This is a genomic window from Streptomyces sp. CA-251387 (genome assembly GCF_050936625.1).
Taxonomy (GTDB): Bacteria; Actinomycetota; Actinomycetes; order Streptomycetales; family Streptomycetaceae; genus Streptomyces.
Genome location: NZ_JBNJMJ010000001.1, coordinates 4,490,001 through 4,605,343, shown reverse-complemented (window position 1 = coordinate 4,605,343; position 115,343 = coordinate 4,490,001). Strand labels below are relative to the sequence as shown.

The following is a 115,343-nucleotide window of genomic DNA, read 5'->3' as shown; positions in this document are numbered from 1 at the left end:
TTCGGCATCCGCGTGAACACCGTCTCGCCCGGGCTCATCCACCGGGAGGGGCTGGAGGAGGCGTGGCCGGAGGGGGTGCGCAGATGGGAACGGGTCGCGCCGACGGGGAGGTTGGGGCGGCCGGAGGACGTGGGGGACGCGTGCGTGTTCCTGGCGTCGGGGCTCGCGTCGTGGGTCACGGGGCACGATTTGGTGGTGGACGGCGGGGTGTCGGCACGGCCGACGTGGTGAGGGTGGGTCAGGGACACGACCGGGAACGGCTGGCACCGCCACGCCGCTGAGGGAGGGGCCGGGGCCGGCCCGGCGGATCTTGCAGGACAGGCCCCGTCCCGGGGAGGGCTCAGCGCTTGAGCACGAAGGTGAAGTCGCCGGAGAGCTTGCCGCTCAGCCGGGCTGCCGAAACGAGTCTCCCCTCCGCGATCAGCCTCTCGACCTCGGCCCGTGAAAGGCCGCAGCCCTCAGCGATCAGTCGCACCGGCCGGACAGGTATCCGCGCCGCGAAGCGAACCGAGACGTCGATCACCTCGCCGTCCAGGTGATCCGGTCCGCCGGTGTCGAGGCGCCAGGCGTCGTCCCAGTCGAGGGCGATGCGATTACGGCGGCGCAGGACCGGGTCCTGGAGCAACTCGGCTGCCAGGTCAGGGTCGTTGTCATGCAGCCGGTCCAGCAGCTCAGGCCGTACGGAGCGCACGTTCATCCGCTCCAGGACCGTGAGCTTCGCGGTTTCCCCGCAAGCGGTACAGAGCACGAGGAGCCAGGCGTCGATGAGCTTGTGGTGCGCGTTGACGCGAAACTTGCCGTTTGCCCGGAAGCGCTCGGACGCGCACGCGTGGCAACGGCGGAGGACGAGCGGCAGGCAGGTGGGCATGACCACCCAGTTATTGAGCACAGAAGTACACCGGTTTCAGTGAGAAATCCGCAGCAGAAAGGAGCGCGGCGCACATGCGCGACGCGCGACGAATCAGCGCTCGGGAGGTCTCACACGGTGTACAACGGCACGTCCTTGACTGGGCGACCTGGTCCGGCAGCACCGTAATGGCGCACAGCGGCGCTGCTCCACTGGTTTTCGAGTGGTCCGTACGACCGTACGGTCGGTGCCGTTCGGGTGAGCGTGGAGCGCCCCGTGTACGTACGTATCCCCGAGGCGGCAGGTCCGACGACGGAGATGTGACTGACGTGGGGTGCGATGACGGACGACAACCGCGGCGCCGAACAACTCAAGGGCGGCGGCGACTTCGACGGCTGGTGCTGCTGGGCACCCTGCTGGTCCTGTTCCTCCTCGGCGGCACGGGCCCCGCGTCGGCCCACGCAGCCCTCCGCGCCACCGACCCCGAGGACGGAACCGTCCTCAAGTCGGCCCCCCGCCACCTCACCCTGACCTTCACGGAGTCCGTCGGCCTGCTCGACGACTCCTTCCGTGTGCTCGACCCGGACGGCCGCCGGCTGCGTACGGGCGAGCCGGAGCATGCGCGGGGCGGTGGCGACACCGCCCGGGTGGCGTTGCCCGGGAAGATGGCCCAGGGGACGTACACCGTTGCCTGGCGGGTGGTGTCGGCCGACAGCCACCCGGTCTCCGGCGCGTTCACCTTCTCCGTCGGCAAACGCACCCTCACCATGGCCACCGTCGACACCGGCCCCACCGAGGACCCGGCGACCAAGGGCCTCTACAACATCGCCCGCTACCTGGCCTACCTCGCGGCCGCCCTGCTCATCGGCACGGCGACCTTCATGGCGGTCTGCCGCCCACCGGACGCCCCCGTGCTCGCGAGTCTGCTGAGGACGGGCTGGTGGACCCTCCTCGCCGCCACCCTTGCCCTGCTGGTGCTGCGGGCCCCGTACGAGACGGGTGAGGGGCCACTCGGGTCCCTGAGCATCGAGTCCCTCACCCGCACGCTGACCAGCCGACCGGGCGTGGTCCTGCTGGCGCGGCTGGCCCTGCTGCTGGTGGCCGCCGTCTACCTTGTACGGCTGTCCCGGCGCCGCCGTCCCTACGGCTGGTCCGGCGCCGCCCTCGCCGCAGGCCTCGCCGTGACCTGGGCCGCCGGCGAGCACGCCTCCGCGGGCATCCAGGTCCCCGCGGCGATGACATCCTCGGCGCTGCATCTGCTGGCCACGGCGGTCTGGCTGGGCGGCCTCACGGCGCTGCTCGCCACGCTGTACCGCGCCCACCTGACCCCGGTCGCCGTCACCCGCTTCTCGCGCCTCGCGTTCGCTTCCGTGACCGTCCTGGTCGTCACCGGCGTCTACCAATCCTGGCGCGGCCTCGGCTCCTGGGACGCGCTCACCGGCACGACGTACGGCAGGCTCCTCACCCTCAAGCTGGCCGCGGTGTGCCTGCTCCTCGGCGCGGCGGCCCTGTCGCGCCGCTGGACGGCACGGCTGGCGACGGCCGACGCGGAGACGGTCGTAAGGGAGGTGGAGAAGGTCCCGGAGCCGGTCGGCGGCCCGCCGCTGCCCGAGCCGCCGCAGAGCGACGTACCGCAGACCGACGCCCCGCAGAGTGATGCACCGCGGAGCGACGCCCCGCCCGCCCGGGATCCGCGGCGCCGCGCCCTGCGCCGCTCCGTCCTCGCCGAAGTCGCCGTCGGCGCCGCCGTCCTGGCGGTCACCACGATCCTCACCAGCACGCTGCCCGGCCGGGCGGAGGCCGAGGCGGCGGGGCAGGCGCCCGCCGTGGTCGGTGCCTCCGTCACCAACGTCCCCTTCGACGTCGGCACCCCCGGCGGCCGCGGCAAGGTGCAGATCACCCTCGACCCGGGCCGGGTCGGCGACAACTCGATCGAGGCCCTCGTCTACGGCCCCGACGGCGGCGTCTCCATCGTCCCCGAGCTGCGCGTCTCCTTCACCCTCCCGGCCAAGGACATCGGCCCCCTCGACGCCGAGCTCACCGACAAGGGCGGCTACTGGGGCAACAGCTTCCTCAACCTGCCCATCGCCGGGACCTGGGAGATGAAGGTGACCGTGCGGACGTCGGAGGTCGATCAGGTGAGCGAGACCAGGACCGTGGTCGTGCGCTAGGAGAGAACCTGGATGAGCTGGTACGGGACCATGTACAGCCCGGCGTACAGGAACAGCGTGCCGAAGACGCCCACGCCGAGCGTCCGCCAGACCCAGGTGCGCACGGGGAGCCTGGCGGCCACCCGCTCCGGCTTCCGTGGGTCGTAGGTGACCTGGAACCGCTCCGGCGAGGTGCTGACCGGCTCGGCCGCGCTGTCGACCTCGCAGTCGCGGGGGACGCCGTCCAGGTCGGTGAACTGGAACATCCGCTTCTTGCCGTCGTGACGGTGGAAGCCCGCCAGCACGGTGACCCCGCGGCGGCGCAGGATCGCGCGGTCGTACAGCGTCTTCGCGGCCATGCCGTACAGGACCACGCCGATGATCAGCGGCTTCGTACCGAAGAACCAGAGGATCGCGCCGATGATGTCGGCGTGCATGATCAGCGTCACCAGCCCGGCGATCCAGCCCACGATCGGCACGCCGAGGACGAGCGCCAGGGTGAGGTCCTCGAACACCTTCCTGTGCCAGGGCGGAGTGACCGTTCCCGGTAGCACCACGACCTGCTCCGCCCCGTCCCGGCGGCGTTCCTCGGCATCCCGCGCGGGCAGCGCGGCGGTCACGGTCGCGACGAAGACGTCCCGTGCGGACGCGCCCCGGTGTGCCACCCGGTACACGGTCGGCCGCGTCCCCTCCGGCGCGGTCAGCACCACCTCCACCCCACGCGGGCTAACGCCCGGTGCCGGTCTGACCTCCTCGACGGCGGTCAGCGGTATGCGTCTTCGGATCCCGTCCTGCTCCAGCGTCAGTGATCCGTCCTCCAGCCACAGGGCGCCTTGACGGCCGCGCAGGGCCACGGAGGGGACGTGTGAGGGCGTACTCGATGCGGTCATGGCCGAAAGCTAGCGGCGTGATCTCCCCGGCGCAGGTGGATTCGATCATCTCTTCGGTCTGTACCAGTTCGAGATATCGGTCACGTTTCCGAAACGGCCATCGACATCTCTTGACGCATGACCAGACATACGGCTGTTATTGCGCCACTGTGTTCGGTCAAGTTGATTTCTGATCGATTACGACGGACTTCATCGCGCCGCCGCCACGGCCGTCCCTGCCCTCAGGAGCCGCAGATGCACCACACCTCACCCTCCGGTCTGTCCCTGCCCTCGCCCAGCCGCCGCACCCTGCTGCGCGGCGTGGGCGGCGCCGCCCTGCTCGGCGCCGGGATCCCGCTGCTGAGCGCCTGCGGTGGCAGCGGTTCGGGGAGCGACCCCAAGACCGTCACGGTCGGCTCCAACGCGTCGGACGCCGTGCCGAAGAAGGCGTTCGCCGACATCTACACGGCGTTCGGGAAGCAGTCCGGGCTCACGGTCGACGTGAACACCAAGGACCACAACACGTTCCAGGAGCAGATCAACTCGTATCTGCAGGGCACGCCGGACGACGTGTTCCACTGGTTCGCCGGCTACCGGATGCAGTTCTTCGCGGCCAAGGGGCTGGCCACGCCGATCGACGACGTGTGGAAGTCCATCGAGGGCAACTTCCCCGACGCGATGAAGAAGCTCTCCAAGGGCGAGGACGGCAAGTACTACTTCGTGCCGCTGTACACCTACCCGTGGGCGCTCTTCTACCGGAAGAGCGTCTTCCAGGAGAAGGGCTACGAGGTCCCCACCACCTGGGACCAGCTGGTCGCGCTGTGCAAGCAGATGCAGAAGGACGGCCTCGTCCCGATCGCCTTCGGTGACAAGGACGCCTGGCCCGCGATGGGCACCTTCGACCAGATCAACTTCCGTGCCAACGGCTACGACTTCCACGTCGAGCTGATGGCCGGCAAGGCCTCCTGGACGGACGCCAAGGTGCGCAAGGTCTTCGACCTGTGGACCGAGATCCTCCCTTACCACCAGGACGGCGCGATGGGCCGCACCTGGCAGGACGCCGCCCAGACGCTGGCGTCGAAGAAGGCCGGCATGTATCTGCTGGGCACCTTCGTGGGCCAGCAGTTCACCAACGAGGCCGACCGCGAGGACCTCGACTTCTTCGCCTTCCCGGAGATCGACCCGGCCTACGGGCAGGACACGGTCGAGGCGCCCACCGACGGCTTCATGCTCTCCAAGGCGAAGAAGAACCACGCCGGTTCGGTGAAGCTGCTTCAGTACCTGGGCACTCCGGCCGCCGAGGAGATCTACCTCAAGTCCGACCCGAACGTCGTCGCCGCCTCCACCAAGGCGGACACGTCCTCCTACAGCGCGCTGCAGAAGAAGGCGTACGACATGATCTCGGGGGCGAAGAGCCTGACGCAGTTCATGGACCGCGACTCCCGGCCGGACTTCACCTCCACGGTGATGCAGCCGGCGCTGCAGAAGTTCATCCGTGACCCCAAGGGCATCGACGGCATCCTGTCGTCGATCGAGCGCCAGAAGAAGACGATCTTCGCGTCGGGCTGATCGATATGACTACCGACACCCCCACCAAGTCCCCGGAGGCGGCCGCCGTGCCGCCTTCGGGCGCGACGTCCACCCAGCGGGCCCACAGCGGCCACCGCCGTCTGCTGACCCGCCGTGACCGGCTCACCCTCGGCCTGATGGCCGGCCTGCCGACGATCCTGCACGTGGCCCTGGTCTGGGTCACCGCGCTGGCCTCCATCGCGCTGGCCTTCACCACCTGGGACGGCATCGGCTTCGACGCCATCAAGTGGGTCGGGCTGGACAACTTCCGGGAACTGTTCACCAACAACCCGCAGTTCTGGCCGGCCGTCGAGCACAACGTCATCTGGTTCGTCGTGCTCATCCTCATCCCCACGCCGCTGGGGCTGTTCCTGGCCGTGCAGCTGGACAAGAAGATCCGCTTCAGCCGCGTCTACCAGACCGCGTTCTTCCTCCCGGTCGTGCTGTCGATGGCCGTCATCGGCTTCGTCTGGCAGCTGGTCTACAACCCCGACACCGGCCTGATCAACAGCCTCATCGGCGCCAACGAGCCGGGCAAGTACATCGACTGGATCGGCGATCCGGACCTGAACCTGTGGGCGATCCTGATCGCCGCGTCCTGGCGCCACACCGGCTACATGATGATCCTCTACCTGGCCGGCCTCAAGGGCGTCGACCCCGCGCTGCGGGAGGCCTCCGCCCTGGACGGGGCGAACGAGTGGCAGACGTTCAAGAACGTCATCTTCCCCACCCTGCGCCCCACGAACACGATCGTCCTGGTCGTCACCATCATCGAGGCGCTGCGCGCCTTCGACCTCGTCTTCGTGTTCAACAAGGGCGCCGAAGGCACCGAGTTGCTGTCGATCCTGGTCACCAACAACATCATCGGTGAGTCCAGCCGCATCGGGTACGGCTCCGCGATCGCCGTCGTCCTGCTGCTGATCTCCCTCGCCGTGATCATCCCCTACCTGATCGCGACCTTCCGGAAGGAGCGGCGCGCATGAGCACCACCACCCTCGCGACCGGTGCGCCCAAGCAGCGCACCCCCCTGCGCCCCGCCCGGATCCTGCTCCACGTCTTCCTCGCCGGAGCCGCCCTCGCCTGGCTCGCCCCGCTGCTGTGGGCGGTCTACGCCGCGCTTCGGCCGTACGGCGAGACGAGTGAGAAGGGCTATGTGTCCTGGCCCGACACGCTGACGTTCGACAACTTCACGAACGCCTTCACGCAGTCGGACATGACGCACTACTTCACCAACACCCTCATCATCGCGGTCCCGGCGGTGCTGCTGACCCTGTTCCTGTCGTCGATGGTCGCCTTCTACGTCGCCCGCTTCGACTTCCGCGTCAACATCGCCCTGCTGCTGGTCTTCACCGCCGGCAACCTGCTGCCCCAGCAGGTCATCATCACCCCCCTGTACCGGCTGTACCTCCTGGTCGACCTGCCCGGCATCACCATGAGCGGCAAGCTCTACGACTCCGCCCTGGGGCTCGTGTTGATTCACGTCGCCTTCCAGTCCGGGTTCTGCGCCTTCGTGCTGGCCAACTACATGAAGATGCTCCCGCACGAGCTGACCGAGGCCGCCCTCGTCGACGGCGCCTCCGTATGGCGGCTGTACTGGCAGATCACCCTGCCGCTGTGCAAGCCCGCGATGGCCGCCCTCGCCACCCTGCTGTCCATCTGGATCTACAACGACTTCTTCTGGGCCCTGGTGCTGATCTCCACCGGCGAGAACATGCCGATCACGTCGGCACTGAACAACCTCTCCGGCCAGTACTTCACCGACCCCAACCTGATCGCCGCCGGCGCCCTGATCACCGCCGTCCCGGTCCTGGTCGTGTACTTCCTCCTCCAGCGCCAGTTCGTCAGCGGCCTCACCCTCGGCGCCAACAAGGGCTGATCCCGGCCCCGTTCGAAAGAGAACCACCGTGCACCACCCCTTGAGAGCCTGTCGGCAAACCCCCGTCGCCTCCGTGCCCGTGGACGCGGCCCGTGCCCGCGTCCACGAGGAGGGCTGGCAGTCCTGGAGCCCCAGCGGCGTCTACGCCCTCGGTGACAGGCCGTACCGCCCGACCAACGACAACTGGGCGACGGTCTGTTACCGCCCGGGCGTCACCGTTCCCGAGGGGACGTTCCAGGGCGAGGGCCTGCTGGCGCTCGACCCCGGTGACGGATCGCCGGTCCGCCTGTGGGCGGCGGTCGACCCGACGTGTGAGGTCCCGTCCGTCCGGCTGGTCGTGACGGACGGCCGGGCGGAGGTCAGCGCCGACGGCCCGGTGAAGGAGTGGACGGGTACGAGCATCCAGTCGGTGCTGGGCGACTGGGCCGACAGCCTCCAGCTGACGGCGCCCCGCCCGGCCCCGACGGTCTGGTGCTCCTGGTACGAGTACTTCACCGCCGTCACCGAGGACGACATCCACGAGAACCTCCGCGCGATGGAGACCCTCGACCTGCCGATCGACGTCGTACAGATCGACGACGGCTACCAGAAGGCCCTCGGCGACTGGCTCACCCTCTCCGGCCGCTTCCGCTCCCGCGCGGGCATCGCGGACGCCATCCGCGCGCGGGGCCGCCGGGCCGGCATCTGGACGGCACCCTTCCTGGTCGACCCGGTGAGCGACCTCGCCACCGAGCACCCCGAGTGGCTGGTCCGCACCCCCGAGGGCGGCTTCACGCACGCCGGCCGCAACTGGGGCCACGACCTGCGCGTCCTGGACACCACCCACCCGGAGGCGGCGGCGTATCTGACGGAGGTCTTCCGGACCCTCCGCGCCGAGGGCTACGACTACTTCAAGGTCGACTTCCTCTACGCGGGCGCCCTGGACGGCGTACGGCATGACACGGAGGTGGACGCGCTGACGGCGTACCGCTCCGGCATCCAGCTGATCCGCGACGCGATCGGCGAGGACGCCTACCTGCTGGGCTGCGGCGCCCCGATCCTCCCCTCGCTCGGCCTGTTCGACGCGATGCGGGTCAGCCCCGACACGGCCCCGCACCGCCGCCCCGAGGCCGACGACTACAGCCAGCCCGGCCAGGACCCGGCCGAGTTCACGGGCGCCGGCCGCCGGTGGCAGCACGGCCGCCTCTGGACCAACGACCCCGACTGCCTGATGGCCCGCCCGGCGGTGGAGACCCGGGAGCGGTGGGCCGCGCATGTCGAGGCGACGGGCGGCCTGATGGCGTCCAGCGACCGGCTGCTGTCGCTGGACGAGTGGGGCGTGGAGACGACGCGCCGTCTGCTGTCGTCGGGAGTCGCCCGATGAAGCGGGAACTGAATCGGGAACTGACGCGGGAATTGAAGGTTCCGGGCATCGCCTACGGCGGCGACTACAACCCCGAGCAATGGCCCGAGGAGGTCTGGGCCGAGGACATGCGCCTGATGCGCGAGGCCGGGGTCACCATGGTCAGCGTCGGCATCTTCTCCTGGGCGTTGCTGGAGCCGAAGGAGGGCGCGTACGACTTCTCCCTGCTGGACAGCGTCCTCGACCTGCTGGACGCCCACGGCATCGCGGCCGACCTCGCGACCCCGACGGCGGCGCCCCCGGCGTGGTTCTTCCGCGCCCACCCGGAGGCGCTGCCCGTGGACAGGGACGGCAGGAGGCTGTCGTACGGCAGCCGTCAGACGTTCTGCCCGAGCAGCCCGGCGTACCGTGCGGCGGCCCTGCGCATGGCGGGGGAGATCGCCCGCCGGTACGCGGACCATCCGGCGGTGAAGATGTGGCACGTCCACAACGAGTACGGCTGCCACAACGCGGAGTGCTACTGCGACGAGAGCGCGGCCGCCTTCCGGCGCTGGCTGCGGGGGCGGTACGCGGACGACCTCGCCGCCCTCAACGACGCCTGGGGAACCCGCTTCTGGAGCCAGTGGTACTACGACTGGGACGAGATCCTCCCGCCCCGCGCCACGGGCGCCGTCCCGAACCCCACCCACCAGCTGGACTGGCGCCGCTTCTGCAGCGATGAGCTGCTGTCGCTGTACGAGGCGGAGCGCCGGGTGCTGCTGGCGGCGGCCCCCGAGATCCCCGCCACCACCAACTTCATGGTGATGTACAACTTCGACGCGCTGGACTACTGGCGCTGGGCCCCGAAGCTGGACATCGTCTCCAACGACCACTATCTCCAGTCCGCCGACCCCGAGTCGGAGATCGACATCGCGCTCAGCGGCGATCTGGTCCGCTCCCTGGCGGGCGGCCCCTGGCTGCTGATGGAGCACTCGACGGGCGCGGTGAACTGGCAGCCCGTGAACCGGGCCAAGAACCCTGGTGAGTTGAGGCGCAACGCCCTGGCCCATGTGGCACGCGGCGCGGACGGCGTCGCCTACTTCCAGTGGCGCGCGGCGAAGGCGGGTGCCGAACAGTGGCACTCGGCGATGCTCCCGCACGCCGGGACGGACAGCCAGATCTGGCGTGACGTGGTCCGGCTCGGCGCGGACCTGCGGGCGCTCGCGGAGGTGCGCGGCAGCGTCGGCACGGCCGAGGTGGCCGTCGTCTGGGACTGGGACGCCCGCTGGGCCATGGAACTCCCCTCCCAGCCCAGCGCCGAGCTGCGCTTCCAGGACCTGGTCCGCGCCTGGTACGAGCCGCTGTGGCGGTCCGGCGTGGCGGTGGACTTCGTACGCCCGGACGCCGACCTGTCGCCGTACCGCCTGGTCCTCGCCCCCAGCCTGTACCTGGTGGACGACGAGGGCGCGAAGAACCTCACCGCCTTCGCTCAGCGGGGCGGCACCCTGGCCGTCGGCTTCCACAGCGGGGCGGTCGACGAGAACTGCCATGTCCGGCTGGGCGGTTACCCGGGCGCCTTCCGGGACGCGCTGGGCGTGCGCACCGACGAGCTGTTCCCGCTGCTGCCGGGGGAGTCGGTGGGGCTCAGCGGTGGTGGTACGGGAGTGCTGTGGTCGGAGCGCGTGCGGCTGACCGGCGCCGAGGCGATCGAGTCGTACACGACCGGCCCGCTCGCGGGCGTACCGGCGGTGACGCGCAACTCCCTCGGCCAGGGCGCCACTTGGTACCTCGCCACGCAGCCGGACGCGGCGACCCTGGCGGGGTTGCTGGACCGTATCCGCGCGGAGGCGGGCGTGAAGCCGGTCCGTACGACCCCCCAGGGCGTCGAGGCAGCCCTGCGGCGCGGCCCGGACGCCGACTACCTCTTCCTGATCAACCACACCGACCAGCCCGCCCACATCGGGGTCGCGGCGGACGCGACGGAACTGCTGACGGGCAAGCCGCTGCCGGGGTCGGTCACGGTGGCCGCCGGAGAGGTCGCGGTCGTACGGGAGCCGCACGCACGCTGACGCGTCAGATGAAGAGCATCAGCACCAGCCCCACGAGTACGACACCCAGGACGACGATGCTCCCGATGAAACAGCCCGGGTTGTTGATCATGTCGGAGAGCCGGGCTGTGAGGCCGATGGGATCCGAGGTGAGGTCCACCGGTTGTGGGGGTGGTGCTGTGGGTGCTTGAGCGGGGCGGGGCGGTGGGGGCGCGGCGGGGTGTCTGCCGTTGCGGTTCAGCGCGTCCCGCAGCAGTTGGCTCCACAGTTCCGGCGGCAGGTCGGGGATCCGGCCGTTCGCCGGTTCGATGATGCTCTGCCGGAGCCAGTTGAACGCGGTGGGGTGGGTGCTGACGCTCATCAGGTGCAGCACCTCCCCCAGTTGGGTCAGATGGCGCCGGTCCCGGGCCACGGGGGCGACGGCCCAGCTGAAGAGGTCGGCCGCCCGGTCGGCCAGGGCCATTCCCTGCGGTCTGAAGTACAGGCCGTTCCGGAGCACTTCCGCGCACAGTGCGTGCCGCATGTCCGGATGGCGTACCTGTACGCGGTCGGGCTTGCCCAGCTCCCTCAGCACCAAGTCCAGGGAGTCCGGCGGCAGTTCGCCTGAGCTCAGCACATCCAGGAGCACCTCGTCGGGCTGTTCACCCAGTCGCGCCATCAGGAGACTGTGCCGCATGGCGTCACCGTGGCGGTTGTCGCGCAGGTCCTGGTGGAGGGCGTAGGTGTCCTGGTACGGCTGCCCGTAGGGACCTTCGTACGGAGTCGTCGGGTAGGTCTCCGGGGCGGTCGTGGCTTGGGGCGGTGCCCCGGCGCGATCCAGTTCCAGTTCCCGTTCCGGTTCTCGTTCCTGTTCCCGCTCCCGGGCCCGGGCCCGGCCCCTTTCCTGCCGGTCCGGGCCGAGGATCTTCCTGAGGCGGTCGCGGCGGCTCTCCCAGTCCAGGGCCGCGCCGTCGGGGAGTGCCTCGACCAGCTGGGGTACGCCGGGAGCCGTCTGCGGGTGGGTGAGGAGGTGGGCCACCAGCTGGGCCGCCGCCTTGTGCTCGAACTGGAACGTGGCCGGTCGGCGGCCCATGACCCGGGCCAGCGGGCCGGAACCGCCCGAGTCCGGCTCCCAGCGCGGGACGGACATCAGCCGCAGGGGATGGCTGTCCACCGTGTCGTACGTGGCGAACGTCCACTCCTGGTCCAGCCAGGACCCGAAGATCAGGAACAGCCCGAGATAGACGAGCGGCACCATGGCCGGGTCCGGCCAGCTCTCCGGTGTCTTCTCCTCCAGCAGCAGCGACACCCGCTGACTCGGATCGCGCAGCAGCTCCGCGCCGGCCAGGATCAGCGCGCGCTCGACCTCCGACAGCCGCTCCACCATGCCGGGCAGCCGGCCCCTCGCCAGCTCGTGGAGGTCCGTGAGATCGAACTTCGCGAGCTGACCGGAGTCCTGCTCGGCTCTCTCCTGCTTGCGCCAGCCGCCGTTGTACGCGAGCCCGAGGCAGCGCGCGGGCGGCAGGGTGCCGCGGTCCCCGACCAGCACATGGCTGACCGTGCTGGGCCGCCCGCTCGGGTCGGTCGTGGGCCAGCGCTGGACGAGCAGGACGTCGTCGTCGCGGGAGAGCGTGCGGACGACGCTCGGCCGGGCGGCCGCCGCGCCGGACACCCACAGCAACGGGCCCAGTTCCCGGCCGATTTCCTCGGCGCGTCCGGCGTCGCAGGAGTGGGCGACGGCGTTCATGCCGGTGCCCTGGCGGCCGTGGTTGCCGTCCCAGCGGAAGACGATCTGGTGCACCGAGTCCCGGTCCTGGAAGTCGTTCACCGGTGTTCTCCTTCCTCGGATCCGTCGGGCTCCCCGGGCCCATCAGAACGTTCGAACCGCCCGGCTTCCCCGGTCCCGTCCCACGGCACCGCTTCGAGCGCCGGGGCCTCCCCCACCGCCAATGCCTCGGCGCCGCCGGGGACTTGGATCAGGCCGTGCATGGCCAGCAGGGCCAGCAGCGGCTCCAGCACCCGTCGGGGTCCGGCCCCCGCCGGATACCGGCCGTGGTCCTCCTGGCCGCCGGTGGCGGAGGCGATGTGCAGGGTGCAGCGGCGGATCGCGTCGAAGGGGCGCAGCCACGCCTGGCCCGCGTGCCGGCGCAGCAGCCCGTAGACGTCCCGGCTCTCCTCGCGCAGCAGCTCGGGGTCGAGGGACGTGGCCGGCGGGCGGTTCAGCCAGCGGTCGACCGGCGGCTGGAACCGGAGCAGGTCGGCCTTGCCGAGCACCATCGCGGCCGGCACGTCCAGGTAGCCGCCGTTCTTCGGCAGCCGGTCCAGGACCGTGCCGAAGGCGAGGTCGCCGTCCCGGTTCACCTCCACACCCCAGCGTTCCCGGGCGTGGTCCAGCTGCGGCAGCGGAAGGGCGAGCGCCGGGTCGACGACGAAGACCAGGGCGTCGACGCCGAGCAGGAACCGCAGCGCCGCGTCGGTCCGTACGAGGTCCTCGCCGCCGAGGTCGAAGAAGGCGATCGGGCGCACCTGCCCGCGGGCGTCAGTGATCAGCAGGGACTCCACGAACCGGGCGAAGTCGTCCATGCCCAGCGCCGCCGTGTGGTCCAGGACCTTGCCGCTGCGCAACGGCTGCACCCGGTCCCGGACGAACCGGGCGTGCTGCTCCGGATTGACGGACTGCCACTTCAGGCCGAACGGCTCCAGGCCGCCGTCGGTGATCGCCGCGATCATCTGGGTCAGAAGATGACTCTTGCCGGTGGAGGACTGGCCGACCATCGCGACGGTCAGCGGACGGCCGTACGTCAGGTAGGGCACCGGGATGTAGTGGGTGGGGAACTCCGGGTCCGCCGTGCACTTCTGGACGGCGCCGCGCATGACGTCCGTCCGCCGCACGGGGTTGTTGATGCCCTTGAGGTCCAGCGGCTTGTACTGCATCCGGCTGTCGGTGACGAACAGTTTCGTGAGGTCGAGCCGGATGGTCTCCAGGCAGTACGGGCAGAGCACCTCGCCGTTCTCCGGCTCGGACGATCCGTTCCGGGGCCGGGCCGCGGGTGCCTGCCGTTTGAGACGCAGCGCCTCCTCGAAGGCCTCGTGGTGCGGGCGGGTCTCGTCGGGCGGCACGGCGAGCCGGACGCGGCGGGCGGTGCCCGGTGCCACCAGGTCGAGCACCTGGGTGGGCGTCGGCCGGTCGGCGGCCCGCGGCGCGAAGGCGGGCCGCAACGTCTGGTCCAGCTTGCGGTGGTCGCGCAGGTCGGCGGGCGGCCGGTCGGCGGGCCCGGGCCGTCCGGTCACCAGCTGGTAGAGGACCTGCGCCGCGCTCCACACCGCGTCCCGCGCGTCCGCGAGGGCCTCGCCCCGGCGCTGTTCCGGCGAGCAGAAGGGCGCCCGGCCCCACGGGCGACGCGGCCGTCCGGTCCGGGTCACCGACTCCAGCCCCCAGAGCTGGACCCTGGCGCCGTCCCAGAACACGGTGGCGGGCGAGACGCCGCGCGGCACCAGGCCCTGGCCCTCCAGCAGGCACAGGGCCAGCATCAGGTCCCGGGTGAAGATCTCCTGGTCGGTCGCGGACATCACATGGATCCGCGCGACGGGCGTGCCGCGCGGCGGGTCGTACAGCACGTACGGCTCGGCGGTGTCCAGCTCGTAGCCGACGAGCCTCGGGAAGAGGGCCGCGTACTCGGTGTCGCCGAGCAACTGGTTCAGCTGCAGTGCCGTGCCCGCCTCGGTGTCCAGCAGGGCGCGCGCCGCCGGGTTCGCCGCCTCCTTGGCGCTCAGGCGAACCTGCACGCACTGCTGTCCCTGGTCGTCGAGCACGGCCTTGCGGATCAGCTGGGGCAGCAGCCGGTCGCGGCGGAACTCGCGGCCGACCCGGACCGGGGTGACGCGCCGCCGCCCCGACGGCACGGTGAACGCGAGCTTGTCCGGAGCCGGTCCGCCCGGCCCCGGCAGCGCGGAATGCGTGGTGCTCGTCACCAGCGGTCGCCGTCCCCTCGTGCGTCGCTCTCCGGCCAGTCGTCGCCGGAGCTCAGCCAGTCGTCGTCCGAGCCGGTCCGGTCGTATGGCTCCGCCCGGTCGTAGGCATCCGCCCGCTTGTACGGTTCTGTCCGCTCGTACGGCTCTGTGCGGGCGTACGGCTCCGCCCGGTCGTAGGGAGCTGCCCGGTCGTACGGGTTCGTCGTGCCGTACGTCTCCATCCCGTCGTCCATCTCCCTGGCCGGTTCCCCGTCCGAGCCGTGCCGGGGGCGGACGGTCTCCACCACGCCCACGCGCAGGGGGGTGAGGCGCACCAGGCCGGCGTACCGGCCCGACGACGTCCACAGGACCTCCTCCGGGTGCACCGAACCGCTCGTCCGCCAGGCCTTCTCGACCTCGTCGCGTACGGCCCTGGGGGCGAACCTGAGCCACACCGCGGCCGCCGGGTCGCGGCTGAGCAGCGTGCCCTGCTCGGGTGTGGACAACTGCACCACGGCCTGCCGGCCGGCCTCCGTGCCGACCAGTTCGGCCGGTCCCTGCGGGTCGGTGCCGAGCAGGTTGGCCGAGGTGGCGCGGACGCGGCGCGCGGCGGCGAACGGGGGCGGGGCCAGCACTCCGTTGTGCCGGAGATGATGGCGGGCCGTCGACAGCAGCTCGCGGACCCGTTCCTCGGTGCGCCGGACGGCGCGGGCGCCGGCCTGGCCGCGTTCGACGGCACCCCAGTAGTGCTTCATGGCCTCCAGGGCCGCGTCCGTCAGATCGGCGGACAGGGTGGCGACCAGCTCCGGCCCGCCCTCACCGCTCTCCCGCTCCAGCCAGCGCGGCACAACTCCCTTGCTGGGACGGCCGTTCGGGCCGACGGCACTCGTCTCCCGGCCGGACGCCGATCCTTCCTGACCGCTGCGCCCCTTCGCCTCGGCGGGCTCGTCCTCCCACGCGTACACGCTCGCCCAGTCGCCGTCGTCGGCGTCGGTGAAGGCGTCGTCGAGCTCCAGGTCCGTGTCGTCGTCGAGCCAGCGGTCCTCGTCGGACGTCCCGGCGCCGGGCGCCCCGAAGGGCGCGGACACCCCGCCGGTCACGAGCCTCCCCCACTCCCGGCTCCGCTCGAGCGGGGGGACCCCCATAGGCTCGGGCACCGCCTCCGCCTCCGCCGCGGCGGCCGTCGCCCGCAGCATGCCGGCGACGGAACGGGCGGCGTCGGCGCAGTACAGGCGCTCCTCGACGGCCCAGTGCTCCCGGACCGCCTCGGCGAGCAGCGCGTCCAGACCCTCAAGGGCGTGGCGCAGTACGGCCGTCGCGTGGCCGGGCGCCCAGGCGGCGGCCGCCGCGCGCCAGAGCCGGCGTACGGTCTCCTCCGTTACGCCGAGAGCGGCCAGCAGGCCGATCGTGCTCAGCCAGCCGGGGGGTTCGGTCGCGTACGCCGCCGCGGCCCCGACGAGCGCGCTGCCGACCGCCGCGACCGTGGGGGCCACGCCCCAGCGGCCCGGGCGTCCCGCACCCTTCAGCCGGGCCGAGCCGAGCACCGCCATCCCGACGAACAGCAGCGGCACGACGACCGCCAGCGGCAGGAACGGCCCCCACCACAGCGCACCGAGCAGCCCCGCCCCGGCCGCCGCGAGCGGACCGGCCACCGGCAGTCCCGGCACCGTGGCGTCCGCCGTGCCCGCCGTCTGCCGGGCCACGGCCTCGGCGGAGTGCGGGGCGAGCTTCGGCAGCAGCGCCGAGCCGGGCAGCGGCTCCACGCGTCCGGCCAGACCGGTGAAGCGCTGGGCCACCGAGCGCAGGGCGAGTCCCTGGCCCAGCAGTTTGTGGGCGAACTCCCGCAGCCCCTCGCCGATCCGCTCGCCCATGCCCTCGGCCGACGGCACCCGCAGCCCGAGGGCGGCCAGCCGGGTCGCCGACTCGGCCGCCGACGGTGCCGTGCCGCCGCCGCTGCGCAGGGCCGTGGCAACGAGGTCGCGGTAGTTGTCGAGCGCCTGGCGCGCCTGGTCGACGTCCGTCTCGAACGCCTCCCGGCGGGAGGCCCGCAGCAGGCCGGGCAGGGACCGCAGTCCGGCCAGCGCCTCCTCGGCGTACTCGAGGGCGTCCGCGCAGGCACGGTAGGCGTCGTCGGCCACGCCGCCGGGTTCCCGGTGGCCGAGGTCCCGGCCGCCCCGGCCCGCCACCAGGCCGCGCAGCGGCTCCGGCAGGTCGGCTCCGGAGGAGGCGGTCAGCAGCACGTCCGGTGCCAGTTCGGTGTCCTCGCCGGCGAACCGGGTGAGCGCGTCGCGCCAGGCCCGGTCGCGCACCTCCGGCGGCAGGTCCTGCTCCAGCAGCCGTACGCCGGGCGCGGCGACGGCCTCGGGCAGCGACTGGATGCCGTCCAGCACCGCGAGATAGACGTCCGGGACGGACAGGACGTCCACCAGGACCGCCAGCGCGTCCGGGTCGTCCGGCTCGGGCTGCTCCAGCGCGGTGCGGGCGGAGCGCAGATCGCCGGCCCACAGCAGTGCGGTGCCCGTGGCCCGCAGCACCGAGGGGCGCAGCAGCCGGCGGTCGGGCTGGAAGCCGCCTTCCGCACCGGCGAACGCGCCCGGCGCGCTGCCGACCAGCAGTACCAGCAGCCGGACCTCGCCCACCGCCCGGTAGCCGGTGAGCAGCTCGTACTGCGGCTGGTGGTCGGCGAGCCCGGCCGGGGTGTCGACCACCAGGAACAGCGGGTCGTCCGGCTCCGGCAGCCCGGCCCGGCTCAACTCCTGGGCGACCCTTGCCCGCACGGCCGACGGGTCGTTCAGCGCCGCGGCCCCGGCACGCAGGTCCAGATGGATGACGGTACTGAAGTCCTGGGACCGGCTCACCGCACGTCACCGTCCCAGGGGGCGCCGCCCCGGCCGCTGTCGCCGGACTCGTCGTCCCACGGCGCGCGCCGCCGACCGCCCTGCCCGGCGTCGTATCCGTCGCGGCGGCGGTCACTGTCGGGGTCGGGCCTGTCGTAGTCGCCGTAGTCGTCGCGGCGGCCGTCCCGGCCACGATCACTGTCCGGGTCGGGCTTGTCGTATGCGCCGCGGTGGCGGTCGGCGTCCGGGTCGGGCCTGTCGTATCCGCCGCGGTGGCGGTCGACGTCGGGGCCGGGCCTGTCGTAGTCGCCGTGGTCGTCGCGGCGGTTGCCGGTCCGGAAGTCGGTGTCGGTGTCGCGGCGGCTGTCCCGGCCGTCGCGGCCTTCCCGGTCCGCTGCACCGCGCTCACCGCGCTCGACGCCGTACGGCCTGTCGTAGTCGTCGCCGTTGTCGTCGTAACCGCCCCCGCCCCGCGAGGACACCGGTGTCGTGCCCCAGTCGTCCTCATCCGGTGCCGGGCGCCGGGATGCCGAGAAGTCCCCGCGGGCGCGGGGGTCGGTCGGGGTGCCGCCGCGGACGTGTTCCAGCAGGGTGCGCAGGGTCGGCTGGACGGCGCGCTGGTCGCCGAACTCGGTGTCCAGGGCGGCCGGGAGGGTCTCCGCCCAGAACTCCCACAGCGGGCGCACCCAGCCCTCGATCCGCTCGCCGCCCCGCTCCCGGCGCTCCGTGAGCAGCTCCAGCTGGCGCGGGGCGACCTTCTCGACCAGGTCGACGAAGAGGGGATGGGGTTCGCTGCCGGTGCGGGCGAGGCCCAGCGGCTGAGCCCCCATCAGCTCGCGGCAGTAGTCCTCGACGATCCGCTCGTCGTCCAGGACCGTCCAGCGTTCGTACGAGCGCAGCAGCTCGGCCCAGCTGGACACCCCGCCGGGGTAGTCGCCCAGCCGCAGCCGCACGCCGGGGACGTTCGCGCCCTTCTCGGGGTGCAGGCGGAGCCGGACGCGTTCCGGCGAGGCGGGGTCGCCGTCCATCACGTCCACCTGGCCGTTCCACATACAGCACAGCAGGCGGTGCAGGATGACGCGCCGGTCCTCCTCGCTGCTGACCATCCAGCTGTCCCGGTAGCCGAGCCGCTGCCGCCACCGCAGGACGTCCTGCGCCTGCTCGCTGTCCTTCGCGCGGGCCCACTGGCGCAGCACCTTGCGGGCCTCGGGAACCTGGGTGAGGCTCATCTCGCTGCGGAACAGGACTACGGTGATGGAGTCGCTCTCCACACCCCGGTACTCCACGGAGTTCTTCGCGTCCGAGGGCAGCCGCAGCGTCTTGCCGAGGAACTCCTGCACCTCGTCCACGGCCTGCACCCGCGGATAGGTGACCAGGACGCGGAGCAGCCCGGTGCCCTCCGGGGTGAACCCGACCGGCAGCAGCCCGGTCAGCTTCCGGCCGAACAGGTCGAGCGCCTCCTTGCTGACCTGGTCCTTGGCGTCCGCGTCCCCGGCCGCCGCGGCCAGCAGCGTGCCCATGGACGGCAGCAGCGGCCGCTCCTCCAGATGCGCCCCGCTCTCCGCGAAGAGCCGGGTGATCCGGGCCTCCAGCTGCCCCTTGACGCGGGCCACCGCGCCCTCCGGGTCGCGCCGGCTGAGCCCGTGGACCTGGCGCCAGGTGTCACCGTCGACCAGCTTCAGCAGCAGGTCCGCCTCGTCGTCGTTCTCCCGCAGCCCCTCGCGGCGGATCAACCGGACGACGACGTCCTCGTAGAAGTGGTTGAGACTGCGCTGCGGCGGCAGGAGGTACGAGATGCCGGTGCGGTCCTCGTAGAGTTCGCGGCCCTTCTGCTCGGCCGTCTTGCGCTCCTGGTCGCTGTGCCGGCGGAAGGCGTTCACCAGGCGTGCGAGGTCGGCGCCGGCCGCGTCGGCGTGCGGCTGCCAGTGCTGCTGCTGCTCGCGCCAGGCCTCGTGCCACACCGTCCGGCAGCGCCACTGGTACCAGGCGTCCTGCTCCTGGATGGCCGCCTGCACGTCGTCGTCGCCCCAGCGGGCCGGGGCCAGGCCGCCCAACTGCCCCTTGATCCGCGGGATCTTGGGCGGCTGCTCGGTCACCCCGGGCGGGCGCTGCGGGGTGCGGGCGCGGCTGTCCAGCATGCCGAGGAAGCCGAGCTTGGCGATCGGTTCGTCGCTGTCCGGGACGCCCCTGACGACGCGTTCGGCGAGGAAGGGGTCCACGGTCTGCAGCAGCTTGTCGATGGCGGGGCGCGGGGCGAACCGGTCGGCCATCGCGATGGCGGCGCGGTCCGCCTCGGCCCGCAGGTCGGACAGCAGCCGCTGCATGTCCGCGATGCGCTCGCCGAGCGCCTGCTCGATGTTCTTGCCGCCGCGCGGCAGCGGATCGGGCTCGGGCAACGCCAACTGCCTGCGTTCCCACAGCTCTTCGAGGTGGGAGTCGGCGAACAGCTGTCGGATCAGCGGCACCGCCCCGTCCCGCAGCTCCGCCCGTGGCCGCTCCACGAGGTCCGTGACCGCCAGCCGCAGCAGCCGTCCCGCCACCAGGTCGGCCAGCTGGTCCATCGGGGCGGTCATGGAGGCGACCAGGCTGGTGGAGACGCCCTGCCGGCCGATCCCGGTCGGGGACACCGCGCTGCGCTGCACGCCCCGGTTGATGAAGCTGGCGGCGAAGGTCGTGAAGTCGTCGTCGGCCGCCAGCTTCCGGCCCCGTACGCTGCCGTCGCCCAGCTCGGTGCCGATCAGCGACATCACCAGCGAGACGATGGAACGGCGCAGATCGTCCGCGCGGATGCCGGCGGTCGGGCTGAACAGGAAGGCCGTGGGCAGGATGCCGGTGCGCAGCCGGATCGGCGTCATGCCCGGGTAGCGGACGCCGAGCCCGAGCTCCTGGTCGAGATCGCCGATCTCGTGGCCCTCCGACGGCGCGTTCTGCGTGTCGACCAGCCGGAACAGGTCGACCAGCGCCCGGGCCGCGTTGAGCTCCGCCTCCCGCCCGCCGCCGGTCGCGGCGGAGAACGACGACGGCATGACGACCAGCGGGTAGATCTTCACGCCGTCGAAGCGGCGCAGCTGGAAGGCGTGGTTGATGAGGTGCAGATAGTCCAGGAAGATCCCGGCGCCGGTGCCGCCGGCCACCGAGAAGGCGACGAACACGTCACAGCCGTTGACCTTGCCGCCGCCGAGCTCGCTCAGCTCGCCGCCCGCCTTGGCGATCGCGTCGATCGCCTGGAGCAGCGGCTCGAGCACCGGGGCGAGGCCGTGCCGGAGCGTGGCGAACAGGGCGGCCCGCCCCACGGTGGGCAGCTGACCCGCGCCGGCGTGCAGCGGGGTGACCTTCGGCTCGTCGACGCGCGGCGGCAGCCAGTCGGCGACCTCGTCACGCAGGACCGCCCGGAGCATCTTGGTCACTTCCGGGGAGGCGTCGAAGTTCGGCAGCAGGTTGTGGGTGGCCCGGGAGGTACGGGCGTACGCCGCCCGCAGGGACGGGTCCACGTTGAACTGCGGCAGCCGCTGCAGATCGCTCTCGCTGTAGTCCGCGTACACGAACTGCAGGCAGTCGGGCAGCTGGAACGGGGCGTGGCCGCTCTGCCGGCTGAGCGCCATGCCGTCCGGGCCGCACAGTTCGGCACGCAGTCTGCGTTCCAGCTCGGCACCGACCAGGCCTCCGGTGCCGCCCAGGCCGACGAAGAGCATCGGCTGGAAGATCTTCATGGGTTCCTCCCCGCTTCACGGCCGGCGCGGCCGCAGGTATGTGCTGGGTACGTCCGTGGTGCCGCGCGGCGGGAGGGCCGCGCGGCGATGGGATGGGGTGCGGTGGGATGCGGTGCGGTGTGCCGCGCGCGGGCCGGGCCGGGTGGTGAGGTGTCCGGCCCGCCCCGCGCGTCACAGGAACTCGTCGTAGGCGCCGCCCGAGCCCGGGTTGCGCGGGCCGGTGCCACCCGCGAAGGCGTCCTGCGGCGGTCGGGGTCCCGAGCCGAGGGCCCCGCCGAGGGCCAGGCTGAGCGTGTCGGTCAGCTGGACCCGGCCGTTGGTGGGCAGCGGAATGCGGCTGCCGCCCTTGCGCACCACGGCACCGCCCTCGCGGCTGCGCCGGACGGCGTACGGACCGTGCGCGCGCTTGTCGATCCGCGGGCTGCGATGGGCCTCGGCGACGGCGAACTCGTACCACTGCTTGTTGTTGCCGTGCCCGGCCCTGTGCTCGTTGACGACGGTGCCGTCCTCGGAGACCAGCTGCAGCACCAGCCCGAACGGGTCCCGCCGGCGCCTGCGCAGCCGCAGCCGGGCGACGACGGCCGCGGCGGCCAGCGCGAGCGCTGCGGCGCCGGACAGGAACGCCCACCAGTACTTGTCCCAGAGCCCGGGCTCCGGTGTGACGCGCACCTTGATCGGCTCACGGGTGAGCACCCGGTCGTCGTCGGTGGTGTCGACGACGGTGAAGGTGCCGGAGAGGTCGAGGCCGTCGCCGAGGCGGTCCCCGAAGGCGCTCGCGGGGGAGACCCTGACCGTGACCTTCCGGGTGCCCTGCTCACCGGGCCTGAGGGTGATCTCGTTCGGCTCGACGGAGAGCAGCCCGTCCTTCACGTCGGCGACGGACAGCCGCAGGGTGTGCGGGGCGTCGGTGGTGTTGCTGACGTCCAGGGTGCCGGTGACCGTGCCGCCGGGGTGGGTGCTGCCGGCGGGCAGTTCCAGCGGTGCCTTGACGGGCAGGTCGCCGGGCGCGACCACGCTCTCCTCGTCGCGGGTGTCGGCGCGCAGCCCCGAGGCGGTCAGCGTGGCGCTCGCCTTCAGCGCCCCGTCGGCGTCCTGCGGGACCTTCACGGTGCCGGTGAAGGAGCCGTCACTGGCCTCGGGGTCGGCCCCCTTGCCGCCGTCGGTGAGGTCGATCGCCAGCGGGGAGAAGCCGTCACCGGTCAGCTCGCCGCGGACCCGCAGCCCCTCGTAGTCGCGCGGATCCTTGATCTCGTAGCCCTCGCGCGTCTGCAGCCGCATGGTCACCGTGACCTTCTCGCCGGCTTGCGGCGAGGGCGGGTCCATGGTGATGGCGCCGCGCAGCTCGCCCTGCCACAGCACGCTGACGGCGACGGGCAGCGAGCGATGGCCCTCCGGGGCCTCGGCCTTCACCTTCCAGACGCCGGGCAGCGGATCGACGATCTTCAGCGCCTCGACGGTGCCGGTGCCGCCGGCCAGCTCGAAGCGGGACTTCTTGTACGTCCCGGAGGTGTTGGTGATCGTGTCGCCCGCCGGGTCGATGTAGCTGATCTTCACCTCGGGGTCGCCCTTGTCGACGACGATGCTGCCGACGGTCGCCAGCGGGGAGATGCCGATCTCCTGGGTGGACGGCGGCCGCTGGGGAGAGGGGCCCGGCTCGTGACGCAGGCAGTGGGCGGCGGCGAAGATCTTCTCCAGAGTGGTGCCGACGTCCTTCGCCCCGGAGACCTTGTGGGCCCTGGGAGTTGCGGAGGGCAGTGCGACGCAGCCCTTCTGGTAGCCGCCGGCGGCGATCTGGTCGAGCTGCTTCTTGTCCGGGTCGGGACCGAAGCCCAACGGCCAGATCTGGACGTTCTGGGCGGCGGCGTCCTTCAGCGCCTCCTTCAGCTGCCGTTCGCCCTCGGCCTCACGGTGCGCCGGATCGCCGTACTTGGGGCTGTCCTTGACGTCCATCTTCCCGTCGGTCAGCAGGAACAGCACCCGGGGCGCCGAGGCGTCCGAGCCGTCGGTCAGGTCGTGCACGCCCTGGCGGATGGCGCTGGGGAGGTCGGTGCCGGTGCCCTCGCTCTTCTTGCGGCTGCGCAGCTTGTCGACGCATGTGCCGATCGTCTCGCGGCCCGCCGCGTCCAGCGTGGTGCGCGGGCACACCGGGTCCACCGCGCGCTGGTCGGCGGTCTCGGCGGCGGCGAAGCCGAAGACCGTGACCTGCGAGGACGAGGACACGTCGCCCAGCGCGATCCGCTGGGCGGCGGCCTTCTCGGCCTTCATGTCCTCGGGCGCGAGGCTGGCCGACTCGTCCACGGCCACCGCGTAGTTGACCGCCGGGAACGCCGGCTCGGAGTCCGCCGCCGGCACCGGATCCTGACCGGCCGGTGCCAGCAGCGACACGAACACCGCGGTGCCGCTGAGCACCGAGACCGCGGCGTGGCGCACCCGGGCCCTTCCTGTCTGCCGTCTTCCCGTGACTCTTCCCACGGCCGTCCCCTTGGTCTTCGAATGCGTGCTCGAGGTTGGTGCTTGAGGCTCTGGTGCGTCGTGCTGAGGTGCTGCGTGCGTCGTGCTGAGGTGCTGCGTGCGTCGTGCTGAGGTGCTGCGTGTGTCGTGCTGAGGTGCTTGGTGCGTTGCCGTGACGGCTTGGTGCGTTGTGCCGAGGTGCTTGGTTCGTCGTGCGACGCGTACGTGGGGACGCGTCTGTGTCGTGTCTGGTGCGCGAAGGTGCGGTGTGCGGTGATGCGTTGGCGTGTGCGCGGTGGTACGCCGGTGTTGCGTGCGCCGTCGGGGATCAGCCCGCTGTCAGCCCCCAGACCACGGCCAGTGCCGCCGACGGGGCGAGCGAGCCCACGCCCCAGCGGATGGCCCGGTACTTGGCGGACAGGATCGAGCTGACGTCCACGGCCTGGACGAGCAGCCACCGGGCGGGATCACGCCCGGCCTCGACGACCCGGGCGGTCAGCCCCGCGAGGTCGTGGGGAGCCACCAGATCGCCGAAGTACGTCACCCCGTCCCCGGCGCGGACCGTGCCGGTGCGCGGCATCAGCGCCGCGACCAGCGCGGCCACCGCGACGCCCCAGAGCACGCCGGAGAGGACCAGCGTCACGTCGGCGAAGCCGTCCCACCCGGGAGTGCCGCGCCACCCGGCCAGGAACGCGGGCAGCGCGAGCGTCCCCGACAGCAGGACGGCCGCCTTGGAGTCGGCCCGGCCGAGGTCCTCCCGGACGGTGGCCAGCAGCCGCTCGGCGATGCGCTCCCCCGCCCGGTCGTGGCAGTGCCGACCCCCGTCCGGCACAGGCCCGACCGGGTCGGGGGAGGTCCGTGCCGCGCCCTCGGCGGTCATCGGTCCTCTTCCGCCCAGGACCATCCGTCGTCCGCGGCACGTCTGCGGCGGCGCGGCCGTCCCCGGTCGAGGTCGTCGTCCGGGTGGTACGGCTCGGGCCGGTAGGTGCGGGGACGGTCGGCGGCGCGCGGGTCGTAGTCGTCGGGGTCCGGGCCCGGGGGGAGCTCCGGCCGCGAGGGCCGGCGCCGGGCTCGGGCACCCTGATCGTCGTAGTCGCCGTCGTCGTCCGGGTGGTACGGCTCCGTTCGGTAGGTGCGGGAACGGTTGTCGCGGGCGCGTGGGTCGTCGTGGTCGGGGTCCGGGCTCGTGGGGTACGGCTCCGGGCGGTACGCCCGGTGGCGGTCGTCGCGGGCGCGTGGGTCGTCGTGGTCGGGGTCCGGGCCCGAGGGGTACGGCTCCGGCCGGTAGGTCTGCCGGCGTGTGCGGGAGCGCGGTTCGTCGTCCTCGGCGCCCGCGCCCGGGTAGGGCTCCGTGCGGTAGGTGCGCTGCCGGGACGGGACGCGCGGCTCGTCGTAGTCGGCCTCGTCTCGCGGGTAGGAGGGCTCGGGCCGGTCGGCTCGGCGCCGGGCCGGGGTGCGCTGGTCGTCGTGGTCGCGGTCGTCCGCCGGATAGGGCTGCGGACGGTGGCCGCGGCGCCGGGCGGGGGTGGCCGGGTCGGCGTAGTCGGTCCGGTCCCCCGGGTACGGCTCGTGACGGTCGGGGCCCTCTCCGGCGTACGGCTCGCGTCGGCCGGGCCCCGCTCGGTCGGGCTCAGGTCGGTGGGAGCGGCGTCGGGGCGGTTCGTCCGACACCCAGTCCGGGGTGAACCGCCCGTCCGTGGACGGCTCCAGCTGCCGGGGCTCCCGGCGGGGCGGGAGCGATCCGATGGGGCCCTGGATGGGGCGGCGCCCGCTCGGGTTGAGGAGGTTCAGGATCTGTGTCTGGACGTCGACGGTCGAGAGTTCGCCGCTGATCGCCATGGTGTAGAGCCGGGCGACCCGCTCCCTCTCGTCCTCCCTCCCCTCCTGGCGGATCTTCTCCAGGAAGTCCTTGGCCCCCTCGGGGTCGGCCGCCAGCATGAAGCTGAGCTGCTCCAGGTCCCCGCCCTGCAGCATGCGCCGGTACTCCACCTGACGCTGCCGGGTCACCTCGGCCTCGGCCGCCACGTCCCGCTTCTTCTTGGCGTGCGCGATGGCGTCGTCGTCCACGCCCAGACGGACGTACAGCCGTACCCGCAGGCCGAGTTCGGCCCCCAGATCGCTCCAGCGACCGCCGGCGCACTCGCGCGTGATGACCCGGTTGGCCTGTTCGGCGTCGGTCACCCGGTAGGACAGGGTGACCTCGCGCAGCCGCTCCAGGATCGGGGCGGTGAGCCGCTTGGCGACGTCCTTCACGGCCTGGACGGCGACCATGTGCGGATCGGTCACCTCCCACTCGATGTCCACCTCGGCCTTGAAGAAGGAGGTGCCGCCGGCGGCCGGCAGGTCGATTCGCAGGGGTGTCACGAGGGTGCCGACCGCGATCTCGCAGACGGTGTACGGCCGGGCCAACATCGGCTTGTCGACGTGCCGGACGCCGAAGGCGGTGACCACGCTGTAGCCGCCGTTCCGGTAGAACACCACCGAGGTCTTCTGGGCGCTCACCGTGGGCAGCCCGCCCGTCGGTGCGTACTCCCGCAGGAACGGGCCCTTGGGGCCGGTGTCGGCGGTGGCCCGTTTCGCCTGGAGCCGCTGCTTCGCCTGGGCCCTCGCGTCCTCGTTGTCAGCCATGCCTCTCCTCCTGGCGGGTCCGCTCCGACGCGGGGACGGCGAGGAACCACAGCTCGCGCGCCTTCGGTTCGGGGAGCGGCTTCTCCGGGTCGTTCATCATTCGGCGCAGCAGCCAGTCCAGCTGCCGCCGGTCGTGCTCATCCGCCGCCAGCGCGGGCAGCAACTGAGCCAGCCCCCGCCGGGTCCACTCGCTGCCGTCCTTGCGCACGGCCGACCGCAGCAGCTCTTCCAGCGCCTCCATCGCGACGTCCCTCGACCGCGCCGTGTTCAGCGCGGTCCACATCAAGTCGGCCATCGGCTCGACGAGTTCGGGCCGGATCGCGGCCAGGGCGAGCGACAGCGGCCAGTCCCCGCGGTCCGACCACGGGGAGTCGCAGTCGTCCGCCAGGGAGTCCGGGTCCATCAGCAGCTCGTCCACCGTCGTCAGGGCGAGCCGCACGGTGGCCGCCAGACCCAGGTCCTGGTACGGCTCGCGCTTGTGGTGCGTCCACTCGGTCATCCGCGCCAGCACCTCGGCGGCGTCCGGCAGCACCAGCAGCCGTACGACGTTGTGGGAGGCGACCGAGACCAGTTCCCCCTCGTCCCGGACGCCGATCCGGGCCAGGGCGTCGAGGGTGGCGTCCATCGTGGCCGCGGCGTTGCCGTAGCCCAGCGCCCACGCCGCGGCCCAGCGCTGCGACGGGGTGCCCCGCTTGACCCAGTCGCCGATCAGCCTGTGCACGGCCTTGCGGTGCGAGGCGTGACCGGCCGCCTGGTCCAGCGTGGTGGCCGCGAAGATCAGCCGGCGGTTCGTGGTGGACTCGGCGAGCGGCCGCACCAGCTCGGTGTAGCCGTGGTCGAAGTCCCGTACGCACAGCTCTCCGGCGGCCACCGCGGCGCGCATCCACACCTGGGAGCGCGGATCGTCCGCCAGCAGCCGCAGCCAGCGCACCACCGGCGCCCGGACCGGGAAGTGCCGGTCCCACAGCTCGGTCAGCACCGCCGACGGCAGGGCGGAACCCCGGTACCAGATCAGCCGGGCCGGGACGTCGTGCCCGGCCACCTCGACCTTGCCGTCGGTGAGTTCGGCGCGGGAGAGCGCCAGATCGGCTTCCGGGTCGTCGCAGAACAGCGGGCGGGCCGGGGTGTGGTCCGGGTCGGACTGGACCGACAGTTCCCAGGTCAGCAGGTGCGCGGCGGAGGCCACGGCGCTGTGCGAGGCCCCGCCCAGCACGGCGAGCGCGATCCGGAACGCCACCGGGTGGAACAGCGTCGCCGTCCCCGACCGCGCCGCGCTCCGGTCCGCCCGCTCCGCCTCGGCCGGGGGCGCGGTCAGCGCCCGGTCCACACCGGCGAACCACTCCTGGGCCTGCTCGGCGGCGATGCTGCGGCAGCCGGACAGCAACTCCTCGTGGGAGACGTCCCCCAGCACATGCCCGGCCAGCAGCGACGCCAGCAACTCGGCCTCGGCGGGCCGCAGATCCTTCAGCCCGACCGCGTCATTGACCTCCGCCCGGGCCGCCAGGTCCTCCGCGCGGGCCAGCAGGTCGTCCAGGGGAGTGTCGAGCGCCGGGGCCTCGGCGGCCCGCTCCTCCAGCCGCTCGCGTAACCGGGTGGCCAGCAGTTCGTCGGTGGGCGCGGGCGGGCAGAGCATGCCGTACCGCCCGGTCAGCAGCGGGTTCGCCGCCGACCCCACGGCGACGACGATCACCGCGAAGGCCTCGCGGCGGGCCAGGGCCGCGGCGAGCTCGTCGAGGTCCATCTCGTCCGGGGGCAGGGCACCGGGCCGGTCGAGGGACAGCTCCAGCAGATGACCCGTGCCGCGCCAGGCGTCCCCGCCCTCACGGTCCAGCGTCTCGGCCAACTGCCGGATCCCGCCGTCCGAATCCACCCGCCGGATGCGGGCGACGGGCTCCGCGTCCGTGTCGTCCGCCGTGGAGGTCGTGACCTCGTCGAGGAGCGAGAGCGCGGTACTCGTACGTCCCGTGCCGGGCGCGGCACCGAGCACGAGCAGCCGCCGGGAGCGCAGCGCGGTGCGCAGCCGTACGTACCCCTCCGGCTCCACATGCGCCCGGCGGAGCCTGCGCAGCTCCTCCTCGGGCACGGGGCCGCTGCGCATACCGGCACCCGGCCGGTGGGAGCCCAGCAGCAGGTTGAAGTTGTCGCCGATATGGGCGCTCTGGAGCCGGGAGTGGGCGAAGCTGATCAGATCCCGGCGGACGTCGAACAGCTGCCGGGTGGCCCGGCGCGTCCGCGCGGCGGCGGCGAGATCGGTGGGCCCTTCCTCGCCCTGGTCGTCGGCGAGGGGGTCACGGGTGCGCTCCTTGAACCGCCCGGCGGCGCGCTCCCGTTCCTTCTCCTTCTCCGCCTCCTCGTCCTCCGCGGACTTCTCGTCGTCGGACCGGCCGTCGTCGTCCCGGTCCTGCTTCTTGTCGTCGCCGGCCTTCCCGTCGCCGGCCTTCCCGTCGCCGGCCTTCCCGTCGTCCCCGGCCTTCTTGCCGTCGTCGGACGACCGTCCCGCGCCGGGCTGCTCGGGGGCGTCGTCGGCCGCGCCGCCCGCCTGCTCGTCGTCGCTCACCCGCCTCAGCCCTTCCGCTGCTCGGTGCCGTGGTGGTCGGTGGTGCCGTGGTTGGTGGTGCCGCCGCCCATCTGTACGTTTCCGTGGAAGACGGAGCCGTCGTTATGGAACGCGTCGCGGCTGACGTTTTGATGAATGGCGACGCGGCCGGGCCGATGGCCGGACATGTCCACGACCTCGAACTCGTCCTCATCGGTGTCGTCGATGCCGTCGAGCTCGTCGTCGACGGCGGGCAGGGGAGCGGCGGCAGGCGACGGCGCCGGCGATGCCGGTGCGGCACCCTCGGGGATCTCCGGCGCGGGCCGCCCGGGCAGGTGGAACCAGGCGGTGACCTCGCCCTCCTTGAGCCGCAGCCGGGCCGGCGCGTAGTGCGCGGGCTCGATGAACTTGCCGCCGGCGCCGACCACGTCCTCGTACAGGGACTGGGAGGTCACCAGCACGAGGTCGGCCTTCTCGGCGTCGAGGAGCTGCCGGGCGACGGGAGAGTCGGCCAGCCGGCAGGCGAGATCGACGGCGCGTCCGCTGATGCCCCGGTCGTCGTGCCGGACCGGGCCGACGTGCATGCCGACGCGCAGCCCGAGGGGGACCGCCAGGTCACGGTTCTCGTCCCGCAGCTTCTCGTGCACCTCGACCATCCACAGGCCGAGCAGCCGGCTCACCGCGATCCGGCCCGCCACCGACAGCAGCACGCCGTCGCCGCGGTCCTCCATGTGCACGGCGTCCCGGGCCACCTTGGCGTGGGTGAAGGCCGTCTCCAGCACCCGGTAGATCCGGGCGCGCATGCGCGGCTTGTCGACGTCGTCGTACTCGCCGGAACGTCTGGCGTCGACGCTGATCACCAACTCGTAGTGCGCCTCGGTGAGTTCCAGAGCGTCGTGGTTCACCCGTGCCCCCTGCGTGTTCTGTTCGCTTGCCGAAGAGGTGGTTCGTGCTGCTCGAAGAGGTGGTTGTCCTGCTCGAGGAGGTGTGGTTCTGCCCGAAGAGCCGGGCCGCGAGTGGCCCCGGAAATGTCCGTGCGGTCCTCGGGAGGGGTCCCGTCCGTCCCCTCAGGGTCGGGCCCGGGACAAGAGGCGTCTGTAGCCGTTTACACACGGCGAGGCGTGGGTCTGCTCCTGGGGCTACTCCTCGTGACCGTCCGCGAGGAGGGCGAGCAACGCGGGGTCGAGGATCTCCACCATCCGGTTGCCGGTGCGCACGATGTTCTGGGTGCGCAGCAGGCGCAGGGCCTTGGCGACGGCTTCGCGGGTGGCCCCGATCGTGGCGGCCAGTTCGTCCTGGGCCAGGTGGACGACGGGGCCGGAGGCGGCGGGGCCGTTCGAGGGGCTCGCCGCGGACGGGGCGTAGGGGCCGGAGGGCTCGGCTCCCGACAGTTCGGTGAGCCGGCCGGCCAGGCGCTGCAGCACGGTGAGCGAGGCGAGCGCGGACCGCTCCTGGTCGGCGCTGCGCAGCCGGGAGGTGAGCTGACGTATCACCAGACCGCTGACGCGGGGGTGCAGGGCGAGAAAACGACGAAACGCATCCCCGGATATGACCTGGGCCTCTATGGGACCGAGGGCGCGCACGGTGGCGCTGCGGGGATGCGGATCCAGCGCGGCCATCTCACCGAGCAGTTCGCCCGGGCCGCGCAGGCCGAGTATCAGCCGGGTGGCCCCACGGTCCGTCGCCACGGACACGGTCACCCACCCCCGAATGATGATCACGACATGACTGGACCGGTCACCTTCTGTGAGGAGATGGGCGTCGGCCGGGTAGCTCTTCCGGTTGCCGAGCGCCATGACGCTCTCGTGCTCCTGGGGAGTCAACGTGTGCGCGAACGCCCGCTCATTTCCGAGCAGCCCCATGGCCGGCCCCCCGCCGCAGTCCGGACGCCTGGATTTTCGATGGAGGTTGATGGTGGCAGGGCAAAGTTCCGGGCCGAGCGGATTGCGCCATACCAGGGGTACTGGCCGGTAGTTGCGGAATGCCAGGTTGGTCGCCCTGTCGCCGCGCGCCCCCCTCGCGCTCCGGCCACCGGCACACACCACGGGCCGGGCCCGCCCCACCCGCGCCCGAAGGGACGACCGTGAGGTCAGACCCGGCACTCGAACAAGGGGTCGTATCGACGCCGGAATTCGGTCAGCCGGCGGGGAGTTGGCGGAAACTCGGGTTTGAGCCGTGACAGTGGTGATGGAGGGGTGGTGGGGAGGTCAGAGGGCGGTGAGCCCGGTGGTACGAGTACGAAGAGTAGTCCCGCTCAGTGGCCGTAGGGCGGCTCGAAGCACCCCGTCTCCGGGTACGGGCCGTTGGTCCGCACCTCGAAGTTGGACTTCTGCACGAACGCCGACACGCAGGCGTCGGTATGGACGTGCAGGGCGACCAGCGCGCCCTCGGGCGTCACATAGCCGTCGCCCTCGTAGCGCGCGAACATCTCCCGGACGGTGAGCGTCCCGCCGAGCCGCTTGCCGTCCTGCGTGACCCGTTCCTCCTCGTAGCCGAGCCGGAGCAGGGCCGCGCGCACCGCCGACGGATCCCACTTGTGCTGCTTCCACAGCCGTTCGAGCACCGGCCTGATACGCGCGGCCTCCCGCTCGGCGTCCCTCGCATGAGCGGGGGACATGTCGCCGGACTGCCGGTAGGCGTTGTTCTCGTTGTAGTGCGGGGCGCCATCACCGGCCCCCGGCTCCACGTACGGGGAGGCCCCCGCAGCACTGGCGCTGGCACTGGCGCTGGCCTTGGCACTGGAGCCGACACCGGCACCGACATCTGCGCCCACACCGGCATCCGCGCCGACACCGGCCGAAGCGCTCGGCGTCGCTCCGGCCACCGAACCCGGGGCGCGCACCTCACCGCAGGCGGTGAGGGTCAAGCCGGCGACCAGGACGAGGGTGGCACCGGCAACAGACCTGTGGCGTGCTGATGTTGAGGGGGGCATGGGGCGAGTCTCCCATTCGGCCCGACCGCCCGGATGGGCTGTTGCGCGGGTGAGAACTGAGTACCCGTACTCACGACGGGGTGACCTGGGCCGGCTCGTCCGTCGACTTCTTCGGCTTGTCGGGGTAGATCAGCCGGACGCCTCCGTGGATCGCCCCGTAACAGCTCAGCAAGAGGGCGAAGCGTGCGAGCCTCGCACCGCCCTCCCAGTCGGCCGCGGGCCCGAAGAACAACCAGGTCGCGAGGGCCATCGCCGCGATCACCGTCATCAGGCCCGTCAGCCGACGCACCACATACCCCATTCTCTACGATCTCCGTACAAACCGCCGTTCACCTTGCGGGTTCAGAAACGGCTGACCATCCCCGGGACACCCTGTGCCGTCGGAAGCGGCAGCGGGTCGCCGCTGCGCTCGCCCGCCGCCGGCGCGGCCTGGCAGGTCATGTCCGCGGCCGGGAGCCTGCCGGTGGTCAGGTAGGCGGTGGCCGTCTTGTCCGCGCAGGACTTGGAGCCGTAGATGCCGTGTCCGACGCCTCCGAGGACGGTGACCATCTTCGAGCCCTTCATGACCCGGTGCAGGCCCTGGCCGCTGGTCAACGGCGTCTGGGGATCCCACTCGTTCTGCAGGATCAGCGCGCCGACCTTGTTGTCGACCTTCGTGGCGGCCTCGCCGCCGTTCTTCTTCCAGAACGCGCACGGCTTGATGTTGGACGCGAAGTCGCCGTACAGCGGGTACGTGCCCTTGTCCCGGATCGCGTCGGCGCGGTACTGCTCGGGATCGCGCGGCCAGTTGCGGGTGTCGGCGCAGACGACGGTCCAGAAGGCGGCGTCGCCGTTGTCCTCGGGCGGCGCGGCACGGCCGAACGACGGCGGCACGGGCGTGGGCGTCCTCGTCTCCCCGCCACCGGACCGGGCCCGGCCCTCGGCGGCCCGCTTCAGCTGGACGACCCACTCGGCGGCGTCGCGCACGCTGAAGAAGATGCCCCGGCCGCTGGAGCGGATGTCGTCGCCGGTCAGCTTGGACCCGTCGAGGTCGATCGGCTTGCGGTCGGCCCGGGCGACCAGGTCGTAGAAGGTCTTGCGGACCGCCTCGGGAGTCTGCCCCAGCTTGTACGTGGCGTTGCGCTCGGCGGTCCACTCGGTCCACCTGGTGAAGGCGGGCTCGCCGCCCTCCGCCCAGACCTGGATCATGCCGCGCCAGATCCGGGCCGGGTCGACAGCGCTGTCCAGCACGAAGCGGTCGGTGCGCTGGGGGAACATCTGGGTGTAGACCGCGCCGAGGTAGGTGCCGTACGAGTAGCCCAGGTAGGAGATCTTCCTCTCGCCGAGCACGGCACGGAGGACGTCCATGTCCCGGGCGGTGTTGCGGGTGGTGATGTGCCGCAGCTTGTCGCCCTGCTTGGCGTAGCACTTGTCGGCGACGGTCCGGGCCCACTTCACGTCCTTGGCGAACGTCTCGGGCTTGTACGGCCGTTCCCAGTTCGCTTCCCCGGCCGTCATGCCGCAGCCGACGGGAGAACTCTGGCCGACGCCTCGCGGGTCGAAGCCCACGAGGTCGTACGTGCGCTTCACGGACTTCGGCAGTTCGCTCGCCAGCAGCTGCGGCAGGTCGACGCCCGTACCGCCCGGGCCACCCGGGTTGAGCAGGAGCACACCGCGGCGCTCGCTCGGGACGCTCGTCCTGAGCCTCGATATCGCGAGGTCGATCTTCTTGCCGTCCGGGCGGCTGTAGTTGAGCGGCACCTTGATCGTGGCGCACTGGAAGGCCGCCGGCATCTCTCGGTCACAGCGGTGCCAGGCCGGCTTCTGCTGAAGGTACTGGCTCAGGGGATTCTCCGCGGCGGAGGCCGAGGCCGGTGCGAGCGCGGGAACCAGTGTGGCGACGACACCGGCCGCCAGGAAGGGGGCTATTCGACTACTGCGCACGTGGGGGAGGTCCTTGTGGTCGGTGCGTATGGGACGCACCAACCCTCCCGTGCAAAAGAGTTGAGCGAATCCACCAGAGAGGCAAGATCTGTCCGACCGCGGATGGACGGACCGGCGTGCCGATGGTCCCGGAGTCGGACAACCACGACCGGCTTCCCGCCGTCTTACCCAAACCCGGCTCTTTACCACGCCGAACCATGTGCCGGATGTGCGTACAGCCCTTTGTTCGTTAATTCTCGGAGAACTCTTCTACAACCTTCTGTCCCATACGTCTGTCTCGTTATCGCAGGGATGTCCAAGGGGCTGGTGAAGAGGAGCTCAGAACGTGACCGTGCGTTCCTTTGCGCGGCGGATGCGACCGCGAGTCGAGCGGAAGGCCGCCGAACGGGTGTGGCAGCTGCGGACCATGCGGCGGCGCCGCAGGGCAGCGGTCACCGACCCGGTGCTCCGCCCGGTCGCGGTGCGCGGCCAGCAACTCTACGGACGGGTCGTGACCCGATTCAGCGCCGCGGAGGCGGCCGCCGCCAACCTCGGCCTGGTCGTGGCCGCCCTGGAGCGGGAGGGCATCCCCTACTTCCTGGTGCCGGCCGCGCGTACGCGCCACACCGTGGGCGTGAACGCCGTCGACCGGGAGCGTTTCCTCACCGCCCTCGAGACGCAGAACGAGGGCAAGGCGGTGTTCATCGGCAGACCGCTGCCCGGCGGACAGCTCAAGAACCCCGCCCTGTTCATGGACGGTGTCCTGCCGGCCGCTTTGCGCACGGCCCCCATCCTGCGGGTCGGCGAGAACCACCTCGGGCCTTCGGGCCAGCTGCTCGCCGGGCCGGAGCTCGCCTGTGACGTCGAGTTCTGGGAGGACGGGGCCCAGCTCCTCGCCTCCCACGACGGGCCCCGGCGACTGGCCAAGGTGCAGCCGCAGGCGTCCGAGGACATCTTCGCCGAGTCCCTCGTCGCGCCCCGCAACAACGGCATCACGGACGTACTGCCGGCGGCCGAGCAGAAGCCGGCCACGGTCCGGATCGGCGAACGGGAGCTGCCGACCTTCGCCGCGCTCACCCTGCCGACCGTGAACGACGTGACGTTCCCCGTCGACGTCGTCTACACCTGGGTGGACGGCGAGCAGCCGGAGATGCGCGCCAAGCGGGCCCGGTACCAGGGGCAGGGCATGGCCGAGATCCTGGACAAGGAGACCAACGCCTCCCGCTACACCAGCCATGACGAGCTGAAGTACTCGCTGCGCTCGCTCGCGATGTACGCCGACTTCGTCCGGCACATCTACCTCGTGACCGACGGCCAGAAGCCGCACTGGCTCGACGACGAGGCCCCCGGGATCACGGTCGTCGACCACCGCGACATCTTCCCGCCCGACGTCCTGCCCGTCTTCAACTCCCACGCCATCGAGACCCGGCTGCACCACATCCCCGGTCTGTCGGAGCACTACCTCTACTTCAACGACGACGTGTTCGTCGGCCGCCGGGTCACCCCGGAGCACTTCTTCCACGGCAGCGGCCTGATGAAGATCCCGGTGTCCCCGCTGAAGATAGGCGTCGGCAAGCCGCACGCCGAGGAGACGGCCACCAACTCCGCCAGCAAGAACGTCCGCCGCCTGCTGCTGGAGAGGTTCGGCCGGATGACGACGAACAACTTCATGCACACCCCGCTGCCACAGCAGCGAGAGACGCTGCAGGCGCTGGAGGAGCTCTTCCCCGAGGACATCCGCCGCACCACGGCGTCCCGCTTCCGCTCGCCGCAGGACATCGCCATGACGGCCCCGCTGCTCTACCAGTACACCCTGATGACCGGCCGAGGCGTGCCGGGGAAGTACAGCTTCCGCTACGTCAACATCAGCCGTCCGGACGCCGAAGCCCGCCTGCGCGATCTGCGCCGCAACCGCCGCTTCGACTTCTTCTGCCTCAACGACGTCGACGTACCGCCCGAGGAGCGCGAGCAGGTCGGCGTCCGCATGAACGAGTTCCTGGAGGACTACTTCCCCTTCCCGAGCCCCTTCGAGAAGCAGAAGTAACGGGGCTGGGGGGCATGGACATGGGGGGCATGGACATGTGGGGCATGAGCATCCGTCACCGCTTCGGACTGCCGGGGGGCATCCGGACGGCGGCCCGGGACGTTCTGGTGCGCCTGAGGCACTTTCTGCCGCACCTGCGGCTCGGGCTGACGGCCCGCCTGTGGGCGCTGCGCGCGACACGGTCCCGACGGCGCCTGCGGACCACCGTCCCCGGACTGCGCCGGATCACCTTCGGACCGATCCGTCTCTACGGTCGTACGGTCGCCGCCTACACCGCCACCGACGCCGCTGAAGCCGATCTCGAGCGGCTGTGCACCCTGCTGGAGGGGCTCGGTGTCCCGTACTTCCTGGTCCCCACCGGCCACGGGCACGGTGCGCCACGGCAGGTCATCGGCGTCGAGGAGACGTATCGCGACGCGGTCCTCGCCCGGGCCGCCCAGCGCTTCGCCGGCACCGCCGGATACGTCGGCGCGGTGGGCCCGGACGGCGCCGTGACGACCGCGGCACTGTGGGCCGACGGAAAGCTGCCGCGGGCGCTGCGACGGGCCGCGGTACTGCGCACCGGCGTGGTGCGCCTCGGCCCGGAAGGGCAGGTCCTCACCGGCCTGGAGACAGGCTGCGACATCGAGTTCTGGCGCCACGGCCGGGATCAGGGCACCGCCCCGGACCCCTCATGGCTCACCGTGCCCGGCAGCCGCCTGTCGCCGGACGTCTTCGGCCCGGCACTCGTCGCCCCGCGCCGCAACCCCGTGTCGGAAGTGCTCCCGGTGACGGCACAGCAGCCGGCCGCGGTCGCGGGCCGCCGCCGCAGCGTGCCGACGTTCGCCCCGTTCGCCGAACCGGGCATCGACGAGGTCCGCTTCCCCGTGGACGCCGTATACACCTGGGTCGACGGCGACGACCCGGCGATGGCCGCGAAGCGCCGCACCTATCAGGTGCTGTCCGACAACGTCATCGCCGAGCGCGAGACCGGCGCGTCCCGCTACACCAGCCACGACGAACTGAAGTACGCACTGCGCTCCCTGGAGATGTACGCCGGTTTCGTCCGGCACGTCTACCTCGTGACCGACTCCCAGCTCCCCGCCTGGCTGGACCCGGACGCGGAGGGCGTGACGGTGGTGGACCACCGGGACATCCTCCCGCCCGACGCCCTCCCCGTGTTCAACTCCCACGCGATAGAGAGCCGCCTGCACCACATCCCGGGCCTGTCGGAGCACTACCTCTACTTCAACGACGACGTCTTCATCAACCGCCCGGTACAGGCCGAGCACTTCTTCCACGGCAACGGAATAGCCCGCATCCCCCTCTCCCCCCTCAAACTCGGAGTCGGCGCCCCCCACCCCCTCGAACCGGCCCCGAACTCCGCCGGCAAGAACGCCCGCGAGGTCATCAGCCGCTTCCACGGCAGGCACATCGCCCACAAGTCACTGCACACCCCGCACCCCCAACTCCTGTCGGTCATGCGGGAGATGGAAGCCCTGGACATCGAGGAGCTGCAGCGGACCGCCTACTCCCGCTTCCGCTCCACCTCCGACGTCGCCCCGGCCTCCACACTCCACCACCACTGGGCGATCGCCACCGGCCGCGCCGTACCGTCGTCCGACTACCGCTTCCGCTACGTCCAACTCGGCACCCCGGACATGCACCGCCGCCTGTCCCGCCTCGCATCCGGCGACGACGTCGACTTCTTCTGCCTCAACGACGTGGACACGCCCCCGGAGACCAGACCGGCGGCCGAGGCCGCGATCCGGGCCTTCCTGGAACGCAAGTACCCGTTCCCGAGCCGCTTCGAGGGGGCGGGCCGGGGCATGGCGCGGCCGGTGACGCGGCTCGCGGCGGGGATACCGGCGCAGCCTGCCGGTCATGAGCGCAGCCGAGGATGACAGCTTGCATCCGCAACTGGCATGCTCACGGTCGCGATCACAGTCAACATCGGGGGAACGATGGCCACAGGCCCCGGAGGCTTCTCGGCACGCACCGAGTCCATCGACGGCAGTTCGCATCTCCTGAACGAGCTCGCCGGACTGCTGTACGCGGGGCGCATGGACGGGGAGAACGCCACGCAGTGCCGCGTACCGCGCTCGCACCCCGAAGTAGCCGAAGCGGTTGAGGACTTCGCCCGGTTCGCGCAGGACCAGTACGGCGACCTGGTGACCTTGCTGTCGGCCCTGTCGACGAAGCTCCAGTCGACGGGAAACGCCTATGTGAAGGCCGACGCCGACGCGCAGCGTGCGATGGACGACACCCTCGACCAAGGGCGTTACGTCGCGCCCGAGGAACGGTGAACGCCATGGCCTACCGCGCGGACGTGGAGTTCCTCGACCAGTCGAACCCACAGCTGATCGAACGGACCGCGGCCGAGTACGGCCGCCTGCACGCCCTCCTGGCCTCGTGCGACGACGACTTCCGCAAGGCCGGGAAGGTCGAGTGGGAGAGCGAACACCGGGAGCGCTACACCAGGCGGCTGAAGGAGGCACTCGACCTGGCGGAGCACCTCTCGGCAGCCTTCAGCCGCGTACGCACGGCGCTGGACACCTACGCCACGGCTGTCGAGCAGGCGAGAACACACTTCCAGAGCGGACAGACCACGGAAGACCGTCTGACCGAGGTGATGTCCCGGGAAGCCGAAGCGATCACTCCCACGGCGCGCGCCGCGGAACCCCTGCACCAGTGGGAAGACCTACGAGCCACGACCGGCTTCCTCGACTGGGCGGCGGAACTCACCGTCGACGTGGACGCGATCCGCGAAGAGGCCGAGCACTACTACAACGCCACCAAGAACCACTACGGCGACGCCGAGCGCGTGGAATCCGCGGCCCGAGAGGACTGCGTGCACGAGATACGGGCAGCCCTGCGCTCCCTGCCGGACTTCCGTGGCGGACAGGCCGACCACCCCACCCTGCTCGCAGGCGCCGTGGACGCGTTGCGCCACGAAGTGAGCGACGCGACCGCGAACCCGGTCACCCAGCTTCCCGGCACCGGCATGAAGACCGACTCGCTCTCCGGGGTGTCGAGCGAAACCCCGGTCTCACCGTCACTGCAGCGCATACGGGACAGACTCGCCCATCTGCCGGCCGCCCAGGACCACTACCTGTACCTGCCCTCCAACGACGACGCCGGCCGCCGCAAGTACATCTCGGGCAACAAGACGCTGATCAAGGATGCCGCCCACACTTCCGGACTGCCCCCGGAGATGCTGGCGGGCATCGCATGGCGGGAAGTCGAAGGCGACCCTTCCTGGATCGACGCCGCGGCCTACGGCGTCCGCCGCCACCTACCCGGCCTGGGAGAGGCGGACCAGACCTCCATGGGCCCACTCGCCATCCAGATACGCCGCTCCGCCGAAGTCCTCGGCTACGACCCGGAGAACCTCACCGGCGCACAGCGCGAAGAGGTCGTCAACGCGACCAAGGACCCGGGCCAGAACATCTACATCGCGGCGGAGTACCTCGCCCAACTGAAGGCCGAGAGCGAGTTCGCCGACGTGCCGCCGGAGCAGATGACCAGGGAACAGATGCAGGAGCTCGCGGCACGCTACAACGGTGGCCCGTACTACCGGAGCGATGACGCCCAGGCATACGGCCGCGTATTCGCCGAGAACGTGGACGAGGCGAAACGGGCACTGGAATCATGACGCCGCCACAGGCAACGCAAGCAACGGAAGCCACTCAGGCATCACGGGCCAAGGTCGTCGCATCCGCGGTCCTGCTGGTCATCGGCTGCCTGCCGGCGGGAGCCGCAACCGGTATCGCCTACCTGTCGAATCCACTCGGCCCCTGGGACCACCAGGCTTTCGACCACATCCGCCTGTTCGGCAAGCTCGGACTCACCTTCGCCCTGCTCACCGCACCGGTCGCTGCCTTGGCTGTCACCCGCCGCTGGCTACGGCCGTGGTGGATCGTGCCGTGTGTGCTGATCACGGCGGCTGCGTGGGCACGCCTGACGGTGCTCTTTCCAGCCCACTGACCGTGGGCGACCACTGTGTTGGGGGCGATGACGCCGTGCGGGACCGTTCACCTGTGTCCACGGGTGGTCCGCGACCAGGGGGCAGCCCGCGGGCAGCTGTCGCCCCCTCCGCTAAGCGGCCTTGGGCCGCGCCGAACGCCTGCCCGGCTCGGCCCCCTGGGCGTCCTCGAGCAGGAAGATCTCGTCTTCCCCGAAGTCCGGGGCTTGGAAGGGGTTGGTCGTCGGAGGCGGCGATGCCGCGGTGGAAGAGCGGGGTTGCTCTTCCGGAGCGGAGAACAGCGATGTGGGGTCGATGAGAGAGGTCTGCCTTTCGTTACAGGTCCCTGAAGGGGCCTGGCGTGCCGTGACCGGGCACAGCGGTCCTACAGCTTGGTCATCTTGGCGTACGGGCTCAAGATCCGCATCTGCGCCGAGCCGAAATCCACGAGCGCCGCGATTCCGTCCTCGATGCCGATCACGCGGCCGAGGCCGTACATGTCGTGTGTGACCTTGTCGCCCACGGCGAAGTGCTTGGGGGTCGGTATGACCGGGGCCTTGAAGGGGCTGGTGGGCAAGTGACGCTTCGGTGCAGCAGGCTTTGTCATTGCCCAACAGTATGCGCCCACGGGCGTCCCGTCCGCTGTGTCCGTCCACACAGCCCCGGACGGCGACCGGACGGCGACAGAGACGAACCACGACGAAGGCCCCGACCGGCGAGCGGTCGGGGCCTTCGTTTGCCCTGCTGGGCGGCTGCGGAGGATACGAGATTCGAACTCGTGAGGGGTTGCCCCCAACACGCTTTCCAAGCGTGCGCCCTAGGCCTCTAGGCGAATCCTCCGCCGGAAACATTACATGACCGAGAGGAGTGCTCGCGAACTCGTTCCCGCCCCCTGCCATCGGGTACTGTTTGGGCAGCCCCTCACGCGGCGCTATCTGACTGAACTCCCCCAGGGCCGGAAGGCAGCAAGGGTAGGTCGGCTCTGGCGGGTGCGTGGGGGGCGCTTGCATGCCCGCCCAGGGGGCCGGGATCCGGGTCTGGGCAGGAGCCTGGGGCGGGTCCGTTGTCAGTGGGCGCCTATAACCTCGTATGCGTGTCGTCTCTCGCGCTGTACCGCCGCTATCGCCCGGAGTCGTTCGCCGAGGTCATCGGGCAGGAGCATGTCACTGACCCGCTGCAGCAGGCGCTGCGGAACAACCGGGTCAATCACGCGTACCTGTTCAGCGGGCCGCGTGGGTGCGGGAAGACCACCAGTGCGCGGATTCTCGCCAGGTGCCTGAACTGCGAGCAGGGGCCCACGCCCACCCCGTGCGGGGAGTGCCAGTCCTGCCAGGACCTCGCGCGCAACGGCCCCGGATCCATCGACGTCATCGAGATCGACGCCGCGTCGCACGGTGGTGTGGACGACGCCCGTGAGCTGCGAGAGAAGGCCTTCTTCGGGCCTGCCTCGAGCCGCTACAAGATCTACATCATCGACGAGGCCCACATGGTCACGTCGGCCGGCTTCAACGCGCTGCTGAAGGTCGTCGAGGAGCCGCCCGAGCATCTGAAGTTCATCTTCGCCACCACCGAGCCCGAGAAGGTCATCGGGACCATCCGGTCGCGGACCCATCACTACCCCTTCCGGCTCGTCCCGCCGGGCACGCTGCGGGACTACCTCGCCGACGTGTGCGGCAGGGAGAACATCCCCGTCGAGGAGGGCGTGCTGCCGCTCGTCGTGCGCGCGGGTCAGGGCTCCGTGCGTGACTCCATGTCCGTCATGGACCAGCTGCTCGCCGGCGCGGGGAAGGAGGGTGTGACGTATGCCATGGCCACCTCCCTGCTCGGGTACACCGACGGGTCGCTGCTCGACTCCGTCGTGGAGGCCTTCGCGACCGGTGACGGGGCCGCCGCCTTCGAGGTCGTGGACCGTGTCATCGAGGGGGGCAACGATCCCCGGCGGTTCGTCGCCGACCTGCTGGAGCGGCTGCGGGACCTGGTGATCCTGGCCGCCGTGCCGGATGCCGTCGACAAGGGGCTCATCGATGCCCCCGCCGACGTGCTGGAGCGTATGCAGGCCCAGGCAGGGACCTTCGGCGCCGCGGAGCTGAGCCGTGCCGCCGACCTCGTCAACGAGGGGCTGACCGAGATGCGCGGGGCCACCTCGCCACGGCTCCAGCTCGAGCTGATCTGCGCGCGCGTGCTGCTGCCTGCGGCCTACCGGGACGAGCGTTCCGTGATGGCCCGGCTCGACCGGCTGGAGCGTGGCGTCAACTTCTCCACGGGCGGCGGCATGCCTGCGATGGGGTACGTGCCGGGACCCGACGTCCACGGCGGAGCGGCCGCAGCGCCCGTCCCGCCGGGTGGTGGACCTGCCGCGGCCCGGGCCGCCGTACGGGCTTCCGGCGCCCCTTCGACCGGAGCCGGGGCCGGTGCGCCGACCGCGGGCGCGGGCGGCGGCATGGGCGGTGGCGGTACGGTCGCCGCAGCTCCGGCGGGGCCGGGCGCACCCATGAGCCAGCACCCCACCGCTCCCTCCACGCCCACCGCGCCTTCCGCGCCCTCCGCTCCGGGCGGTGCGCCGCAGAGCGACCGGCAGCCGCAGCCACCTCAGACCCCGCCCACCCCCGCACCCACGCCGACCCCGGCACCCACACCCGCTCCCGCCGCCGCGACCCCCTCGGCGCCCTCGGGCTCCGCGCCCCCGGCCTCCACCCCCGGCGCCTGGCCCACCGCCGCGTCCGCGGGCGGCGGCCGACGCCCCGGCGGCTGGCCCACGGCCACCCCGGCGGGCGGCGGCACCCCGCCCCCGGCCGGGCCCAGCAGCACCCCCGCACCGCAGCCCTCCGTGCCCGCCCCTGCACCCGCCCCCACCGCAGGAGCCGCACCCGCCTACGCACCCCCGAGCGGCGGCCTCGACCCCCGCATGCTCTGGCCGAACATCCTGGAGGCGGTCAAGAACCGTCGCCGCTTCACCTGGATCCTGCTCAGCCAGAATGCCCAGGTGGCCGGGTTCGACGGCACCACCCTCCAGCTCGGCTTCGTCAATGCCGGCGCACGCGACAACTTCGCGAGCAGCGGCAGCGAGGACGTCCTGCGGCAGGCGCTGGCCGAGCAGTTCAACGTCCAGTGGAAGATCGAGGCGATCATCGACCCGTCGGGCGGAGGCTCGGCCCCCCCGCCGACCGGCGGCTCCTCCGGCTTCGGCAGCGGCGGCGCCGGCGGTTACGGCGCGGGCGGCAACAGCGGCTCCGGCGGCTACGGGGGTGGGAGTACGACAGCCCAGCGCCCGGCACCTGCCCAGCCTGCGCCCACGTCACCCACCCCGCCCTCGTCGGCCTCGCCGGGCCCGGCCCCGACCGCCGCGCCCACCGCGGCCCCCCGGCCTTCCTCCGCCCCGGAGCCACCGCCCCCGGTCGCCCCCGAGGACGACATCCCCGAGGACGACGACCCCGACCTCAACGAATCGGCCCTCTCCGGCTACGAGCTGATCGTGCGGGAGCTGGGGGCGACGGTGGTCGAGGAGTTCATGAACGAGTAGTGGGGGTGGGAGACGCCCTGGGTGCCGAGGACCACATCTCAGCGCCGGGCCAGGCATTCCAGCCCGTCCGGCGTTTGAGGACGAGGCCCCTTCAGGGCCGAAAGCGGGGGCCTGGGGGCGGCAGCCCCCAGGCGACGGCAACGACGACGCCGGGCTGGTTTGGAGGAACGTACAGGTCACCGACCCCCCGGCTCTGAGCAGCCCGCACAAAAACCCCGTTAGGCTGACCCCCGTGAAGGTCCTCGTCATCGGTAGCGGCGCCCGCGAACACGCCCTGTGCCGTTCCCTGTCCCTCGACCCCGACGTCACCGCGCTGCACTGCGCCCCCGGCAACGCCGGCATCGCCGAGGTCGCCGAGCTGCACCAGGTCGACGCCCTCGACGGCAAGGCCGTATCCACGCTGGCCGAACAGCTCGGTGCCGACCTCGTGGTCGTAGGGCCGGAGGCGCCGCTCGTCGCCGGGGTCGCCGACGCCGTGCGGGAGGCGGGCATTCCGGTCTTCGGGCCCTCCAAGGAGGCCGCGCAGCTCGAGGGCTCCAAGGCGTTCGCGAAGGACGTGATGGCGGCGGCCGCGGTTCCGACGGCCCGCTCCTACGTCTGCACGACCCCGGAAGAGGTCGACGAGGCCCTCGACGCGTTCGGCGCCCCGTACGTCGTCAAGGACGACGGTCTCGCCGCCGGCAAGGGCGTCGTGGTGACCGCCGACCTGGAAGCGGCCAGGGCCCACGCCAACTCCTGCGAGCGCGTTGTCATCGAGGAGTACCTGGACGGCCCCGAGGTCTCCCTGTTCGCGATCACCGACGGCGAGACGGTCGTCCCGCTCCAGCCCGCCCAGGACTTCAAGCGGGCGCTGGACGGGGACGAGGGCCCGAACACCGGCGGCATGGGCGCGTACTCCCCGCTCCCGTGGGCGGACCCGAAGCTGGTCGAGGAGGTCATGGAGACGGTCCTGCAGCCGACCGTCGACGAGATGCGCCGCCGCGGCACGCCCTTTTCCGGCCTTCTCTACGCCGGTCTCGCGATCACCTCCCGCGGCGTCCGGGTCATCGAGTTCAACGCCCGCTTCGGCGACCCCGAGACCCAGGTCGTCCTGGCCCGCCTGAAGACCCCGCTGGCCGGCGTCCTGCTGGCCGCCGCCAAGGGCCACCTCGCCGACCTGCCGCCGCTGCGCTGGAGCGACGACGCCGCGGTCACCGTGGTCGTCGCCTCGCACAACTACCCCGGCACCCCGCGCACCGGCGACCCGATCACCGGCCTCGACGAGGTGGCCGCCGAGGACGCCCCGCACGCCTACGTCCTGCACGCCGGCACCAAGCACGACGGCGACGCGATCGTCAGCGCCGGCGGCCGCGTCCTGTCCGTCACGGCGACCGGCAAGGACCTCACCAAGGCCCGCGACCGCGCGTACAAGGCCGTGTCCCGCATCCACCTCGACGGCTCCCAGCACCGCACGGACATCGCGGCGAAGGCGGCGGCGGGCGCGTAGGCGCCCCTGAACCCGTCGGCTGAACCCGTCCTCGGAACCCGTCCTCGGAACCCGTCCCGATAAACCCCACAGGCCCCGAATCCGTCTCAGGAGTCGGGGCCTGTCCCCTGCCCGGGCAGAGCCGGCGTCACGGCCGGGAGCAAGGGCCTGATCCTCGCTGTCCGTCATCCACCTTTCCCCAAAGCCATTCCATCGAGTGACCGATGCCCCATCCGGCTGACGTGGGTCGACGCCCCAACTAGGGTGCGGCGCAAGCGTTCCGGCACTTGGCCCACCGGCATTGCGATGTCAGTGGTGGGTGCCACAGTGGGGGAGTGAGCAAAGCCAGGACAGTCCGGACAGCCAGGGCAGCGCGGAGGGGGTGAGGTCCGGCGTGACCGGTATGGGTGTGGAGGCGGGTGCGCAGGCCGCGCGCGCCCGGGCCCTCGCCGTGCTGCGTATCCGCAGCCGCGCGCTCGCCGTGGCCCTGCTGCCCGCGGCGGTCGCCGTGGTGCTGCTCGTCGGCGCCTCCACGGACCACCTCGTCGGCCCGGGCTGGCATGCCGCCCGCTGGGTCGTGACCCCCGTCGCGGTCCTCGTCCTGCTCGCCGCCGCCGTGATCGCCGTGGTCGTCGCCCGTGCCCGCCCCGCCGTCAGCCCGACGGTCCCGATAAGCGAGGAGCAGGCCCCGGATCTGTACCGGATGGTGCGCGACCTCGCCGACCGCCTCGACGTGCCCGCCCCGTCCGCGATAGCGCTCACCCCGGACTGCGACAGCTGGCTGGAGGACCGCACCCACCCGTCCCACGGCCCACCGCCGGCCGAGGACAGTGCCGAGGACGGCGTCAACGGCCTGCGCGGCGGAAGCCTGCGCGCCGCCCACCGCCGGACGCCCGCCGCCCCGGTCCTCGTCATCGGCTCCCCGTTCCTGTGGTGGATGCGGGTCGGCGAGCTGCGCGCGGTCCTCGCCCCGGTCGTCGCCGGTACGGGACCTTCGGCGCACCCCGACATAGCCCAGGCCCGGCGCTTCGTCCGGGGCCTGGACGCCGCCGTGGCCGTCGCCTCGACGCGCGGCCGCTGCCCGGGATCCCGGGCGGTGTGCGCGGGCGTCGGCTGGGTCGCGCGTGTGCTGCTGCGCAGTTGCCGTGACCATGCCGCCGAGATGGAGCGGGGCGTGGCCGCCGCGGCCGCCGAGCGTGCACAGGCTGTGGATTACGGGCTGCGGATCGTCGCCCAGGAACAGGTCGGGCTGGCGTACGCGGGCTGGGACCGGCTGCTCACCCGCGTCGCGCTGCCGGCCTGGCGGATGGGCCGCTGGCCGTCCCGGCTCGACGCGGGCGTCGTCGCGGCGCTCACCGAGCTGTCCCGCCGGGACCGCCTGGCCGAGGGCTTCGCCTCCCGGCTGGGCGAGCGCCCCGCGTGCGACCTGCTCGAAGAGCCCGGCGTTGTCGACGAGGCCGCCTCGCTCCTGGCCGCCCGCCTCTTCCACGGCGGTCCCGCCGAGCCGGGCCCGGACTGGTCGCCGGTGGACTGGCAGGCGTACCCGGAGGAGGTCGTCGACCGCAAGTGGCGTACCGACGCGGCCCGCCTCCACCGCGTCCTCGACGCCCTCGGCGTCCGCCGCACCACCGGCGGCACACTTCCGGAGGCGGACGGCCCGACCCTGGCCCGCGTCATGGACCACCTCGCGTCCCCGCCGGCCCCCACAGCAGCCGGCGCCGACGACGCGCCCGCCCGGCCCCCCAGGGCGCCCAAGGCCCCCTACGCATCCATGGCCGAGGGCGCCGCCGAGGACGAGGACCAGGAAACCGAACGCAGCTCCGCCCTCGCCGTCGGCCTCACCGCCGAACTGGCCCGCGAAGAAGCCGCGACCCCCGCGACGCAGCAGGCGTCCCCCGCCCCCGGCGCCACCCTCCTGGACACCGGCGCGCTTCCGCTCTTCCCGCTCCAGCCACCCCGCACCGCCCGTGAGCTGCTCACCGACCATGTGACGGCGATGGTGTGCTGCGCCGCCATGGACACCGCCGGGGCCGCCCCCGGCCTGGACTGGCTCGACGGCCCCACCCTCCTCGTCAACGGCGAGAGAGCGGCCGACCTGACCCCCAGAGTCCTCAGCCTCATCGAGGAGGGCGACCCGGCGCCCCTGCGCGCCTGGCTGGTGGAGTCGGGGATACGCCCGGAGAAGCCGGTACGCCTGGTCTGAGCCGTATCCGGTCGGAACCCCTGGTTCCACTTTCGGTCAATGTGCAACGAATAGTGACAGCATGCGTGCGGAATGTGATGTGCTGGGATCGATAACGCATATGGCAAGGGCTTACGACATACGACAGCCGTACAAAAGCCCGCGCCACGAACGCTCGACGCACCACCACGGGGGCACGAGGGAGGGGTACGGCCATGGGATCGGAGCAGATCCGCCGCTGGGAGTCGGGAGCACTCGCGCACGCCGTGACGGACCCCTTCGGCCAGGGCCCCGTCCCCTGGCTCCGCGGCAATGTGACCTATTTCGACGACACCGGCCAGGTCGTCCCCTGGTACGTCGACGGCCAAGCCCACCCCCCGACGGCGGGCACCCCGAGGGTCCCCGGCCCGCGCACCGCCGGCGGCCCCCGCTCCGCCGACGACGTCCACCGCCAGATCAAGGGCTTCACCTCGACCGGCGCGGTCGCCCCCGGCGAGGCCGTCGACTTCCACATCACCGTCGACCCGCCCCAGGAGTTCGGCGTCGACATCTACCGCATCGGCCACTACGGCGGTGACGGCGCCGCCAAGATCACCACCAGCCCCCGCCTCTCCGGCATCGTGCAGCCCCCGCCGCTCACCGCCGACCGCACGGTCTCGTGCCACCACTGGTGGCTGTCCTGGCGCCTGCAGGTCCCCTCGTTCTGGAGCATCGGCGCGTATGTGGCCGTCCTCACCACCGCCGACGGCTACCGCTCCCACATCCCCTTCACCGTCCGCGACAACCACCCCGCCGACCTGCTCCTGCTCCTGCCCGACGTCACCTGGCAGGCCTACAACCTCTACCCCGAGGACGGCCGCACCGGCGCCAGCCTCTACCACGCCTGGGACGAGGACGGCCGCCTGCTCGGCGAGGCCGACGCCGCCACGACCGTCTCCTTCGACCGCCCGTACGCGGGCGCCGGCCTGCCCCTGCACGTCGGGCACGCCTACGACTTCATCCGCTGGGCCGAGCGCTACGGCTACGACATCGCCTACGCCGACGCCCGCGACCTGCACGGCGGCCACGTCGACCCCGCCCGCTACCGCGGCCTGGTCTTCCCCGGCCACGACGAGTACTGGTCGACGAACATGCGCCGCACCGTCGAACTCGCCCGCGAGAACGGCACGTCCCTGGTCTTCCTCTCCGCCAACTCCATGTACTGGCAGGTCGAGTTGGGCCCCTCCCCGTCCGGCGTCCCCGACCGCCTGCTCACCTGCCGCAAGCGCAAGGGTCCCGGCCGCCCCGTGCTCTGGCGGGAGATCGACCGCCCCGAGCAGGAGCTGATCGGCATCCAGTACGCGGGCCAGGTCCCCGAGCCGCACCCCCTGATCGTCCGCAACGCCGACCACTGGCTGTGGGAGGCGACCGGCGCCCACGAGGGCGACGAGATCGCGGGCCTGGTCGCGGGCGAGGCCGACCGCTACTTCCCGCGCGCCCCGCTGCCCGAGCACGAGGAGCGCATCCTGCTCGCCCACTCCCCGTACACCGACCGCGAGGGCGTCCTCCGCCACCAGGAGACGTCCCTCTACCGCGCCCCCTCCGGCGCCCTGGTCTTCGCGTCCGGAACGTTCGCCTGGTCCCCGGCGCTGGACCGCCCGGGCCACGTCGACGCCCGCGTCCAGCGCGCCACCGCAAACCTCCTGGACCGCATCTGCAAACGTGACTGAGCCCTGCTGAAGCCACCCCCGTCCAGGACCGATCCCGGCATACGGGAGAATCGAGCCATTGGACAGAACCACGGGGAGGAACCGTGTCCGGATTCGTAGAAAAGCCCGAGCCGATCCAGGTTCCGGGCTTGGTACACCTGCACACCGGCAAGGTGCGCGACCTGTACCAGAACGAGGCGGGCGACCTCGTGATGGTCGCCAGCGACCGCATGTCCGCCTACGACTGGGTGCTCCCGACGGAGATCCCGGACAAGGGCCGCATCCTCACCCAGCTCTCCCTGTGGTGGTTCGACCAGCTCGCCGACCTGGTCCCCAACCATGTGCTGAGCACCGACGTCCCGGCCGGCGCCCCCGCCGACTGGGCGGGCCGCACCCTCGTGTGCAAGTCGCTCCAGATGGTCCCGGTGGAGGCCGTGGCCCGCGGCTACCTCACCGGCTCCGGCCTGGTCGAGTACAACGAGTCCCGCACCGTCTGCGGCCTCGCCCTCCCCGAGGGCCTCGTCGACGGCTCGGAGCTCCCCGCCCCGATCTTCACCCCGGCCACCAAGGCGGCCGTCGGCGAGCACGACGAGAACGTCTCCTACGAGGAGGTCGCCCGGCAGGTCGGCGCCGACACCGCGGCCCGGCTGCGCCAGGCGACCCTCGCCGTCTACTCCCGGGGCCGGGACATCGCCCGCGACCGCGGCATCATCCTCGCGGACACCAAGTTCGAGTTCGGCTTCGAAGGGGACACGCTGGTCATCGCCGACGAGGTCCTCACCCCCGACTCCTCCCGTTTCTGGCCGGCCGACCAGTGGCAGCCGGGCCGCGCGCAGCCGTCGTACGACAAGCAGTTCGTCCGTGACTGGCTGACCTCGCCGGAGTCCGGCTGGGACAGGAAGAGCGAGCAGCCCCCGCCGCCGCTGCCGCAGCAGGTCGTGGACGCGACCCGGGCGAAGTACGTCGAGGCGTACGAGCGCCTGACGGGGATGAGCTGGAGCTGACGGCACCACGGCGAAGGCCCCGGTCGATGACCGGGGCCTTGATCTGGAGCGGACGACGAGGCTCGAACTCGCGACCTCAACCTTGGCAAGGTTGCGCTCTACCAACTGAGCTACGTCCGCGTTGCGCCGTGGCGCGAGAGCAACTATACCCAACCTCGCTCGCGTGCGAGACGCACCGCCGCGTGACGGTTCTCCGCCCCGAGCTTGGAGACGGCGGACGACAGATAGTTCCGCACGGTCCCCTGCGACAGCGCCGCCCGCTCCGCGATCTCCGCGACGGGCGCCCCGTCGGCGGCGAGTTCCAGCACCTCGGCCTCCCGCGCGGTCAGCGGCGAGTCCCCGGCGGCGATCGCGTCGGCGGCCAACTCCGGGTCGACGTAACGGTTTCCGGCATGCACGGTACGGATGATCTCCGCGAGCCGCTGCGCGCTGACGGTCTTCGGGACGAACCCGCGCACACCCGCCGCAAGGGCCCGCTTCAGATGCCCGGGCCGCCCGTGACTGGTCACGATCAGCACCTGGCACCGGGGCAGTTCGGCGCGCAGAGATGTGGCGACCTTCACACCGTCCGCGCCGGGCATCTGAAGATCCAGTACGGCCACATCCGGCTCGTGCGCCCGCGCCATGGCCAGCGCTTCCGGCCCGGTGGCCGCCTCGGCGACGATCACGAGGTCGTCCTCCAGCGACAGCAGCGTGGCGAGCGCGCCCCGGATCAGATGCTCGTCGTCGGCGAGCAGCAGCCGCACGGGCCCGCCCGCACCGCCGGTCATACGGCGACCTCAGCCACGCCCGCCCCCGCCAACGGCACCTGCGCCACCAGCCGGAACACCCCCTCCTCGACGAGGCCCACCTCCAAGGTGCCGTCCACCGCGGCCAGCCGCTCCCGCAGCCCGGCCAGCCCGGAACCCCCACCCCCGTGGGGGGCTCCGGCAGCCCCGTCGTTCTCCACCGTCAGCACCACGTGCCCCTCCGACACCCGCACTCCCACCGCGCACCGCCCGGCATCCCCGTGCCGCAGCACATTGGTGGTCGCCTCCCGCACCACCCACGCCAGCGCCGACTGCACCTCGGCGGGCAGCCCGGCCGCCTCCCCGGTCACCTCGCACTCGATCCCGGCGGCCGTCAACACGCCCTGCGCACCGGCGAGTTCGACCCCCAGGTCGGCCTCCCGGTATCCCCGCACGACATCCCGCACCTCGCGCTGCGACTCCTGCGCGATCCGCTGGACCTCGATCATCTGCTCCACGGCCTCGGGCCGCCCCCGCCGCGCCAACTGCACGGCGAGCTCGCTCTTCAGGGCGATGACGGCCAGATTCCGCCCCATCACGTCGTGCAGATCCCGCCCGAACCGCAGCCGCTCCTCGGCGACGGCGAGCCGGGCACGGGTCTCGCGGGCCTCGTCGAGTTCGTAGACGGCTCTGAGCAGCCAGGCGGAGAAGACGCCGATGAAGGCGAGGAGACCGCTGCCGAGCAGCACGATCAGGCCGATGACCAGCGCGGCGAGAGCGGACCGGCTCAGCAGGAACACGACGAGCGCCGAACCCGCAGCGAAGCCCGCCACGATGGCGTACACGCGCCTGCGGCCCCGCACCCCCAGGGCGATGTTGGCCACCCCGAAGAACATGACGACGCTGAAGACGCTGCCCGCCGCGGAGTCGACGCCGTCACCCTTCGGACCGTACTCGACAACAGCGAGAGCCGTGGTGGATACCGCCGCGGTGACGGCGCCGAGCGTACACAGCAGTCGTACGGGCTGCTCACGCCGACCGCAGATCCAGTCCACTGTCCGGGAAACGACCAGGGCGCAGACCATCGCGTGCGCGCACACCATGAGCATCAGCCAGCCGCCCAGCTCCGGCCCCGCAGCGCCGGTGACCGGCAGCGCGACCGTCGCGACCTCCATCACCGCGAAGAAGTGGAACGACCACCTCGTGTACGTCTCGACCTTCGCCGGGGTGCTCTTCCCCCGCCACCACGTGCCCGGCCCGCGCATATCCCCGTGCCCCCTGTACGTCAGCGCCGCGGCTCCCACCGGAACCACCGCCGTACAGCAAACACGCCCAGAGCCGTCCAGGCCAGCGCGGTCGCCGCGGCGCCCAGCGCCTCGTACGCCGACAGGTCACCGGTCCAGCCGCCGCGCACGAGCGTGATCACCGGGGTCAGCGGCAGCAGTTCGCACACCGACGCCACCCGGTCCGGCAGGACCTCCAGGGGGACGGCCATGCCGGAGCCCAGCATCGAGACCAGCATCAACGGCAGCGTGGTGACCTGGGCGCTCTCGGTGGTGCGGGTGAACGCCGAGGTGACCGCCGCGAGCAAGGCGCACAGCAGGAGTCCCAGCAACAGGGCCGGTACGGCCAGATACGGGGCGCGGGGCGCGGGGACGTCGAGGAGGACGGTACAGCCGACCGCCAGGACGAGGGACTGCGCGAGACCCGTGGCGACAGCCGGCAGCGCCGATCCGGCCAGGATCTCGGTGTCCCGCAGCTCCCCGGTGCGCAGCCGCTTGAGGACGAGCTCCTCGCGCCGGGCGGTGAAGACTCCGACGAGCGCGCCGTACACCGCGAAGAGCAGCGAGAACCCGATCGCGGCGGGCAGGACGACGGTGCCCACGGTCAGGCCGGACTTCTCGAGGTCCATGTCCTTGGTCGCGGACCACACGCTGAACGGCAGCACGAGCGGCACGAACAGGGCGGCGACGAGTGTTCCCCTGCTGCGCCCGAGCAGCGTCAGCTCGGCGCGGGCCAGCGCCGTCATCCGGCCCGTCGGGGTGGTGACCATACCGCTCATGCCGCGTACTCCTTCGACTTCTCCGCCGCGCCGGACGCCTCGCGCGCGATCCCCAGGAACGCCTCCTCCAGCGAGGCCGACCGCACATCCAGCCCCCGCAGCTCCACGCCGGCCGCTTCGGCCCACACCAGCAGCCGGGTCGCCGCCCGCTGCAGCTGGTGGGTCCGCAGCCGGACGACCCGCCCGTCGACGTGGTGCCCGGTCACGCCGAGTTCGCCGAGCGGCGGCAGGTCTCCCAGGAAGTAGCCCTCGGGAAGCTCGAAGGAGATCCGCGACGGCCGGCCCGCGGTCACCTCGGCCGGTGTCCCGGTGGCCGCGATCCGCCCCTCGTGCAGGATCGCGAGCCGGTCGGCGAGGTCCTCGGCCTCCTCCAGGTAGTGCGTGGTCAGCAGCACGGTGGTACCGGCGTCGCGCAGCCCCCGCACCAACTCCCAGGTGTCCCGGCGCCCTTCGGCGTCCAGCCCGGTCGTCGGCTCGTCCAGGAACAGCACCTCGGGATCGCCGAGCAGCGCGAGCGCCAGGTCCAGGCGCCGCCGCTCACCCCCGGAGAGCTGCTTCACGCGTACGCCGGCCTTCCCGGCCAGCCCGACGAGCTCCAGCACCTCCGCCTGGGGCCGCGCCCCGCTCACACACCCCGCCCACATCCGTGCGGTCTCGGCGACGGTCAGCTCGGACGGAAAGCCGCCCTCCTGCAGCATCACCCCGGTCCGGGGCCGTACGGCGGCCCGCTCGGCGTAGGGATCGTGCCCGAGCACCCGCACCCGCCCTCCGGCCGGCTGGGCGAGGCCCTCCAGCAGTTCGACGGTGGACGTCTTGCCCGCGCCGTTGGTGCCGAGCAGCGCGAAGACCTCACCGCGGTCGACGGAGAACGTGATGCCGCGCACCGCCTCGAACCCGCCCCCGTACACACGCCGGAGGTCGGTGACCTCAATCACGTGTTCGTGTTCGTTGATGTTCATGACATCAGCGTCTCGGCACCGCGGGCCCGGCAGCAGTGCGCGCTGTCACCACTCCGCATGACAAATGTCAGGCGGACGCTCGCCCGTACATGAAAAAGACCCCGATCCATCAGGACCGGGGTCTCATTCCCGAGCGGACGACGAGGCTCGAACTCGCGACCTCAACCTTGGCAAGGTTGCGCTCTACCAACTGAGCTACGTCCGCATTGCCCCCGACCGGCTCTCACCGATCGGTGCGAGCACCAGCCTACCTGATCCACTCAGTGGTCCGTACGGCGGTGCAGAGCGGGTGACAGGAATTGCACACTGCGCCTTCCCCCTGGAAGGGGGATGTTCTACTACTGAACTACACCCGCAAGCTCCCCGAGCTGGGCTTTTCTGCCCCGCCCGGCGGCGTGTCCCAGACATTAGCTGATCGGCAGGGGGGTAGCGCAAGTCGGTTGCCGCCAGGGCCCGCTGACGGGCCCTGAGCCCCACCGTCGGCCGGCGTCACTGCGCCGCGCTGAACGCCTCGTAGACCTTCTTGGGGATCCGGCCGCGGGCCGGGACCTCCATCTTGTTGGCCTGCGCCCAGGCCCGCACGGCCGCCGGGTCCGGGGCGACCTCGGTCTGCTTGTACGCCTTGCCTGACTTCGACCGCTTGCGACCGGCCTCCACGTACGGCGCGAGCGCCTTACGCAGTTTCTTGGCATTGGCTTCATTCAGGTCGATCTCGTACGACTTGCCGTCGAGTCCGAAGGCGATCGTTTCCGCCGCTTCCGAGCCGTCGATGTCGTCAAAGAGAGTGACCACGACCTTCTGCGCCACGAATATCGGTCCCTTCGTACGGCACGGTGACAATTCATTTGTACAGTGCCCGACAATGCGATGTGAAGCTCGACTAAATCCTTCCGGCGTGTCCGAGCGCAATAGGTATCGGGTGTCGATCCGGGATCTTTTCCGGAACTTTTCGCCGACCGGCAGCCCCCCGTCGCGTGGTGATGGCCGTCACGTAGATTCCTACAAGTCGACGCGCGTAGAAATTTTGTGCAGGTAGTCTGAAACCACCTGCAGGAACCTGCTCAGCACCACACCACCGGGAGTGCACGTGGCACGCGTCGTAGTCGACGTCATGCTCAAGCCGGAGATCCTCGACCCCCAGGGCCAGGCGGTGCAGCGCGCACTGCCGCGGCTGGGTTTCGACGGCATCTCGGACGTACGTCAGGGAAAGCGTTTCGAACTGGAAGTTGACGGGCCGGTCGACGAGGCCGCGCTCGCCCGCATCCACGATCTTGCGGAATCCTTCCTCGCCAACACCGTGATCGAGGACTTCACCGTCCGCGTCGAGGAAGTCGCGGAGGCCGTGAAGTGACCGCTCGTATTGGCGTCGTCACTTTCCCGGGCTCTCTCGACGACCGGGACACGCAGCGTGCGATCCGGCTGGCGGGCGCCGAACCCGTCGCCCTGTGGCACAAGGACAAGGACCTCAAGCAGGTCGACGCGGTGGTGCTGTGCGGTGGTTTCTCCTACGGCGACTATCTGCGCGCCGGGGCCATCGCCCGTTTCTCGCCGGTGATGGACACGGTCATCGAGCAGGCGAAGGCCGGCCTGCCGGTCCTCGGCATCTGCAACGGCTTCCAGATCCTCACCGAGGCCCACCTCCTGCCCGGCGGGATGCTCGGCAACGACCACCTGCACTTCATCTGCCGCGACCAGAAGCTGCGGGTGGAGAACGCGGACACCGCCTGGACCACCGACTACACGGCCGGCCAGGAGATCCACATCCCGCTGAAGAACATGGACGGCCGCTATGTGGCCGACCAGTACACGCTGGACAAGCTGGAGGCCGAGGGGCGCGTCGCCTTCCGCTACCTCGACTTCAACCCCAACGGCTCGCTCAACGACATCGCGGGCATCACCAACGAGGCCGGCAACGTCGTGGGCCTGATGCCGCACCCGGAGCACGCCGTGGAGCCGCTCATCGGCACCGGCCGCACCGACGGCCTCCCCTTCTTCACCTCGATCCTCAAGAAGCTGGTCAACGCATGAGCCGGACGCCTCTGGACACGGTCGAGCACGCGGCCGCGACCCCCGACGTCGAGCTGCCCTGGGCCGAACTCGGCCTGAAGAAGGACGAGTACGAGCGGATCGTCGAGATCCTCGGCCGTCGGCCCACCGGTGCCGAGCTCGCCATGTACTCGGTCATGTGGTCCGAGCACTGCTCGTACAAGTCCTCCAAGGTCCACCTCCGCCAGTTCGGAGAGAAGGCCCCCCAGTCCGACGCCCTCCTCGTCGGCATCGGCGAGAACGCCGGTGTCGTGGACGTCGGCCAGGGCTACGCGGTCACCTTCAAGGTCGAGTCGCACAACCACCCGTCGTACGTCGAGCCCTACCAGGGCGCGGCGACCGGTGTCGGCGGCATCGTCCGCGACATCATCGCGATGGGCGCCCGCCCGGTCGCGGTGGTCGACCCCCTGCGCTTCGGCGCCGCCGACCACCCCGACACCAAGCGCGTCCTCCCGGGCGTCGTCGCCGGCATCGGCGGCTACGGCAACTGCCTGGGCCTGCCCAACATCGGCGGCGAGGTCGTCTTCGACGCCTGCTACCAGGGCAACCCGCTGGTCAACGCCGGTGCCATCGGTGTCATGCGGCACGAGGACATCCACCTGGCGAAGGCGTCCGGCGCCGGCAACAAGGTCATCCTGTACGGGGCCCGTACCGGCGGCGACGGCATCGGCGGCGCGTCGATCCTCGCCTCCGAGACCTTCGACGACGCGAAGCCCTCCAAGCGCCCGGCCGTCCAGGTCGGCGACCCCTTCCAGGAGAAGCTCCTCATCGAGTGCACCCTGGAGGCGTTCAAGGAGAAGCTGGTCGTCGGCATCCAGGACCTCGGCGCGGCGGGCCTGTCCTGCGCCACGTCCGAGCTGGCGTCGAACGGCTCCGGCGGCATGCGCGTGACGCTCGACGACGTCCCGCTCCGCGACTCGACGCTCTCGCCCGAGGAAATCCTCATGAGCGAGTCGCAGGAACGCATGTGCGCGGTCGTCGAGCCGCAGAAGGTCGACCGGTTCCTGGAGATCTGCGAGAAGTGGGACGTCATCGCCACCGTCATCGGTGAGGTCACCGACGGCGACCGCCTGGAGATCTACTGGCACGGCGGCAAGATCGTCGACGTCGACCCGCGGACGGTGGCCCACGAGGGCCCGGTCTACGAGCGGCCGTACGCCCGTCCGTCCTGGCAGGACGAGCTGCAGGCGGACGACGCGAACAAGCTGCCGCGCCCGCAGTCGTCCCAGGAGCTGAAGGACCAGGTCCTGAAGCTGGTGGCCTCGCCCAACCAGGCCTCCAAGAAGTGGGTCACGTCCCAGTACGACCACTTCGTGCAGGGCAACACCGTCCTCGCCCAGCCCGAGGACTCCGGCATGATCCGCATCGACGAGGAGACCGGCCTCGGCGTCGCCATCGCGACGGACGGCAACGGCCGGTACGCCAAGCTGGACCCGTACGCGGGCGCCCAGCTGGCCCTCGCCGAGGCCTACCGCAATGTCGCCACGACCGGCGCCAAGCCGCTCGCGGTCTCCGACTGCCTGAACTTCGGCTCGCCCGAGGACCCGGCGGTGATGTGGCAGTTCGCGGAGGCGGTGCGCGGACTGGCGGACGCCTGCCAGCAGTTGGGCACGCCGGTGACCGGCGGCAACGTCTCGCTCTACAACCAGACGGGCGAGGCGGCGATCCACCCGACCCCGGTCGTCGCGGTCCTCGGCGTCATCGACGACGTCGCCCGCCGCACACCGGTCGCCTTCCAGGAGGAGGGCCAGCTGCTGTACCTCCTCGGCGACACGCGTGAGGAGTTCGGCGGCTCGGCCTGGTCGCAGGTCGTGCACGACCACCTCGGTGGTCTGCCGCCCAAGGTCGACCTGGAGCGTGAGCGCCTGCTCGCCGAGATCCTGATCTCCGCCTCCCGCGACGGCATGATCGACTCCGCGCACGACCTGTCCGACGGCGGCCTGATCCAGGCGGTCGTCGAGTCGGCGCTGCTCGGCGGCAAGGGCGCCCGCCTGATCGTCCCGGACGGTCTGGACGCCTTCACCCTCCTCTTCTCCGAGTCCGCGGGCCGCGCGATCGTCGCCGTACCGCGCTCCGAGGAGGTCCGCTTCAACGACATGTGCGGTGCCCGTGGCCTGCCGGCCACCCGCATCGGTGTCGTCGACGGCGACTCGGTGGAGCTCCAGGGCGAGTTCGCCCTCACCCTGGAGGAGCTGCGCGAGGCGCACGAGGCGACCATCCCGGCGCTGCTGGCGTAGGCAGTCAGGCAGTCGTAGGACGATGCAGGCCCGCCCGGGCAGTTTGGGGCGGGCCTGCCCGCTTTCCGGGGCCCTGAGTGACGTCGCCTCGGCCACGAGCGTTCCCGTGCTGCTGACAGCTTGTTCGCCGGATGATGCCGATACGTCCACACCGTGATCACCGGATCGATCGACGACCACCTAGCATGAACCCGTCATCACAGCGGCCACCTCACCTGCGGTAACTCACCGCACGGCAGGTGGCCTTGACGCGATCACGGGATGCGGCACACGGGGGAGGGCGCGATGAGCGCTGTGGGGGCCGGGAGCGGCTACCAGGTACAGGCCGGTGACTTGGACACGGAGGCCGACAAGCTGGACGCCGCCGGGGACGACACGGACGGGATCCGCAAGGCGATCACCGCCACCCAGTGCTACACGCCGGAGGCGCTCGGTGGGTCCGACATGGGCCCCGCCTTCGCCGACTACGCCGGGGCCTGGGAGGCCGAGGCGAAGACCCTGGCCGACGCTCTGCACGAGCTCGCCGGCCGGGTGCGCAACTCCACTCGTGCCTACCACGCGGCGGAAGGGGATGCCGTCGGCGGGTTGCGCGCCGCGTCTTCCGGTAGCGACATCGTCGCCCCCATCGCGTACGGCGACCGGCCGCCCGCAGCGCGGGCTCATCCCGTCGGGGACGTCAGCACACAGCCCGCTCAGGCCGCCCCGGGCGCCACCCTGTCCGACTTCGACTGAGCCCCGCCTTCCGACGCCCCTTCCGCCACGCCCAGGGACCGCTGTGACCGAATCCACCACCGACCGCCGCGAACGCCTCGCGCAAGTGCGTTCCACCATCGCAGGCGCCGAGAGCAAGAACGATCTCATCGAGGCCATCGATGCCGCTCTGGCCGTTGCCGCCCCATCCGGCGACCCGGACACCCTCAGGATCCTCGCCAAGCGCTACCGCTCGCAGGCCGACGACGCCGACGACGTGCGCGACCGCGTCGACAAGGTCGCCAGGCAGGGCCTGCCGAACGCCTGGGTCGGCACCACCGGCGCCCGTGCCGGTGAGGTCGTCGCCGCGGCGTCCCGCTCGGCGGACCAGATGGCCTGCGCCTTTCGTGATGGCGCCCAGGCGCTCCTGACCCTGGCCGACGTCCTCGACGATGCCCGGCGCCGTGACCGGACCGGCCGCGAGCAGCTGCGCGAGGCCCGCGGACAGCTCGGTGGGGAGGACGGCTGGTTCGACGACCTGCATGAGGACGACGGTGAGGAGCAGGCCCGGGTACGCGCCAGGGCGATCGCCACGGCCGGAGCCGACGACCGGGTCGCTGCCGCCGTGGCCGCCGATGACGCGGCCCGGGCCGCCGCCCGCGACCTGAACAAGTACGCCGCCGAGGCCCGCGCCGGCCAGATGCACACCGACAACCTTTCCGCCGCCGACCGCCTCGTGCTGGCCGACACCGCCAATGTCGACGGCGACCGCGAGCTGAACGAGATCCTCACCGCCAACGATCTCGAACGCGCCGGCAACCGCATGGAGAAGCTCTCCGCCGCCGACCAGAACCGGATGGAGCGTCTGCTGGCGGACGCGAGGACTCCGCAGGAGCGCGCGTATCTCATGAAGTCGCTTGCCGCCGGCTACGACGTCGACGAGGTCGAGGACTTCGCAGGGAAGATCCACGGCAAGGACCCGCGGTGGCTGCAGGAACACCTCGCGCCCGTCACCACCAACAGCTGGGGGAAGGAGGAGCAGACGTACGGCCGGGCGAACTGGTCGCAGGACGGCGCCACCTGCGTGCCGTCCTCCACCGTCACCGCGCGCGCCATGGTGGACCCGGTGTACGCGCTGGAGCTCACCGGCGGCCCGGACGGCACCGACGACTCGCCCGAGGCGTTCCGCGAGCGGCTCACCGACGAGCAGATGCGGCTGCACGAGGAGGGTGACGGCGCCAACTCCGGCTGGCTGTGGGATCGGCAGCCCGCCGGCATGGACTCCGAGGGGCAGGAGGAGATCTCCAACTCGCAGCTGTCACCGCACACCGGAGACCGCTACGACGTCCAGGAGATGGGGTCCGACGACGACCGGCGCGATGTCCTGACCGACATCGAGAAGTCCGTCGCCGAGGGCAAACCGGTGCCGATCAACATCGAGGGGCACGAGGACAACGGCGACTGGGTGGGGCACGGCATGATGATCGTCGCCCAGGAAGGCGACATGCTGCAGATCTACAACCCATGGGGTACGACCACGTGGGTCAGTGAGGAGGACTTCGTCAAGGGAGACCTCAGCGCGGCGAGCGACGGCCGGTTCACCAACATCAACAACGTCTACATCGAGCAGGGATGACCACCGTGCGCATACGCACCGCCCTCGGAACCCTCCCTCTCGCGGCTGTCGTCGCCGGCTGCGGGCTGACCGGACCCGCCGCGTACGGCACCGACGAGCGCACGGTGACCGCCGAGGTCGGCGAGGAGTTCACCCTGGAGGTGCCCGCCAGCCCCGCGCTCGGCGAGAACTGGTACCTGGCGGAGCCGCGGCCGGACTCGGCCGTCCTGCGCTACGAAGGCCGAGGCGAGGACACAGAGGGCGGCGACGAAGGCGTCACCGGCAGCGGCGACGGCACCCAGCACTTCGATTTCACCGCGGTGGCGCCCGGCAGGACCACGGTGAAGCTGCTGTACTGCCCGCACGGGCTGTGTCACAGCGCGGCCGAGGTCACAGCGAGTCCGTCCCCCGGGGGGACCGCTTCGCCCCGGCCGGTCACGACGGCAGCCGGCACAGCCACCCCGGACGACACGGACAACCCCACCTACTACCTCTACACGATCACCGTCCGCTGAATCGCCCGCAGTCGACCGCCACGCAGCCGAGGATCACCGCCATGCCGCCCACCCCCACCACCCGCACCGACGACGAGCTGATCGCGGCCACTGACGTCGGCAGCCTGCTGCTCTACGGGCTCACCCGGGACGCCTTCCGCACCGCACTGTTCGGGGACGGGGCCGTCGCGGCCGCCGTCACACTGGACCGGCTCGGGGTCCTGCCGCGCTCGGTGGCGTTCCTCGCCGACACGGTGCGCGCCGGGGGTGTGCGGTACGTCGCCGAGCTGCCCGAACCCCTGCCCTCGGCCGAGGCGTCGGAGGTGCTGCGCGGCTGGCTGCGGACCGCCGCGGACGTGGCGGCCGCTCCGGACACCGAGGACCTGACCGCGCGCTGGCTGGACACCGTCGCCGAACTCATCGGAGCACGCCGCGATGCCCGCGGGTCCCACCAGTAGAGGCAGACAGGCTCTGACGAGGGCTGCGCGGCCTGCATAGGCTGCCCCCATGTCCCCGGCCAAGAAGCGCGCCCGCACCTACGACCCCGCCAAGATCCGCACCGCGGTCCTCACCCAGTTCGGCAACGTACGACAGGCCGTACGCGCCCTCACCGACGCGCAACTCGCCCTCCCCACCCGCCTGGAGGGCTGGACCGTACGGGACCTGGCCGCGCACGTGACCATGGCCGTGGAGACCGTCAGCCGCAACCTCGACCGCGACGAGCCGGCGAAGGCGGAGCTCGCCCTGCTGGACTGGCCCTTCGCCACCGCCGCCCGCGCCGGTGACATCGCCGACGGCACGCGCGACCTCGCCGCCGCCCACCCCGACCTCGACGCCCTGTACGCCCGCACCGAGGAACGCCTCACGCGGAAGCTCGCGGACGCCCCCGGCGACCGGCTCCTCGCCGCCCGCACCGGTGCCATGACCCTCGCCGACTACCTGGTCACCCGTACCGTCGAACTCGTCGTCCACACCGACGACCTGAACGCCGCCGTCCCCGGCCTCGACATCCCGTACGACCGCCAGGCCCTCGCCGCCTGCACCCGCCTCCTCGCCGACGCCCTCGCCGCCAAGGCGCCCGGCGGCTCCACCGAGGTGCGGATCCCGCCGTACGCCGTCGTGCAGTGCGTCGAGGGGCCGAAGCACACCCGGGGCACCCCGCCCAACGTCGTCGAGACCGACCCGCTGACCTGGATCCGGCTCGCGACCGGGCGGGTGACGTGGCAGGACGCCGTCGCGGAGGCCAAGGTGAGCGCGAGCGGGGAGCGGGCCGACCTGGGCGGGCTGCTGCCGCTCATGGGGTGAGACGCCGGGTGGGACACGACAAGCGGAACCGAGCGGAACCAGTCCCGTGTCCCTCCCGTCCCACCGGCATGAACACACTCGGCACCCTCGCCATGGACAAGCAGCGACTGGCCGCCTTCGCCGCGCTGACCCTCCTCCCGCTCGCCGTGGCCTGCGGCAGCGAGGACGCGGGCAGTGACGCGGTCGGTGCCGGGGCGGCGGCCTCGGTCACCGGCGTCCACTGGGCCGTCGACGACATCACCGTCGACGGAAAGAAGAGCGACGCGCCGAGCGGCGCCTGGCTGCGCATCGCCGACGGCGGCGAGGTCAAGGGCAGCCTCGGCTGCAACGCCTTCGGTGCCGACGCCGCCTTCGCCGACAGCCACGTCACCTTCGACCAGATGCAGGCGACCGAGATGGCCTGCGAGGGCGTCCCCCCGAACTTCGAGACGACCCTCGCCGACACCCTCTCCGACGGCGACCTCACCGCCGAGGTCAAGGACGGCAAGCTCACCCTCACCACGGCGGACGGCGACCGCGTCGCCCTCACCAAGCAGGACGCCGCCCCGCTCAAGGGCACGAAGTGGACCATCACCAGCCCCGACACCGACGGCAAGGCCCACCTCACCATCGACGAGAAGACCGGACAGGTCAGCGGCAGCCTCGGCTGCAACAAGGTGAGGGCCACGGCGACGGTCCGCGACGGCCGTATCACGCTCGGCACCGCGTCCACCACGCGCATGATGTGCGACACCTCACTCATGAATACGGAGAAGGAGCTCCTGCGCCTCTTCGACGGCACGGTGAAGTACGAAGTCGAACACCGGAACCTCACCCTGACCAGCGAAAACGGCGAGCGGGTCAGCGCTGCCGCCGCCGAGTGATCCTTTACGGGCGCGTATCCCCAATTCGGACCAGTGGTCGATCTCGCCTACACTCGGTGGCGTGCCACGTGGTGACGGTCGACTCAATCACGATCTGCTTCCCGGCGAGAAAGGCCCCCAGGACGCTTGTGGCGTCTTCGGTGTCTGGGCTCCGGGTGAAGAGGTCGCAAAGCTCACGTACTTCGGGCTCTACGCCCTCCAGCATCGGGGCCAGGAATCCGCGGGAATCGCGGTCAGCAACGGCTCCCAGATCCTCGTCTTCAAGGACATGGGCCTGGTCTCCCAGGTCTTCGACGAGACCTCGCTCGGTTCGCTCCAGGGTCACATCGCGGTCGGACACGCCCGCTACTCGACCACCGGTGCCTCCGTGTGGGAGAACGCGCAGCCGACGTTCCGCGCCACCGCGCACGGTTCCATCGCGCTCGGCCACAACGGCAACCTGGTCAACACCGCCCAGCTCGCGGAGATGGTCGCCGACCTGCCCAAGCAGGAGGGCGGCCGCACCCCGCGCGTGGCGGCCACCAACGACACCGACCTGCTGACCGCGCTCCTCGCGGCCCAGGTCGACGAGGACGGCAAGCCGCTGACCATCGAGGAGGCCGCGCACCAGGTCCTCCCGCAGGTCAAGGGCGCCTTCTCCCTCGTCTTCATGGACGAGCACACCCTCTACGCCGCCCGTGACCCGCAGGGCATCCGCCCGCTGGTCCTCGGCCGCCTGGAGCGCGGCTGGGTCGCCGCGTCCGAGTCCGCCGCCCTCGACATCGTCGGCGCCAGCTACGTCCGCGAGATCGAGCCGGGCGAGTTCGTCGCCATCGACGAGAACGGCCTGCGCACCTCCCGATTCGCGGAAGCGAAGCCCAAGGGCTGCGTCTTCGAGTACGTCTACCTGGCTCGCCCGGACACCGACATCGCCGGGCGGAACGTCTACCTCTCCCGCGTGGAGATGGGCCGCCGCCTGGCGAAGGAAGCCCCGGTCGAGGCCGACCTGGTGATACCGACCCCGGAGTCCGGCACCCCGGCCGCCATCGGCTACGCGGAGGCGTCCGGCATCCCCTTCGGCGCCGGCCTGGTGAAGAACGCGTACGTCGGACGTACGTTCATCCAGCCCTCGCAGACCATCCGCCAGCTCGGCATCCGCCTGAAGCTGAACCCGCTGAAGGAAGTCATCAAGGGCAAGCGCCTGGTCGTCGTCGACGACTCGATCGTGCGCGGCAACACCCAGCGCGCCCTGGTCCGCATGCTCCGCGAGGCGGGCGCCGCCGAGGTCCACATCCGGATCTCCTCGCCGCCCGTGAAGTGGCCCTGCTTCTTCGGCATCGACTTCGCCACCCGCGCCGAGCTCATCGCCAACGGCATGACCATCGAGGAGATCGGCACCTCGCTGGGCGCCGACTCGCTGGCGTACATCTCCATCGACGGCATGATCGAGGCGACCACCATCGCCAAGCCGAACCTGTGCCGCGCCTGCTTCGACGGCGAGTACCCGATGGAGCTCCCGGACCCCGAGCTGCTCGGCAAGCAGCTCCTGGAGACCGAGCTCGCGGCCGGTACGGCCGCCCCGGCTGCCGTCGACGCGATCCGTCGCCCGTAAGCCCGTAGCAACCAACCCGAAAGATCCCAGGCAATGTCTGAGACAACTACCGGTGCTTCCGGTGCGTCCTACGCGGCTGCCGGCGTCGACATCGAAGCGGGCGACCGCGCGGTCGAGCTGATGAAGGAGTGGGTGAAGAAGACCCAGCGCCCCGAGGTCCTCGGCGGCCTCGGCGGTTTCGCCGGCCTCTTCGACGCCTCCGCCCTCAAGCGCTACGAGCGCCCGCTGCTCGCCTCCGCCACCGACGGTGTCGGCACCAAGGTCGACGTCGCCCGCCAGATGGGTGTCTACGACACCATCGGCCACGACCTGGTCGCCATGGTCATGGACGACATCGTGGTGTGCGGCGCCGAGCCGCTGTTCATGACCGACTACATCTGCGTCGGCAAGGTCCACCCCGAGCGGGTCGCCGCCATCGTCAAGGGCATCGCCGAGGGCTGTGTGCTCGCCGGCTGCGCCCTGGTGGGCGGAGAGACGGCCGAGCACCCCGGTCTGCTGGGCCCGGACGACTTCGATGTCGCCGGCGCCGGTACGGGCGTCGTGGAGGCCGACCGGCTGCTGGGCGCGGATCGCATCCGTAAGGGTGACGCGGTGATCGCCATGGCGGCGTCCGGCCTTCACTCGAACGGGTACTCGCTGGTCCGGCACGTCCTGCTGAACCAGGCCGGTCTCGCCCTGGAGGCACAGATCGACGAGCTGGGCCGCACCCTCGGCGAGGAGCTGCTGGAGCCCACCAAGATCTACTCACTGGACTGCCTGGCCCTCACCCGCACCACGGACGTACACGCGTTCAGCCATGTCACGGGCGGCGGCCTCGCGGCCAACCTGGCCCGGGTCATCCCGGACGGCCTGCACGCGATCGTCGACCGCTCCACCTGGACCCCGGCGCCGATCTTCGACCTCGTCGGCAAGACGGGTCAGGTCGAGGGCCTGGAGCTGGAGAAGACCCTGAACATGGGCGTCGGCATGATCGCGATCGTGCCGCAGGAGTCCGCGGACGTGGCCCTGGCGACGCTGGCCGACCGAGGCGTGGACGCCTGGGTCGCGGGCGAGATCACGGACAGGGGTGAGCACACCACTGGTGCCGCCCTCGTCGGCACGTACTCGAACTAACGGCGCACCGCGAGCTGATCCCCGCAGGCAGCACAGAACCCGGTCGGTGACCGTCGGCCACCGACCGGGTGAGTGCTCAGTGCAAAGTCAAGCGCCGCGACGCTGTTGCGAGGAGTCCCCGTCTTCGTCGTCGTCGTCCTCGTAGAGGTCGGCGTACTTCGAGTACAGGTCGTCGTCGTCCTGCTCATCGTCCTCGAAGCGGTCGCCGTTCGGCGACTGGTTCGACGTCGATGCGCCCAGCTCTTCAGCCAGGCGTGAGAGGTCCGTCCCACCGCTGTTGTACTTCAGCTGGCGGGCGACCTTCGTCTGCTTGGCCTTGGCCCGGCCGCGCCCCATGGCTCGACCCCCTCAACGACGGGGCTCGACGGCCCCAGAGTCTGACACGCGTTCATGATCCGGAACGGACTCTCCGTGGAGAGGCCGGTCCGTAGGGCTTCCACGGTACCTGAGCCCGCGCCCATACGGTACGTCGCCCGCAGCACAGGCGTGTGCCCAGGACCTTCGAGGTGCCCTGTCCTCGCTGGTCAACCGCGATTTTAACCACTTATTGGCGGTCGACCCGCCGGTAAGAGTGAGAGTTCTCTCCAACTGCCCACCGGCGGGTACCGGCCAAACCCGTGTTGAGGGTCCGGTCGAGCGCTTGTGCGGATCAGCGTGCCCCGCGCGCCTCCGCCATCCGCTGCTCGGCGATCCGGTCGGCCGCGGCGGCCGGCGGAATCCCGTCCGCCTTCGCACGTGCGAATATGGCCAGCGTGGTGTCGTAGATCTTCGCGGCCTTCGCCTTGCACCGGTCGAAGTCGAAGCCGTGCAGTTCGTCGGCGACCTGGATGACACCGCCGGCGTTCACCACGTAGTCGGGCGCGTAGAGGATCCCGCGGTCGGCGAGGTCCTTCTCGACGCCCGGGTGCTCGAGCTGGTTGTTGGCGGCGCCGCAGACGATCTTCGCGGTCAGCGCGGGCACGGTGTCGTCGTTCAGGGCCCCGCCGAGCGCGCAGGGGGCGTAGATGTCGAGGCCCTCCACGCGGATCAGGGTCGCGGTGTCGGCGACGGCCGTCACGCCCGTCGGGTGGGCGGCGAGGATCCGGCCCACGGCCTCCTCGCGGACGTCCGTGATGACGACCTCGGCGCCCTCCGCGCGCAGGTGCTCCACCAGGTGGTGGCCGACCTTGCCGACGCCGGCGATGCCGATCTTGCGGCCGCGCAGCGACGGGTCGCCCCACAGGTGCTGGGCGGAGGCGCGCATGCCCTGGTAGACGCCGAAGGCGGTGAGCACGGAGGAGTCGCCCGCGCCGCCGTTCTCCGGGGAGCGTCCGGTCGTCCAGCGGCACTCGCGTGCCACGACATCCATGTCGGCGACGTACGTACCGACGTCACAGGCGGTGACGTACCGCCCACCGAGCGAGGCCACGAACCGGCCGTAGGCCAGCAGCAGCTCCTCGCTCTTGATGCGGTCCGGGTCGCCGATGATCACGGCTTTGCCGCCGCCGTGGTCGAGACCGGCCATGGCGTTCTTGTACGACATCCCGCGCGCGAGGTTCAGCGCGTCGGCGACGGCCTCCTCCTCGGTCGCGTACGGGTAGAAGCGCGTGCCGCCGAGGGCGGGGCCCAGGGCGGTGGAGTGGATGGCGATGACGGCCTTGAGGCCGCTGGCGCGGTCCTGACAGAGCACGACTTGCTCATGACCCCCCTGGTCCGAGTGGAACAGGGTGTGCAGGACGCCGTGTGTTACGTCGGTCACTGTGGTGACTCCTGAGTACGTTGCGGCGATTGGAGCGAGCTCCCGTACAGGTGGCGGGTGCTGTGAGCATGAGATTAGACCCGGAAGCGCCCCTCCAACCCGCAGTGCTCAGGATCACCTACTCCCGGAGTACAGCCGTGCGACGATTTGCATAGTTTTCCCGCCACTTTGTGAGCGGGTTTCGCAGGTTTTCCTGGCAGACGGCGGGGGAGGGAGCAGGCGTGCCCAAGGTGTCCTCGGTGATCGTCCCGTACGCGACCTATCTGCGTGTGTACGAGCCGCTGGCCGCCTTCCCGGAGCCGGAGCGCAGCCACTGGGCGCGCTACGCCCGCCGCCCCGACCGTCCCTCGTACCAGGACGAACTGCGCCGCTCCCTGGCCGACTTGCTGCCCACCCCGCCGATCCCGGTGCCGGTGCACGAGAGCAGCGACGCCTTCGTGCTGGAGGCCGACGGGGTGCTGTGCGTGTGCCCGTGGCGCACCCGGCTGCGGGGTTGGCAGGCGCTCGGGGAGCTCGCCGAGGAGCTGCCGAAGCCGGTGCTGGAGGCGGTGCTGCCGGAGGTCGTACGGCGCCAGGCGGCCCAGGACTACGAGCGCTGGCTGGCCCGCAACCCGGATGCCCGGCCCTGGATCCGTACCTCGACCTGGCAGGTGCCGCTGCACTGGTTCGTGCTGGTGTCGGACGAGGAGCGGCGCTTCGAGAAGGGCTCGGGCGAGATCCCGCCGATGCTGCGCTACCGGACGCCGATGGTGCAGGCGCGGCGGCGGGTGGCGCGGGCCCTGCGGACGCTGAAGGAAGCCATCGACGAAGGGCCCCTCATCGACGGCCTGGTGGACGTCGGGCGCTGGCTGGAGGAGTTCCATCCGCGCTCCCTGGTCGAGCTGGACTACGGCGGCCTGGTGCACACCCTGCCGATCGGCGAGCTGGAGGACGACCACTCGGCGGCCGATGTGGCCGACGGCATCGAGGCGCTGCGGCTCGGCGACGGGGCGGCCGCGGGGGCGGCATACGCGCGGCTCGTGGAGCGGTGGCGGGCGGTGCGGGACCGCCGGTCGGCGAACTGAGCGGTCCGGACCGAGCGGTCCTGTGTGATCTGGCGCACTCTGTGAGGTAACGAACTGGCGTTTGACGGGCCGCCCGTTTTGGGGTTTCGTGCTCGCTCTGAGGTTCTTGATGCCTCGTCAAGTGGGACGTAGGACCCGATCCGGGCGTATGCATCAAGGATGAGTCAACGCGTGTAAGCGTGACGGACCGCACTTACGCGGCTCTTGCGCCCCTAACCCTTCCTCGTGCCAAAATAGGACAAGGAGTCCGGGGAGGGCTCTAGCTCGACATTGCACGCTTTGGGGGGTCTTGAGACTCCTGCGCGCCACTGTGACTGATCGTCACAGTGGCGTGACTGTCCGCTATGGCATGGTCCATCGGCTTCCGTCGCTGATGAACACCTGGGAGGGCAATTCCATCGGTTTGGCCGACGCGGCTGGACAGATGGTGTAGTTGTAGTGCCGAGGACAAGCCGTTCGTCCTATAACCGACTCGACTCGCGTCCGCCATTTCGGGCAACGCGGGTCAAGGTGCAGAATTTAGAGGAAAGAACCGAGAAGGTTCGGTTCTCCCGAGGAGGCCGCTCATGACCGCTCGCACCCCTGATGCCGAGCCGCTGCTGACCCCGGCTGAGGTCGCCACCATGTTCCGTGTGGACCCGAAGACGGTCACGCGGTGGGCGAAGGCCGGGAAGCTTACTTCCATCCGTACGCTCGGCGGGCACCGCCGCTACCGCGAGGCTGAGGTGCGCGCACTGCTCGCGGGCATCCCGCAGCAGCGCAGCGAGGCCTGAACAACTTCATAACCGGGCAAACCGGCGGTTCCCCCAACTTGCCGTGGCGCCCGAACCCTAGCTCCAAGCGACGCGGGTTCTGCCCCAACAGAGCCCACGCCCAAGCCGATCAGAGCTCTTCAGGCACGTGACAAGGGTGCGTCGTCGATCGCGCTGGACTCCGCCGGGTCCAGCGCGATCTTTTTTGTGTGCGGAGCGTGCGCCGACCGGGGTCCTGTGGGCAGGCTTGTCGGACTCTGGGGAGGGCTGTCGGATCTCCTGTGGAGTCGCCCCTGGGCGTTCCTTGGGCGGCCCTTGGCCGGCCGATGGGTGGTCACTGAGCGTGTGCCGGGCGATCGCTGGAAGCTGGTGCAATTGCACATATTAAATTGACCAGTTGTAGGCAGGGTGTAAGTACCGCGTTCCCGGAAACTCATGCGGTGACACCCGTCACACGCCCCGGTGCTTGTTGCCTCCGGCGCAAGTGCGCTAAGGGGGGACGCGTGTTCCAGCGCCCCATGGAGGCACGGGAGTTGAGGTCCGCGAGAGGTCAGGCAGTGGAAGCGGTTTCGTCCTCGGTGACCTCGGCCGGAGCCGTCCGAGGCGTGCGCGGGGCGGAGTCCATCGCCAGGCGGAGCAGGTGGTGGCAGATCGGGCAGTGGCGGGTGAGATGCCGAAAGGATGAGGCGGCCGACAGGTGCGCGCGAAGCAGTGCCCGCGTCTCGTGCCTTGCCGATGCCGCCATACGCCACCTCCGGGGGCCACGCGGGGAAGGTGCCCTGAGTTCTGGGTACCGAGCGAATGTGACGCCGTCAAGGTGTCGAGGGCCCCTGCGGCCCTGTGATCCCCCGGACTCCCGCGAACCGGGACATGAAGAAGGCCCGCACCCTGTGAGGGATGCGGGCCTTCTTCCTACTGCGGTCCTGACGGGATTTGAACCCGCGGCCTCCACCTTGACAGGGTGGCGAGCACTCCAAACTGCTCCACAGGACCAGGTTTCGCTGCGCCATTCGTGCGTTGCGCTGCGAGAAGAGACTGTACAGGAGGGTGAGCCCCCTGGTCGAACTCACCCTGCGTGCACAGGCCGTTACGGTGCCAGCGCGTCGATCGTCTTCACGATCCGCTTGTCGGAGACGGGGTACGCCGTGCCGAGCGCGTGGGCGAAGTAGCTGACGCGGAGCTCCTCCAGCATCCAGCGGACGTCCAGGACCTGCTGCGGGACCGGGCGGCCCTGCGGCATCTGCTCCAGGAGCCAGGCGTACTCGTCCTGCATCTCGTGGACCTTCTCCATGCGCGTCGTGTCGCGCTGGACGTTCGTCGGCATCTGCTGGAGCCGGCGGTCCACCGCGATCAGGTAGCGCATCAAGTCGGGCAGCCGGCGCAGGCCCGCCTCCGTCACGAAACCGGGCTTCACAAGGGCGTCCAGCTGCTTCCGCACGTCCGTGAGGTTTGCGAGCAGGGCAGGGCTGCGTACGGCCTTCAGACGGCGTTCTGCGGCCTGCCAGGCGGCGAGGACCTGCTGCACCCGGTCCACCGTACGGACCGTCGTGTCGACGATCTCCGCGCGCACCTTGTCGTACAGCTTCCGGTACGACTCCTCGTCCCACGCCGGCCCCCCGAAGTCGGCGATCAGCCTGTCCGCCGCCGCCGTCGCGCAGTCCTCGAACAGGGCCTGGATCGAGCCGTGGGGGTTGGCGGACAGGGCGAGCTTCTGGGCGTTCGTCAGCTTTTCGGATGCGAACTTCGCCGGATTGACCGGGATGTTGCGCAGGATCAGGCGGCGCGTGCCCTTCCACATCGCCTGCGCCTGTTCCGCCTCCGTGTCGAAGAGGCGCACGGAGACCGTGTCGCCGTCGTCCACCAGCGCCGGGTACGCCTTGACCGGCTGGCCGGCGCGGCGGGTCTCGAAGACGCGGGTGAGGGAGCCGATGGTCCAGTCGGTCAGGCCCTTGCGCTCCAGGGACTCGCCGCCCTCGCGGGACGCGGTGGCCGCCGCGGCCTGGGAGAGGGCCTTGCGCGCCTTCGGCTTCAGGCGCAGCTTCAGGGCCTCCAGGTCCTTGTCCTCGGCCAGCTTGCGGCGCCGCTCGTCGACGATCCGGAACGTGATGCGCAGATGGTCGGGAACCTTCGACCAGTCGAAGTCGTCGGCGGTGAAGGGGACTCCGACCATGCGCTTCAGCTCACGCGCCATCGTGACCGTCAGCGGCTCCTGGAGCGGGACGGACGTATCGAGGAACCGCTTGGCGAAGTTCGGCGCCGGCACATAGTTGCGGCGGATCGGCTTCGGGAGGGAACGGATCAGCTCCGTCACCAACTCCTCACGCAGGCCCGGGATCTGCCAGTCGAAGCCCTCGTCCGTGACCTGGTTGAGGACCTGGAGCGGAATGTGGACCGTCACACCGTCCGCGTCCGCGCCCGGCTCGAACTGGTACGTGACACGGAACTTGAGCGGCCCCTGCCGCCACGAGTCCGGATAGTCGGCCTTCGTGACCGCCTCCGCCGACTCCCGGATGAGCATCTCGCGCTCGAAGTCCAGGAAGTCCGGCTGCTCGTGCCGCTTGTGCTTCCACCAGGAGTCGAAGTGGGCGCCGGAGACGACGTGGTCGGGCACCTTCTGGTCGTAGAAGTCGAACAGCGTCTCGTCGTCGACGACGATGTCCCGGCGCCGCGCCCGATGCTCCAACTCCTCGACCTCACTGAGGAGTTTGCGGTTGTCGGCGAAGAACTTGTGGTGCGTGCGCCAGTCGCCCTCGACCAGGGCGTTGCGGATGAACAGCTCGCGGCTGACCTCCGGGTCGACACGGCCGTAGTTCACCTTGCGCTGCGCGATGATCGGGACGCCGTACAGCGTGACCTTCTCGTACGCCATCACCGCCGCCTGGTCCTTCTCCCAGTGCGGTTCGGAGTACGTCCGCTTCAGCAGGTGTTCCGCGAGCGGTTCCACCCACTCCGGTTCGATCTTGGCGTTGACGCGGGCCCAGAGGCGGCTCGTCTCCACCAGCTCCGCCGACATCACGAAGCGCGGGGGCTTCTTGAAGAGCGCCGAGCCCGGGAAGATCGCGAACTTGGCGTTGCGGGCGCCCAGGTACTCGTTCCGGCCGCCGTCCTTGCGGGCGCCGGGGCCAGAGTCCTTGGACTCCTTCACATCCTTCATGCCGATGTGGGAGAGAAGGCCGGCGAGGAGGGAGACATGGATGCGGTCGGCCGGGGCGTCGTCCTCATTGAGGTGGATGCCCATCTGCTTGGCGACCGTGCGCAGCTGGGTGTAGATGTCCTGCCATTCGCGAATGCGCAGGAAGTTGAGGTACTCCTGCTTGCACATGCGCCGGAAGGAGCTCGATCCCCGCTGCTTCTGCTGCTCGCGGATGTAGCGCCAGAGGTTGAGATAGGCGAGGAAGTCGCTGGTCTCGTCCTTGAAGCGGGCGTGCTGCTGGTCGGCCTGGGCCTGCTTGTCGGCGGGGCGCTCGCGAGGGTCCTGGATGGAGAGCGCGGCCGCTATGACCATGACCTCGCGGACACAGCCGTTCTTGTCGGCCTCCAGGACCATGCGGGCCAGGCGCGGGTCGACGGGCAACTGTGCGAGCTTGCGGCCGGTGTCCGTCAGCCGCTTGCGTACGTCCTTCTGCGTCGGGTCCAGCGCGCCGAGCTCCTGCAGGAGCTGCACGCCGTCGCGGATGTTGCGGTGGTCCGGCGGATCGATGAACGGGAACTTCTCGATGTCGCCGAGGCCGGCCGCGGTCATCTGCAGGATGACGGAGGCGAGGTTCGTACGGAGGATCTCCGCGTCCGTGAACTCCGGGCGGGCGAGGAAGTCGTCCTCGGAGTACAGGCGGATGCAGATGCCGTCCGAGGTACGGCCGCAGCGGCCCTTGCGCTGATTGGCGCTGGCCTGGGAGATCGCCTCGATGGGCAGCCGCTGGACCTTGGTGCGGTGGCTGTACCGGCTGATCCGGGCGAAGCCGGGGTCGATGACGTACTTGATGCCCGGGACGGTCAGCGAGGTCTCGGCGACGTTCGTAGCCAGAACGATCCTGCGCCCGGTGTGGGGCTGGAAGACCCGGTGCTGCTCGGCATGCGAGAGACGGGCGTAGAGGGGCAGGACCTCGGTGAACCGGTAGTTCTTCTTGACCAGCGCGTCCGCCGTGTCGCGGATCTCCCGCTCACCGGAGAGGAAGACGAGGATGTCGCCCTTGCCCTCGCCCTGAAGCTCCTCCACGGCATCGCAGATCGCGGTGATCTGGTCCCGGTCGGAGTCCTCACTGTCCTCCTCGAGGAGGGGCCGGTAACGCACCTCCACGGGATACGTCCGCCCGCTGACCTCGATGATCGGCGCGTCGTCGAAGTGCCGGGAGAAACGCTCGGGGTCGATGGTCGCCGAGGTGATGACGACCTTCAGATCCGGCCGTTTGGGCAGCAGCTGGGCCAGATACCCCAGCAGGAAGTCGATGTTGAGGGACCGCTCGTGGGCCTCGTCGATGATGATCGTGTCGTAGGCGCGCAGCTCGCGGTCGGTCTGGATCTCGGCGAGCAGGATGCCGTCCGTCATGAGCTTGACGAAGGTGGCGTCCGGGTTCACCTGGTCGGTGAACCGCACCTTCCAGCCGACGGCCTCACCGAGCGGCGTGTCCAGCTCCTCCGCCACGCGCTCCGCCACCGTACGGGCGGCGATACGGCGGGGCTGCGTGTGCCCGATCATGCCGCGGACACCACGTCCGAGCTCCAGGCAGATCTTCGGGATCTGGGTCGTCTTCCCGGACCCGGTCTCACCGGCGACGATCAGGACCTGGTGATCGCGGATGGCGGCCGCGATGTCGTCCTTCTTCTGACTGACCGGCAGCTGCTCCGGATACGTGACCGCAGGCACACGGGTGCGCCGCGTGGCGATACGCTCCTCGCCCCTGGCGATCTCCGCCTCGATCTCGGCGAGCACGGCGGCCCGCGCCTCCGGCTTACGGATCTTGCGCGCACCTTCGAGCCGCCGGCCGAGTCGCTGGGCATCGCGCAGCGAGAGCTCGGTCAGGCGGGGGGCGAGGGCGCCGAGGGCGGGGGCAGGGTGCGTAGACATACGCGATCCAGGATCGCATCCCGACGAAATCCGAGGCGAACGCTTTTGCCTCCGGCGGTGGGGCCAGATGCCCGCGGCCCGCCTCCTGCCCGCCTTTCCGACGCCCCGCCCCCCCCGCCCGCCTGCGCGATCGCTCGTACAGCGAGACATGAGACACACAAAAAGGCCCCGATCCGAAGATCGGGGCCTCGATGTGGCTGGGGCCGGGGTCGAACCGGCGACCTATCGCTTTTCAGGCGATCGCTCGTACCAACTGAGCTACCCAGCCATCAAGGCTTTTTGTAAAGCCTTTGCGGTCCTGACGGGATTTGAACCCGCGGCCTCCACCTTGACAGGGTGGCGAGCACTCCAAACTGCTCCACAGGACCAAGCGATGTGTACGACAGTGTCGCACACCGTACTGCGTGCCCCCAACGGGATTCGAACCCGTGCTACCGCCTTGAAAGGGCGGCGTCCTAGGCCGCTAGACGATGAGGGCTATCGGCCCGCCTGGGCGCTTCTCAGCGCGTCGGGGACGTGAGAAGCATATGGGATGGCGGGAGGTATCGCCAAAACGGTTTACGGGGAGGGGCTGGGTGAGGGGGACGGGGTCGGGGTCGGGGAGTCCGTCGCGCCCGGTTGGTTCTCCTCCACCAGGTGGCGGCGTACCTCCGCGGTCGTCAGGCCCAGGCCGCCCAGTTCGATCTCGTCCCAGGCCTGGAGGCGGCGGGTGTCGCGGTCGAAGTAGAGGATCGACGTCTGGATGGGGTCGGGGTGTTTGCCTTCCACCGCGCGCAGGCCGCTGCCGCCGGTGGAGCCTTCGATGCGCAGGCGGGTGCCGTAGGGCAGGACCTCCATCTCCTGGTGGTGGACGTGGCCGGCCAGGACCAGGGGGACCTCGCCGTCCGTCTGGCGGGCCGCCACCGGTTCGTGGGCGATGGCGACGTCGACCGGGGACCCCGCGGTCTTCTGGTCGCGCAGGGACGTGGCCAGGCGGGCGCCCGCGAGTTCGTTCGCCGCGTCGCCGCCGGGGGCCTGTGTGCGGTCGGGGGTGAACTGGGGGTCGCCGATGCCGGCGAAGCGCAGGCCCGCGATGGTCTGCGCCTTGCCGTCGTCCAGGACGTGGACGTTCTTGAGGCCTTCCAGGTAGCGCTGGGTCACGCGGGAGTCGTGGTTGCCGCGGACCCAGACGTACGGGGCGCCGAGGTCCTCGATCGGGTCCAGGAAGCCGTTCTCGGCGGCCGTGCCGTGGTCCATGGTGTCGCCGGAGTCGACGATCACGTTGACCTTGTACTGGTCGACGAGCGAGGCGATGATCTTCCAGCTCGCCGGGTTGAGGTGGATGTCGGAGACGTGCAGGACGCGGATCGTCGACGGGTCGGGTGCGTAGGCGGGGAGCGTGGAGGTGGCGTCGTAGAGCTTGGTCACGTTGGTGACCAGGCGGGCCAACTCCTTCTGGTAGACGTCGAATTCGGTGACGATGCTGCGCGCGTTGCCGACCAGGGACGGGGCGGAGGAGAGGAGTCCTGAGAACTTCGGTTCCAGGACCGATTCGGGGTTCCAGGTGGCGAACGCCGTGCCGCCCGACGCCGCCAGGAGGGTGAGGGCGAGGCCGCCGGCGGCGAGGGCGCGGCGGGGGCGGCGGTAGACGGCGAGGCCGAGGGCGGTGGCGCCGGAGACGACGGCCACGCAGGAGCGCAGGGCCAGGTCGCGGGTGCCGTGGGCGACGTCGTGGGCCACCTCGTCCTGGAGGCCGGAGAGGCGTTCGGGGTGGTCGACGAGGGCCTGGGAGCGGTCGGGGTCGAGCTGGTCGACGTTGACGTCCAGGCGGACGGGGGCGACATGGCTGTCCAGTTGGAGGGCGCCGAGGGGGGACACGTTGATCTTCGTGCCGCCGGTGAGGGAGGGGCGCAGGGTCATCGTCGTGTTCATGGGGCCGACGGGGACGCGTACGTTGCCGACGATCAGCAGGCCGAGCCAGGCGCCGAGGAGGACGACGGTGACCAGGCCGAGGGCGCGGCCCCAGGGGTGGGGTTGCGCGACCAGTTCCGGTGTGGGGAGTGGACGGCGGGTGGCGTAGCGGCGGGCGAGGGCGCGCGGGGCCCTGGGGAGGTGACCGAGGACTTTCAGGACTGCGGCGGGGACGCGGGCCATTGGTCCCGTATGCCCAGGGGTGGGGGCGGATATGCGGGGCCGTTGGCGGCTCCTGTACGGCGGTGTCGTACCCGACAATGGGCCTGTGCTGGAGATGACACGCGAGGAGTTCGAGGAACTGGTCGCCGAGGCGCTGGACCGGATTCCGCCGGAGCTGACGCGGCTGATGGACAACGTCGCGGTGTTCGTGGAGGACGAACCGCCCGCGGACGATCCCGAGCTGCTCGGGTTGTACGAGGGGACTCCGCTCACCGATCGCGGGGAGTGGTACGCCGGTGTGCTGCCGGATCGGATCACGATCTACCGAGGGCCGACGCTGCGGATGTGCGAGTCGCGGGAGGAGGTCGTCGAGGAGACCGAGGTGACGGTGGTGCATGAGATCGCGCATCACTTCGGGATCGACGACGCGCGGCTGCATGCGCTCGGGTATGGGTGACCGGCGCTCAGAGGAGCCTGTGAACCTGTGAATGCGGGGCGCGTGTCCTCTTGTGGGCGGCGGGAGTTGGGCAGGTTGACTTCTTCGCCCGCCCTTGGAGGTGGCTCCCGTGCGCCCCTTGTACGTACCCGTCCGTCTGGCCGTCACGGTCATGGCCGTCGCCGCTGCCGCCGGCTGCATGAGCGTGGGTGACGACGGCTCAGGCGGGGGTGCGAAGCCGTCGCACTCGGCCGGGCAGCGGGGCGGTGAGGCGCCCGACGGGGGGTCGGCCGTGTCGGGTGGTGGCTCCGGGGTGGGGGCTCATGCGGAGGGCGGGAAGCGTGAGGGCAAGGGGAAGGGTGGCAAGGGCAAGAAGGCGAAGGGTGCCGGGGAGTCCGCGTCTGCTTCGGCTTCGCCGTCCGCGGACGTGAGCGCGTCCGCTCCTGCGGGGGGCAAGCCGGCGCGGCCGGGGGCGACGGAGAAGCCGGGGCCCACCCGTACGGCGGAGCCGACACCCACCCGGACGCCGGATCCGGAGCCGACACCGACCGAGCAGCCGACGTCTGCCTCGCCGACGCCCACGCAGGCCGAGCCGTCGTCGTCGGCGCACGAGCAGACGGGGCCGCAGCTGGGGCGGCGGGAGCCGGCGCCGGCCGCGGGGGCGCCGGTGTGAGGGAGGGCCCGGTGGGGGTGCCGCGGCGGTGGCACGTGACGTTGCCTACACCGGCGGCACTCGGTTTGCCTTGGGGGGTTGGGGGTGCGTATGGTGGTAGATCGTTTGATCCCATTTGCCCGGCGCCACTGCAGAGCGCGCCGTGTGGCGCGTACTCTCCCTTGCCGTGGCGGACCGCATTGAGGCGGTCGTATTGCGAATCACGGAGTTGACGGGCGCGTGCCGACGAGACTCCGGAAGGTTTCGCATACGCATGTCCATTTCCAGTACTGATCACGTCGTCGTGCCCGAGAACGGCGAGAACGACGAGGCGACCGAGACCCCCGAGGTCACCTTCGCCGACCTCGGTCTCCCCGAGGGCGTCGTGCGCAAGCTCGCGCAGAACGGCGTGACCACCCCCTTCCCGATCCAGGCCGCGACCATCCCGGACGCCCTGGCCGGCAAGGACATCCTGGGCCGCGGCCGTACCGGCTCCGGCAAGACCCTGTCGTTCGGTCTGCCGACGCTGGCCCGCCTCTCCGGCGGCCGTACCGAGAAGCACAAGCCGCGTGCCGTCATCCTCACCCCGACCCGTGAGCTCGCGATGCAGGTCGCGGACGCGCTCCAGCCCTACGGCGACCAGCTCGGCCTGAAGATGAAGGTCGTCTGCGGCGGTACGTCCATGGGCAACCAGATCTACGCCCTGGAGCGGGGTGTGGATGTGCTGGTCGCCACTCCGGGCCGTCTCCGCGACATCATCAACCGCGGTGCCTGCTCCCTGGAGGACGTCGAGGTCGCCGTCCTCGACGAGGCCGACCAGATGTCCGACCTGGGCTTCCTGCCCGAGGTCACCGAGCTGCTGGACCAGGTCCCGGCGGGCGGTCAGCGGATGCTCTTCTCCGCGACGATGGAGAACGAGATCAAGACTCTCGTCGACCGGTACCTGAGCGACCCGGTCCTGCACGAGGTCGACGCGGCGCAGGGCGCGGTGACGACCATGTCGCACCACATCCTGATCGTGAAGCCCAAGGACAAGGCGCCGGTCACCGCCGCGATCGCCTCCCGCAAGGGCCGCACCATCATCTTCGTCCGCACCCAGCTGGGCGCCGACCGTGTCGCCGAGCAGCTGCGCGACGCCGGTGTGAAGGCCGACGCCCTGCACGGCGGCATGACGCAGGGCGCGCGGACGCGGACGCTGGCCGACTTCAAGGACGGGTACGTCAATGTGCTCGTCGCGACGGATGTCGCCGCGCGCGGTATTCACGTCGACGGCATCGACCTCGTGCTGAACGTCGACCCGGCCGGTGACCACAAGGACTACCTGCACCGGGCCGGCCGTACGGCGCGTGCGGGCCGTACGGGAACCGTGGTCTCCCTCTCGCTGCCGCACCAGCGCCGCCAGATCTTCCGGCTGATGGAGGACGCGGGCGTCGACGCCTCGCGCCACATCATCCAGGGCGGTGCCGCCTTTGACCCGGAGGTCGCCGAGATCACCGGCGCCCGTTCGATGACCGAGGTGCAGGCCGAGTCGGCGGGCAACGCCGCCCAGCAGGCCGAGCGCGAGGTGGCCCACCTCACCAAGCAGCTGGAGCGGGCGCAGCGGCGTGCGGCCGAGCTGCGCGAGGAGGCCGACCGGCTCGTCGCCCGCGTGGCGCGTGAGCGGGGCGAGGACCCCGAGGCCGCGGTGGCCGAGGCGCAGGCGGCCGCGGTGGCCGAGACCGCCGAGGTGGCCGTGCCCGAGCAGCCGGTGGCGCAGGATGTCGACAAGACGGAGGCTCCGGCGTACGAGCGTCGCGAGCGTCGGGACAACGACCGTGGTGGCTTCCGCCGGGACGACCGTCGGGATGACCGCCGGGATGACCGGGGTGGGCGTTCCTTCGAGCGTCGGGACGGCGACCGCGGTGGGTTCAGCCGTGACCGTGGGGACCGTGGGTTCGAGCGTCGGGACAACGACCGTGGCGGTTTCCGCCGGGACGATCGCCGCGATGACCGCCGGGATGACCGGGGTGGGCGTTCCTTCGAGCGTCGGGACGGCGACCGCGGTGGGTTCAGCCGTGACCGTGGCGACCGTGGGTTCGAGCGTCGCGACAACGACCGTGGCGGCTTCCGCCGGGACGACCGCCGCGACGACCGCGGTGGGCGTTCCTTCGACCGTGACCGTGGTGGCCGTTCCTTCGAGCGCCGTGACGACCGTGGCGGGTTCCGCCGTGACGACCGTCCGGCCGGACGGTCCTTCGAGCGCCGGGACGAGCGCGGCGGTCACCGTGGCAGCGACCGTCCCTTCAACCGCGACCGCCGCGACGACCGCCCGGGCTTCCGCTCCGGCGGGCACGAGCGCCCCTACGGCCGTCGTGACGACCACCGTGGTGGCACCTCCGGCTCCTTCGGGCGCCGTGAGGACAAGCCGCGCTGGAAGCGCAACGGCTGACGCCCACTGAGCTGAGAAGGGCCCGCACGATTTCCCTCGTGCGGGCCCTTCCGGCGTTTGTGGGGTCGGTGCGGGACACGGCGCGGCAACGGCTTTCTCTCCTGCCCTCAATCCACTACCGGAACCTGTGTGACGGTTGTTAGCATCCGTTGCCTTTGACTCGCATGGGAGAGCACGGCCGGGGGGTCCGACACGGTCGCCACCATGCCTTTCTCACTTTCCCTGGGGAGGGACCCTTGACCCGGCATGCCCGGATCGCACTGACTTTGGCGAGCCTTGCCGCCCTGGGTGCCGGCTCGCTGACAGCGGCCGTCCCGGCTGCTGCGGAGACCGCGCCGACGCCCGTCCAGACGGACGGCGTGTGGGGGATCGACTACGCGGGCGGCTTTCTGAGCACCGTCGAGTACCGCCCGAACGGTTACCAGTACGTGGTCGGCCGGGAGATCTCGGCCGACGGATCCACGGTGCTGTCGCAGACCACCCGCGGGTTCGCCGGCAGCTCCGCGGACGGTACGCACGTCCAGCGGGTGCCGTGCGACGCCGGGGGCTGCGTCCCGCTGCGGTCCACCGGCAATCAGAACGTCGGCTACTTCCAGGTCGACGAGTACGACAAAGAACGCTTGCAGATCCATACCTCGCCGAACGCGTACCACGGGACCGAACCGGCCGTGACCGGTGGCCGGTTCGTGGACACCACCGGCCGCTACTACGTCTACAACGCGGCTTCGACCGGGAAGCAGTACGTCGACTCCGTCCAGAAGTACCTCGTGCACGAGGTCCGGCTGACCCGATCCATCACGGCCGCCTCCGTGTGGGGCTCGGCGCTGTGGACGCCGGGGTCCGGCGCCGGCGCCGTCACCGCCTACGACCTGGAGCAGAAGAAGACCGTAGGGACGTACGCCACGGGCGCGCCCTGCACGGTCAAGGAGCTTCAGGTGGTGGGCCGTTGGGTCTACTGGAACTGCGGAAGCACGGGCGCGGCGGGGGTCTACGACCGTACGGCGAAGAAGAACATCACCGTGCCGTCCGGCCCCGCGCTCGTCGGCGACGGTTATCTGGTCCGGCACGACCGCGCGGCCGGGAAGCTGATGCTCACCGACTTCCACACCGGTACGGCCGCGGCCGCGCGCGAGATCGCCGACCTGCCCGCCGGGAACACCGCCGACCAGCGGCGGCTGACCTGGTCGGTGGACAAGTTCGGCGGGGACATCGCGTATGTCGGCCCGGACAAGGCGATCCGTGTGGTGCAGAGCGGGGTGCCGTCGCAGCGGCTGACGAAGATCGAGTCCGAGCTGGGTGGCGACCACGTGGACGCCAAGGACTACTACTGGAACAGCACCTGGCAGCTCAACAAGCCTGCCTCCTGGACCTTCACGGTGAAGGACTCCCGCGGGCGGGTCGTGCACACCGAGTCCGGCTCCGGCACCGCCGTCGACGCCGGCTGGGGTGGGATGACGGACGCGGGGACGTACGCGTACAACGGGCGCTACACCTGGACGCTGAGCGCCAAGGCGGCCGAGGGCACCGACACGTACTCCACCAGCGGTTCCTTCGGGCTCAGCGGTGGTCTGCAGGGCCACCACGACCAGGGCGGCCACAGCTACGGCGAACTGGTCACCCTCAACTCCTCGGGTGGCCTGACGCTGCACTACACCGAGGGCAAGGGCGCGTTCAACTGGAAGCAGTCCGCCTCCGGCTGGCCCGCCGGAACGGTCGCCGTCCCCTTCGGCGACATGGGCAAGGACCGTTGCGCGGAGATGCTGGTCCGCATGCCGAACGGCGAGCTGCGACGGTACGCGGGCAAGTGCGGGACGTCGTACACCCCGTCGAGCAGCCACACCTCGCTCGGCACCGGCTGGAACGCGTACAACGTTCTGACCGCGCCCGGCGACCTGACCGGTGACGGCCGGGTCGACCTGCTCGCCCGCAAGGCGTCCACGGGTGACATCTACCTGTTCGCCAACGACGGCGCCGGGAAGCTGAAGGCGGGGGTCAAGATCCGTTCGGCGTGGACCGGTTACACGAAGATCGTGGGCGTGGGGGACTTCACGGGCGACGGCTTCGGGGATGTCCTCGCGCGGGACAAGGCCGGAACGCTGTGGCGCTACGACGGTGCCGGGAACGGGTTGCTGAAGGAACGGGTGGAGCTCGTCGCGAACTGGGGCGGGTCGTACAACGCGATCGTCGGTGTCGGGGACATCACGGGGGACGGGAAGAACGACCTGGTCGCGCGGGACACCGCGGGCAACCTGTACCGCAACCCCGGCACCGGGAACGGGACTTTCGGGCCCCGAGTGAAGATCGCGAGCGGCTGGCAGGGCTACAAGGGCGTCTTTTAGCCGAGCTTTTTAGCCATGCTGTGACGCATGTCACGCCCCCGGCGAGGGAATCGCTGGGGGCATGACAGATGACGACATAGCGAGTGGGCGGTCCTCCGGGAAACTCTCCGACGAAGAACGGCTTGCCCAACTCGGCTACACGCAGGTTCTCGCCCGCCGCATGTCGGCGTTCTCCAATTACGCGGTCTCCTTTACGATCATCTCGGTCCTGTCGGGCTGCCTGACCCTTTACCTGTTCGGCATGAACACGGGCGGCCCGGCCGTGATCACCTGGGGCTGGGTCGTCGTAGGCCTGATGACCCTCTTCGTCGGCCTGTCCATGGCCGAGATCTGTTCGGCGTACCCGACGTCGGCGGGCTTGTACTTCTGGGCGCACCGGCTCGCGCCGCCCCGGACGGCGGCCGCATGGGCGTGGTTCACGGGGTGGTTCAACGTGCTGGGCCAGGTGGCGGTGACCGCCGGCATCGACTTCGGGGCCGCGTCCTTCCTGGGCGCGTATCTCAACCTGCAGTTCGGCTTCGAGGTGACGCCGGGCCGGACGATCCTGCTCTTCGCGGGAATCCTGCTGCTGCACGGCCTGCTGAACACCTTCGGCGTCCGGATCGTGGCGCTGCTCAACAGCATCAGCGTGTGGTGGCACGTGCTGGGCGTCGCGGTGATCGTCGGCGCGCTGGCCTTCGTACCGGACAAGCACCAGTCGGCGTCCTTCGTGTTCGGCGAGTTCGTGAACAACACGGGCTGGGGAAGCGGCATGTATGTGGTGTTGCTGGGCCTCCTGATGGCCCAGTACACGTTCACCGGGTACGACGCCTCCGCCCACATGACGGAGGAGACGCACGACGCGTCCACGGCGGGCCCGAAGGGCATCGTGCGGTCGATCTGGACGTCGTGGATCGCGGGATTCGTGCTCCTGCTGGGCTTCACCTTCGCGATCCAGTCGTACCAGGGCGCGTTGGCGTCCCCGACGGGCGCGCCGCCCGCGCAGATCCTGCTCGACGCGCTGGGGGCGACGGCCGGCAAGCTGCTCCTGCTCGTCGTCATCGGGGCGCAGCTGTTCTGCGGGATGGCGTCGGTGACCGCCAACAGCCGTATGATCTACGCCTTTTCGCGCGACGGCGCCCTGCCCTTCTCCCGCGTCTGGCACACGGTCAGCCCCCGCACCCGCACGCCGGTCGCGGCGGTGTGGCTGGCGGCGGGCGGGGCGCTGGTCCTCGGTCTGCCGTACCTGATCAATGTGACGGCGTACGCGGCGGTGACCTCGATCGCGGTCATCGGCCTCTACATCGCGTACGTCATCCCGACGCTGCTGCGGCTGCGCAAGGGCGACGCCTTCGAGCGGGGCCCCTGGCATCTCGGCCGCTGGTCGGGGCCCGTGGGTGTGGTGGCGGTGGCGTGGGTCGGCGTGATCACGGTGCTGTTCATGCTGCCGCAGGTCTCGCCGGTCACCTGGGAGACCTTCAACTACGCCCCCGTCGCCGTCCTGGCCGTCCTCGGCTTCGCCACGACCTGGTGGCTGGCCTCGGCCCGGCACTGGTTCCTCGACCCCGAGCACGAGCGGACGATCGCGCGGGAGGCGGGGCGGGTGGGGGCGCCCGAGCCGGTGGATCCGTAGCCGACGCGGCCGTGTCCCCGATACCCGATCGGAGACACGGCCAGGTGCGGCTATGCTCGGGGTGGCAACATCGCCTGGGCCCTTAGCTCAATTGGCAGAGCAGTGGACTTTTAATCCATTGGTTGTGGGTTCGAGTCCCACAGGGCCTACCGAGAGCCCCGGTGTCAGAGCCTCTCTGGCACCGGGGCTTCCTGCGTCCCGCCGAGGGTTTCTCCGCGGCGAGCGCTCGCGTCCCTGATGTCCGGTCTGTGGGATTACATCCGCTCCACCTGGGTTTCGCCAGTTCGCCCGATTCCATGAAGTCGGCCTCGGTAAGGAGTCGTTAAGGAAGCCGCCACATGTGCAAATTCGCCATTGTGTATGAATGTCCCCGCTGGTAGCGTCCCCGCTGGTAATGATCAAGCAATTGCCTGACCAGCAATTGCGGAATGCATGGGGGAATGACTTCGTGGGTATGCGAAGCAAGGGAATTTCCACTGCGATCGCTTTTGCCATGACCGGCGCAATGTGTGGCGTCGGTGCGAACGCGGCGTATGCGGCTTCTGTGGGACGTGACAGGGCCGCACCGGTCGCGCAGGCGGCAACGGCAGAGCAAGTCCGCGCCGGCGCTGATGAGATCTGTACCGTCCTGGGTATCGGCAGTGGTGCGGCTGGGCTTTCCAAGGCGCTGGCCAAGGGAGCTTCCTGGGTGGGTATCGGTGCCAGTATCGGCTGTTACCTGTACTCGCAGGCGAAGAACGCGACACCTGCGGAAAAGCGCGCCGCCATGATCAAGTCCTACAAGAAGTACCAGGCCATGAGTGATCTCAAGAAGCTCGATGCGCTCGGTTATTACTGCCGGAAAAAGGACAGTGGTGGCGGTGGCGGCGGTACGGATTTCGTCCCTCTGAACACCAGGATCGGTTGGACGGACATCAAGATGAAGGGTGTGACGTACACATGCACAGCCGCCAGGGACTGACCGGGCGCCGCGGCCTGGGCTATGGGGAGCGGCTGTCATTCTCCATCGCGCTGGTCGTGGTGAGCCTGTTGTGGATCACGCAGGACATGGCCCTTTGGGCAACCGTGCTGTGCGGGGTCGGCGCGGTGGGGGGAACGCTGGGAGTGCTCTACTTCGGGTGGCGCTACCTTCGCGCACGCACAGATGCGCAATGAGGTTCTCCTGACTCCGAGTTGACCGGTAGGGCCTCCTCAGTCGTGGTGTGGAGGATGCCGCGGCGGTGGCGGCATGGTGGACAGGTCGGGGGCCGGTTCTGGCCAGATCAGCAGGGTGGGGCAGGGGGCGTGGTCGACGACGAAGCGGCCGGCGGGGCCGAGGCTGCGTGGGCCCAGATGGGTGCGGTCGCCGTCGCGGGCCAGGATGAGCAGGTCGGCCCCCTCCGCCGCGGCGACGACCTCGTGCTCGATACGGCCGGTGCGCCGGCTGCGGGTGCAGGGCCGGCCCAGGCGGTCGGCGGCGGTCTGGAGGAGCTGCCCGGCGGAGGTGGCGGCCAGGTGTGCCAGGCGGGTGCCGGGATCTCGGTCGGGACGGCCGCGGCCGAGCAGCCCGGCGAAGGCGCCGTGCGCCGCACCCGGGACATCCGCCGGGGTGACGTGCAGCAGGACGATGTCGGCGTCCGCCGGGGCGTGCGCACGGGCGGCGTCCACGCAGGCGGGCCAGGTGCCCTCGACGATCCAGACGACCACGGCCATGGGGTCAGCCTCCTCCGATGGCGGCCAGTGAAGCCCACAGTGCCAGTACGGAGGCGCCCAGACTTGCCGGTACGGCATACACACCGAGACGGGTGAACTCCCTCAGTTCCACCTCGCCTTCGTGGGCGTGCACGATGCGCCGCCACAGCAGGGTGGCCAGTGAGCCGGCGTAGGTGAGGTTGGGGCCGATGTTCACGCCGAGCAGCACGGCGAGGACGGCGCCCGGCCCGGCCGGGGCGGTCAGCGGCAGCAGAACCAGTACCGCCGGCAGGTTGTTGATCACGTTGGCGAGGACCGCGGCCAGCGCGGCGATGCCGAGCAGGGCGGGCAACCCGGTGCCGCCGGGGATCAGATGGCCGAGCGCCGAGTCGAGACCGTTGTCGACGACCGCCCGTACCACGATGCCCAGGGCCAGGACGAAGGCGAGAAACGGCACCGAGGCCGCGCCGAGCAGCGCCTTCGGGGTCGTACGACGCCGCAGGAGGGCCCGGGCGGCGAGGGTCAGCGCGCCCGCCAGAGCCGCCCACGCCGGATCGGTCCCGAGCGCGGACGTCAGCAGGAACCCGGCCAGCGTGCACGCCACGGTCACCAGGGCGAACACGGGCAGTTCGGCCGGCTCGGTGACCGAAGGGGCCCGCGCGCCCGCGTCCAGGTCCGTGGCGAAGAACTTGCGGAAGACCACGTACTCGACGGCGATCGCCGCCAGCCAGGGCAACGCCATCAGCGCGGCGAACCGGGTGAAGCTCAGCCCGCTGGCCGCGAACGCCAGCAGGTTGGTCAGGTTGGACACCGGCAGCAGCAGCGAGGCCGTGTTCGACAGGTGGGTGCAGGCGTAGACGTGCGGCTTGGGACGGGCGCCCAGCCGGGCGGCGGTGGCGAACACCACCGGGGTGAGCAGCACCACCGTGGCGTCCAGGCTGAGCACCGCCGTGATCGCCGACGCGGCCAGGAACACCTGAACCAGCAGCCTGCGCGGCCGGCCGGACGCCGTACGCGCCATCCACGCCCCGCACGCGCGGAACAGCCCTTCGTCGTCGCAGAGTTGGGCGAGCACCAGTACGGCCGCCAGGAATCCGATCACCGGGCCGAGCTGTTCGGCCTCGGCCCGCGCGTCGTCCAGGGAGACGGCCCCCACGGCGACCACGAGCACGGCGGCCGGAACGGCGACCACCGCCTCCGGCAGGCCGAAGGGCCGGACGACGGCGCAGACCAGCACCAGGACGAGCAGAGCCGCGGACAGGGTCTCCGCGAGCGGGGTGTTCAGGGTCGTTCCTTCCGTGCAGTGGCGGACGGGCCGCCCTTCCGTGCGGCGGCGGACGGGTCGCCGGTGAATCTCGGCGAACGGTACCTCCGCAGAGTAAGGAGGCGGCATCTCACGTTTGGGGTTGCGTCCATCCGTGAGGCACGCTTAGCTGTGCCTCACGGATACGCCCCTACTCAACCGTGAGGTCCGACGATGGCCGCCACCCGCACCACCACTACCGAACACGTCCCCGCCCCCGCCCCCGTCCCCGTCCGCGTCTTCGGCGGCCCCACCGCCCTCATCGAGTACGGCGGCCTGCGACTCCTCACCGACCCCACCTTCGACGCCCCCGGCCACTACCCCCTGGGCGGCGGCCGTGCGCTGACCAAGACCGCCGCCGCCTCCGTCTCGCCCGCCGAACTCGGCCGGATCGACGTCGTGTTGCTCTCGCACGACGAGCACCCCGACAACCTGGACGTCTCCGGCCGCGCGCTGCTCGCCGACGTGCCGCTCACCCTCACCACGCCCAGTGGCGCGGGGCGGCTGGGCGGTACCGCTCAAGGGCTGGCGGACTGGGAGTCCGCGAAGGTGGACCGGCCCGGTGGAGGTGCGATCACGGTGACCGGGGTGCCCGCGCTGCACGGACCGGGGGAGCGCGAGGAGCTCGAAGCCGTCGTCGGTCAGGTCGTCGGCTTCGTGCTGACCGGTGAGGGGCTGCCCACGGTGTACGTCAGCGGCGACAACGCCCAGCTCGGGCCGGTCGAGGAGATCGCCGAGCGGTTCGGGCCGGTCGACACCGCCGTCCTCTTCGCCGGTGCCGCGCGCACGGCCGTCCTCGACCGCCGGTTGCTCACCCTCGACAGCGCCCGGGCCGTGGAGGCCGCCCGGATCCTCGGGGCGCGGCGTGTCGTTCCCGTCCACTTCGACAGTTGGGCCCACTTCACCGAGGGGCGGGAGGAGTTGGTGGCCGCGTTCACCGCGGCGGGGCTTGCCGACCGGCTTCAGCTGGGCTGATCGGCCGTGACCACCGTATGTCACAGCCTGGCCCGATAAGTCCCCAGTGACGCATGGCGGGTTTCCGCCAGTCCGTGATCTTCCCTCCGTGAACTATCAACGGAAATCGGTCCCTTGAGGAAAGCTGGGCGATCATCCGGGATCACATTCCGGACCGCGGCGGTCGAAGGTGCTCGATCCGGCCGCCGATGCCTACGTTCCTTCAGCACCAGGGATCACCATGCCCCCCACCCCCCACCCGGCCCCGATACCTGGCGCGCGACGCGTCGCCCGGATCGCCGTGGCCGCGGGCCTCGTCGCCGCGCTCTCCGCGGCCGGGCCCCTCCCCCTCGTCCTCGCCGCGGACGGCTCCACCGCCACCGCGGCCGACCCCGGCGTCAAGTCCGCCCACGACAAGCTCGGTTCGGACGACGCCGACCTCCTCGCCCAGGCCAAGGCACAGCGCGACAAGACCGTCACGATGATGATCGCCACGGCGCCCGGGCAGACCGAGAAGGTCGCCCGCGAGCTGGACGCCGTCAAGGGCGGCTCCGTGGGCCGCACGTACGACAAGCTCGGCTACGTACGCGCCACCGTGCCGACCGGCAAGGCGGACTCGGCCATCGCCGCCGCCGCGAAGCTCTCCTCCGTGCGCGCCATCGACCTGCGCGACGAGATACCCCTGGAGGAGCCGAACCTCGAAAGCGGCAGCAAGTCGAGTGCCTCCACGGCCACTTACCCCGGCCCGGACGAGAACACCCCCGCGAAGAACCCGTACAACCCGTCCTTCGAGACGGGCGCCGTCGACTTCGTGAAGAAGAACCCGAAGGCCGACGGGCGCGGCGTCACCATCGGCGTCCTCGACACCGGTGTCGACCTCGCCGGCCCGGTCACGGTCGACGAGGCTCCGGTGAAGCTCGGCACGGGCGACTCGGCGAACACGACCGCGGGTGTGGGCGGGGTGACGATCGAGAAGGTCACGCCGTAGTCGACGTACACATGGCTGTGGGGCGGGCGTCCGGTGCCGGGCGCCCGCCCCTGTGCTGTGCCTGGGCGCTTCAGCCCACGTTGAGCCCCGCCAGATCCCCCAGCGGCAGCGTGTGCTGGGTCTGCAGGACCTTCGCGCGCAGGTAGCGGACGTTGTCCGGGGTGGCGAAGACGCCGGTGGGGACGCGGTCGCGGACCTCGATGCCGAGGGTGCGCAGCTGGTCGGCCTTGTCGGGGTTGTTGGAGAGCAGGTCCAGTTCGCCGATGCCGAGGGCGGTGAGCATCTGGGCGGCCGCCGTGTAGTCGCGGGCGTCCTCGGGGAGGCCGAGGGCGGCGTTCGCGGCGTAGGTGTCGAGGCCCTGGTCCTGGAGGGCGTACGCGTCGAGCTTGTTGTAGAGGCCGATGCCGCGGCCCTCCTGGCGCAGGTACAGCAGCACGCCGCCGCGCTCGGCGATGCGCTCGACGGCCTCGCGCAGCTGGGGGCCGCAGTCGCAGCGGGCCGAGCCGAAGACATCGCCGGTCAGGCACTCGGAGTGCAGGCGGACCAGGGGGGTGGTGCCGGGGGCCGGGTCGCCGAGGACGACGGCCACGTGTTCCTGGCCGTCGGCGAGTCCGTGGAAGGTGACCAGTTCGGCGTCGGCACGGTAGCCGTCGTGGAAGCGCAGCGGGACCCGGACGCGGGCGCGCTGGGTGGCGGCGGCGGTGAAGTCGGGCATGCGGGTTCTCCGGGTTCCGTCCGTGGGCCTGCTGCTTCAGATTTGAAGCAGCTCCTCGATCCAGGACCCTACCCCATGCTTTAAATTTGAAGCAACAGGTTTGTCGCGCGCGTCACGTACTGGACATGTGCGTCACGTGCCGGACATGTGCGTCACGAACAGGACTTGGCGGAACGCCGCCGCCACGGCACCTCATCCGGGGTGGCGTGCGCGCTGTCCCCCTGGAACCCTTCGCCGATCGCCGTGAAGATCTCCTCCAGCTGTCCGACCTGCTCCGGGGTCAGCCGGTCGAAGAGCAGCGACCGTACGGTCTCGACATGCCCCGGGGCCGCGTTCTCCAGGACCCGCATGCCCTCGTCCGTGAGGGTCGCGATGCTGCCCCGCTTGTCCCAGCGGCAGTCCTCGCGCCGCACCAGACCGTCCTTCTCCAGGCGGGAGACGGCATAGGTGAGCCGGCTGCGGGTGATCTTCAGCCCTTCCGCCAGGTCGGTCATGCGCAACCGGCGTTCCGGTACCTCGGACAAGGTGGCGAGGATGGAGTAATACAGGTGGGGCATGCCGGCTTCCTGCTGGAGCTGCCGGTCCAGCGCGTCCTCCACGAGCGCGGCGGCGGCGATGTACGCGCGCCAGGCGCGCTGCTCCTCAGGAGTGAGCCAGCGAGTCGTCATGCGACCAGTGTAGGTTTGTTTCAAACTTGAACCAAGCCCGAGATTCCGCGAAGCCGAGCCGGAGAGCGCGCCGATGCCGTCGTACCCCTACGTCCTGCTGTCCGCCGCCGTCTCCCTGGACGGCTACCTCGACGACACCACCCCCGAGCGGCTGCTGCTGTCCAGCCCGGCCGACTTCGACCGGGTCGACGAGGTACGGGCGTCCGTGGACGCGATCCTCATCGGCGCCGGCACGATCCGGGCCGACAACCCGCGGCTGCTGGTGAACTCCGCCGAGCGGCGGGCGGCGCGGGTCGCGGCGGGGAAGCCGGAGTATCCGCTGAAGGTCACGGTCAGCGCGTCCGGCGAGCTGGACCCGGCGGCGAACTTCTGGCACACCGGCGGCGAGAAGATCGTCTATACGACGGAGAAGGGCGCGGAGCGGCTGCGGCGGACGCCGGTCGCGGCGGACGTGGTCGCGCTGGGCGCGGAGCTGGAGTGGCGGGGGCTGCTGGAGCATCTGCGCGAGGTGCGCGGTGTCGAGCGGCTGATGGTCGAGGGCGGCGGCACGATCCACACACAGCTGCTCCAGCAGGGGCTGGCGGACGAGCTGCAGCTGGTGCTGGCACCGCTGTTCGTGGGGGACCCGGACGCGCCGCGGCTGTTCGGGCCGGGCGGCTATCAGGGCGGACGGCTGCGCCTGCTGGAGACGCGGCGGATCGAGGACGTCGTGCTGATGCGCTACGAGCCGACGGCGCCGGGCGTCGGTGTCCTGCCCGCCGCGGCCGACCGGCACTGGCTGGCGTTGGCGTGCGAACTCGCTGCGCAGTGTCCGCCGTCGGCCACGGCGTTCAGTGTGGGGGCGGTGGTCGTGGCCGCCGACGGGACCGAGCTGGCGCGGGGGCACTCCCGGGAAGGGGGCGATCCCGTGGTGCACGCCGAGGAGGCGGCGCTGGCGAAGATCGCGCCGGGGGACCCGAGGCTGGCGTCCGCGACGGTGTACAGCAGCCTGGAGCCGTGCACGCGGCGCGCGTCCCGGCCTGTGCCGTGTGCGCGGTTGATCCTGCGGGCGGGGGTGCGGCGGGTGGTGACGGCCTGGCGGGAGCCGGACACGTTTGTGGCCGGGGCCGATGGGAGCGGGGTGCTGGCGGGGGAGGGGGTGGACGTCCTGGTCGTGCCGGAGTACGAGGAGCGGGCGAAGGCTCCCAACGGTCATCTGCTGGCCTGAGAGGTGGTGCGGCCTCGTCCTCCGAGGCCGGTTCAGGCTGAAGATGGTGGTGTCACCGGCGCCGTAAAATCGATCCCACTGTGTCTGATTCCCTCAACATTCCCGAAGCCGGCTCCCCCGGCACCCCCGCGCAGCGCGGCGTCTCCGGCGAGCATGCCCCGCACTTCCCGGGTGTCTCCGTTCGGCACACCCGGGCCAAGGGCGAGCCCCGGTTCCCGGACGGGCCCAAGGCCGATCCTGCCGGGTCGCACTTCGAGCGGCGGATCCGGAGTTTCCAGCCGCGGCGGAGCAGGGTGACCGCGGGGCAGGCGGATGCGCTGCAGCGGCTGTGGCCCAAGTGGGGGCTGGACATCGACGGGCAGCGCGTCGTCGACCTCGGGGAGATGTTCGGGAACGGGAACCCGGTCGTTCTGGAGATCGGCTTCGGGATGGGGGAGGCCACGGCCCAGATGGCCGCCGCCGATCCCGGCACCAACATCCTCGCCGTCGACGTACATACCCCCGGCCAGGGCAATCTGCTGGGCCTCGCCGACCGGAACGGGCTCACCAACCTACGCGTCGGCAACGGCGACGCCATCATCCTGCTCCGCGAGATGCTCGCCCCGGACTCGCTCGACGGGCTGCGTGTCTACTTCCCCGACCCCTGGCCCAAGAAGCGGCACCACAAGCGGCGCCTCATCCAGCCCGAGTTCCTCAGCCTTGCCGCGACCCGGCTGAAGCCCGGCGCCCTCGTGCACTGCGCCACCGACTGGGAGCCGTACGCCGAACAGATGCTCGAAGTGCTGACCGCGCACCCCGACTTCGAGAACACCCAGGCCGACGGCGGGTTCGCGCCGCGTCCTCAGTTCCGGCCGCTGACCCGTTTCGAGGGGCAGGGACTGGACAAGGGTCATGTGGTGAACGACCTGCTCTTCCGCCGCGTACAGCGGTAGGAGCAGCGGGAAGAACAGCACCTACGAGAGCACAGACAAGAGCACATACAACAGCATCTGCAGGGCATCTACAGCAGCATCGACAGCAACCCCCCACCGGCGCCGGAACCCCTCGCGCTGCTGCGGGCGGCGCCCCCGTCTCGTTAGGGTCAATGCCGTGGCCACCTGTCCCCCGTACCCGACGCACCCCACCGGTCCCACCGGCGGCGCACTGCGGCACGCGCACTGGTGGCAGAAGCGGTGGGTGCGTTACGGCGCGCTCAGCACCCTGCTCGCGCTCTCCGGGCTGGTCATCCTCGCCCTGGTGCGTGAGCAGACCGGCACCGAAGGGTTCCTGGTCGGACTCGGGCTCGCCGTCCTTCCCGTACCCCTGCTCGTCGCCTCCTTCCGCTGGCTGGACCGGGTCGAGCCGGGCCCCTGGCGCAACCTGCTCTTCTCCTTCGCCTGGGGCGCCTGCGCGGCCGCGCTGATAGCGATCGTCGCCAACAGCTTCGCGACCAGATGGATAGCGACCGCGACGGCCGATCCGTCGCACGCGGACACCCTCGGCGCGACCGTCATAGCGCCCATCGTGGAGGAGACGGCCAAGGCGGCCGCGGTCCTGCTCGTCTTCCTCTTCCGCAGACAGGACTTCACCGGGATCGTCGACGGCGTGGTGATAGCCGGGGTCACCGCCACCGGCTTCGCCTTCACCGAGAACATCCTCTACCTCGGTACCGCCTTCGGCACCGACCAGCTCTCCGGCGACAGCGGCATCGCCTCCGTCACCGCGGCGACCTTCTTCGTCCGCGTCATCATGTCGCCCTTCGCGCACCCCCTCTTCACGGTCCTCACCGGCATCGGCTTCGGCATCGCGGCGCTGTCCGGCCCGCGACAGCACCTGCGCCGCGTTCTCTTCCCGATCTCCGGGCTGCTGCTCGCCATGGGCATGCACGCCATGTGGAACGGCTCGTCGAGCCTCGGCGAGTACGGGTTCTTCGCCGTGTACACGGCCTTCATGGTGCCCGCGTTCGGCCTGCTGACCTGGCTGGTGATCTGGACCCGGCAGCGCGAGCTGAGGACCGTGCGCGAGGAACTGCCCGCGTACGTCGTCGCCGGGTGGCTGACCCCGGGCGAGCCGTACGTGCTCGGCTCGATGCGGGCCCGCCGGGTGGCCCGGCAGTACGCGCGGCGCCACGGCGGGCGAGAGGCGGCCCGGGCGGTTGGGCAGTACGAGGCGTACGCCACGTCGCTGGCGTTCCTACGCCACCGGGGGCGCCGTGGGCAGGCCGGCGCCGACTTCGTCGTACGGGAACGGGAGCTGCTGCACGAGCTGTGGGGGCGGCGGGAGTTCGCGCGTCCGGCCCTTGAACATGCGGTTGCCGCGCAGGCCTGGCCGACGTATGGGGGGCAGGCGTATGCGGCGTCGGCGCCGGTCCACTGGCAGCCGTACGGACCGGTGAACGGGCATATGTACGGTCCGCCGGCCCCGTATCCCCTCTACAACCCGTACCGGTCGTAGCAGAAGATCAGGCCGATGCGGCCGTGAGACGCCCGAGCTCGGTCTCCGTCAGCCTCAGCTCCCCCACCCCCAACAGTGCCGGCAGCTGCTCGACCGTCCGGGCCGAGGCGATCGGGGCCGCGACCGTCGGCCGGGACGCCAGCCAGGTCAGGGCCACCGTGGCCACCGGCGCCTCGTGGGCCTGCGCGATCTCGTCCAGGGCGGCGAGCACCCTGCGCCCCCGCTCCGTCTCCAGGTGCTTGCCGGCGCCCTGGGCGCGCGGGCTCCCCACCGTCGTACCGGCGCGGTACTTGCCCGTGAGGAAGCCGGACGCCAAGGCGTAGTACGGGACCGCCGCGAGGCCTTCCCGCTCGGCGAGGTCCTGGAGTTCGCCCTCGTAGGTGTCGCGGGAGACCAGGTTGTAGTGGGGCTGCAGGGCGACGTACCGGGCGAGGCCCTCGCGGTCGGAGAAGTCCAGGGACGCACGCAGCCGCTCGGCGGAGATGTTGGACGCGGCGATGTGCCGCACCTTGCCCGCCTTCACCAGCTCGTCCAGCGCGCCGATGATCTCCTCGACCGGGACTTCGGGCTTGTCGAAGTGGGTGTAGTAGAGGTCGATGCGGTCGGTGCCGAGGCGACGCAGGGAGGCGTCGGCGGCGGCCTTGATGTTGGCCGCGGTCAGGCCCTGGAAGTCGGGGTGCTGGCTGACCTTCGTGGCGATGACGACGTCGTCCCGGTTGCCGCGCGCTTTCACCCAGTTGCCGATGATGGTCTCGGACTCGCCGCCCGCGTTGCCCTCGACCCACGCCGAGTACGAGTCGGCCGTGTCGATGAAGTTGCCGCCCGCCGCCGCGTAGGCGTCGAGGACAGCGAAGGACTGGGCCTCGTCGGCGGTCCAGCCGAAGACGTTGCCGCCGAGAGAGAGCGGGGAGACCTCGAGGTCGGAGGAGCCGAGCTTGCGAAGAGAAGTCATGCTCGACATCAACGCCCTTGGCGGAAGCCGGTCTTCCGGGACGGCCGCAAATTTCCCGTAAACAAGCGGACCCCGGCCCTCCGGAAACCGGCAGCCCTGACGTGGGGGGTAAGCGTCAGGACTGCCGGGGGATCGGGGCCGGGTGATCAGAAGCGACGGATCGAAAGCAAGGGATCAGAGGCGGCTGATCAGAGGCGAGTGATCGGAAGCGGCTGATCAGAAGCGGGAGAACCTCAGGGCGTGAGGCCCTTGCTCTGCAGCCACGCCATCGGGTCGATGCCGTTCGCGCTGCCGTCGGGGTGCACCTCGAGGTGGAGGTGGGCGCCGGTCACGTTGCCGGTGGCGCCCACGCGGCCGATGACGTCGCCCGTGTTGACCTTCTGGCCGACGCTGACGCTGATCGAGGACTGGTGCGCGAACCAGAGCTCCGTGCCGTCGTCGAGGGTGAGCACGGTCTTGTAGCCGTACGAACCGTCCCAGCCGGCGAAGGTGATCGTGCCGGAGTGGACCGCCTTGATCAGCGTGCCGGACGGGGCGGCGAAGTCGAGGCCCGTGTGGTAGCCGGACGACCAGTAGGCGCCGGCCTGACCGAAGGTCGAGGTGATGGTGTACGAGGAGGTCGGCAGCGTGTACTGCTTGGCCAGCTCGGCGAGGCGCTCGGCCTCGGCCTTCTTGCGGGCCTCCTCCTCGGCGGCGGCCTTCGCGGCGGCGGCCTTGGCCTCGGCCTCCTTCTCCGCCTTGGCGGCCGCGGCGGCGGCCTCCTTCTCGGCGGCGGCGACCGCTTCGGCGGCGGCCTTGCTGTCGATCTGGTCCTGCTGCTGCTCGACCTGGGCGATGATCCGGGCCCGCAGCGCCTCACCGGCGTCGCTGGTGCCCTGAGTGGTCTCCTCGGTGGTCGCGCCCATGGTGCTCAGCGCGGTGCCGGTGTCCTCGGCGGCGGAGGAGTCGTCGTCGGAGATCAGGGGCAGGTCGGGCATGGTGATGGCGACCGGCGGCTTGCCGCTCTGCGCGCTGGCCATGCCGCCCGCGCCGACGGCGGCTATGACGCCGACGCCGAGAACCGTGGAGCTGCGCGCGAGTCCCCCGCCGCGCTGCTTGGCGACGCGATGCCTGCCACGGACCGGACGAATGGACTCCGCGGTGGGGTTCCACTCCTCGAACGGGCCCTCGTCGGTGCGGTAGCTGTCGTAGCCGAAGGTGTCGGTGCTGCGCTGACTCGGCACGAACGGGGCTTGCGGAGCAGGCCTGTTGGACGCCACGTGGGCGTACTCCTTTCCTTCCTTCTCGCCTACCGGGTTAGCTGACGGGTTCGGAGCAGGAAGGTCTCCTACGCGCGTATACCGTCCGTGACTTCACGGCGGAATCCGCGCGATTCACCCCAGGGTGGTGGTTCCCCGGTTCCCGTACTGCGGTACGGAATTCGGCGCGTGCGCACGGAGCCATCTCTTGTGACGGCTGGGACGACCGCGCTGCGTTATCGAACGTTAATAGACGCGAGGTGCGGATTCCAAGCTGTTCCTCTTGATCATTAACTATTTTCGCCGGGACTTACGGGTCATGAGCGGCCTAAATCGGGCGAGTTGGCCGGGCCTCAGGAGGCGCACAGGTATTGACGGTATGTCAGTTGTTATGCGGAGGGCGGTCGCGCGATCACCCTTGGTGAGGACGATCACGGCCGTCGTACGGCGATGAGGGCCATGTCATCCGCCATCCCGCCCCCGGAGTGCCGGCGCACCTCCGCCGCGAGCACACCGAGGAGCGCGGCCGGCTCGCGCTGTGCGTTGGCCCGCCCCGCGAGACCCTCCGCGGGGTCGTAGAACCGTCCTTTCTCGTCCCGCGCCTCGGACAGGCCGTCGGTGTACAGCAGCAGCGTGGACCCGCTCACGAAGTCGGCCTCCTCGGCCCGGTCGGGCCAGGCGCCGAGCTCCGCCATGCCGAGCGGCAGCGCGGGCTCGGTGGCGAGCAGGGAACGCACGCTGCCGTCGGCGTACAGCAGCAGGGGTGGTGGGTGCCCGCGGTTGACGAGGCGCACGATCCCGCTGCCGTGCGGCAGCTCGGCGAGTGCGGCGGTGGTGAACCCTTCGTAGGACTCGACCCCCTCGCGTCGCGTACGTTCGCGCGCCAGCGCCCGCTCCAGCCGCTGCGCCACCGCCTCCAGCGTGGCCTCCTGCTCGGCGGCCTCCCGGAAGGCCCCGATCACGACGGCGACGAACCCCACGGCCCCCATTCCCTTGCCGCGCACATCCCCCACGACGACCCGTACGCCGTGCGGGCTGTCCTGCACGGCGTACAGGTCGCCGCCGATGGAGGCGCCCTCCTGGGCTGCTTCATACCGGGCCGCGATCTGGAACCCACCGATCCGCTCGGCGGGCTCGGGCAGGACGGCGCGCTGGGCCGCCTCGGCGATCTCGCGGGCGGAGGCGAGGCGCTCGTTGCTGCGGCGGACGAGGATGTTGATGAGCACGGCGAGGACCGAGACGACCAGCACGGTGACCAGCTCGGTGATCACCTCCGCCCGGGGCAGGCCGCCGAGAAGGATGCGGAGGCCGAGCAGTACGGCGAAGGCCACCAGGCCCGTGACGGCCGTGCCGCGCTGTGAGTAGAGCGGGGCGGCGACCAGGGGAGCGGCGGTGAAGAAGGGGGCGCCGGTGAAGTCCGTGGGGGTGGAGTAGTCGTACACGCTCCCGGCCCCGATCGACAGGGCCGGGAGCAGCCGGACGAACCGGCGTGCGTACGAGATCCGCCGTTCCTCCACGTCACCAGGGTTGCCGAAGCGGGGGCGGAGGACGAGTGGGGAGGGCCGACCGGGCGAGTGGGCCGACGGGGATTCGGGGTGAGGGGGCAAAAAACACTCAGGGCCGGAACTGATCTGATCAGTTCCGGCCCTGAGCCTTCAGTAGCGGGGACAGGATTTGAACCTGCGACCTCTGGGTTATGAGCCCAGCGAGCTACCGAGCTGCTCCACCCCGCGTCGATGACTCAATAGTACGCCATCCGCAGGACCCCCAAGCACACGGCTTTCCAGGGCCTGCCTGTGATCAGTGCTTTTCGACCGTGTTGGGGGAGTTTGAGGCTTGCGGCGGCCGCAGAGGAAGATGCCACACCGTCCCGAACCCCCGCCCACCCGCAGGGGGCCGCTGTTCCTCGAGCGACGGTTCACTTCTCAGCGCCGGCCGGCATTTCAGCCCGTCCGGCCTTTGAGGACGAGGCCCTTTCGGGGCCGACGGGGGTCCAGGGGGGCGGAGCCCCCTGGCAGGGTGGAAGGGGCGGAGCCCCTTCAGGATGGGACGGGTAGGGGCGGCGGGGGCGAGAACCTCCCGGCACTGGCACCGGCACCGCCCCCCGCTCAAGCCCCCTCCAGCACCGCCACCGCCCGCCGCGCCACCTCCCGCCCGATCGGCAGCGACGCCGTCGCGGCCGGACTCGGCGCATTCAGCACATGCACGGCCCGAGCCCCCTCCCGTATCAGAAAGTCATCCACCAGCGACCCGTCCCGCAACACCGCCTGCGCCCGCACCCCCGCCGCCGCAGGCACCAGATCATCGGAGGTCACGGCAGGCAACAACCGCCGCACCGCCTCCGTGAACGCCCCCTTGGACACCGACCGCCGCAGCTCCCCGGCCCCGTACCGCCAGTGCTGCCGCGCCATCCGCCACACCCCGGGCCACGCCACGGTCGCCCCGACCTCCCGCGGCCGTACGACCCCCCACCGGTACCCCTCCCGGGCCAGCGCGGGCACCGCGTTGGGACCGATGTGCACATCCCCGTCGATCCCGCGCGTGAGATGCACCCCGAGGAACGGGAACGCCGGATCCGGCACCGGATACACCAGCCCCCGCACCAGCTCGGGCCGCGCCAGCGAGTAGTACTCGCCCCGGAACGGCACGATCCGCACCCCCGGCTCGTCCCCCGTCATCCGGGCCACCTCGTCGCAGTACAGCCCGGCACAGTTCACCAGCACCCGCCCCCGCACGACGTCCCCGCGCGTGGTCCGTACGGCGACCCCCAGCTCCGCCCGCCGGTCGATCCGCTCGACCTCCGCGCCGTACCGGATCTCCGCTCCCGACGCCTCGGCCAGCTGCCGGGCGACCTCGACGAAGTCGCACACGCCCGTGGTCCCGACGTGTATCGCCGCGAGCCCCCGCACCTCGGGCTCGTACTCCGCGATCTGCGTGGCGCCGAGCTCCCGCACCGGAATCCCGTTCTCCCGCCCGCGCTGCACCAGCGAGTGCAACCGCGGCAGCTCCGAGCGCTCCGTCGCGACGATCAGCTTGCCGGTGACGGCGTGCGCGACGCCGTACTCCGCGCAGAACTTGACCATCTCGGCGGCGCCCCGCACCGCGTACCGCGCCTTCAGCGACCCCGGCCGGTAGTAGATCCCGCTGTGGATGACCCCGCTGTTCCGCCCCGTCTGATGCCGGGCGGGCCCCGGCTCCTTCTCCAACACGGTGACCCGCGTCCCCGGCGCGGCACGCGTGATCGCATACGCCGTGGCCAGCCCGACGATCCCCCCACCGATCACGAGCACGTCACAGTCGTAGTCGATCGCCCGCACCTGCGCCGCCACCTGCACCACCTCCGGCTTCGATAGTGCACTGCGCCACTGACAATGCGTTCAAACCCAGGGGACCGCGGCGCTGCCAAAGGGGCGCGGGGCTGTATCGATATGCGGCTCCGCATCGATATGCGGCTCCGCCGCGGGGCCGCGAGCAACCCACGGCAACCCGCAGCCCCAAGATCACAGAATCCCGGCAGACGCGACGGAACCCGGCCCTCACCGCGGAGCGCTTACGCCGGAGCCATGAGCAGCGGCCGAGCCCGCTCCCGCAGCTCGACCACCCGCGGCTCATCCCCATACGGCTCCAGCCGATGCAGAAGATCCTTCACATACTCGGTGGTCCGAGCCGACGATATGCGCCCCGCGACCTCCACCGCCCGCACGCCCTGCTCGCACGCCGCATCGAGATTGCCCGACTCGAGCTCGGCGACCGCCGAAACGACGAGCCGCAGCCCGTGCGACCGTACGAACTCCTCCGTCGGCTTCGACAGCGCCTGCTCCGTGAACCGTCGCACCTGCCGGGGAGCCTTCAGGTCCCGGTAGCACTCGGCGGCGTCCGCGGCGAACCGGTCGTAGGAGTAGAACCCGAGCCAAGACGGATCGTTGTCACCCTCCCGGGACCGTTCGAGCCAGCCCTCTGCCGCTTTCAGCGCTGCTCCCGCCGCCTGCGCGTCACCCGCGCGTGCGTGCGCGCGTGCCTCGACGAGCCGGAAGAAGCTCATGGTGCGGGCCGTGGCGAGGCCCCGGTTGCGTTCCAGGGCGGCCTGCGCGAGGTCGACGCCCTCGTCGCCGAAGCCCCGGTAGGTCGCCTGGAGCGACATCGACGCCAGGACGTACCCGCCGAGGGGTACGTCGGCCGCCGCGCGCGCGAGCCGCAGGGCCTGGATGTAGTACCGCTGGGCGGCCTCCTGCTGACCGGTGTCGAAGGCCATCCACCCGGCGAGCCGCGTGAGTTCGGCGGAGGCGCCGAACAGCGCCCGGCCCACCTCGTCGGAGTACGCGCCGAGCAGCAGCGGAGCCGCCTCCACGCGCAAGCACTCGGGCACCATGGACGAACGCCAGTCGCCGCCTCCGTACTTGGAGTCCCAGCGCCTGGCGTCCTCGGCGGCCTCCCGCAGCTTCTGCACATCGCTGTGGCCGACTTTGAGCGGTGCGCCGGAGCCCTCGGAGGTGCTCGCCTCGCGCGCCACCGAACTGTCGGCCGGGGTTATCAGCCACCGTGAGGCAGGCGTTGCGTATGCGCTTACTGCGAACGAACCGGCCAGCGACTGCCAGATGCCGCCGGAGCCGGCGCGGCGCCCGGCGAGGTCGAGACGGTAGAGCTCCGTCGCCGACTTCACCGCCTGTCCGACGTCCCGGGGGAAGGCGAGGCCCACTTCCGGCGCGGGGTCCGCGTCCGCCAGGCCGATCTCGTGGAGCGGCACCGGGCGGCCGAGCTTCTGGCCGATGGCGGCGGCGATGAGGTGCGGCGCGGCGCCCTGCGGCACCATGCCTTTCGACACCCAGCGCGCCACCGACGTCTTGTCGTAACGAAGAGTCAGTCCCCGCTGAGCGCCAAGGTCGTTGACGCGTCGGGCGAGTCCTGCGTTGCTGATTCCCGCGAGGGCGAGAACGGCGCCGAGCTTTTCGTTCGGCCCGCGTTGCTCCCTGGACATGCGCCACCCCTCGACACAGACGGCTGCCGCGCTGGCATAACCACGCGGCATTCGTAAACCCAGCGTAGTTCGCCGCATCCCAAGCGTTAAGGGGCATTGTTCCGGTTGGCGGGATTGTGGTTCGCACTGAAGTACGCACTCTGTACGGACAGTTGTGGCGTGCTCCCGCTGTGTGGCTGTGCGCCCGTCCGTGCGCTCTTCTCCAGCCATCGGGGGAGCGGTTCCATGACTCGTGCGTGGGTCGGCCCGCTGTACTGGATCCAGTGGGCTGGGGGATTCCGCCGCCTCCATCCCCGCGGGCGGCGGAACGGTCCGGGGGGCGCACTCCGTTCCCCGGACTGCGCGCGCGGCGAGCACGGCGAGTAGTCCGCAGGGCTTGTACGGAGCGTGCGTAAGCCTGTCCCTACGGCGCCATTTTGGCCGAAAATCGACCCCATCTCTCGCGGGTGATTACCGCTCCGACCACGGAACTTGAGGGCGCGAAGGGCGTTTTTGGGGAGCGTATCGGGGGCGCGTTCACGTCGCTGGCGTCCAGTGATCTGTCCAACCCGCGCGCGTGGATCCCCTTGTCCCGTCCGGGTGTTCGGGCAGCGCCCGGTCCGGCACGGGGGCGCAGGCACGGGCGCATTCCCGGACCTCGAGCGGCTCCGCCGCCCCTCCGGCGCGCGTCCTTCATGGCAGCATGGTGAACCGGTTCGTACGGTGCACTGGTTGTCCACAGCCTGTGGAGGCGTCGATGCGGTGGTTGGTGGGATGGAGCAGCACCGCCGCGGTGGCCGCCGGGATCGGTTCCGCGGGGGCCACCGGAAGCGACGGTGAGACGGTGCACCCGGTGGGCTCCCAACTCCTGTGGGGTGACCCCGATCCGCTGTGGGCGGTCGGCGACTGGCGCCCGGACGAGGTGCGCGTGGTGAAGGCCGACGCGCAGACCCGGATCGCGGTGCTCGGGACCTGCGGGGCGAGCGACGAACAGCTGCGGGTCGGTCTGTTCGCCGCGCGCGGAGGGGCACTTCGGCATCTGACGGCGTGGTCAGGCAGCTACACGGCCGTCGTCCAGGTCGGCCGCAGGATCACGGTGTGCGGCGATCTGGCGGGCGCGCGGCCCGTGTTCTACACCCCCTGGGCCGGCGGTACCGCCTATGCGACCGCCGCGCTCCCCCTCGCCGACCTCATCGAGGCCAACCTCGACTTCGGCCATCTCGCCGCCCTGCTCGCCGCCCCCGACGTCCCGGCTGCGCTGCACGACTCCACCCCGTACGACGGCGTACGGCGCATTCCGCCGGGGCATGCGCTGATCCTCCGCGCCGGAGCGCGCGAGATCGCCGGGTACGAGCCGGTGGCCTCGCTGGCGGTGGCGGCACCCACCGCGGACCCGGACAGCGCCGTGGACGCCGTACGCGATGCCCTGGTGGAGGCGGTACGCGCGCGACTGTCGGCACCTCGCCACGTCCCCGGCGCCGACATAGACCCGGGCCCGGTCCCAGGGATGGGCCCCGCCGAACGGCGTGCCGCGCGCGGGATGCCGGTACCGGGCATAGGGGCGGACCTGTCCGGGGGGCCGGCTTCAGGCACCCTGGCCCTGCTGGCCGCCGGCCTGCCGGGAATGCCGGGCACGGTGCTGGGCCACGGCACGGGCGCGGGGGAGCGGTTGCTGGCGGTGACGTTCAACGACCTGGCGGTCGGCGGCCGCGAGGCGGAGCTGGAACGAGCGGGCACCCTGGCGGCCAACCCCCGCCTGCACCACGTAGTGGTCACCGGCGGCGAGGAGACGCTGCCGTACGCCGACCTGGACGGCCCGCTGACGGACGAGCCGGGCCCGAGTCTGGTGACGGCGGCCAGGCACCGCGTGCGCCTGGCGTCAGGCAGCGCGGACCACTTCACGGGCTACGGCGCCCGCCAGGTCCTCGACGCCCACCCGGCCCGCCTGGCGGACCTCCTGATGGACCGCAAGCGCCGCCACCTGGTCCGCCCGGTCGCGGCCCTGGCGAAGGCGGACGGCTCGGTGCTGGTCCCCGCGCGCGTGTACGGCGCGGCACGGAAGCTGGCCCGCACCCCCTACCGCACCGGCCTGGAATCCCTGGCGGACCGCCTCCTCCACCGCCGCTTCGACGAGCCCGGAGGTGCCGTAGGGGCGTCGCTCGCCGCACTCACCTGGGCCAGACCGGGCCCGGCGGCACGCTGGCTGACCGGCGAGGCGCTCGCTGAAGTATCGGTTCGCCTGCAGGCGGCGACGAGCCGCAACGGCGTCGGCCCCGGCCAGCGCCCCGGCGACTACCGCGCGCGTGCGGCACTGGCCCGCCACGCATCGGACCTCCGCGTCCTGGAACAGGCCGCCGAGATCCGCTCCCAACGTCTGCACACCCCGTTCCTCGACAACCAGGTCGTCCGCGCCTGCCGAGCCCTCCCCGAGGCCCTGCGTGTCCAACCGGGCGCCCGCGCGGCCATCCTCCGCACGGTCCTGGAGGGCGCCGGCGTGGCCGACCTCCCACCCGGCTGGGGCGCCCCGTCCCACGCGTCGGCGGCAGTGGCGGCACGCACGGGCCTCAGGGTGGCAGCAGACTCCCTGATGGCCCTGTTCGGCACCCCCCTCCTCGCCCAGGCGGGCCTGGTGGAAGCCCGCGTCGTCCGCAAGGCCCTCCGCGCGGCAGCCGAGGGCGAGCCACTGCCCCTCGACGGCCTGGCAGACCTGGTCTCCCTGGAACTCTGGCTACACCGCCTCCTGGCCCGCCGCGGCACCTGCTGGACAGGAACCCCGGCCCGCCAGCGCGCGGTACCGGCAGGAATCACGCCGCAGCGGGGGGCGCTGGGGGCGGGGGCGCGGCGGGTGTAGGAGCGGCTCCTCGGCCGAACGCTTCCCCGAACAGCCGGGACACATCTCGACACCGACCGCATCGGTTGCCCGACCTGACGCCTGCTGGGCTCGCACTGTCCCTGGTCGTCACCCACCGGGGGGACTCCGTCCTCCCGATCCCCTGCCCACCTGTAGCGGCTGCCACCTTTCAGCGCCGTTCGCGTCCTTCAGCCGGTCCGGCGTTTGGGACGGGGCCGCACTGCCTCTGGCCCCCACCCGCCAGGGGGACTCCGTCCCGATCCCCCACCCACCCGCAGGGGGCTTTCGCCACCCACCCCAGGGGGCTCCGCCGCACAGCACCGGCGGTCACTTCTCAGCGCTGGCGGTCACCTCTCAGCGCTGGCGGTCACCTCTCAGCGCCGGCCGGCATCTCTCAGCCCGTCCGGCGTTTGAGGACGAGGCCCCTTCAGGGCCGACGGGGGTCCAGGGGGCGGAGCCCCCTGGCGGGGTCGAAGGGGCGGAGCCCCTTCAGGATGGGACGGGTAGGGGCGGCGGGGGCGAGAACCCTCCGCACCCGCACCCACACCCGACAGACCACCGCACCCCGGCCCTCGCCCCCCTCGCCACCCCCACCCCGACGAAACCCGTGCCCTCCAAAGCCACCCCCGCGACAATGACCAGGTGCGGTACAGAATCCTGGGCGTCACCCAGGCGGAAGACGACCAGGGCACCGTCATACCCGTCGGCGGCCCCCGCCTCCGCGCCCTGCTCACGGCGCTGGCCCTACGCCCCGGCCACCTCACCACCCCCGACACCCTGATAGACGAGGTCTGGCCCGACGACCCACCCCAGGACGCCCCGGCCGCCCTACAGGCCCTGATCGGCCGCCTACGCCGCACGCTCGGCAAGACCGCCGTCACCTCCGCCCCCGGCGGCTACCGCCTCACGGCGACCAAGGACGACGTAGACCTCTTCGTCTTCGAACACCTCGTGCGCCACGCCACCTCCGCCCTCGACCACGGCGACCCCTCCACCGCCGCCCACGACCTAGCCACCGCCCTCGCCCTGTGGCGCGGCCCAGCCCTGGCCGACCTCCCCGACCGCACCGCCGCCGCAACCCGCCCGGAGGCCTTGCGCCTAGAGGCCACCCGGGCCCGCGCCGAGGCGGAGCTGCGACTCGGCCGCGCCCAGGACGCCGTACCCGAGCTGAAGGAACTGACCGCGGCGCACCCGTACGACGAACCGCTGCACGCCCTCCTCATCCGCGCCCTGCGCGACACGGGCCGCGCCGCCGACGCCCTCGCCGCATACGAAACCGCCCGCCAGGCCCTCGCCGAGGGCCTCGGCACCGACCCCGGCCCCGAACTCCGCGCCCTGCACACCGAACTACTGGCACCAGCGGCCCTGGAGACGTTGCCGGGAGCGCCTCGCGAAGCGGTCCCCGCGACGGCTCACGACACGAACCCCCAGCACGAGCACCAGCCCCACACCCACCCCCACACCCACCCCCACACCCACCCCCACACCCACCCCACCCCGCCCCCCACTTACCGCCCCGAACGCCACGGCAACCTCCGTCCACGCCTTACCTCTTTCGTGGGCCGGGAACTCGAACTCACCGCCATCCGTTCCGAATTGCACAGGGCCCGACTGGTCACGCTCACCGGACCGGGCGGCTCTGGCAAGACCCGCCTCGCCGAGGAAGCCGCCGCCGGCCTCCCGCAGGCATGGCTCGTCGAGCTCGCCCCGCTCGACCGGCCGGAGGCGGTACCAGGCGCGGTGGTCAACGCGCTCGGTCTGCGCGAGACCGTGCTCATGACCAACGAGCTGACGGTCCCGCAGGACGACCCGCTCGCCCTGCTGATCGAGTACTGCGCCCCGCGCAGCCAACTCCTGATCCTTGACAACTGCGAACATGTCATCGGCGCGGCCGCCACCCTCGCCGAGACCCTGCTCACCCGCTGCCCAGGGCTCACCGTCCTCGCCACCAGCCGCGAACCCCTGGGCGTCCCCGGCGAGTCGGTGCGCCCGGTCGAGCCCCTGCTCCCCGACCAGGCGCACCGCCTCTTCGCGGAGCGCGCGGCGGCCGCCCGCCCCGACGCCGCCGCCCTGCTGCACGACGCGCGCGACCAGGAGGCCGTCGCGGAGATCTGCCGCCGCCTCGACGGACTGCCGCTCGCGATCGAGCTGGCGGCGGCCCGGCTACGGCTGCTCACACCCCGGCAGATCGCCGACCGCCTCGACGACCGCTTCCGCCTCCTCACCTCCGGAAGCCGTACGGTCCTGCCCCGCCAGCAGACCCTGCGCGCCGTCGTCGACTGGTCCTGGGAGCTGCTCGACGAGCGGGAGCGGACGGTGCTCCGCGAGGTGTCCGTCTTCGCGGGCGGCTGGGACCTCGCGGCGGCGGAGGCCGTGTGCACCTGGCCGGTCGCGGACCTCATCGGCGCGCTCGTCGACAAGTCCCTGATCGTGGCCGCCCCGTGCGAGCGGGACGGTTCCGACGGCATGCGGTACCGCATGCTGGAGACCATCCACGAGTACGCCGTCGAGCGCGCAGCCGAGGTCCCCGAGCTGCGTCTCGCGGCCGAGCGCCGGCACCGCGCATGGGTGCGCGCGCTCGTCGAGGAGGCCGAGCCGATGCTGCGTTCCGCCGGCCAACTCCCGTGGATGTCCCGCCTGGAGACGGAGCTGGACAACATCCGCGCGGCCCTCGACCGCGCCCTCGCGGCTGGTGACGAAGCGGGTGCCGCGTCCATCGCGCTCGCCATGGGCTGGTTCTGGTGGCTGCGCAACTACCGCCACGAGGGCACTGCCTGGATCGACCGGATCCTGCGGCTGGGGGCGGCCTTGGACACCGTGGGCGGCGACTTCCTGAAGGCCCCGGACGAATCCTTGAACGCCCCCGACGATTCCCTGCAGACCCCCGACGAATCCTTGAAGGCCCCCGGCGATTCCCCGCAGCCCCCCGGCGGCTCCCTGAAGGCCCCAGATGATCCCCTGACCGCCGCCCCCGACCCGATCGACGTCTTCCTCGCCGCCCAGGAAGAGCCGCCCCACCACCCGCTGCACGTCCCGCGCATGGATCTCCGGCTGCTGCACCTCTTCCTCAAGTCCGAGACCGAGCCGATCAACACTTTGCTGAATGAGCGGATGCGGCGCTACCTGATGCGGGTGCGGGCCTTCTACGAGTGCGGAGGCCCACGGGCGGCGCGGCTCCCGGGGCTGGTCTGGCCACTGACCGCCTTCTACCTGACCAGTTCGCGGGACATGAAGGCCGACATGGACAAAGCCGTCGCCAACTGCCGTGTCCACGGCGGTGACTGGGAGGTCGGCGTCCTGCTGATGTTCCGTACGCACATGGTCGTCGACTCGCACGGCGACATGGCGGGCATCGACGACGACCTCGCCGAGCTGAGGGTGCTCAGCCGCCGGGTCGGCGACCGCTGGATGCGGGCCCAGGTGTGCAGCGCGGCCGGCGAGACGGCCATGACGCGCAGCCGCTTCGAGGAGGCCAAGGGCGAGTACGAGGAGGCGCTGCGCCTGGCCCATGAGGTGGGCGCGTACGCCGAGACCCCGTTCCTCGTCGCCCGGCTCGCCGAGATCGCCTACCGCTCGGGCGACCGTACGGCCGCGCTGACCGCGCTGGACGAGGCGAGCGCCGCGGCCGACCGGTACGGCGTGGCGGACTCCCGGGCGTTCGTCCTGCTGATGCGGGCCCAGATCGCGCTGGACGACAAGGACACCGCACGCGCGCGTGAGATGTGCGAGGCGGCCCGCGCGGAGATCGCCCTCGGCACACCACCGCCCCATTTCATGGTGATGCTGAACGCGATCGACGCCCTGGTCGTGACGGCAGAGTCGGGCCCGGAGCGAGGGCTGCCCCTCCTGGCCGACACGCTTCACCTGGCGGTGGAGAACCGGTGCGCCGATGTGATCACGGCGGCCCTCGCGGAAGCCGCGGCCGATCTGCTGAGCCGTCTCGGCGACCACCCGCGCGGGGCCCGCCTGCTCGCCGCCTCGGAGCGCTGGCGCCGCGGCCATCCACGCCCGAGGCCGGAGCGGGCGAAGGCTGAGCGGGCCGAGGCCGCCGCCCGCACCGCCCTGGGCGCCGACCGGTTCGCCGCCGAGCAGGCCCGGGGCGCCACCCTCACCCGGGACGACGTCCTGCGCGACCTCGCCGAGGCCGTGCGCGCCCTTCATCACCCCGCCGAGCAGGCGCCGTAGGCCTCGGACCGGCCCCAGCCGAACCGCCCTATGCGCAGCGGAACTTGGACTCCGCCCAGTCCGCCAGCAGCAGCGTGTCGAAGGTGCTGTGCGGCTCGACCACCAGCCGTACAGTCTGGCGCCCGGTGAGGTTCACATGGACGGGCACCGCAGGGTCCCCGCCCTTGCGCACCCCGGACCGCCACAGCCGGACGCCGTCGCCGTAGACGGAGAAGGAGAACGCGCCGAGCCCCAGGGTCGTGTCATCGACGCCGACCATCGCGTCGTAGGCGGAGCACTCCCGGTTGAGGTCGATGGTGACGGAGGACCGGCCGTGCACGGTGACGCCGTGCGCATACCGCTGGTCGGCGATCGACACGCCGTACCGCTGCCAGACCCAGCTGCTCTCGCCGATCCGCATCTCGGGCTCGGTGCCATCGCCGGCGACGTCGTACGACAGCTCGTTCCACTGGTAGACGGCCGGGGCGGGCGGGGGCGTCGGACTCGGGGTGGGCGTCGGGGTCGGGGCCGGGGTCGGAGTGGGGGCCGGGCTCGCCGTCGGGGAGGGCGTGGGCGTCGGACTGGGCTTGCGTGTGGGCGTCGGAGTCGGGGTGGGTGTCGGGGTCGGCTTCGGCTCCACGGCCGGGACGATCGCCGGAGGCCGTGGAGTGGGCTCCTCCTGCGGAGGCTGGGGCGTCGGCGTCTCCTCGACGATGGGGGAGGGGACGGAGGGCTGCTTGGCGTCCTCCTTGTGGGCCGGACGGTCGTTGCCGGCCAGCGCGAGCACGAGCGCCGCCGCCGCGGCCACGGCGACCACACCGGCCGCGATACCGGCCTTCACCGGCGCGCCCAGCCCCTCGGAGGCCGCCGCACCGCCCCCGGAGCCCGCCCCGCCGGACGAACCGCCGCCCGCAGCGCCGGCCCCACCGGCGGCCCCGCTCGACGAACCGCCGCCGGCCGCCGCGGCCGCCCCCGCGGCACCGGCCGCGCCCGCCCCGGCACCACCGGCGATGAGCCCGGCCGCTTTGGCGTACCCGGCGGCTCCGAACCAGCCGATGACCGCGACCGGCACGACGGCGGGGATACCACTGGCGACTTCCTTGATCTGCCCTGCGGCCAGCCGGCACTTGGCGCACTCCTCCAGGTGCTTGCGCAGGCCCCGCTCGGCCCGGGTGCGCAGGCTGCCGCGGGCGTAGGCGCCGAGCCGGTCGGCGTAACGGGCGCATGCCTCATCGCCGGCGAGGCTGGCGCTGACATGGGCCTGGAGGTAGGCCTGCTTGAGGCCCTCGCGGGCGCGGCTGGCGAGCACGCGCGTGCCGTTGGCGTCGAGCCCGAAGAGCGTGGCCACCTCGCTGGGCGACTCGTCCTCGACCTCGGTGTGCCACAGCACCGCCTGCCAGCGCTCCGGCAGCGATCGGAAGGCCCGCATCGCCATGGACTGCTCTGCCTCGTGCATCGCCCGTACGTCCGCGCCGAGGTCCAAGCCCGCTCCGAAGGAGCCGAAGGAGGCGGTGTCGTCGGACACTTCGGACACGCGCGCGGACTGCGCGGCGAACACCGCGAAGTCGTCGACCAGCTGCTCGCGCCGCGCCGACTTCGTCCAGTCCGCGGCGGCCCGCCGGATCGAGGTGAGCAGATACGCGCGTACGGCGTGCTCGGGCCCGGAGCCGCCGCGTACCGCCTGGAGCATGCGGGCGAAGACCTCGGCCGTGAGGTCGTCCGCGGTGTGGGGGTCACGGCAGCAGGTGCGCGCGTACCGGCGCACCGCTTCCGCGTGGCGCCGGTACAGCTCCTCGTAGGCGCTGTCGTCGCCGGAGCGCATCCGGCCGATCAGATCGGCGTCCGACGGCGGCAGTTCGCGCGGTGGAGGCAACGTGCTGTCCTCGCGCCGGTCGCGCTGTGCCGGGACGCCGCCCTCGGCGCGCCCCTGCATGCGGCCCTCCGCGGGGCCGCTCGGCGGCAGGTCCGCTCGTCCGCCCTGACTCGGCACCTGCGGCGTCGCCGAGTCACCATCACCGCGTGACTCGTCCCACCCGTCAACGCTCATCGCGGAAAGCCCCCGCTGCCGGCTCCACCAGTCCTGGACACCGGGTCAGGGTGCCACATCGGGTTTTGGTCAGGCCCCACCCTTACGGACATCCACTCGTCCGTGGGGAACTTCCGGCAACGCGGTACTTGTCCTCGCCCGTACGGGGAAGCCTCAAAGGGCCCTCGACGGGCGGCAGTTGAATGCCACGCTCGAAATGCCCGAGATATACCGCGATGGTGTGCGAGGCGAGGGCGGCGCAGCACCCCGCCTCTTGACGCCCTTTCCGAGCAGCGGCCGTGCGAAGCCACCTCGTTCCGGGCCACCGTCTTCACATCAACCTTCACATGGGCCGGCTCACGCCTGAGGCCGCGACCGCAACCCCTCCAGCAGGATGTCCAGCAGTCGCGCCGAGGCCGCCGCCTGCTGCGCCGCGTCCGGCAGCGAGGGCGCCGCCGTCGCGATCACCAGCAGGACGTCCGACACCGACACGTCGGCCCGCAGCTCACCCGCCGTGCGCGCCCGCTCCACGAGCTGGCCCACCACGTCGAGCAGTGCCGCAGCCCCGGCGTCGTCCACCGACTCGGCCTGCACCGCCGGAGCCTGCTCGGACACCAACCGCAGCTCACCGGCGCCCGGCTGCATCCGCTGCTGCGGCACCCGGGCTTCGTCGAGCACGGCGCCGTCCTCGGCGACCCCGACCCGCAGCACCTGCGGCGGCAGCAGCCGGCCCGCGCCCGAGGCCACCGACGTGCGCAGGAAGCGCGAGAGCGCCGACCACGGCTCGTCCTCCTGGCCGAGCGCCGCACGCGCCTGGTCGGTCAGCCGGGAGGTCTCCTCCTCGGCTATGCGCCGCACCAGGACGTCCTTGCTCGGGAAGCGCCGGTACACCGTGCCGACGCCGACCCGCGCACGCCGCGCCACGTCCTCCATCGGCGCGCCGTACCCCAGCTCGCCGAAGACCTCACGCGCCGCACGCAGCACGTGCTCCAGATTGCGCTGTGCGTCCACGCGCAGCGGCGTCGTACGCGAGCTGTCCCCGCGTCCGTTGCTCGCAGCCGCGCTCATCGTGCCGCCCACCGCCCCGCCACCCGCTGTGATGGCGGACGCGGAAGACCAACGAGAATCCTGAACATGCATAAGCGATCCCCCGGTAATGACGTCTCCCCCCGGAGACTCTCCCCGTCATTGCAAAGCCGGAGCGTCGCGGAACAAGCCCGGACAACGAGCCCGCCGTGTGTGACTCACGGACCCGAAGAGCGCATCCCCCTACACCCCGTCGACACACGAACATAGTTGAGCGGGGGTCAATTCAGAAGGGGCACGTTCCGCACGGAGCGCCCCTCGATCGGAGTACGAGTCGTTTACGTCCCGATTGAGCCACCTGCGACCCCCCGGCGCACGCCCCTTGACCTGCGGATTTTCCCCGCACTCCGGCAATTCGGCCAAATCGCGGCGCCGTCGATCTCCGGTCACACAAATTGTCGAGCCTGTGGACAAACGCAAGCGCCGGGTGCGTCATGGGATGGTGAAGGAACGTGCGCGCATTCTCGTTGTCGGCGGCGGCTACGTCGGGATGTACACGGCCCTGCGCCTTCAGCGGAGGCTGAAACAGGAACTGGCGCGGGGCGAAGCCGAGATCACGGTGGTCAGTCCCGACCCATACATGACGTATCAGCCGTTCCTCCCCGAAGCGGCCGCCGGCTCCATCTCCCCACGCCACGTGGTCGTCCCGCTGCGCCGCGTCCTGCCCCAATGCCGGGTCGTCATCGGCGAGGCCACCGCCATCGACCACGCGAAGCGCACCGCGACTCTCACCACCCTCGCCACCGAGGAAGAGGGCACGGGCACCGAACAGCTGTCGTACGACGAACTCGTCCTCGCCCCCGGCTCGATCTCGCGCACGCTCCCCATCCCCGGTCTCGCCGAGCACGGCATCGGCTTCAAGACCGTCGAAGAGGCCATCGGCCTGCGCAACCACGTCATCGAGCAGATGGACATCGCCTCCTCGACGCGCGACCCCGCGATCCGCGACGCGGCCCTCACCTTCGTCTTCGTCGGCGGCGGTTACGCGGGCGTGGAGGCGCTCGGCGAACTCGAGGACATGGCCCGCTACGCCGCGCGTTACTACCACAACGTCCGGCCCGAGGACATGAAGTGGATCCTGGTCGAGGCCTCGGACCGCATCCTGCCCGAGGTCGGCGAGGACATGGGCCGCTACACCGTCACCGAGCTGCGCCGCCGCAACATCGACGTACGCCTTCACACCCGCCTGGAGTCCTGCACGGACCGCGTCGCCGTCCTGAGCGACGGCGCCCGCTTCCCGACCCGTACGGTCGTCTGGACGGCAGGCGTCAAACCCCATCCCATCCTCGCCGCGACCGACCTCCCACTTAATGGCCGCGGTCGGCTGAAGTGCACCCCCGAGCTGACCATTGAGGGCACCACGCACGCGTGGGCCGCGGGAGACGCCGCAGCCGTCCCCGACGTCACCGCCGGCGAGGGCAAGGAGTGCGCCCCCAACGCCCAGCACGCCCTGCGCCAGGCGAAGGTGCTGGGCGACAACATCGCCCATGCCCTGCGCGGCGAACCCCTGGAGACGTACGCCCACAAGTACGCGGGCTCGGTCGCCTCCCTCGGCTTCCACCAAGGGGTCGCACACGTCTACGGACGCAAGCTGAAGGGCTACCCTGCCTGGTTCATGCACCGCGTCTACCACCTCAGCAGGGTGCCGACCTTCAACCGCAAGGCCCGCGTGCTGGCCGAATGGGTTCTGTCGGGGCTCTTCAAGAGGGAGATCGTCTCCCTGGGTTCGCTCGAACATCCCCGAGCGGAGTTCGAACTCGCGGCCGGTGGAAAGCATCCCCTCAACCCGGAAGACGACCCGAAGGGGTCGTCCTGACCGGACCCAGGAACTCCACCGACGAGGCAGGCGTCTGACGGGTGTCGGCCAGGGCGGCCGCACTGCCAGACTGATCCCCGAACCGATCCCGACCACAAGGCTCTCCCCACAGTGCTGCGACTCAGGGGTGTCACCCCGCAGGCCCCCGGCCGGGTCCGGAGCCGGCAGAAGACGACGACACGAGGCAAGGATTCGTGAACTTCACGCGCTGGAGCGCCCGGCTCCCCGGAACGCAGCGCCGCGCCGCAGCGCGGACCGAAACCGCGGCGGCGGTCACCCAGGACCGCCGGGGAGACAGCCCGGGCTCCGTCCCCGCGGCCCGCGCCGAACACCTCACCGACGAGGCCAAGCCGATCCCCGCCCTGGACGAACTGCCGGTCCGCGAGGTCCTCGACCGCGTCCCGTCCCTGGTCGCCCTCGTCCACGGCCACGATCACCGTCTTGCGTACGTCAACGACGCCTACGTCACGGCCTTCGGCGTACGCCCCCCGGGCGAACCGGCCCGCGAGGCCCTCCCCGAACTGGCCGAACTGGGCCTGCTCCCCCTCCTCGACCAGGTCCTGCGCAGCGGCAAGCCCCGCACCCTCAAGTCCCGCAAGGCCCCCGGCGGCCGCTCCTACACGTTCACCTGCACCCCCGTGACCGAGGGCGACGGCGGTGTCCTCATCTTCGCCACGGACGTCACCGACCACGCGGAAGCCGCCGAACGCCTCCGCGCCAGCGAACGCCGCCAACGCGAAACAGCCGTCACCCTCCAGCGCTCCCTCCTCCCCCAGGAGCTCGAACAACCGGACGACCTGCGCATCGCCGCCACCTACCACCCGGGCGGCACGGAGGCCGCGGTGGGCGGCGACTGGTACGACGTGATCACCCTGGGCGGCGGCCGCACGGCCCTGGTGATCGGCGACGTGATGGGAAGGGGAGTACGAGCGGCAGCAGTCATGGGCCAACTCCGTACGGCGGTGAGGGCATACGCCCGCCTGGACCTCCCCCCGCACGAGGTCCTGCAACTCCTCGACGGCCTGGCGACGGAGATCGACGCCAACCAGATCGCCACCTGCGTCTACGCCATCCATGACCCGAACGAGGGACGCCTGGTGTACGCCTCCGCCGGCCACCTCCCGATCCTGGTCCGGGACGAGAACGGCGAGGTCCAGCGCGCCGACGAGCCGACCGGCCCTCCGCTCGGCACCGGCGGCTGGATGCATGCATCCGGCTCGATCGCCCTGAGCCCCGGCTCCACCGCCGTCCTCTACACGGACGGCCTGGTGGAACGCCGGGACGAGGACCTGGACGAGGGAATCGCCTCCCTCGAACGCGCCCTGGCCGGCGCGACCGGCACCCCCCAGGTCGTCTGCGACCGCCTGGTCCGCTCAGCAGGCGTCACGGCGGACCACGACGACGACGTGGCGGTCCTCGTCCTCCAGCACCCGTCCCGCACGGGCCCCGACGGCGACCTCTTCCGCAACGCCGCCCTGGAACTCCTGGGCGGCGTGGAGGCGGCCCCACGCGCCCGTGCCTTCGCCTCCGGCGTCCTGACCAGCTGGCGCTTTCCGGCCGACCTCCACGACCTGGGCGTCCTGGCGACCAGCGAACTCGTCGCCAACTCCCTCCAACACGGCACCCCACCCATGCGCCTGCGCCTCCGGCGCACCGACCGCCGCCTGATCATCGAGGTCACCGACGGCGACGACCACCTCCCACGCCGCCGCCGCGCCGAACCGGCCGACGAGTCCGGCCGAGGCATCGCCATCGTCGCCACCATCGCCTCTGCCTGGGGCTCCCGCCGAACGCCGGGCGGCGGAAAGGCGGTCTGGTGCGAGTTCGCACTACCGAGGCCGACGGTCGACACGTCGAGGACGTGAACGGGCCGCGCCGAAGCTGCGCCCCGACCCCGCCGGGGGGCTCCGCTCTCGCCGTGGTGGCTGATGCGGGTTGCGCGACCAACGGTGGTCGTGGGCTGGTCGCGCAGTTCCCCGCGCCCCTTTGGGACGATACCGACCCGCGTCTTCCAGCCCGCCCGGCGTTCGCTTTCAGCCCGTCCGGCGTTTGAGGACGAGGCCCTTTCGGGCCGACGGGGGTCCAGGGGGCGGAGCCACCTGGCGGGGTGGAAGGGGCGGAGCCCCTTCGGGATGGGACGGGTAGGGGCGGCGGGGCCGAGAAAACTCAGGCGCGCGCCCGAGCCTGCCCGGACGCCGACCCAGCCCCCTGCGCCACAACCCGACTCTTCCCAAGCCACGGCTGATCCTGCACAGCACTCAGCTGCCGCCCCAACCGCACCGCCAGCCACGTGATCCCCAACGAAAACCCAAGGAACATCACGACATACGGCCCATGCAGCGACGCCCCCATAGGCCCACCCACCGCCGGCCCAACAGCCAACGCAAGCTGCTTCACCAGGGCAAACGCAGAGTTGTACTGCCCAGCCATCCCCTCCGGCGCCAAGTCAGCCACCAGCGGAGCAACAGTCGGCGACAACATCGCCTCCCCCAGCCCGAACAACGCATACGTCGAAACGAAGGCAGCCGTAGCCATCTCCTGGCTCCCATGCCCAAGCCCCGCATACCCGGCCGCAACCCACGCCACGGCCCAGATCAACCCCACAGCCGCGATCACCCGCGACCGCCTCCGCCGCTCGACGAACTTCAGCACGGCGAACTGCGCCACCACGATCATCGCGGTGTTGGCAGCCAACGCGGTCCCGAGCGCGGAAGTCGACACCCCGGCCGCCTCGACCCCATACGCACTCAGCCCCGACTCGAACTGCCCATAGCAAGCGAAGAACAGCACGAAGCCCAGCACACACAGCTGCACCATCGCCCGGTTCCCGAGCAACTGCTTCCAGCTCCCCTTCGCCGCCCCAGCCCCCGGCGCCCCCTCGATGCGCGGCGCACGCGGCATCCGCACCGTCGACATCACCACGACGAGCAGCAGAAACACCGCCGCCTCGATCGCGAACAGCAG

At 71.2% G+C, this 115,343-nt stretch carries 83 protein-coding genes, 10 tRNA genes, 1 other RNA gene, 1 pseudogene and 1 riboswitch (2 of these 96 cut by a window edge); of the genes and pseudogenes, 48 read left to right on the top strand and 47 right to left on the bottom strand.

From position 1 onward, the window contains the following. Positions 1–231, top strand: the end of a protein-coding gene (locus ACQEV2_RS20515; RefSeq protein WP_433043301.1) for an SDR family NAD(P)-dependent oxidoreductase. The gene continues 429 nt to the left of window position 1, outside the view; 231 of the gene's 660 nt are visible here — the last part of the coding sequence; its start codon lies off the left edge, out of view; the stop codon is at positions 229–231. Between the two features lie 109 nt (positions 232–340). On the opposite strand, the gene ACQEV2_RS20510 is transcribed toward ACQEV2_RS20515, so the two are convergent. Further along, on the bottom strand, positions 341–889 hold the full coding sequence (locus tag ACQEV2_RS20510; protein ID WP_433043298.1) for a DUF1062 domain-containing protein: 549 nt from the start codon (positions 887–889) through the stop codon (positions 341–343). Positions 890–1,245: 356 nt separating this feature from the next. Between ACQEV2_RS20510 and ACQEV2_RS20505 the strand changes: the two genes are divergently transcribed. Next, on the top strand, positions 1,246–3,018 hold the full coding sequence (locus tag ACQEV2_RS20505) for a copper resistance protein CopC (RefSeq protein ID WP_433043296.1): 1,773 nt from the start codon (positions 1,246–1,248) through the stop codon (positions 3,016–3,018). On the opposite strand, the gene ACQEV2_RS20500 is transcribed toward ACQEV2_RS20505, so the two are convergent. Then, the gene (locus ACQEV2_RS20500) at positions 3,015–3,887 is read right to left on the bottom strand and encodes a hypothetical protein (protein WP_433043293.1); all 873 of its coding nucleotides are present in this window, start codon (positions 3,885–3,887) and stop codon (positions 3,015–3,017) included. The genes ACQEV2_RS20505 and ACQEV2_RS20500 overlap by 4 nt on opposite strands. Before the next feature lie 234 nt (positions 3,888–4,121). Between ACQEV2_RS20500 and ACQEV2_RS20495 the strand changes: the two genes are divergently transcribed. The 5 genes from ACQEV2_RS20495 (at position 4,122) to ACQEV2_RS20475 (ending at position 10,701) form a co-directional block, all read left to right on the top strand. Next, positions 4,122–5,435 (top strand): ABC transporter substrate-binding protein, encoded by a 1,314-nt coding sequence (locus ACQEV2_RS20495; protein WP_433043290.1) that lies wholly within the window; start codon positions 4,122–4,124, stop codon positions 5,433–5,435. Between the two features lie 5 nt (positions 5,436–5,440). Next, entirely contained in the window at positions 5,441–6,418 is a 978-nt protein-coding gene (locus ACQEV2_RS20490) for a carbohydrate ABC transporter permease (protein WP_433043287.1), read from the top strand. Then, complete coding sequence (locus ACQEV2_RS20485; protein ID WP_433043284.1) at positions 6,415–7,311, top strand: carbohydrate ABC transporter permease; 897 nt, start codon at positions 6,415–6,417, stop codon at positions 7,309–7,311. Before ACQEV2_RS20490 ends, ACQEV2_RS20485 begins: the two co-directional genes overlap by 4 nt. A gap of 73 nt (positions 7,312–7,384) precedes the next feature. Then, positions 7,385–8,674 (top strand): glycoside hydrolase family 36 protein, encoded by a 1,290-nt coding sequence (locus ACQEV2_RS20480; RefSeq protein ID WP_433043281.1) that lies wholly within the window; start codon positions 7,385–7,387, stop codon positions 8,672–8,674. Next, entirely contained in the window at positions 8,671–10,701 is a 2,031-nt protein-coding gene (locus ACQEV2_RS20475) for a beta-galactosidase (RefSeq protein ID WP_433043278.1), read from the top strand. Before ACQEV2_RS20480 ends, ACQEV2_RS20475 begins: the two co-directional genes overlap by 4 nt. Before the next feature lie 4 nt (positions 10,702–10,705). Here ACQEV2_RS20475 and ACQEV2_RS20470 read toward each other — a convergent pair whose 3' ends face one another. The 13 genes from ACQEV2_RS20470 to ACQEV2_RS20410 form a co-directional block, all read right to left on the bottom strand. Then, complete coding sequence (locus tag ACQEV2_RS20470) at positions 10,706–12,487, bottom strand: hypothetical protein (RefSeq protein WP_433043275.1); 1,782 nt, start codon at positions 12,485–12,487, stop codon at positions 10,706–10,708. Further along, positions 12,484–14,631 (bottom strand): hypothetical protein, encoded by a 2,148-nt coding sequence (locus tag ACQEV2_RS20465; protein WP_433043272.1) that lies wholly within the window; start codon positions 14,629–14,631, stop codon positions 12,484–12,486. The genes ACQEV2_RS20470 and ACQEV2_RS20465 overlap by 4 nt, the downstream gene beginning before the upstream one ends. Continuing rightward, the gene (locus ACQEV2_RS20460; protein WP_433043269.1) at positions 14,628–17,468 is read right to left on the bottom strand and encodes a hypothetical protein; all 2,841 of its coding nucleotides are present in this window, start codon (positions 17,466–17,468) and stop codon (positions 14,628–14,630) included. Before ACQEV2_RS20460 ends, ACQEV2_RS20465 begins: the two co-directional genes overlap by 4 nt. After that, the gene (locus tag ACQEV2_RS20455; RefSeq protein WP_433043266.1) at positions 17,465–21,157 is read right to left on the bottom strand and encodes a tubulin-like doman-containing protein; all 3,693 of its coding nucleotides are present in this window, start codon (positions 21,155–21,157) and stop codon (positions 17,465–17,467) included. Before ACQEV2_RS20455 ends, ACQEV2_RS20460 begins: the two co-directional genes overlap by 4 nt. Before the next feature lie 171 nt (positions 21,158–21,328). Beyond that, positions 21,329–23,587, bottom strand: coding sequence for a VWA domain-containing protein (locus tag ACQEV2_RS20450; protein WP_433043263.1), 2,259 nt, complete (start codon positions 23,585–23,587; stop codon positions 21,329–21,331). A 349-nt stretch (positions 23,588–23,936) separates the two neighbouring features. Continuing rightward, entirely contained in the window at positions 23,937–24,488 is a 552-nt protein-coding gene (locus ACQEV2_RS20445; protein WP_433043260.1) for a Pycsar system effector family protein, read from the bottom strand. Then, on the bottom strand, positions 24,485–26,236 hold the full coding sequence (locus ACQEV2_RS20440; protein WP_433043258.1) for a hypothetical protein: 1,752 nt from the start codon (positions 26,234–26,236) through the stop codon (positions 24,485–24,487). Before ACQEV2_RS20440 ends, ACQEV2_RS20445 begins: the two co-directional genes overlap by 4 nt. Then, entirely contained in the window at positions 26,229–28,793 is a 2,565-nt protein-coding gene (locus tag ACQEV2_RS20435) for a hypothetical protein (protein ID WP_433043255.1), read from the bottom strand. The genes ACQEV2_RS20440 and ACQEV2_RS20435 overlap by 8 nt, the downstream gene beginning before the upstream one ends. Before the next feature lie 5 nt (positions 28,794–28,798). Further along, the gene (locus ACQEV2_RS20430; protein ID WP_433043252.1) at positions 28,799–29,677 is read right to left on the bottom strand and encodes a hypothetical protein; all 879 of its coding nucleotides are present in this window, start codon (positions 29,675–29,677) and stop codon (positions 28,799–28,801) included. Between the two features lie 234 nt (positions 29,678–29,911). Continuing rightward, positions 29,912–30,634 (bottom strand): Crp/Fnr family transcriptional regulator, encoded by a 723-nt coding sequence (locus ACQEV2_RS20425; protein WP_433043249.1) that lies wholly within the window; start codon positions 30,632–30,634, stop codon positions 29,912–29,914. A 392-nt stretch (positions 30,635–31,026) separates the two neighbouring features. Beyond that, positions 31,027–31,704: a hypothetical protein gene (locus ACQEV2_RS20420; RefSeq protein WP_433043246.1), complete on the bottom strand. Its 678-nt coding sequence runs from the start codon at positions 31,702–31,704 to the stop codon at positions 31,027–31,029. A gap of 70 nt (positions 31,705–31,774) precedes the next feature. Beyond that, a complete protein-coding gene (locus ACQEV2_RS20415) occupies positions 31,775–32,005 on the bottom strand; it encodes a hypothetical protein (protein WP_433043243.1) in 231 nt (76 codons plus the stop codon). A gap of 41 nt (positions 32,006–32,046) precedes the next feature. Next, on the bottom strand, positions 32,047–33,627 hold the full coding sequence (locus tag ACQEV2_RS20410; RefSeq protein ID WP_433054613.1) for an alpha/beta hydrolase: 1,581 nt from the start codon (positions 33,625–33,627) through the stop codon (positions 32,047–32,049). 325 nt (positions 33,628–33,952) lie between these two features. On the opposite strand from ACQEV2_RS20410, the gene ACQEV2_RS20405 reads away from it, so the two are divergent. The 5 genes from ACQEV2_RS20405 to ACQEV2_RS20385 are packed head-to-tail and all read left to right on the top strand — an operon-like array spanning position 33,953 to position 39,616. After that, positions 33,953–35,650, top strand: coding sequence for a stealth family protein (locus ACQEV2_RS20405; RefSeq protein WP_433043240.1), 1,698 nt, complete (start codon positions 33,953–33,955; stop codon positions 35,648–35,650). 44 nt (positions 35,651–35,694) lie between these two features. Beyond that, entirely contained in the window at positions 35,695–37,533 is a 1,839-nt protein-coding gene (locus ACQEV2_RS20400; RefSeq protein WP_433043237.1) for a stealth family protein, read from the top strand. A 60-nt stretch (positions 37,534–37,593) separates the two neighbouring features. Beyond that, complete coding sequence (locus tag ACQEV2_RS20395) at positions 37,594–37,935, top strand: hypothetical protein (protein ID WP_433043234.1); 342 nt, start codon at positions 37,594–37,596, stop codon at positions 37,933–37,935. Positions 37,936–37,940: 5 nt separating this feature from the next. Further along, a complete protein-coding gene (locus ACQEV2_RS20390) occupies positions 37,941–39,284 on the top strand; it encodes a hypothetical protein (protein WP_433043231.1) in 1,344 nt (447 codons plus the stop codon). Next, on the top strand, positions 39,281–39,616 hold the full coding sequence (locus tag ACQEV2_RS20385; RefSeq protein ID WP_433043228.1) for a hypothetical protein: 336 nt from the start codon (positions 39,281–39,283) through the stop codon (positions 39,614–39,616). The genes ACQEV2_RS20390 and ACQEV2_RS20385 overlap by 4 nt, the downstream gene beginning before the upstream one ends. A gap of 362 nt (positions 39,617–39,978) precedes the next feature. Here the strand turns inward: ACQEV2_RS20385 and ACQEV2_RS20380 are convergent, their stop codons facing one another. After that, complete coding sequence (locus ACQEV2_RS20380) at positions 39,979–40,200, bottom strand: CarD family transcriptional regulator (protein ID WP_433043225.1); 222 nt, start codon at positions 40,198–40,200, stop codon at positions 39,979–39,981. 148 nt (positions 40,201–40,348) lie between these two features. Continuing rightward, positions 40,349–40,433: transfer RNA gene (locus ACQEV2_RS20375), tRNA-Ser, on the bottom strand. A 72-nt stretch (positions 40,434–40,505) separates the two neighbouring features. On the opposite strand from ACQEV2_RS20375, the gene ffs reads away from it, so the two are divergent. From ffs to ACQEV2_RS20345, 6 genes are all read left to right on the top strand, one after another. Then, positions 40,506–40,604: signal recognition particle sRNA small type (gene ffs / locus ACQEV2_RS20370), an RNA gene on the top strand. 82 nt (positions 40,605–40,686) lie between these two features. Further along, positions 40,687–43,113: a DNA polymerase III subunit gamma and tau gene (locus tag ACQEV2_RS20365; RefSeq protein WP_433043222.1), complete on the top strand. Its 2,427-nt coding sequence runs from the start codon at positions 40,687–40,689 to the stop codon at positions 43,111–43,113. Between the two features lie 232 nt (positions 43,114–43,345). Next, the gene (gene purD, locus ACQEV2_RS20360) at positions 43,346–44,599 is read left to right on the top strand and encodes a phosphoribosylamine--glycine ligase (RefSeq protein ID WP_433043219.1); all 1,254 of its coding nucleotides are present in this window, start codon (positions 43,346–43,348) and stop codon (positions 44,597–44,599) included. Positions 44,600–44,981: 382 nt separating this feature from the next. Next, positions 44,982–46,781 (top strand): hypothetical protein, encoded by a 1,800-nt coding sequence (locus ACQEV2_RS20355; RefSeq protein WP_433054610.1) that lies wholly within the window; start codon positions 44,982–44,984, stop codon positions 46,779–46,781. 194 nt (positions 46,782–46,975) lie between these two features. After that, positions 46,976–48,469: a N,N-dimethylformamidase beta subunit family domain-containing protein gene (locus tag ACQEV2_RS20350; protein WP_433043216.1), complete on the top strand. Its 1,494-nt coding sequence runs from the start codon at positions 46,976–46,978 to the stop codon at positions 48,467–48,469. An 83-nt stretch (positions 48,470–48,552) separates the two neighbouring features. Further along, a complete protein-coding gene (locus ACQEV2_RS20345) occupies positions 48,553–49,452 on the top strand; it encodes a phosphoribosylaminoimidazolesuccinocarboxamide synthase (RefSeq protein WP_433043213.1) in 900 nt (299 codons plus the stop codon). A gap of 44 nt (positions 49,453–49,496) precedes the next feature. On the opposite strand, the gene ACQEV2_RS20340 is transcribed toward ACQEV2_RS20345, so the two are convergent. The 8 genes from ACQEV2_RS20340 to ACQEV2_RS20305 all read right to left on the bottom strand — a co-directional run bounded on the left by ACQEV2_RS20340 (position 49,497) and on the right by ACQEV2_RS20305 (position 54,008). Continuing rightward, positions 49,497–49,572 (bottom strand) — tRNA-Gly (locus ACQEV2_RS20340). A 23-nt stretch (positions 49,573–49,595) separates the two neighbouring features. Then, on the bottom strand, positions 49,596–50,222 hold the full coding sequence (locus ACQEV2_RS20335; protein ID WP_433043210.1) for a response regulator: 627 nt from the start codon (positions 50,220–50,222) through the stop codon (positions 49,596–49,598). After that, a complete protein-coding gene (locus tag ACQEV2_RS20330) occupies positions 50,219–51,445 on the bottom strand; it encodes a sensor histidine kinase (RefSeq protein WP_433043207.1) in 1,227 nt (408 codons plus the stop codon). Before ACQEV2_RS20330 ends, ACQEV2_RS20335 begins: the two co-directional genes overlap by 4 nt. A 20-nt stretch (positions 51,446–51,465) precedes the next feature. Further along, on the bottom strand, positions 51,466–52,242 hold the full coding sequence (locus ACQEV2_RS20325; RefSeq protein WP_433043204.1) for an ABC transporter permease: 777 nt from the start codon (positions 52,240–52,242) through the stop codon (positions 51,466–51,468). Then, on the bottom strand, positions 52,239–53,201 hold the full coding sequence (locus ACQEV2_RS20320; RefSeq protein WP_433043201.1) for an ABC transporter ATP-binding protein: 963 nt from the start codon (positions 53,199–53,201) through the stop codon (positions 52,239–52,241). The genes ACQEV2_RS20325 and ACQEV2_RS20320 overlap by 4 nt, the downstream gene beginning before the upstream one ends. 132 nt (positions 53,202–53,333) lie before the next feature. Further along, positions 53,334–53,406, bottom strand: a tRNA-Gly gene (locus ACQEV2_RS20315). A 79-nt stretch (positions 53,407–53,485) separates the two neighbouring features. Then, a tRNA-Gly gene (locus ACQEV2_RS20310) sits at positions 53,486–53,557 on the bottom strand. A 133-nt stretch (positions 53,558–53,690) separates the two neighbouring features. After that, positions 53,691–54,008: a histone-like nucleoid-structuring protein Lsr2 gene (locus ACQEV2_RS20305; protein ID WP_398811952.1), complete on the bottom strand. Its 318-nt coding sequence runs from the start codon at positions 54,006–54,008 to the stop codon at positions 53,691–53,693. A gap of 280 nt (positions 54,009–54,288) precedes the next feature. Here ACQEV2_RS20305 and purS point away from each other — a divergent pair, with 280 nt between their 5' ends. The 11 genes from purS to purM all read left to right on the top strand — a co-directional run bounded on the left by purS (position 54,289) and on the right by purM (position 65,155). After that, a complete protein-coding gene (gene purS / locus ACQEV2_RS20300) occupies positions 54,289–54,552 on the top strand; it encodes a phosphoribosylformylglycinamidine synthase subunit PurS (protein ID WP_030251612.1) in 264 nt (87 codons plus the stop codon). Further along, the gene (gene purQ / locus ACQEV2_RS20295; RefSeq protein WP_398811948.1) at positions 54,549–55,229 is read left to right on the top strand and encodes a phosphoribosylformylglycinamidine synthase subunit PurQ; all 681 of its coding nucleotides are present in this window, start codon (positions 54,549–54,551) and stop codon (positions 55,227–55,229) included. The genes purS and purQ overlap by 4 nt, the downstream gene beginning before the upstream one ends. Further along, on the top strand, positions 55,226–57,484 hold the full coding sequence (gene purL, locus ACQEV2_RS20290) for a phosphoribosylformylglycinamidine synthase subunit PurL (RefSeq protein WP_433043196.1): 2,259 nt from the start codon (positions 55,226–55,228) through the stop codon (positions 57,482–57,484). The genes purQ and purL overlap by 4 nt, the downstream gene beginning before the upstream one ends. Positions 57,485–57,769: 285 nt before the next feature. Further along, entirely contained in the window at positions 57,770–58,216 is a 447-nt protein-coding gene (locus tag ACQEV2_RS20285) for a hypothetical protein (RefSeq protein ID WP_433043193.1), read from the top strand. A 43-nt stretch (positions 58,217–58,259) separates the two neighbouring features. Then, the gene (locus tag ACQEV2_RS20280) at positions 58,260–59,810 is read left to right on the top strand and encodes a peptidoglycan-binding protein (protein ID WP_433043190.1); all 1,551 of its coding nucleotides are present in this window, start codon (positions 58,260–58,262) and stop codon (positions 59,808–59,810) included. A 5-nt stretch (positions 59,811–59,815) separates the two neighbouring features. Further along, a complete protein-coding gene (locus tag ACQEV2_RS20275; protein ID WP_433043187.1) occupies positions 59,816–60,304 on the top strand; it encodes a protease inhibitor I42 family protein in 489 nt (162 codons plus the stop codon). 41 nt (positions 60,305–60,345) lie between these two features. After that, positions 60,346–60,741, top strand: a complete 396-nt coding sequence (locus tag ACQEV2_RS20270; RefSeq protein WP_433043184.1) for a hypothetical protein — start codon at positions 60,346–60,348, stop codon at positions 60,739–60,741. A gap of 49 nt (positions 60,742–60,790) precedes the next feature. Further along, the gene (locus tag ACQEV2_RS20265; protein WP_433043181.1) at positions 60,791–61,588 is read left to right on the top strand and encodes a sterol carrier family protein; all 798 of its coding nucleotides are present in this window, start codon (positions 60,791–60,793) and stop codon (positions 61,586–61,588) included. A gap of 68 nt (positions 61,589–61,656) precedes the next feature. Beyond that, on the top strand, positions 61,657–62,451 hold the full coding sequence (locus tag ACQEV2_RS20260) for an META domain-containing protein (RefSeq protein ID WP_433043178.1): 795 nt from the start codon (positions 61,657–61,659) through the stop codon (positions 62,449–62,451). A gap of 61 nt (positions 62,452–62,512) precedes the next feature. Then, complete coding sequence (gene purF, locus ACQEV2_RS20255; protein ID WP_433043175.1) at positions 62,513–64,042, top strand: amidophosphoribosyltransferase; 1,530 nt, start codon at positions 62,513–62,515, stop codon at positions 64,040–64,042. Between the two features lie 33 nt (positions 64,043–64,075). After that, complete coding sequence (gene purM, locus ACQEV2_RS20250) at positions 64,076–65,155, top strand: phosphoribosylformylglycinamidine cyclo-ligase (protein ID WP_433043172.1); 1,080 nt, start codon at positions 64,076–64,078, stop codon at positions 65,153–65,155. 87 nt (positions 65,156–65,242) lie between these two features. Here the strand turns inward: purM and ACQEV2_RS20245 are convergent, their stop codons facing one another. Beyond that, entirely contained in the window at positions 65,243–65,491 is a 249-nt protein-coding gene (locus ACQEV2_RS20245; RefSeq protein ID WP_433043169.1) for a DUF3073 domain-containing protein, read from the bottom strand. Between the two features lie 313 nt (positions 65,492–65,804). Beyond that, the gene (locus ACQEV2_RS20240) at positions 65,805–66,893 is read right to left on the bottom strand and encodes a Leu/Phe/Val dehydrogenase (RefSeq protein ID WP_433043166.1); all 1,089 of its coding nucleotides are present in this window, start codon (positions 66,891–66,893) and stop codon (positions 65,805–65,807) included. 221 nt (positions 66,894–67,114) lie between these two features. Between ACQEV2_RS20240 and ACQEV2_RS20235 the strand changes: the two genes are divergently transcribed. Both ACQEV2_RS20235 and bldC read left to right on the top strand, forming a co-directional pair. After that, positions 67,115–67,957 carry a hypothetical protein gene (locus tag ACQEV2_RS20235; RefSeq protein ID WP_433043163.1) on the top strand — a complete coding sequence of 281 codons (843 nt, stop codon included), beginning with the start codon at positions 67,115–67,117 and terminating at the stop codon, positions 67,955–67,957. Between the two features lie 566 nt (positions 67,958–68,523). Beyond that, positions 68,524–68,730 carry a developmental transcriptional regulator BldC gene (bldC, locus tag ACQEV2_RS20230; protein ID WP_003949541.1) on the top strand — a complete coding sequence of 69 codons (207 nt, stop codon included), beginning with the start codon at positions 68,524–68,526 and terminating at the stop codon, positions 68,728–68,730. Positions 68,731–69,259: 529 nt separating this feature from the next. Here bldC and ACQEV2_RS20225 read toward each other — a convergent pair. The 7 genes from ACQEV2_RS20225 to ACQEV2_RS20195 form a co-directional block, all read right to left on the bottom strand. Further along, entirely contained in the window at positions 69,260–69,454 is a 195-nt protein-coding gene (locus tag ACQEV2_RS20225; RefSeq protein WP_433043160.1) for a DUF6274 family protein, read from the bottom strand. Positions 69,455–69,627: 173 nt separating this feature from the next. Beyond that, positions 69,628–69,702, bottom strand: a tRNA-Asp gene (locus ACQEV2_RS20220). Between the two features lie 94 nt (positions 69,703–69,796). After that, a complete protein-coding gene (hrpA, locus tag ACQEV2_RS20215) occupies positions 69,797–73,774 on the bottom strand; it encodes an ATP-dependent RNA helicase HrpA (RefSeq protein WP_433043157.1) in 3,978 nt (1,325 codons plus the stop codon). A gap of 194 nt (positions 73,775–73,968) precedes the next feature. After that, positions 73,969–74,042: transfer RNA gene (locus ACQEV2_RS20210), tRNA-Phe, on the bottom strand. A 25-nt stretch (positions 74,043–74,067) separates the two neighbouring features. Then, positions 74,068–74,142: transfer RNA gene (locus tag ACQEV2_RS20205), tRNA-Asp, on the bottom strand. Positions 74,143–74,179: 37 nt separating this feature from the next. Next, positions 74,180–74,252 (bottom strand) — tRNA-Glu (locus tag ACQEV2_RS20200). 80 nt (positions 74,253–74,332) lie between these two features. Next, entirely contained in the window at positions 74,333–75,907 is a 1,575-nt protein-coding gene (locus ACQEV2_RS20195; protein WP_433043154.1) for a metallophosphoesterase family protein, read from the bottom strand. 85 nt (positions 75,908–75,992) lie between these two features. On the opposite strand from ACQEV2_RS20195, the gene ACQEV2_RS20190 reads away from it, so the two are divergent. The 8 genes from ACQEV2_RS20190 (at position 75,993) to ACQEV2_RS20155 (ending at position 84,508) form a co-directional block, all read left to right on the top strand. After that, a complete protein-coding gene (locus tag ACQEV2_RS20190) occupies positions 75,993–76,343 on the top strand; it encodes a metallopeptidase family protein (protein WP_211362888.1) in 351 nt (116 codons plus the stop codon). Between the two features lie 109 nt (positions 76,344–76,452). Continuing rightward, positions 76,453–76,995: a hypothetical protein gene (locus ACQEV2_RS20185; protein ID WP_433043150.1), complete on the top strand. Its 543-nt coding sequence runs from the start codon at positions 76,453–76,455 to the stop codon at positions 76,993–76,995. 253 nt (positions 76,996–77,248) lie between these two features. Beyond that, the gene (locus ACQEV2_RS20180) at positions 77,249–79,402 is read left to right on the top strand and encodes a DEAD/DEAH box helicase (RefSeq protein ID WP_433043147.1); all 2,154 of its coding nucleotides are present in this window, start codon (positions 77,249–77,251) and stop codon (positions 79,400–79,402) included. Positions 79,403–79,638: 236 nt separating this feature from the next. After that, entirely contained in the window at positions 79,639–81,741 is a 2,103-nt protein-coding gene (locus tag ACQEV2_RS20175; protein WP_433043144.1) for an FG-GAP-like repeat-containing protein, read from the top strand. A 61-nt stretch (positions 81,742–81,802) separates the two neighbouring features. Beyond that, on the top strand, positions 81,803–83,353 hold the full coding sequence (locus ACQEV2_RS20170; protein WP_433043141.1) for an amino acid permease: 1,551 nt from the start codon (positions 81,803–81,805) through the stop codon (positions 83,351–83,353). A gap of 76 nt (positions 83,354–83,429) precedes the next feature. After that, positions 83,430–83,502, top strand: a tRNA-Lys gene (locus ACQEV2_RS20165). 215 nt (positions 83,503–83,717) lie between these two features. Further along, the gene (locus ACQEV2_RS20160; RefSeq protein ID WP_433043138.1) at positions 83,718–84,314 is read left to right on the top strand and encodes a hypothetical protein; all 597 of its coding nucleotides are present in this window, start codon (positions 83,718–83,720) and stop codon (positions 84,312–84,314) included. Continuing rightward, positions 84,293–84,508, top strand: a complete 216-nt coding sequence (locus tag ACQEV2_RS20155; RefSeq protein WP_433043135.1) for a hypothetical protein — start codon at positions 84,293–84,295, stop codon at positions 84,506–84,508. The genes ACQEV2_RS20160 and ACQEV2_RS20155 overlap by 22 nt, the downstream gene beginning before the upstream one ends. A gap of 36 nt (positions 84,509–84,544) precedes the next feature. On the opposite strand, the gene ACQEV2_RS20150 is transcribed toward ACQEV2_RS20155, so the two are convergent. Together ACQEV2_RS20150 and ACQEV2_RS20145 are read right to left on the bottom strand one after the other, a co-directional pair. Continuing rightward, positions 84,545–85,045, bottom strand: coding sequence for a universal stress protein (locus ACQEV2_RS20150; RefSeq protein WP_433043132.1), 501 nt, complete (start codon positions 85,043–85,045; stop codon positions 84,545–84,547). A 4-nt stretch (positions 85,046–85,049) separates the two neighbouring features. Then, a complete protein-coding gene (locus ACQEV2_RS20145; protein ID WP_433054607.1) occupies positions 85,050–86,309 on the bottom strand; it encodes an SLC13 family permease in 1,260 nt (419 codons plus the stop codon). Between the two features lie 192 nt (positions 86,310–86,501). Here ACQEV2_RS20145 and ACQEV2_RS20140 point away from each other — a divergent pair, with 192 nt between their 5' ends. After that, positions 86,502–87,302, top strand: coding sequence for an MBL fold metallo-hydrolase (locus ACQEV2_RS20140; protein WP_433043129.1), 801 nt, complete (start codon positions 86,502–86,504; stop codon positions 87,300–87,302). A gap of 220 nt (positions 87,303–87,522) precedes the next feature. Next, positions 87,523–88,170: pseudogene (locus tag ACQEV2_RS20135) on the top strand (S8 family serine peptidase); the annotation flags it as partial. A 169-nt stretch (positions 88,171–88,339) separates the two neighbouring features. Here ACQEV2_RS20135 and ACQEV2_RS20130 read toward each other — a convergent pair. Both ACQEV2_RS20130 and ACQEV2_RS20125 read right to left on the bottom strand, forming a co-directional pair. Then, positions 88,340–88,984 carry a GTP cyclohydrolase II gene (locus ACQEV2_RS20130; RefSeq protein ID WP_433043126.1) on the bottom strand — a complete coding sequence of 215 codons (645 nt, stop codon included), beginning with the start codon at positions 88,982–88,984 and terminating at the stop codon, positions 88,340–88,342. A gap of 152 nt (positions 88,985–89,136) precedes the next feature. Then, the gene (locus tag ACQEV2_RS20125) at positions 89,137–89,652 is read right to left on the bottom strand and encodes a MarR family winged helix-turn-helix transcriptional regulator (RefSeq protein ID WP_433043123.1); all 516 of its coding nucleotides are present in this window, start codon (positions 89,650–89,652) and stop codon (positions 89,137–89,139) included. A gap of 73 nt (positions 89,653–89,725) precedes the next feature. Here ACQEV2_RS20125 and ACQEV2_RS20120 point away from each other — a divergent pair, with 73 nt between their 5' ends. From ACQEV2_RS20120 to ACQEV2_RS20110, 3 genes are all read left to right on the top strand, one after another. Then, complete coding sequence (locus ACQEV2_RS20120; RefSeq protein ID WP_433043120.1) at positions 89,726–90,859, top strand: dihydrofolate reductase family protein; 1,134 nt, start codon at positions 89,726–89,728, stop codon at positions 90,857–90,859. A gap of 80 nt (positions 90,860–90,939) precedes the next feature. Further along, a complete protein-coding gene (gene trmB, locus ACQEV2_RS20115) occupies positions 90,940–91,791 on the top strand; it encodes a tRNA (guanosine(46)-N7)-methyltransferase TrmB (protein ID WP_433043117.1) in 852 nt (283 codons plus the stop codon). Positions 91,792–91,948: 157 nt separating this feature from the next. Then, positions 91,949–93,292, top strand: coding sequence for a PrsW family intramembrane metalloprotease (locus ACQEV2_RS20110; RefSeq protein WP_433043114.1), 1,344 nt, complete (start codon positions 91,949–91,951; stop codon positions 93,290–93,292). Between the two features lie 7 nt (positions 93,293–93,299). Here ACQEV2_RS20110 and ACQEV2_RS20105 read toward each other — a convergent pair whose 3' ends face one another. The 6 genes from ACQEV2_RS20105 to ACQEV2_RS20080 form a co-directional block, all read right to left on the bottom strand. Next, the gene (locus ACQEV2_RS20105) at positions 93,300–94,244 is read right to left on the bottom strand and encodes an aldo/keto reductase (RefSeq protein ID WP_433043111.1); all 945 of its coding nucleotides are present in this window, start codon (positions 94,242–94,244) and stop codon (positions 93,300–93,302) included. A 233-nt stretch (positions 94,245–94,477) separates the two neighbouring features. Continuing rightward, on the bottom strand, positions 94,478–95,503 hold the full coding sequence (locus ACQEV2_RS20100; RefSeq protein ID WP_433043108.1) for a M23 family metallopeptidase: 1,026 nt from the start codon (positions 95,501–95,503) through the stop codon (positions 94,478–94,480). Between the two features lie 11 nt (positions 95,504–95,514). Next, positions 95,515–95,680, bottom strand: a riboswitch (cyclic di-AMP (ydaO/yuaA leader). Between the two features lie 233 nt (positions 95,681–95,913). Then, a complete protein-coding gene (locus ACQEV2_RS20095) occupies positions 95,914–96,999 on the bottom strand; it encodes a PP2C family protein-serine/threonine phosphatase (RefSeq protein WP_433043105.1) in 1,086 nt (361 codons plus the stop codon). Positions 97,000–97,141: 142 nt separating this feature from the next. After that, positions 97,142–97,215: transfer RNA gene (locus tag ACQEV2_RS20090), tRNA-Met, on the bottom strand. 375 nt (positions 97,216–97,590) lie between these two features. Then, a complete protein-coding gene (lhgO, locus tag ACQEV2_RS20085; RefSeq protein WP_433054604.1) occupies positions 97,591–98,799 on the bottom strand; it encodes an L-2-hydroxyglutarate oxidase in 1,209 nt (402 codons plus the stop codon). Positions 98,800–99,032: 233 nt separating this feature from the next. Next, a complete protein-coding gene (locus tag ACQEV2_RS20080; RefSeq protein ID WP_433043102.1) occupies positions 99,033–100,457 on the bottom strand; it encodes an MFS transporter in 1,425 nt (474 codons plus the stop codon). Positions 100,458–101,193: 736 nt separating this feature from the next. Here ACQEV2_RS20080 and ACQEV2_RS20075 point away from each other — a divergent pair. Next, entirely contained in the window at positions 101,194–103,287 is a 2,094-nt protein-coding gene (locus tag ACQEV2_RS20075) for an asparagine synthase-related protein (protein WP_433043099.1), read from the top strand. A 642-nt stretch (positions 103,288–103,929) separates the two neighbouring features. After that, positions 103,930–107,472: an AfsR/SARP family transcriptional regulator gene (locus ACQEV2_RS20070; RefSeq protein ID WP_433043096.1), complete on the top strand. Its 3,543-nt coding sequence runs from the start codon at positions 103,930–103,932 to the stop codon at positions 107,470–107,472. A 28-nt stretch (positions 107,473–107,500) separates the two neighbouring features. Here ACQEV2_RS20070 and ACQEV2_RS20065 read toward each other — a convergent pair whose 3' ends face one another. Both ACQEV2_RS20065 and ACQEV2_RS20060 read right to left on the bottom strand, forming a co-directional pair. Beyond that, complete coding sequence (locus ACQEV2_RS20065) at positions 107,501–109,498, bottom strand: sigma-70 family RNA polymerase sigma factor (RefSeq protein ID WP_433043093.1); 1,998 nt, start codon at positions 109,496–109,498, stop codon at positions 107,501–107,503. Positions 109,499–109,834: 336 nt separating this feature from the next. Then, a complete protein-coding gene (locus ACQEV2_RS20060) occupies positions 109,835–110,617 on the bottom strand; it encodes a TetR/AcrR family transcriptional regulator (protein WP_433043090.1) in 783 nt (260 codons plus the stop codon). Between the two features lie 385 nt (positions 110,618–111,002). On the opposite strand from ACQEV2_RS20060, the gene ACQEV2_RS20055 reads away from it, so the two are divergent. Next, positions 111,003–112,379 (top strand): NAD(P)/FAD-dependent oxidoreductase, encoded by a 1,377-nt coding sequence (locus tag ACQEV2_RS20055; RefSeq protein WP_433043087.1) that lies wholly within the window; start codon positions 111,003–111,005, stop codon positions 112,377–112,379. Between the two features lie 194 nt (positions 112,380–112,573). After that, positions 112,574–114,244, top strand: a complete 1,671-nt coding sequence (locus ACQEV2_RS20050) for an ATP-binding SpoIIE family protein phosphatase (RefSeq protein ID WP_433043084.1) — start codon at positions 112,574–112,576, stop codon at positions 114,242–114,244. Between the two features lie 301 nt (positions 114,245–114,545). Here the strand turns inward: ACQEV2_RS20050 and ACQEV2_RS20045 are convergent, their stop codons facing one another. Beyond that, positions 114,546–115,343 carry the 3' portion of an MFS transporter gene (locus ACQEV2_RS20045; protein WP_433054601.1) on the bottom strand. 483 nt of this gene lie beyond the right edge of the window, so 798 of the gene's 1,281 nt are visible here — the last part of the coding sequence; its start codon lies beyond the right edge, outside the window; its stop codon occupies positions 114,546–114,548.

What these genes read in the sequence shown, in the direction of transcription:
- ACQEV2_RS20265 (WP_433043181.1), top strand. Translation starts at nt 60,791, where the DNA reads ATGTCCCCGGCCAAGAAGCGCGCCCGCACCTACGACCCCGCCAAGATC.
- ACQEV2_RS20490 (WP_433043287.1), top strand. Translation starts at nt 5,441, where the DNA reads ATGACTACCGACACCCCCACCAAGTCCCCGGAGGCGGCCGCCGTGCCG.
- ACQEV2_RS20060 (WP_433043090.1), bottom strand. Translation starts at nt 110,617, where the DNA reads ATGCATGTTCAGGATTCTCGTTGGTCTTCCGCGTCCGCCATCACAGCG.
- ACQEV2_RS20320 (WP_433043201.1), bottom strand. Translation starts at nt 53,201, where the DNA reads ATGAACATCAACGAACACGAACACGTGATTGAGGTCACCGACCTCCGG.
- ACQEV2_RS20475 (WP_433043278.1), top strand. Translation starts at nt 8,671, where the DNA reads ATGAAGCGGGAACTGAATCGGGAACTGACGCGGGAATTGAAGGTTCCG.
- hrpA (WP_433043157.1), bottom strand. Translation starts at nt 73,774, where the DNA reads ATGTCTACGCACCCTGCCCCCGCCCTCGGCGCCCTCGCCCCCCGCCTG.
- ACQEV2_RS20390 (WP_433043231.1), top strand. Translation starts at nt 37,941, where the DNA reads ATGGCCTACCGCGCGGACGTGGAGTTCCTCGACCAGTCGAACCCACAG.
- ACQEV2_RS20415 (WP_433043243.1), bottom strand. Translation starts at nt 32,005, where the DNA reads ATGGGGTATGTGGTGCGTCGGCTGACGGGCCTGATGACGGTGATCGCG.
- ACQEV2_RS20400 (WP_433043237.1), top strand. Translation starts at nt 35,695, where the DNA reads ATGAGCATCCGTCACCGCTTCGGACTGCCGGGGGGCATCCGGACGGCG.
- ACQEV2_RS20380 (WP_433043225.1), bottom strand. Translation starts at nt 40,200, where the DNA reads ATGACAAAGCCTGCTGCACCGAAGCGTCACTTGCCCACCAGCCCCTTC.
- ACQEV2_RS20120 (WP_433043120.1), top strand. Translation starts at nt 89,726, where the DNA reads ATGCCGTCGTACCCCTACGTCCTGCTGTCCGCCGCCGTCTCCCTGGAC.
- ACQEV2_RS20395 (WP_433043234.1), top strand. Translation starts at nt 37,594, where the DNA reads ATGGCCACAGGCCCCGGAGGCTTCTCGGCACGCACCGAGTCCATCGAC.
- ACQEV2_RS20285 (WP_433043193.1), top strand. Translation starts at nt 57,770, where the DNA reads ATGAGCGCTGTGGGGGCCGGGAGCGGCTACCAGGTACAGGCCGGTGAC.
- purM (WP_433043172.1), top strand. Translation starts at nt 64,076, where the DNA reads ATGTCTGAGACAACTACCGGTGCTTCCGGTGCGTCCTACGCGGCTGCC.
- ACQEV2_RS20270 (WP_433043184.1), top strand. Translation starts at nt 60,346, where the DNA reads ATGCCGCCCACCCCCACCACCCGCACCGACGACGAGCTGATCGCGGCC.
- ACQEV2_RS20330 (WP_433043207.1), bottom strand. Translation starts at nt 51,445, where the DNA reads ATGCGCGGGCCGGGCACGTGGTGGCGGGGGAAGAGCACCCCGGCGAAG.
- bldC (WP_003949541.1), top strand. Translation starts at nt 68,524, where the DNA reads ATGACCGCTCGCACCCCTGATGCCGAGCCGCTGCTGACCCCGGCTGAG.
- ACQEV2_RS20495 (WP_433043290.1), top strand. Translation starts at nt 4,122, where the DNA reads ATGCACCACACCTCACCCTCCGGTCTGTCCCTGCCCTCGCCCAGCCGC.
- ACQEV2_RS20080 (WP_433043102.1), bottom strand. Translation starts at nt 100,457, where the DNA reads ATGTCCAGGGAGCAACGCGGGCCGAACGAAAAGCTCGGCGCCGTTCTC.
- ACQEV2_RS20225 (WP_433043160.1), bottom strand. Translation starts at nt 69,454, where the DNA reads ATGGCGGCATCGGCAAGGCACGAGACGCGGGCACTGCTTCGCGCGCAC.
- ACQEV2_RS20130 (WP_433043126.1), bottom strand. Translation starts at nt 88,984, where the DNA reads ATGCCCGACTTCACCGCCGCCGCCACCCAGCGCGCCCGCGTCCGGGTC.
- ACQEV2_RS20140 (WP_433043129.1), top strand. Translation starts at nt 86,502, where the DNA reads ATGGCCGCCACCCGCACCACCACTACCGAACACGTCCCCGCCCCCGCC.
- ACQEV2_RS20055 (WP_433043087.1), top strand. Translation starts at nt 111,003, where the DNA reads ATGGTGAAGGAACGTGCGCGCATTCTCGTTGTCGGCGGCGGCTACGTC.
- ACQEV2_RS20350 (WP_433043216.1), top strand. Translation starts at nt 46,976, where the DNA reads ATGGGATCGGAGCAGATCCGCCGCTGGGAGTCGGGAGCACTCGCGCAC.
- ACQEV2_RS20485 (WP_433043284.1), top strand. Translation starts at nt 6,415, where the DNA reads ATGAGCACCACCACCCTCGCGACCGGTGCGCCCAAGCAGCGCACCCCC.
- ACQEV2_RS20385 (WP_433043228.1), top strand. Translation starts at nt 39,281, where the DNA reads ATGACGCCGCCACAGGCAACGCAAGCAACGGAAGCCACTCAGGCATCA.
- ACQEV2_RS20420 (WP_433043246.1), bottom strand. Translation starts at nt 31,704, where the DNA reads ATGCCCCCCTCAACATCAGCACGCCACAGGTCTGTTGCCGGTGCCACC.
- ACQEV2_RS20440 (WP_433043258.1), bottom strand. Translation starts at nt 26,236, where the DNA reads ATGGCTGACAACGAGGACGCGAGGGCCCAGGCGAAGCAGCGGCTCCAG.
- ACQEV2_RS20335 (WP_433043210.1), bottom strand. Translation starts at nt 50,222, where the DNA reads ATGACCGGCGGTGCGGGCGGGCCCGTGCGGCTGCTGCTCGCCGACGAC.
- ACQEV2_RS20445 (WP_433043260.1), bottom strand. Translation starts at nt 24,488, where the DNA reads ATGACCGCCGAGGGCGCGGCACGGACCTCCCCCGACCCGGTCGGGCCT.
- ACQEV2_RS20150 (WP_433043132.1), bottom strand. Translation starts at nt 85,045, where the DNA reads ATGGCCGTGGTCGTCTGGATCGTCGAGGGCACCTGGCCCGCCTGCGTG.
- ACQEV2_RS20325 (WP_433043204.1), bottom strand. Translation starts at nt 52,242, where the DNA reads ATGAGCGGTATGGTCACCACCCCGACGGGCCGGATGACGGCGCTGGCC.
- purL (WP_433043196.1), top strand. Translation starts at nt 55,226, where the DNA reads ATGAGCCGGACGCCTCTGGACACGGTCGAGCACGCGGCCGCGACCCCC.
- ACQEV2_RS20105 (WP_433043111.1), bottom strand. Translation starts at nt 94,244, where the DNA reads ATGACTTCTCTTCGCAAGCTCGGCTCCTCCGACCTCGAGGTCTCCCCG.
- ACQEV2_RS20355 (WP_433054610.1), top strand. Translation starts at nt 44,982, where the DNA reads ATGGGTGTGGAGGCGGGTGCGCAGGCCGCGCGCGCCCGGGCCCTCGCC.
- ACQEV2_RS20160 (WP_433043138.1), top strand. Translation starts at nt 83,718, where the DNA reads ATGTCCCCGCTGGTAGCGTCCCCGCTGGTAATGATCAAGCAATTGCCT.
- ACQEV2_RS20455 (WP_433043266.1), bottom strand. Translation starts at nt 21,157, where the DNA reads ATGAAGATCTTCCAGCCGATGCTCTTCGTCGGCCTGGGCGGCACCGGA.
- ACQEV2_RS20425 (WP_433043249.1), bottom strand. Translation starts at nt 30,634, where the DNA reads ATGGGGCTGCTCGGAAATGAGCGGGCGTTCGCGCACACGTTGACTCCC.
- ACQEV2_RS20180 (WP_433043147.1), top strand. Translation starts at nt 77,249, where the DNA reads ATGTCCATTTCCAGTACTGATCACGTCGTCGTGCCCGAGAACGGCGAG.
- ACQEV2_RS20065 (WP_433043093.1), bottom strand. Translation starts at nt 109,498, where the DNA reads ATGAGCGTTGACGGGTGGGACGAGTCACGCGGTGATGGTGACTCGGCG.
- ACQEV2_RS20125 (WP_433043123.1), bottom strand. Translation starts at nt 89,652, where the DNA reads ATGACGACTCGCTGGCTCACTCCTGAGGAGCAGCGCGCCTGGCGCGCG.
- ACQEV2_RS20500 (WP_433043293.1), bottom strand. Translation starts at nt 3,887, where the DNA reads ATGACCGCATCGAGTACGCCCTCACACGTCCCCTCCGTGGCCCTGCGC.
- ACQEV2_RS20195 (WP_433043154.1), bottom strand. Translation starts at nt 75,907, where the DNA reads ATGGCCCGCGTCCCCGCCGCAGTCCTGAAAGTCCTCGGTCACCTCCCC.
- ACQEV2_RS20245 (WP_433043169.1), bottom strand. Translation starts at nt 65,491, where the DNA reads ATGGGGCGCGGCCGGGCCAAGGCCAAGCAGACGAAGGTCGCCCGCCAG.
- ACQEV2_RS20075 (WP_433043099.1), top strand. Translation starts at nt 101,194, where the DNA reads ATGCGGTGGTTGGTGGGATGGAGCAGCACCGCCGCGGTGGCCGCCGGG.
- ACQEV2_RS20260 (WP_433043178.1), top strand. Translation starts at nt 61,657, where the DNA reads ATGAACACACTCGGCACCCTCGCCATGGACAAGCAGCGACTGGCCGCC.
- ACQEV2_RS20170 (WP_433043141.1), top strand. Translation starts at nt 81,803, where the DNA reads ATGACAGATGACGACATAGCGAGTGGGCGGTCCTCCGGGAAACTCTCC.
- ACQEV2_RS20155 (WP_433043135.1), top strand. Translation starts at nt 84,293, where the DNA reads ATGCACAGCCGCCAGGGACTGACCGGGCGCCGCGGCCTGGGCTATGGG.